This is a genomic window from Xanthobacter sp. DMC12 (assembly GCF_056314105.1).
Map to the genome: position 1 here is coordinate 57,672 of NZ_JBQUYZ010000001.1, position 115,343 is coordinate 173,014.

The window sequence follows — 115,343 nt, forward strand, 5'->3', positions numbered from 1 at the left end:
CTGGGCGGTGTTGGGCGTCGGATTCGCCGGTATCCTCATCATGCTGTGGCCGTCCTTCACCCACGCATCGCTGGGAAGCGGTCCCGGACCGCTGATCGGCGCGGCCATGGCCCTTGTGGGGGCGGTCATCGCAGGGCTCGCCGTCACCCAGGTCCGCCACCTGACCCGGACGGAGACCAGTGAGGCCATCGTCTTCTATTTCTCCATCGTAGCATCGCTCGCGGGCCTCGCCACCATCCCGTTCGGGTGGGTCATCCCGGATGTGCGGACGGCCCTCATTCTCATCGCCACGGGCATTGCCGGCGGTCTGGGCCAAATCCTGATGACGGCGGCGACGCGTTACGCGCCGGCCTCGGTCGTGGCCCCGCTCAACTATGCGACGCTGCTCTGGGCCATGGTGTTCGGCGTCCTCGCCTTCGGGGAATGGCCCGATTCTCTGGTCCTGGCGGGGGCTGCGATCGTCGTTTGCGCGGGTTTGGTCCTGGTGTGGCGCGAGCGCCACGGGCGCGGCGGCCAAGGCCACGTTTCCCAGAACTTGGACGTGACCGCAGATGTTCATGAGGCGCTGCGCGACTATGTGGTTTCGCAAGGCACTAGAGGCACGGACCCGCCAGGCCTCTGCCGGCTCGAGCACCAGAAAATGACGTTAGAAGAAGACAGGAAAATCTTGGAACTTCCGCATAGGAAAGCGGTTTCTAGGTAGCTCGGTAGGTCGTTTCAGGGCGAATACCGCCAGACTTTCCAGTCCGGCGAGCAGGGGGCAGTTGGGATTGTTGCAGCGCCACAGGCCTTGTGGTAAACATGGTTCACCTAATCGGAGTGCGGGCGATGGCGAATGTTTCCAAGATCAAGGCGGCGCTGACGGGCGCTGCTGTTGCGGGTCTGGTCCTCGGGACGGTTGTGCCGTCGCAGGCTGCCGGGCTTTGGGGTGAGCGTTTCTCGGCTCTTCGCAGCAATGCGAATTTCCAGACCGGCAATCGCGTTGGCGCGCAGTCGACTGGCAGCGTGGCTGGCTGGAAGTGGTCGCTGATCCAGTATCGCGCCTACAAGTATGACCAGCGGATCAGCCAGTTCCTCGGCCGTCCGGTTTCTCCGTTCTGCCGCTTTTTCTGCTGACCTTTCGGCGCCAGCAGCAAGTATGTGGCCCATTTCGTACGTGTCTTGACCGTCGTAACAGGTTTGGTCAGGGGCGCACGGAGTGGGTCATTTTCGTTTGGGGCGCCGGATGGCGTGCTTTTGGGTAGCGTCCCGCGCTGGGCGTCAGGTGACATCGCCTGACGCGGTGTTGCGCGTGCTTTGACTGTAGCTGACGTTAGCGGGGCTTTAGCGGCATGCTTCGTATCGACAAGTCTGGGCCGGGAAAGTCTCTGAATATCCAGAGCGATGGTGATTTCGATCTGGTCAATTTGCTCCAGGTCGTCCGGCGTCAGAAGTGGGTCATTGCCGCCGTCGCCGGCGCGGTGGCGAGTTTGGCCGCGCTCTACTGTTTTTTTGCAACGCCGCAATATACGGCCAGTGCCGAGCTGCTGATCGACACGCAGCAGGCGCGCGGCCTCGAAGTCATGCCCCAGCTGACAGGCGTGATGGATTCCAGCGGCATCGACAGCCAAGTCCAGATCCTTCAGTCCGAACGCATCGCCAAGGCGGTTATCAAGGAGCTGAAGCTCGTCGAGGCGAAGAAGAAGGAAATCGAGGAGAAGGGCAGTTCGGTGTTCAGCACCGTTGCCGGCTTCATCTTTCCGTTCCTCGCCCGCAGCGCTCCTCTGAGCGACTACGAGATCGAGCGCACGCAGATCATCGACTTTGGCCAGCGCCTCCGCGTGAAGCGAGTTGGCCTGAGCTACGTCATCAACATCGACTACAGGGCCATCGATCCCGTGATGGCGGCCGACGTGGCGAACCAGCTCGCCGAGGCCTATATCGTCGATCAGCTTGAGGCCAAGTATCAGGCGACCCGACGCGCCAGCGTCTGGCTCCAGGATCGCATCGCCGAACTGCGGGACCAGGCGCTCGCGGCCGACCGCGCGGTTCAGGACTTCAAGGCCAAGAACAACATCATCGATACCCAGCGCGGCCTCATCTCCGACCAGCAATTGTCCGAGCTGAACACGCAGCTGATTACGGCGCGGACCGCGGTCGCGGAAGCGCAGGCGCGCTATGAGCGCGTCAACAGCATCATCAAGCAGGGCGGCGTCACGGGCACGAGTGATGAAGTCGTGTCGGACGTGCTCAACAACGAGGTCATCAGCCGCCTCCGCACGCAGTACCTCGATGCTGTGAAGCGGGAAGCGGACTGGTCCAAGCGTTATGGGCCCGACCACATCGCGGTCCTCAACCTCAACAGCGAGATCAAGGGTCTCCAGCGCTCTCTGTTCACGGAGCTGTCGCGCATCGCCGAGACCTACAAGTCCGATCTTGAAATCTCCCGCGCCCGCGAAAAAAGCCTGTCGTCGAGCCTCGAGCAGCTGATGGTGCAGGCCAAGCTGACGGGTCAGGCACAGGTTGAGCTTCGCGAACTGGAGAGCAACGCGCAGTCCTATCGCGCGCTCTACGACAACTTCCTGCAGCGCTTCATGCAGGCGACGCAGCAACAGTCGTTTCCGATCACCGAGGCGCGTCTGATCACCGACGCCTCCAGGCCCCTACGTGCCTCCTCGCCCCGGACTACGCTGATCGTCGCCGGCGGTCTTTTCGTCGGGCTGTTGATGGGCTTCGGCGTCGGCATATGGCGCGAGCGCATGAACCGTACCTTCCGGTTGCCGGCTGACGTCGAGCGCTATCTCGGGCTCGACTGCCTCGGCGTCCTGCCGATGCTGCCCTCGTCGGTGGCGACGCCGGTTCCGGCCGGCCAGAGCGCCTTCGACAGCTCCACCGGCATCATGCGTCAGGTCACCTCGGATCCGTTCTCGCGTTTCTCGGAAACGTTGCGTTCGGTGAAGGTCTCGGCGGACGTCTCCATTCATAGCCGGTCGGTGAAGGTCATCGGGATCATCTCGACCTTGCCGAAGGAAGGTAAGTCCACCGTTTCGGCGAATTTCGCCCAGCTGATCGCACACAGTGGCCAGCGCTGCGTGCTCATCGACGGCGATCTGCGCAATCCGACGCTGACGCGTCGACTCGCGCCCGGCCGCAGCGCGGGCCTGCTTGAGCTGGTCTTCGGCAAGGCGACGCTTGAAGAGGTGAGCGTCGTCGATCGTATGACGGGCCTGCGCTTCATTCCGGCCGTGGTGCCGGGCGACATCGTCCACACCAATGAAATCCTCGCGTCCGAGCAGATGTCTGCGGTGCTGGATGCCCTTAAGCGTGAAGTCGACTACATCGTCATCGATTTCCCGCCACTTGCGCCCGTCGTCGACGTCATGGCGTCCACCCACATGGTGGATGGCTATGTGTACGTTCTGGACTGGGGGTCATCCAACCGGGATCTGGTCGCGAACACGCTGCAGAACGCGCCGACGGTCTACGAAAAAGTCCTGGGCTGCCTGCTCAACAAGGCCGACCTGAAGGCTCTTCGCAGCCTCGAGGACTATGGCAGCAAGTATTATTACCACAAGTATTACGCGAGCTATGGCCGCGAGTCCTGACCCCGCCGAACCCGCGCTCGCTGGGGCGGGCGACCGGGCGGGGTCCGATACGGGCGGTGGCCGCGAGGGTCACCCGTCCTCGACCGCTGGGACCGCAGTGACGATGGCTGCCCGACTGGCCGGCATCGTGATGGTCGCGGGTGCTGCGCTCTGGCTATCCGTCTCCGTGGGTGTCAAGCGCATCGACTCAGGGTTGTTTCTGCGACCCGTCGCTTTGCACATGATGGCCGGCGAGCCATACGATCCGGCGCTGATCGAGGCCATGGACGCCGACATGTCCGTGGTGATGTCCGATCCGGTCTGTGATTACCAGGCGCTTCAAGACCTTGCCATCATCCGCGCCGCGCTGGCCGAAACCGCGTTCCAGGGTGATGACGCCGATCTCGCGGACAAAAGGCTGACGGCGACCGAGCAGGCGGCGAAGGCCAGCCTGACCTGCAGCCCGGGATCGCCCCGTGCCTGGACCATTCTGGCCTGGATCGAGCACATCCGGCACGAGGATACGCCTCTGCTGCGGACTTATCTCAGAAAGTCGTTCCAGACGGGCGCTTTCGAGGGCTGGCCCCTCATCCGCCGCATGGAGATCCTGCTCTCGCTGTATCCCAAGCTGGATTCGGCTGAATTGGCCGACCTGAAGCAGTCGGTGAACTGGCTCGCCGTGCGGCAGTGGGGCGAATTCGTCGGCGAGCAGTATATCGCCGCCAAGCCGGAAGCCCGCATCGTGATCCGCGACATCCTGGCCGAGGCGCCGGAGCGGGCCCAGAAGCGGGCCGCCGACGTGATCCGCAACGGGGGCGAGGACATCAGCCTGCCCGCGGTCGAACCCCTGGGGAGCCGGCCGTGGAAGTGACCGACGAGGCAAAGGCGGAGGCATCGCCGGAGGTCCGCGGGCGTCGGCGCCGGGTGCGCAGCCTGCCGGACCGCATTGGATTTTGGGTTTTCCTGGCCATGGTGGTCCTTGCGCCGGTGCCGGACGGATCGGTCGCGCTGCTCTGGGTCCAGGTCTGGACGGCGTTCGCGGCAGTCTCTGTCCTCCTCATCAGCTATCGCGACGTCTCGCGCGGCGCGGCCCTGGTGCTCGGGGGGCTGCTGATCGTTCTTGCGGCCTATGCTCTCGTCGCCTTCCTTCAGTCCATCTCTCCAGGCCCCGCCCCCCTCGCCATCTGGTCGGAAACCGGCAAGATCCTGAGCATGGACATTCCGCCCCTGTCCGGGTCGGTCCGCCATTCGCCGCTCTTCTTTCTCGGCCGGCCTCTCCTGGCGGCTCTGGTGCTGACGGCAGCCGTCGTGATCGGTCCGGATCGCAGGCGAGCCGACCTCGTTCTGCGCGCCATTGTCGGCGCGGCTTGCCTCTACGGCTTCATCGGGCTGGTGGGCTTCGTTTTCGATTCCGACAGTCTGCGGCCGTTCGACCAGAATGGATCGCTGACCACCTTCTTCCTGAACAAGAACACCACTGCGATCTATCTCGGCTCGGCAGCGCTCATCGTGCTGGCCCTTCTGCTGCCGCGAGGTCTCGCAGCGGCGCATGATAACAAGCCGTTGTCGAGCATGTTCAGTGGCGAGGGTGGGCGCAGGCGGATCATCGCTGCGTCGGCCGGCCTGTTCCTGGTCGTGCTTCTGCCCCTGACGCTTTCGCGCGCTGGTGTCGTCCTGACGCTCCTTGCAGCCATCGGCGCTGTTGTCTCGAAGCTTCGCCTGCGCAGGCGCACGTCCATTTTCAAGCTTGCGTTCGGCATTCTCGTCCTCCTGTCCCTCGTCTACGGCCTCTCGGGCGGGGCATGGCGCGAGCGACAGGCGAAGCTCGGGTTTGATATCCTCGGGCGTTACGACGCCTATGAGATGATGCTCGGCGCGATCGCGGAGCGGCCTCTCATCGGGTATGGGCTCGGCAGCTTCGTGGAGAGCTTCCCCCAGTTCCGCACCGAGGACCTCGGGACGTTGGCCGTATTCGACATCGGTCACAGCACGCCTCTTGAGTTGACCTTCGAGGGCGGCGTGCCGCTTGCGCTCGTGGTGTTCGCCTTTGTGGCGCTCTGCGGGGGCCTCATGGTACGGGGCGCGATCCGCAGGCCCGATGATCCCTATATTCTGGCCGGCGTCCTGGTCGGCATAATCGGGGCCGTGCATACGAGCTTCGACTTCCCGTTGCAGATCCCGGGCTTCGTGATCATCTATCTGTCCGTTGTCGGCATTGCTCTCGGCCGGTCCTTCCTCCCGCGAGAAGAGCGCAAGCTGGTCAGAAAGCGGGTGCTTCGGCGCCCGGCGTTGCCGTCTGGGACCGAGACGGCTGAGACCGAGACGGCAGTGGTTCCTGGAACCCCCGCCGCAAGCTCCGCCACATGACGGGGGATTTCGCCCGCCGGCGCTCCGGTGCGACGGGCTGCTGGCCGGTCATGGCATGATCCGGGAGCGCTTCTCAGCCTTGGACCAGACGGGATGAACTGGCCGGCGGCAGGCCTTGCGGCTTTGAGCGTCCTCTGCCTGCTTCTGGCCGGCGGGCTGACGAAAGCCGTGATGGGCGCGCGCTCTTTCTTTCTCGACCGATCCGAGGTCCGGCTCCGCCCCATCGATCCGGAACGCTTCGCCCAGGCCAATCGCGATCTGTCGGAGACGGGCCAAGGTCGCCTCGTCATCTTCGGCGATTCCCGCGCGCACCAGATCACTGTAAGGCCGGCGGTTGCATCGGCTTGGCAGGTGGTCAACCGGGGCGTTTCCGGAGAAACCTCGGTCCAGTCGAGCTACCGCTTCAAGAATGACGTCGTCGACCTGAGACCAAGGGCGGTGCTCATCGTCACCGGCATCAACGACATGGTGGCCGCCGCCAATCTTCCGGACAGCGAGCAGGCGGCCATTTCCAACCTCAAGGCGAACCTATCGCGGTTTGCGCGCGAGGCATCGGCCTCCGGTGCGATCGCCATCGTCTCCACCATCGTCCGTCCGACGACGCCGCGGCTGATCCGGCGGCCGTTCTGGTCGGACCGGGTCTATGGAAACATCGACGAGGTGAACGCCCACATTCGTGGATTGGCGGCCGCCGACATTCTGATCCTGGACGCGGACGCGCTTCTGGTCGGAGACGCTGCGACGCTTCCGCCCCGCTTCGCCACCGACGAAATTCATCTCTCCAAGGCGGCGCATGACATCCTCGAGGTGCGCCTCGATGAAATGCTGCGCTCCCTCCCGCCGGCCGCGCATTGAGGCCGCGGTCGGCCCATCATGCTCAGCGCTCGACGAAAGCCTTCTCGATCACATAGTGGCCGGGTGCCGACTGGCTACCCTCAGTGAAGCCGCGTGATTCCAGAAGTTCCACCACGTCCTTGAGCATCGCCGGGCTGCCGCAGAGCATCAGGCGGTCTTCCTCCGGCGACATCACAGGCATACCGAGGTCGGCGAAGAGCTTGCCGGACGTGATGAGGTCGGTGATGCGGCCCTGATTGCGGAAGGTCTCGCGGGTCACGGTCGGGTAGTAACGCAGCTTCGCCTGAACCTCCTCGCCGAGGATCTCGTCGTTCGGGAGGGTCTTGGTCAGATACTCGTCATAGGCGAGTTCGGCCACCGTGCGCGTGCCGTGGATGAGGATGACCGTCTCGAAGCGGTCATAGGCCTCCGGGTCCTTCACAACCGACAGGAACGGCGCGAGGCCCGTGCCGGTGGAGAGGAGGTAGAGGCGCTTGCCGGGCAACAGACTGTCCTGCACCAGCGTGCCGGTGGGCTTGCGGCCGACGAGGATCTTGTCGCCGACCTTGAGATGCTGGAGGCGCGAGGTGAGGGGCCCGTTCTGCACCTTGATGGAGAAGAACTGCAACTCTTCCTCGTAGTTCGCGCTCGCCATGGAATAGGCGCGCAGCAGCGGCTTGCCGTCCACGAGCAGGCCGATCATCGTGAACTGGCCATTGAGGAAGCGCAGACCGGGATCGCGGGTGCAGGTGAAGGAGAAGAGATTATCGGTCCAGTGGTGGACGCTGGTAACGGTCTCTTCGTTGAAATTGCTCATCTCGAAAGTCCGGTCTCGACAAGGTGCGGCGCGCCGGAATGGCGAAAATCCCGCAAAGCTCAAGGGAAGACGGCCGTCACCCTACAGGATGCGGCCGCGCTTCAAAAGTGCGGCGGGTGTCCGCAGCCGCCCTGTCGGTGTCAGGCGGTGCCGGCGGCCACACGCGCCAGATACTGGCCGTAGCTCGACTTGGCGAGGTCGTGCGCCCGCGCTTCCAACCCCGCGCGGTCGATGAAGCCGGCGCGGTAAGCCACTTCTTCGGGGGAGGAGATGCGCAGGCCCTGCCGTTTTTCCAGAATCTGGACGAACTGGGCGGCTTCCACCAGGGAGTCCGGCGTGCCGGTGTCGAGCCAGGCAAAGCCCCGCCCCATCATGGCCACGCGCAGCTCGCCGAGCTCGAGATAGGCCTTGTTGACGTCGGTGATCTCGATCTCGCCACGCGGGGAGGGGGCGAGGTTGGCAGCGATGTCCACCACCCGGTTGTCGTAGAAATAGAGACCCGTCACCGCGAGGTTCGACTTGGGAGCCTTGGGCTTCTCCTCCAGCGACAGCACGCGGCCGTCCGCGGCCATTTCCGCAACGCCGTAGCGCTCGGGGTCGTGGACCGGATAGCCGAACACGGTGGCGCCGCGCTCCTGCCGCGCCGCATCCGCCAGAAGCTCGGGCAGGCCATGGCCGAAGAAGAGGTTGTCGCCGAGCACCAGCGCCACGCGGTCGTTACCCACGAACTCGCGGCCGACGATGAAGGCGTCGGCGAGGCCGCGGGGCTGCTCCTGCACCGCATAGGTGAGGTTGATGCCAAATTGGCTGCCGTCCTTCAGCAGCGCCTGGAACAGCGCGGAATCGTGCGGCGTCGTGATGATGAGGATGTCCCGGATGCCCGCCATCATCAGCGTGCAGAGGGGATAATAGATCATCGGCTTGTCGTAGACCGGCAGCAGCTGCTTGGAGACGACGAGCGTGATGGGATGAAGCCGGGTGCCGGAACCGCCGGCCAGAATGATACCCTTCACGATGCTTCCTCGGATTGCGGCGCGGGACTTGCGGATGAGGGAGCCGGGGCCATCTCGGGCTTTGAAGCCTCAGGCTCCGGAACCTTGGCGAGAAGCGCCTCCACCACCTCGCGGGCGCGTTGCTCCCACGGGGCGGCACGCACGCCGAAGGTGCGCTCGAACAGGTCGCTGGCCAGTTCCGAATTCTTCGGGCGGCTGGCCGGCGTCGGATAGTCGGCCGTGGTGATGGGCGCGACTTCCGGCTTGCGGCCGGTGTGGGGCTCGGCGGCCGCCACGATGGCGCTGGCGAAGCCATGCCAGGTTGTCACGCCGTGTCCTGCGAAATGGTAGGTGCCCCAGCGCGCGTCGCCTTTCGCCGCTGCGAGGGCTGCAGCCAGTACCGCCTCCGCGAGGTCGCGCGTGGCGGTGGGGCAACCCCGCTGGTCGGCGACGACGCGCAACTGGTCGCGCTCGCCGGCGAGGCGCAGCATGGTCTTCAGAAAGTTGTTGCCGTGGATGCCGTAGACCCACGACGTGCGCACGATCACGTGGCGTTCGTGCGCGGCGCGCACCGCCGCCTCGCCGGCGGCCTTGGTGCGGCCATAGACGCCGAGTGGCGCCACGGGATCCGCCTCCACATAGGCGCCCTGCTTGGTGCCGTCGAACACGTAGTCCGTGGAGACGTGGACGAACGGCGTGCGATAGCGCGCGCAGCGCTCGGCAATGAGGCCGGGCGCGAAGGCGTTGATGCGGGCGGCGAGGTCCGGCTCTTTCTCGGCCTTGTCCACGGCGGTGTACGCGGCTGCATTGATGAGCGCGTCCGGCCGTGCAGCCTCAAGCGCGCGCGCGACCGCGACCGGATCGGAAATGTCGAGGTCGGCATGGCCGAGGGCGACGAGATCGATCCCTCGCTCACCGGCGCGGGCGACGGTTTCGCGTCCGAGCTGCCCCCCGGCACCGAACAGAAGAATGCGCGTCAAGATGCGAGCCCCAGTTTGGCCCCGGCCGCCGGTGCCTTGTCCAGCCCCAGCCGATGGCCTTGGTAGCGCTGGCGCAGCGGCTCCCACCACGGGCGGTTGGCGAGATACCAGCGGATGGTCTTCTCCAGCCCCGTCTCGAACGTCTCGCGCGGCGACCAGTCGAGTTCGGCGTTCAGCTTGGAAAAGTCGATGGCATAGCGCGCATCGTGGCCGGGCCGGTCGGTGACGAAGCGGATCAGCCCCTCGCGCTTGCCTATGGTGGCGTCCGGCACGAGGTCGTCCAGGATGGTGCAGATGGTGCGCACCACGTCGATGTTCCGCCGCTCGCAGGCGCCGCCCACATTGTAGCTTTCACCGGGGCGGCCCTTGGTGGCGATGAGGAACAGCGCCTCCGCGTGGTCCTCCACGAACAGCCAGTCGCGCACGTTTTCGCCGGTGCCGTAGACCGGCAGTTCCGCCCCCTCAAGCGCATTCAGCGTGACGAGGGGGATGAGCTTCTCGGGGAAGTGGTAGGGCCCGTAATTGTTCGAGCAGTTCGACATCACCGCCGGCAGGCCATAGGTGTGGAACCAGGCCCGGACGAGATGGTCGGACGCCGCCTTGGAGGCAGAGTAGGGCGAATTGGGCTGATAGGGGGTGTCTTCCCGGAACAGCCCCTCGGCACCGAGGCTGCCGAACACCTCGTCGGTGGAGATGTGGTGGAAGCGGAAGGCTTCCTTCTGCGGTCCCGGCAGCGTTCGCCAGTAGCGCAGGGCCTCCTGCAGCATGGTGTAGGTGCCCACCACATTGGTGGAGATGAAATCCCCCGGGCCGTCGATGGAGCGGTCCACGTGGGACTCGGCGGCGAGGTGCATCACGAGGTCGGGCTTGAAGCCTTCCAGCGCGGCACGAACGGCGGAGGCGTCGCAGATGTCGGCCTGCACGAAGGTGTAGCGGGGATTGTCGACCACCGTCGCGAGCGAGGCGAGGTTGCCGGCGTAGGTCAGCTTGTCGAAGTTCAGGACGTCGTGCCCGAGCCCCACGAGGTGCCGCACCACCGCAGAGCCGATGAAGCCCGCGCCACCCGTCACCAGCACCCGCATGAAGCTACCTTTCGTTCGCCGCCGTCCCCTGATAGGCGAACGGGCTGTCGAAATCCTTGAGGCGGGGCAAGATGCGATCCTTGTCCGAGAGGATCTTCTCGCCTTCGCCCAGGGTCCAGTCGATGGCGAGGTCGGGATCGTCCCAGATGATCCCGCGTTCGCTCGCCCGGTCATAGACCGCGTCCACCTTATAGGCGACGCGCGTGTCCGGCGCGAGGGTGCAAAAACCGTGGGCGAAACCCTGGGGTATGTAAAGCTGCTCCCCGCCCTCGGCGGTCAGGCGCGCGCCAGCCCAGCGGCCGTAGGTGGGAGAGCCCTTCCGCACATCCACCGCCACGTCGAAGATGGCGCCGGAAAGCACCCGCACCAGCTTCGCCTGGGCGAAGGGCGGTGCCTGCATGTGCAGCCCGCGCACGGTACCGACCTGCGCCGACAGCGACTCGTTGTCCTGCACGAAATCCGCGCCGATCCCGTTCGCCGCATATACGGGCTTCACATAGGTCTCGCAGAAATAGCCCCGCGCATCGCCGAAGCGGCGCGGCTGGACGAGGATGACGTCGGGCAGGCCAAGCGGGAGGAATGCCGTCATGAGCGTACCCACATTTCCTAGAGCCGGGTGAATCAATCTCGCCTTGCGGCACAGCTGGATGGGCGGGTGCTCTAGCACACGGGCCGAAGCGTGAGAACACAAGGCCACAGCCTATTCCGCAGGCCAGCCGGGCACGAGCAGGTACAATTTGTCGCTGCAGTGCGGTAAGGCAGAAATGGCGACGTCGGGATCGGCGCGTCAAGATCAGCCGCTGCGGACACTGGGGAGTCGCGATGATGCTCGAGGCCGAGGCTCGCTGGGCGCGTGAATGGCTGTTCGATGCCGCGCTGCCGCTCTGGTGGCAGGCGGGGGCAGACCCTTCCGGCGGCTTCTACGAGAAGATCGCGCTTGATGGAGCGCCGGTGATCGCGCCGCGCCGGCTGCGCGTTCAGACGCGGCAGACCTACGCCTTCATCGAGGGCGGGCGCCTCGGCTGGCAGGGCCCGTGGCGGGAGGCGGCCGCCCACGGCCTCTCCTTCTTCATGGACCGTTTTCGTCGGCCCGACGGGCTGTATCGCAGCTTGGTGGCACCGGACGGGGCGCCGCTGGACGAGACCGCGGACCTTTACGATCAGGCCTTCGTGCTGTTCGCGCTCGCCCAGGCCCATGCGGCCGGAATTGGCGATATGGACCTGCTCGCCGCCGCCCGCGCCCTCCAGGCCGAGCTGTCGGCGCAGCGCCAACATCCGGTGATCGGCTTCGAGGAAGCGAACCCCCGCATTCTGCCGCTGCGTTCCAATCCGCACATGCACCTTCTGGAGGCGCAACTCGCCTGGGTGGCCGAGGGCATCCGCGAGCCATTCGAGGGCGTGGCGCGCGCAATCGTCGAGCTTGGTGCGACGCGCCTCCTCGATCCCGAGACCGGTGCCGTTGGCGAGTATTACGATGGCGACTGGCACTTTGCGGAAGGCGCTGCCGGTGCCGTGCGGGAGCCGGGGCATCAGTTCGAGTGGGCCTATCTATTCCGCCATGCCGGCGACGTGCTGGGCGTCGAACACCGTGCCGCGGCAGATCGGCTCTACGCCTTCGGGACCCGCTTCGGCATCGCCCCGGACCGACGCGCGGCGATCTTCGCCGTGGATGCGGCTGGCGTGCCGACCGACCCGCGCGCCCGCCTGTGGGCTCAGACCGAGCGCCTGCGCACCGCGCTGGTGTTTGCCGGGCCAACGCCCGACGGCGAGGTGCGGGAGGCCTTCGTATCCGATGCCCGCGAGGCGTTCGAGGTTCTGAAAGTCTATCTGGACGTGCCGGTCGCCGGCCTGTGGCGCGACCAATGGCTTGCCGATGGCGCCTTCGTGGAAGAGCCGTCGCCAGCGTCCTCCTTCTATCACATCCTGTCGGCCTTCGCGGTGCTGCTGAAGGCCGGCGGCCTCGCCTGAGGGGCTCAGGCGCGCTGGTAGATGTCCTCGAAGCGGGTGATGTCGTCCTCGCCGAGGTAGGAGCCGGTCTGCACCTCGATGATTTCGAGGGGTATCTTGCCCGGGTTCTTGAGCCGATGGACCGTGCCGATGGGCAGGTAGGTGGATTCGTTCTCGTGCACGATGAAGGTGCGATCCTCCACGGTCACCTCGGCCGTCCCGTGCACCACGATCCAATGCTCGGACCTGTGATAGTGCTTCTGGAGCGAGAGCACGCCGCCGGGTTCGACCACGATCTTCTTCACCTGGAACCGCGCACCTTCGCACACGCTTTCGAGCGTACCCCAAGGCCGGTGGACGGTGAGATGCTCGTCCACCACGCGCGGGTTCCGCGCCTTGAGCATGGTGACGAGGTGCTTCACGTCTTGGCTGCGGTTCGCGGGCATGACGAGCACCGCGTCGTAGGTGGCGATGACCGATAGACCTTCGATGCCGATGGCCGTCACCAGCGGCCCATCCGAGCGGACGTAGGATTCGGAGCTGTCCAGCAACTGCACGAGGCCGACCGTCACGTTGCCGGTCTCGTCCTTGGTGCCGATCTCGTGGAGTGCGTCCCAGGCGCCGACGTCGGACCAGCCGAAGCTGCCGCGCACCACAGCCGCGAGACGCGTGCGCTCCATCACCGCGAAATCTATAGACTTGGCCGGCGACGATTTGAACGCCGCCGGATCGAGCCTGAGGAAGCCGACGATATCCATCTTCGCCTTGGCGACGGAGGCCGTCACCGCTGCGGCGATGGCCGGCTCGTAATGCTCGGCCTCCGCCAAAAGCAGGCCCGCGGGAAACAGGAAGTTGCCGGAGTTCCAGAGGTAGCCGGCCTGCACATAGTGCTCGGCCGTCGCGCGGTCCGGCTTCTCGACGAACGAGTCGACCTCGTAGGCGCCGAGCGGGTCGAGCTCCGTGCCCAACCGGATGTAGCCGTAGCTGGTGCGGGGCTCGGTGGGCGAGATGCCGAACGTCACGATGCGTCCGGGGCGGGCGATCTTCGCCCCGAGCTCCACGGCCTCGCGAAAGGCGGCCGTGTCCTGCACCACATGATCCGAAGCGAGCGCAAGCACCAGGGTCTCTGGACCATAGGTGTCCGCCACATGGCGGGCCGCAGCAAGAAGGGCGGGCGCGCTGTCGCGCCGGGCAGGCTCGAGCATGACGGTGGCGTCGATGCCGATCTCGCGGGCCTGACGCTGCGCGAAGAAGCGGAACTCCTCGTTGGCCACCACCACCGGTGGGCCGAACACGTCGTCCGGCGCACAGCGCAGCAGCGTGTCCTGAAAGAGCGTGTGGTCGGAGGCGAGGGGCAGGAACTGCTTGGGCAGGCTGTTGCGCGACAGCGGCCAGAGGCGTGTTCCCGATCCTCCTGCCAGGACGACCGGGATGATCTTCCCGGCGGCAGCATGGGGGGACTCGGGCTGTGCTTGGCTTGTCATGGCAGGCGCCTAGCTTGAATCGAGGCAGTCTACAGCAATGCCGCCGCCCTGGGCACACGCCGTGCGTCGGGGCGGCAATGCCGGTCAGGCGCTGGCGAGGCTGCCGCGGCCGACGCTGGAATAGCGGAAGCCGAGTCCTTCCATCTCCTCGGGGCGATAGATGTTGCGCAGGTCCACCACCACCGGCTGCGCCATCATGCCGTGGATCCGCTTCAGGTCCAGCGCGCGGAAGGCATCCCATTCGGTGACGATCACCAGAGCGTCGGCACCGTCTGCAGCGAGGTAGGGGCTGTCGACGTAAGTCACCTTGTCAAGCACCAGCTTGGCCTGCTCGATGCCCTCGGGATCATGCGCCTTGATGATGGCGCCGCCGTCCTGGAGGGCGGTGATGATGGCGATCGACGGAGCATCGCGCATGTCGTCGGTGTTGGGCTTGAAGGTGAGGCCCAGCACGCCCACGGTCTTCCCGCGCACCGAGCCGCCCAGCGCCTCGGTGACCTTGCGGGCCATGGCACGCTTGCGCTGGTCGTTTACCGCCACCACGGTCTCAACGATGCGGACGGGTGCGCCATAGTCCTGCGCCGTCTTCATGAGGGCGAGGGTGTCCTTCGGGAAGCACGAGCCGCCATAGCCGGGTCCCGCATGCAGGAACTTGGAGCCGATGCGGTTGTCGAGGCCGATGCCGCGGGCCACGTCCTGCACATTGCCGCCGACCTGCTCGCACAGATCGGCGATCTCGTTGATGAAGGTGATCTTGGTGGCGAGGAAGGCGTTGGCCGCATACTTGGTCAACTCGGCCGTGCGGCGCGAGGTGAAGAGCAGCGGCGACTGGTTGAGGAACAGCGGGCGATAAAGTTCCGTCATCACCTGCCGGGCGCGCTCATCCTCGGTGCCCACCACGATGCGATCGGGGCGCTTGAAATCGGTGATGGCCGCGCCTTCGCGCAGGAACTCGGGATTTGAGACGACCGCGAACTCCGCCTCCGGGCGCGTCTCGCGGATGATGCGCTCCACCTCGTCGCCGGTGCCCACCGGAACCGTCGATTTGGTCACGACGACAGTATAGCGGCTGATGGCGCCGGCGATGTCGCGCGCGGCCTGATAGACATAGGAAAGATCGGCATGGCCGTCGCCGCGGCGCGACGGCGTGCCGACCGCGATGAAGACGGCGTCGGCGTCCTTCACCCCTTCGGCGAGGCTGGTGGTGAAATAGAGACGCTCCGCCTTCACGTTGTTCGCGACAAGCGCGGCGAGCCCGGGCTCATAGATGGGAATTTCGCCCTGCTTGAGGGCTTCGATCTTGCCGGCGTGCGTGTCAACGCAGGTGACGATATGCCCGAAGTCCGCGAAGCAGGCTCCGGAAACCAAGCCGACGTAGCCCGCGCCAATCATCGCAACGCGCATGATCCCCACTTCCCCAAGCTGCGCGACCACACAGGGTCTGCTTCGTGCTAATTACGTGTATCGATACGGAATCTCAATGACGTTTTGCAGTACACGCTTAGGATTGCGCTCTGCACAAATTTGCGGCGTTATCCAGTGCTGCGCTGCGGCGTAAGTCGGCATTTTTCCCCGATTCACCGCTCTTCCAAAGCCGGGGTTGCAGTCAGGCGCCCGTACGCCAGATGCACATCTGCTGACCCGCTGACCAAGGATCGGGCATTGTGCAGTCGCCGGTCATTCAGATTTTATAATTGCGCGACAAAAGGTTCGCGGGAGTCCATCGTGACGGCGCGCGCGCCCGTTGGCGCGTGCCTGGGGATCCGGTCGCGCAGTTGCCTGGAGGCGCGGGGAGCGGGAAGGGGTGTTCGCAAGCGCAAAATCGCCGTTCCGATTTTCCGTCAATGGGCTGTCAAATGAGGGAGGTGGCATCTGCGCTGCTGATTGGTTCTCGATAGTGCCTTGAGAATATCGGTGGCTCATCCTGCCTACCTATGGGTGTGCTACTGGCTGCCAATCTGTCGCAGGGGGATTTTTCTACTTTCCCGCTAGGGTCTTGAACCTGGTCTTCTTTGCTTTTTGCGAAATTTGCGTCAGTCAGTGCTCGCGGGCGTCTCGCGGCACAGCGCGTTCGCTTCGGCGGGCGGCACGGCAGTGGGTCGAGGCGGTGGTGCGGTGCGCAATGAAAGTGTATCGGGGGCGGGCGATGGTGTCACGGGTCTGCCTCAATTTATTGAATTTGCTGGATATTTAATCTGTGCCCAATTTTCTGCATTGCAAAATAAATGCGCATCGCCTATGGAAATCTACGTAATTCGTCGTCTTGTCGGCATGGCCCGAATGCTAAGCGTGCGGGGCGCCCAGAGGGTCTGTCTTATGTTGGCGGGTCAGGTTGGGCGTGTGCCGACAAAGCGCCGGGGGCGGGCGTATCGGTTCAGGGTGGCGGGGGTCTCGTTGCGGGAGGCTCCTTCGTCCGGCATCGAGCGATGTCTCGCTTAGCGAATTGGTCAAGCGCGTGGGCGAGATAGATTCACGGCAATGACGCTTCCCTCCTCCCTCATGTCCACCGGGTCGCGCTGGCATGTGATCTATACGCTCCCGCGCATGGAAGCGGTGGCGCAGGGGCAGCTTGATCGTCAGGGCTTCGAGGTGTTCTTCCCCCGGATCTGGGAGACGCGGCGGCACGCTCGCAAGACCGAGACTGTCCGAGCCTTTATGTTTCCCCGCTATGGCTTTGCCTTCTTCGATCCTGAGCGTGATCGCTGGCGCTCCATCAACGGCACCATCGGTGTCTCGGGCCTCGTGATGGCCCGCGAGCGTCCGCAGCCGGTCCCTCAGGGCGTTGTGGAAGCCATGGTGGAGGCGACCGCCGCCGATGGCATCACCGTGGTCGACTACGACCTGAAGCAGGGCGATCCGGTGCGCCTGATCTCGGGTCCGTTTTCGGGCGGCCTTGGCATTCTCGAAAGACTGGATGGACGGGGGCGCGTCGCGTTACTCCTGTCGGTGATGAATGGTAGCGTACGATTGAGTATTGACCGAGAAATGCTCGTCCCGGCGGGTTGAGTATACTCGGACTTGCGCACGTATAACGGGTGGCGTGCGGATTGAAGTCGGGCGGGACGACGCTGTCGTTTCACCCGCAGTGCGGTAGCATGCCGGATTTGCTCGGTGTGCGTTCCTGTCGGCGGCCTGGTGCGCGTGAGCAGGGACCCGTGCGGAAGGTTCTGGGATGACCACCGGCCTCGCTGGGACGGTCATGAGTTGGGGGCACTTTGGGGGCCGGGCCGCTGCCGAGCCTTCAGCACACAGTGAGGCGATAAATGTCCGTGAAGGTTCCGTCCAATGGCAAGGTGGCTCTTCTCACCGGCGTGACCGGTCAAGATGGCGCCTACCTGGCAGAGTTGCTGCTCGAGAAGGGATACACCGTCCACGGCATCAAGCGCCGCTCGTCGTCCTTCAACACGGGGCGTATCGAGCACATCTACCAGGATCCGCACGAGTCCGACCCGCGGTTCGTCCTGCACTATGGTGACATGACGGATTCCACCAATCTGATCCGGGTCGTACAGCAGTGCCAGCCGGACGAGATCTACAACCTCGCCGCGCAGAGCCATGTTCAGGTGTCGTTCGAGACGCCGGAATACACCGCGAATGCCGACGCTATCGGCGCCTTGCGCCTGCTGGAGGCCATCCGCATCCTGGGGCTGGAGAAGAAGACGCGCTTCTATCAGGCCTCCACGTCCGAGCTGTACGGGCTCGTGCAGGAAGTGCCCCAGTCCGAGACCACGCCCTTCTATCCCCGCAGCCCCTATGCGGCCGCCAAGCTCTACGCCTACTGGATCGTGGTGAACTACCGCGAGGCCTATGGCATTCATGCCTCGAACGGCATCCTGTTCAACCACGAGAGCCCGCTGCGCGGCGAGACCTTCGTGACCCGCAAGATCACCCGCGCCGTCGCCGCCATCCGGCACGGCAAGCAGCAGAAGCTCTATCTCGGCAATCTCGATGCCAAGCGCGACTGGGGGCATGCGCGCGAGTATGTGCGCGGCATGTGGCTGATCCTGCAGCAGGACGCCGCGGACGACTACGTGCTGGCCACCGGCGAGACCACCGAGGTGCGCCAGTTCGTGCAGTGGGCCTTCGAGGACGTGGGCATCGCGCTGGAATGGCGCGGCAGCGGCGTGGACGAGAAGGGCTATGACACCCAGTCGGGCCGGTGCCTCGTCGAGGTCGATCCGCGCTACTTCCGCCCGACCGAGGTCGACCTCCTCATCGGCAACCCCAAGAAGGCCCACGAGAAGCTCGGCTGGACCCACGAGACGTCGGTGCGCGAGCTCTGCCGCGAGATGGTCGCCGAAGACCTCAAGGTGATGCAGACCTCGACCGTCATGAAGGAAGCCTGAGATGGGATTCTACGCGCTCGAGGGCAAGAAAGTCTGGGTCGCCGGCCATCGCGGCATGGTGGGCTCGGCCATTGTGCGGCGCCTGGCGCGTGAGGGATGCGAGGTCGTCACGGCCTCGCGCGCGGAGGTGGACCTGAAGGAACAGTCCGCCGTCCGCGCTTTCGTGGAGGGGACCCGTCCGGACGCGGTGTTCCTCGCCGCGGCCAAGGTCGGCGGCATTCTCGCCAACGACACCTATCCGGCCGATTTCCTTTACGACAACCTGATGATCGAGGCGAACATCATCGAGGCGTCCCATCGCTTCGGTGTGGAGAAGCTGCTGTTTCTCGGCTCATCGTGCATCTACCCCAAGATGGCGCCGCAGCCCATCACCGAGGACTCCCTGCTGACGGGACCGCTGGAGCCCACCAACGAGTGGTATGCGGTCGCCAAGATCGCGGGCATCAAGCTGGCGCAGGCCTACCGGCGCCAGCATGGCAGCGACTTCATCTCGGCCATGCCGACCAACCTCTACGGGCCGGGCGACAATTTCGACCTCAATTCCAGCCACGTGATGCCGGCGCTCATCCGCAAGGCGCATGAGGCGAAACTGCGCGGCGACAAGGAAATCGTCATGTGGGGCACCGGCACGCCCCGCCGCGAGTTCCTGCATGTGGACGATTGCGCCGACGCCTGCGTGCTGTTGATGAAGGTCTATTCGGGCGACACCCACGTCAACGTGGGCTCGGGCGACGACGTGACCATCCTGGAGCTGACCCGCACGGTCTGCGACGTGGTGGGCTTTACCGGCGAGATCGTGCACGACCTCTCCAAGCCCGATGGCACGCCGCGCAAGCTGATGAGCGCCGACCGCCTGCGTGCGCTCGGCTGGACGCCGTCCATCCCGCTTCGCGACGGCATCGCGACGAGCTACCGCTGGTTCCTTGAGAACCAGGGCGCTCTCCGGGCCGCGAGCTGAAGCGGCGGGCACGGGTCACGGACGGAATATCATGGGCAAGCTTCTCGTCTCCGCCATGAACCATGCGCCGGAGCTTACCGGCTGCGGCAAATACACCGGAGAGCTGGTGGCGCTCATGGTTGGCCGCGGCCATGAGGTGGAGGTGGTCACCGCGCCGCCCCATTACCCCGGCTGGACGGTGAAGGCCCCCTACCGCAACCGCTACTCCACCGAGGAGCGGGACGGCGCACGGCTCTATCGCTGTCCCGTCCTGGTCAGGTCCGCGATGGGCGGCATCTGGCGTCTGATCGCGCCCATGTCGTTCGCCGCCTCCTCGGCCCCCGTGACGCTGTGGCGGGCGCTGCGCCGGCGCCCGGACACGGTGCTGTCCATCGAACCGACGCTTTTTGCGGCGCCGTTCGTGCTCCTCTCGGCCTGGCTGACCGGCGCGCGCACTGTGCTGCATGTGCAGGATCTGGAAGTGGATGCGGCCTTCGCAGTGGGGCATCTCGGCGGGGCAGGGGGGCTGAAGCGGCTCGCGGCAGCGTTCGAGCGTTTCTGCCTGTCGCGCTTCGACACCATCGTCACCATCTCGCAGCGCATGGCGGAGCGGATCGCCGAGAAGGGCATTCCCGAGCAGCGCATCGCCCTGGTGCGCAACTGGGTCGATCTCGGCCATGTTCGCCCCCTTCCGACGGCCTATGCCTATCGCGAGGAGCTTGGCCTGCCGCGCGATGCCTTCGTGGCGCTCTATTCCGGTAACATCGGGCCCAAGCAGGGGCTCGACGTGGTTGTCGAGGCGGCACGGCAGCTGGCGGACCGCTCCGACATCGTCTTCGCCATCGCCGGGGAGGGGCCCTCGCTGACGGACCTCCAGCGGCAGGCGGCCGGCCTTCCCAACGTGCATTTCCTGCCGTTCCAGCCCTATGCCCGCCTGCCCGAGTTCCTCAGCCTGTGCGACCTGCACCTCCTGCCGCAGCAGGCGAGCGCGGCGGATCTGGTGCTGCCGTCGAAGCTCGGCGGCATGCTTGCGAGCGGACGGCCGATCCTGGTCACGGCGGAGCTGGGAACCGAACTTGCCGACTTCCTCGTCGGCGCCGCGACCCTCGTGACGCCGGGGGATCCATCTGCCATGGCGGAGGCCATCCGCCGCCATGCGGGGGGCGGTGTGCCCGATGCGGGGGCAACGCTCGCGCATCTCGCCACGACATTGTCCGAAAAAAGTGCCATGGATCACTTCGAACAACTGCTTGCGCTGAAAAATGGAGATGATCTGCAGTCGAGGGCAGCCGTCAGATAGCCGCACTTAACGCTGGTGGTTTCGGTGGATGAGAAGAGGGTAGGCAAACGATGGCTATGAGTTCTCTACAGGACGTTGGGCGGATCACGCGCGAGCCGCGTGTCGCGGCGCGGCGTGATGTGAGCATGACCGGTCCGTTCGTCCTGCCGTCTTTTTTCATCATGATCATGCAACTGTCGGTGCCCGACTCTAATGTCGTGTTTGCACTGTCGATTTTTTTCTATGTATTTTATGCATTTTATCTTTTGTATGTAATTGGTGAGTTGAGAAATCCGATTGGCCTCGGATTAATCGTAATGCTTATGTATTCGTATTTGCCATTTCTTCAGGGCGCGGATACTTACGGGCGAGCGGCTCGTTTTAATTTTGAGGGTGGGTATTATATATTTTCTGTTGCGTTATTTTCATTTGTATTTTGGGTTTATTTTTCCGGATTAATACTAAAAATTCCAGCGCAAGAGAGTGTTAAGGCTGAGCCAGATCCTAGTTTTATGGACCTTGCCGCATTTTGCGCTGCAGCGATTGGGTCGACGCTTGGTCTTTTGTATGTCGTGCGTTTTGGTATCGTAAGTTCTGGTGATGTTGCATATAGCGACTCGTTTGCGCAACGTCTGGAGGGGGGATCCGGGGTCCTGTTCTTGGCAGGGCCTTTCGGCATGGTTGGTGCTGCGATTGTCTTTACGCGGTCCAAGCTGAGGCCAGTTGACTGGCTGATCGCGCTCCTTCCGTTCGTAATCATGTACGTTGCAACGGCGCAGAGAAAATTCATCATAATCCCGCTTGTGCTTTTTCTGGCGGCGCGCCTGCGCATTAGATCAATGGTCGGTGTTTCTATTATATTATCGGCCTTGGTCTGCGGGGCCTTGCTGTTTGCCTATCTTGGTTTCCTGCGCGTGCGTGGCATCGGAGTGGATGAATTTTTGTCTCCCGACCGATTTGCGGAATTTTGGGATTCGATAGGCGACTTTATTTCGGGCGAAACCCCGGTGTTGTTCGGGACGGCTTCAGCCGCCTATGAGGGCTTTATCGAGCCGTTGCCGTATTTCGGTGATTATCTGCTCTCATGGCAAATGTCTTTGCCACAATTTATTGTTCCGGGGGGGTTCGAGTCCGTCAATACACGTTTTTCTTTTGCGCTGACCCCTTTGATCGCCCAATTGGGTGGGGGGTGGGGGTTTTCCTATTTTGGAGAGGCTTATCTCGTCGGTGGATTTATCGGTGTTTTCGTAATGACAATGGTTGTGGTGTTAATATTTAGATTTATTTATATTATGGCGGACAAGAACGGCCGAAGAGGTTTCTTCGGATTGATGCTCGTTTGCGGTTCCTATCATGTTCTCTGGTTTCAAAGGAATGCTTTTAGCTATTTCCTGAAGGAGTATATCGTCTACCAAGGGGCAATAATATTGCTTGTCCTTTGGGTGGCTCGCGTCATCTGGTTGAAGAGCTGGTCCGTTCAACGCTGAAGGTCTCCCGAGACGGTGCGCGGACTGCGTGGAGCTGCTTTTGATGCCGGTCTTCGATCGACGAACGGTTCTGGGGATGCTGGGCCTTGCAACTGGGCTCCGGCCGTGCAGAGCCGCGTGGTCCGGGACATCGGATGAGCCTAACCCGTTGGTGTTTGTCCATTACATGCATTGCTACGTCGCCGGCAGCTTTACCGAGGCCACCCCTCAGGTGGCTCAGTATGATGCCTTTTACGGACGGGGGATGCCGGCGCCCCTCACCGTCGAAAGCCAATGGTTTTCTCGCGATGACATGCAAGCTGGCACCGGCGGGATCGAGGCGACGCGCCGCGAGTTCGATCTCATGGCACGCAACGGTATCAATGCTGCCGGACTGCTGATTGGTCCGGGTCACCTGCCGCACAGCCAATTTGCGCAGCCACTGCGCATGGTGCTGGCGGCAGCCAGTGCTTCTCGGGTGAAGGTGATCCCCGAGCTGTGGTTTGATGCGGACAAAGTGGATGCCGCGGCTTACGGCCGAACGGTCGCAGACACCCTCAAGGTGTTTCCCGACGCCTTGCAACGATACCAAGGCAAACCCGTCTTCCTGGTGAGCCACCAGTTGCCGAACGTGGACCGAAACTTGTGGCCGTCCCGAGCGAGCGCGTTGTTGAACGATCTGTTCGCCGAGTGGGGCGGCCGCGAAGGTGTGTTTCTCATCGTCAACACGGGCGGTGGTACGAAGCGCATCGACGGCTTCTCGCGCTTCGCCGATGCGCTCGGGTGCTGGGTGCCTGCCGATGATTGGTCGGGTCGCTCGACGCGCATCTTCATGAATCTCGCCGAGTCGGGGCAAATGAAGGCCGTCTTTCCCCTGGCCTTTGGGTTTTACCAGCGCCGGGCAGGTCTGCCGCCCTGGGAGTATGCCAACGCTTTCGGGGCGGCGCGCTTTATTGATGCCTGGAACGAGGCGATCATACGCAAGCCGCCCTTCATCGAAATTCAGACTTGGAACGATTTTTCCGAGGACAGCGCCGTTGTACCCACCAACAGTCACGGCACGGCTTTCCTCGACCTAACCAAATACTTCGTCGGCCGGCTGAGGGGGGCGGGGGAGCTGTCGTTCGGAGCCGAGACGGCGATGATCTTTCACCCGAGGCAGACGACCAGGGCGCGCCTCGATGATCCAGCCGCGACGGTGAAGCAGTACAAATGGCGTAATATCGTCCCGACCGTCGATTATGTGGATGTCGTCACGCTACTGACTGCGCCGGCACAGGTGAGGCTCTCAATCGGCACGGCGTGCTTCACTCTGGACGTGGGAGCGGGCCTCAGCGAATGGATCATCGTCGCCGAGCCCCCCACCGTCCGGCCGAAGAGTGACGAGGTGGCGGCACAGCCGGGTAGCTTCCCTGTCTCCGGAGGGTTCCGCACGGTGACGCGCGTCGGGAAGATCGAAGCGGCGACGCCGCGGGTTGAGATTTTTCGGGACGGGCGTTCCATCGTGGAGGTGACGAGCCGAAGTGGCATCCAGGATCATGGACCCTATCAAGATTTTACCATGATCGCCACAAAAGGCGAGGCGCGTCTGGCGCGCCAGCCTTAGAGGGGAGAGGGATATTTAACCGGTGTCTAGAATTTCTGGAGCCGGAGCGACCAACTTGAACTCTAGCTCATCGTTGACCGGGAGGTAGCGGTGCGCGTTATTGGACCGGCTACGCTAAGGGGGCGTCTCGTGCTCCACGCTTCTTGTTTCTGCAGGATCGGGATCTGTCATGTCCATTATTGATTCTTTCCCGCGCGTGCGTGTCCTGTGCCTCGGCGATGTGATGCTAGACCGCTTCGTGACGGGATCGGCCCGGCGCATTTCGCCGGAAAGCCCAGTCCCGGTCCTCTCCGTAACCGGCTCGACCACCATTGCGGGCGGCTCCGCCAACGTGGCGCGCAACATTGCCTCCCTCGGTGGGCAGTGCACGCTCATCGGCGTCACGGGCGCGGATGCGGGCGGTGCCGAACTGCGGCGCATCGTCGATGAAACCCCCGGCGTCGTGTCCATGTTCCTGGCCGCGCCGTCCCGCCCCACGACGGAAAAGGTGCGCTTCGTCGCCCAGGGCCAGCACATGCTGCGCTCGGACAGCGAGGACAGCTCACCGGTCGCGGAGGAGATCGAGGACGCGATCATCGAGCAGGTGGTGGCCGCTCTACCGAAGCACGACGTGCTTGTCCTGTCGGACTATGCGAAGGGGGTTCTGACCCCCCGCGTGATCCGGCGCGCCGTGGAACTCGCCACCCGTCGGGGCGCGCCCATCATCGTTGATCCGAAGACGTCGAACCTCGCGCGCTACGATGGCGCGACGCTGGTCACGCCGAACCTGCACGAAGTCTGGATGGCCACCGGCATCCAGGGCGACGATGATGCCTCCGCCGTCGCCGCGGGCCGCAAGGTGCTGGCCGATACCAACATCGGCGCCGTGCTCGTCACGCGCTCGGAGAAGGGCATGACCCTCGTCCAGAGGGCGGGAGAACCGGTGCATATCCCGACGGCGGCCCGCGAAGTGGCCGACGTGGTCGGCGCCGGCGATACGGTGATCGCGGCCCTGTCCCTGGTCATCGGTGCCGGCGGCGCGCTCGAGGAGGCGGCCTTCATCGCCAATGCGGCGGCGGGCGTCGTAGTGGGCAAGCGCGGCACCGCCACGGTTTCGCGCGCCGAACTGATCGGCGAGCTCGACCGGCAAAGCCCGCCTGAGGGCCCGCCCTCCACGGCCAAGGTGGTCTCCCGCACGGATGCCGCCGCGCAGGTTGCGGCCTGGCAGCGCCATGGGCTCGCGGTTGGCTTCACCAACGGCTGCTTCGATGTGCTGCATGTGGGCCATGTGGGCATCCTCGAATTCTCGCGGGCCCATTGCGATCGCCTCGTCGTGGCGGTGAATGCCGATTCCTCGGTCAAGCGCCTCAAGGGGCCCTCGCGTCCGGTGAATAACGAGGCCGACCGCGCGCAGGTGATCGCGGCGCTCGGGGCGGTCGATCTGGTTGTGGTGTTCGACGAGGACACCCCGAAGGAGCTGATCGAGCAGCTCCAGCCCGACGTGCTGGTGAAGGGCGCCGATTATCAGGTCTCTGAAATCGTGGGTGCCGACACCGTGCTGGCACGCGGCGGACAGGTGCTGCGCTTCGAACTGGTGCCCGGGCGGAGCACAACGAACACCATCCGCCGCATGACAGAGGGCACAGGGGCCAACACGACAGCCCCGGCCGTCTGAGAAAGGCGCTGCACCGCCGCCCCGTCCCGATCCCGTCCACCCTGCGTCCCGCCCACCCTCGTCCCTTGCGCCCTGGGGCCTTTTGGACGCTGGCTTTGGACGCGCTCTGCCCCGCCTGGACCCTTTTCAGATGAAACGTCTTCTCATCTATCGCCTGGGTAGCCTGGGCGACACCATCATCGCCGTGCCGTTCTTCCGGCGCATCGCGGAACTTTATCCGGACCACCAGCGCATCGTGCTCACCAACATCCCCATCTCTTCAAAGGCGGCGCCGTTGATCACGGTGCTCGGCACGTCGCTGGTTCACGGGGCGATTTCCTATCCCGTCGGCACGCGCAGCCCCGCCGCGCTATGGGATCTGCGGCGCCGGCTGACGGCGCTTGAAACGGACACCATGGTCTATCTGATGCCCTCCCGCGGTCTTGCCGGGGTGTATCGGGACGTCGCCTATTTCAAGCTTTGCGGCTTCAGCAACCTGCTCGGCGTGCCGTGGACGCGGGATCTCGACACCTGCCGCATCGCGCCCGGCTCGGGCGAGGAGGAGCCGGAATGCGAACGTCTGGCGCGTGCGCTCAGCTGCCTCGGCCCCATCGACCTGCACGATCAGGCCAATTGGGATCTCTCGCTCGACGCTGGGGAGATTGCGGCCGGCCGTCAGGCCGTGACCGGGCTCGGCGGCGCTCCGGTGATCGCAATCAACATGGGCGGCAAAGCGGCGCAGAAGGACTGGGGCATCGATAACTGGCGCGCCCTTCTGGCGGCGATCGGCAGGAGCCGTCCGGACCATGGCCTGCTCGTGGTCGGGGCGCGCGAGGATGCAGAGCGGGTGACAGCGGTGCGCGATGCGTGGCCTGGTCCAGTGTCCGACCAATGCGGCACGCTCTCACCGCGGGAATCGGCGGCGGCCATCCAAGGTTCGCGGGTTTTCATCGGGCATGATTCGGGCCCGCTGCACCTCGCCTCGGCAGTGCGTGTGCCGTGCGTGAGCCTGTTCGGAGACTTCAACCGGCCGCGAAAGTGGCATCCCTATGTGGGGAATAACCGCACATTGCATGACATGCGCGGCGTCCGCGCCATCGCCGTGGAGCAGGTCGTGTCCGCTGTTTCCGAACTGCTCGGCTGACGGAAGGATCGCGCGCCGTGACCGGGACGATCATCCTGCAACCGCCGACCGGCAGCGAAGGTGCATGCTGACATGAGCCGCCTTCTCGCCTTCCGCAGGGTGGGCTTCACCTTCACCGCGCAGATCTATAACCAGATCGTCATCGTCGCGGTGCAATTGCTGCAGGTGCCGTTCCTGCTCTCCGCCTGGGGGGCGGATCGCTACGGCGGGTGGCTCGTGCTCTATGCGGTGCCAAGCTATCTCACCCTGAGCGACTTCGGCTTCACCCTTGTGGCGAAGAACAGCATGGTGATGCACGCTGCCTCCTCCGATCACGCCGGGGTCTTGCGGGTCTATCACAGCGTCTTCGCCCTGCTGCTGGTGGCTGCGGCGGTTATCATCGCCGCCTGCGGCCTCGGCATCGAGGCCGTCACGCTGACGCAGGCGTTCGCTCTTGGTCCGTTGACCGAGACCGCTGCCAAGCTCACCATTCTTTTCCTTGTGGGCAGCGTGGTGGTGAACCAGTTCCTGCTGCTCCTGTGCGCCGGGGTGCGCGCCGCCGGCCGGCCGGCGGCCGAGGTGACGTGGGGCGCCACCTCGCGCCTGCTGGAGGGCGTCGCCACGGTGGGCGTTGCACTCCTCACCACGCGGGTCGAGCTGGCGGCGCTTGCCGTGCTGGTGATGCGAGTTGCCTGCACGCTCGCCCTGTGGATCTGGCTGCGGAGCACGGCGCCGGACATTCCGCTCGGGCTCAAGGCCGCCCGTCTCGCCGAGATCCGCCGCATGGCCAATCCCTCTTTCAGCTACATGCTGCTCGGGCTCGCGCAGGCTCTGGCGATCCAGGGGCCCATCGTGCTTTTGGGCGCGGTCGCGACCGCGCAGGAAACCGTACTGTTCTCCACTTCCCGGACCCTGGCGCGCATGGGGACGTCCGCTGCCAATCTCGTCAATTACTCCTTTGCGCCCGAATATTCGCGGCTGCATGGGCAGGGCAACACCAGCGCCTTCGCGAGGCTGAAGCGCATCCATGTGGCGATCGGCATCGCGGGCATCCTGGCCTATTGCCTTGGCCTGTGGGCGCTCGGCCCCTACGTGATGGAATTGTGGACGCATGGCCATGTGGCCGTGGTCTATCCCTTCTTTGCCCTGCTCAACGCTGCGGTGGCGGCGGAGATGTGGTGGGGATGCCTGTTCACACCCATCGCGGCCATCAACCGACACGTGCGCCTGTCCTATCTGTTTGTGGGGCTGACCGCCGTGTGCGCGGTGCTCGCCTATGGTTGGGCGCTGTCCGCGGGAGCCACCGGCATCGCGGCGGCGCTGCTGCTGCTCCATGGCGGCATGTCCGTGCTCGTACTAGGGTTCGGGCGATGAGCCGGCTCGAGGCGACAACGGCATGCGACGTTGCCACAAGCTCCACAATGGGGCCGGTTGAACGTATGGTGTCGCAAATCTACTTTGCGATGGCTGATATCCTCTTTGGCGCGCCAAAGTGCAGGGGAATTCATTGCATGTTTCAATCTTCGGGGTTGCAATGCGGTTGCGCCTAAGGGTCATTGCCGGCGTGGACCCACGTCACGGCGGCCCCATCGAGGGCATTCGTCAGCAGGCGCCGTTCCACGCATCCGCGGGCGTCGAGGAGCATGTGGTGTCCCTCGATCCGCCGGATGCGCCCTGGGTGAAGGACTTTCCGCTGAAGGTCTTTGCGTGCGGCGAGCCGATGGATACCACTGATGCGAAACGTCCCTGGCATCGCTACGGCTATTGCCCGGCCTTCATTCCCTGGCTCAAGGCGCATGCGCGCGATTATGACGTTGTGACGGTCCACGGTCTCTGGAACTTCTCGACCATGGGGGCCCGAGCCGCGCTCGTGGGCGGGGGCGTGCCCTATATCGTGATGAGCCACGGCATGCTGGATCCCTGGTTCAAGCGGAACTTCCCCCTCAAGGGCGCGATGAAGCAGGCGCTCTGGTGGTTCAACGAAGGGCCGCTCGTCAACAATGCGCGGGCCGTGCTCTTCACCAGCGAGGAGGAGCGGATTCTCGCCCGTCAGTCCTTCACGCCCTATCGGGCGAAGGAGCGGGTCGTAGCCTACGGCACCTCCGATCCCGGCCCGCTGCGCCCCGGGCAGACCGAGGCGTTTCGCGTGCTGGTGCCCAATCTCCGGCGCCCCTATCTGCTCTATCTCAGCCGCATCCATCCCAAGAAGGGCTGCGATCTCCTCATCGATGCCTTCGCCGAAATCGTGCGCGACGGTGTGGATGTCGATTTGGTCATGGCTGGCCCGGTCGCGGACGATTATTTTGCCGAGCTGAAGGCCCAGGCCGACCGGCTCGGCATCGCCGACCGCATCCACTGGCCGGGCATGCTGCGGGGCGATGCCAAGTGGGGCGGCTTCCACGGGTGCGAGGCCTTCGTTCTGCCTTCGCATCAGGAGAACTTCGGGATAGTGGTGGCCGAGGCGATGGCCTGCGCCAAGCCGGTCTTCATCACCAACAAGGTCAACATATGGCGTGAGGTGGTGGCCGGCGGCGGCTTTGCGGATGAGGACGACCAGTCGGGCGTTGTCCGCCTGCTGCGCCGCTTTGCCGCTCTCAGCCCTGACGAACGTAAGGTGATCGGTGAACGGGCGCGCGCGATATTCCTGTCCTCGTTCGAGGTGAGCCGCGCCGCCGAGGATCTCAACGACGCGTGCCGTGACGCCATGGCCGGCCGAATTTAGGATGCGATACCCATGTATGTGATCACAGGCGGGGCGGGCTTCATCGGCTCGAACATCGCGGCGGCGCTCGATGCCGCAGGCGAGGAAATCGTGATCGTCGATACCCTCGGCACGAACGACGTCAAATGGCGCAACATCGCCAAGCGCCGGCTTCTGGATCTGGTGCGTCCGGAGGCATGCGATGCGTTCCTGAAGGCCAACGCCTCCAAGATCGCCGGCATCGTCCACATGGGCGCCATCTCCACGACCACCGAGACGGACGTTGACCTGATCGTCCACAACAACGTGCGCCTGTCCATCGACCTGTGGACGTTCGCGACGGCCAACCGGATCCCGCTGGTCTATGCCTCATCGGCGGCCACCTACGGCGATGGCGACCAGGGCTTTCTCGACCGCGACGACGACGCCTATCTCTCCGACCTGAGGCCGCTCAATCCCTACGGCTGGAGCAAGAACGTCTTCGATCGCTTCGTGGTTGACCGGGTGAAGCGCGGGGCGCCGACGCCCCCCCTGTGGGCCGGGCTCAAGTTCTTCAACGTCTATGGGCCGAACGAGTACCACAAGGGCGGCCAGCGCTCGGTTGCGGTCCAGCTGTTCGAGCAGATCCGCGACAAGGGGTTCGTCCGCCTGTTCCGCTCCGACAATCCCGACTATGCTGACGGCGAGCAATTGCGCGACTTCGTGTGGGTCGACGACTGCGTCGACGTCGCGCTCTGGGCGCTGAAGACCGAAGGGGTCAAATCGGGCCTCTACAATGTCGGGTCGGGATCGGCCCGCTCGTTCCTCGACAAGGCCAAGATCGTGTTTTCGGCCATGGGCGCGGAGGAACGGGTCGAGTTCATCGATCTTCCGCAGAGCCTCAAGGGCAAGTACCAGTATTATACCTGCGCGTCGCTCGATAAGCTCGCGGCGGCCGGCTATAATCGGCCTACCACGGGGCTGGAAGAGGGGCTGACCCGCTACGTCAAAGACTATCTCTCCTCCGCCGATCAATTCCGGTGATCAGGTCTCATGTCGCATCGGCCGGCTCTTAGGCGAGGGAATGATGGGCGATACTGATATTCTCGACGCGAGCAAGACGGACCCGTGGCGAGGCGGCGCAAGCTTTCCTTTGACCCACCGCCTTTATCGCGTGGCGTTCCAGCTAGCTTGGCTGCTTCTGGCACGCTGGACCCTCCCGATGTGGCATGGATGGCGGAGCCTGATCCTGCGCGTGTTCGGAGCGAAGGTCGGAACTGGCGCGCATGTCTACCCCAGTGCGCGCATCTGGTCGCCCGACAAGCTTGAGGTCGGCGACTTCGCATGTATCGGGCCGGGTGTGAATGTGTATTCAATGGCTCGCATCACACTCGAGCCCTATTCGATCGTCTCGCAGGGCTCCGAACTCTGCGCCGGAACGCACGATATCGAGGATGTGAATTTCCAACTGAAGGCGGCTCCGATCGTCGTCGGCGCGCGTGCTTGGATCGCGGCTCAGGCGTTCGTGGGGCCGGGCGTGACAGTGGGGCGCGGAGCCGTTCTCGGCGCTCGCGGTTGTGCATTCAAGGATCTCGATCCCTGGACGGTATATGCGGGCAATCCGGCCAAGGCGATCAAGCTCCGGCGGGTCCGCTTTCCCGATTGTTCCGACTAGGCGCAACGTCACTCAGGGAACGTCACCTGGACGCGAATGTCGCCATTGCCTCATGAGCGTTGCAGCCATGGTTTGCCAAAGAGTTTCAGGAAATTCTGTCCGAGAGGGGGGGGAGCGGTGCTTGATCTTTCGGTGGTCATCCTTACGCACAACGAAGAGAAGCATATCGCCCGCGGATTGGCCGCCATTCGCAGTATCGCTAAGGAGGTCTTCGTCATCGACAGTTTCTCTACCGATCGCACCGTCGAGCTCGCGGAGGCAGCTGGTGCGGTGGTTCTCAAGAACAAGTTCGTCAACTATGCTAAGCAGTTCGAGTGGGGGCTCCAGAATGCGCCGATCACCGGCGCCTGGGTGATGCGTCTCGATGCAGACGAGGTGATCGAGCCAGACCTTGTTGCGGAGCTTGAAGCTAAGCTGCCTACGATCGGTGCTGACGTGGTCGGTATCAATCTTAAGCGCAAACACATCTTCATGGACCGCTGGATTCGTCACGGCGGCCGCTACCCTCTTATCCTGCTACGGATTTGGCGACACGGCCACGGGCGGATCGAGAGCCGGTGGATGGATGAGCACATGATTACATGGGGTGGCCGGACCGTGACTTTTGACGGCGGATTCTCGGACCACAATATCAATGATCTCACGTTCTTCACCGATAAACACAACAAATATGCGACCCGCGAAGCCATCGATATTCTAAATCGGAAATATAACCTATTCCCAATGGACGAGGAGCTTCCGAGCGAGGCAGTGTCCTTCCAGGCTTCGGTCAAAAGATGGGTCAAGGAGAAGGTTTATAACAAGCTCCCGCTCTGGGCCGGTCCAACAGGATTTTTTGTGTATCGTTATGTATTCAAACTGGGATTCATGGATGGGCAGCCGGGCCTGATCTATCACTTCCTGCAAGGTGGATGGTATCGCTTCCTGGTCGGGGCCAAGGTCGTCGAATACGAGCGCGAGCTCGCCACCTGCGCCGGCGACGACGAACGTCTCGAGAGGCTAGAGAAGCTCACCGGCCACCGCCTGCGCAGCGCCGGTTGAGGCATAAAGGGCGGAGCGCCATCATCACCAGCGAAAGGATATAGCGTGGCAGTTCTCGTAACTGGTGGAGCGGGATACATTGGAAGCCACACCGCTCTTGCGCTGTGTGATCGCGGTGAAGCTGTGGTCGTACTGGACGACCTGTCTTCAGGCTTCGACTGGGCCGTGCCCGGAGCCGCACAGCTCGTGATCGGCGACGTCTCCGACCAGGTTCTTGTAAGTCGATTGATTGTCGAACACGGCATCACCGAGATCATCCACTTCGCTGCACGCATTCTGGTCCAGGAATCCGTAGGCGATCCCCTGCGTTATTACCTGGGGAACACCGTGAAGACGCGTGCTCTACTGGAAACTGCGCTTGCCCACGGCGTCACACGCCTCATTTTTTCCTCTACCGCTGCGGTCTATGGCGAAGCGAAAGTCGAGATCATCCCGGAGGATCAGCCTACTGCCCCGATCAACCCTTATGGGCGGTCCAAGCTGATGAGCGAATGGATGCTAGCCGATGTCGCGCGTGCCCATGGGCTGGCCTATGTGGTGCTGCGGTATTTTAACGTAGCCGGGGCCGATCCCGCGGGCCGCTCGGGAGAGACGCGGCGCGTTGCGACCCATCTTGTCAAGGTCGCGAGCGAGGCCGCTTCAGGGGTGAGACCGGGCGTTGAAATCTTCGGCACGGATTATCCCACGCGGGACGGCTCCTGCATACGCGATTACGTGCATGTCACCGACCTCGCCAGCGCCCATGTGGCGGCATTGGACCATCTGCGGTCGGGTGGGGCGAACCTGACGCTCAACTGCGGCTACGGGCGCGGCTTCTCGGTCAGGGAAGTCGTGGAGGTGGTCAAGCGCGTGTCAGGGGTCGACTTCCCGGTGAAGCTGTCGGGTCGCCGACCCGGCGACCCTGCTTGCCTCGTTGGTGCGGCGGACCGCATCCGCGCCCACCTTGGCTGGACGCCGCAGCTTGACGATCTGGAAACCATCGTGCGCCACGCCCTTGGCTGGGAACAGCGGCTGGCCAGGAGGAACGCACAGACGAATTAGGAATGGCCGAGCGGCTGGACGAGCCGCCTTCAATAGCCGTGACCTGACTGACCTGAGCCCCTGATCCTCCTCCAGATTTAGGTAGAGTCCGTCGATCATGGAGACGGACGATGCGAGCCTCACGGTTCACAGAGGAACAGATCATCGGGATGCTGAAGGTGCAGGAGGCGGGCGCGAAGACCGCTGACGTCTGCCGCAAGCACGGCATCTCCTCGGCGACCTTCTACAAGTTCAAGGCCAAGTACGGCGGCATGGATGTGTCCGATGCCCGGCGGCTGAAGGCGCTTGAGGAAGAGAACGCTCGGCTGAAGAAGCTGCTGGCTGAGCAGATGCTCGACAACGCCATCCTGAAGGATGTCGGCGCAAAAAAATGGTGACGCCCGATGCAAGGCGCAAAGCCGTGGCTCATGCCTGTGCCAGGCACGGGGTGAGCTAGCGTCGGGCGTGTCAGGCGCTGGGCGTTGATCGCGTCAGCGTGTGCTACCGCAGTGTACGTCCCGATGACGCCAGCCTGCGGGAAGCCATGCGGGCCGTGGCCGGCGAGCGCCGCCGCTTCGGCTACCGGCGTACCCACATCATGCTGAGGCGCCAGGGCATCGTCAGGAACCAGAAGAAGCTGCGCCGGCTCTACCGGGAAGAACAGCTCCAGGTGCGCCGGCGCGGAGGACGCAAGCGCGCGCTCGGCACTCGGCGTCCGATACTGGTGCCGGATCGGATCAACGTCCGCTGGAGCCTCGACTTCGTGTCGGACGCCTTCACGGACGGTCGGCGTTTCCGTGTGCTGGCCGTGGTCGACGACTTCAGCCGGGAGTGCCTGGCGCTGGTCGCCGAAACCTCGCTCTCGGGTCTTCGGGTGACGCGCGAGCTCGACGCGCTGCTCGCCATCCGGGGCAGGCCTGCGGCCATCGTTTCCGACAACGGCACGGAGCTCACCTCGATGGCCATTCTCAAATGGTGCCAGGGAGCGGCGTCGAATGGCACTACATTGCTCCCGGCAAGCCGATGCAGAACGGCTTCGTCGAGAGCTTCAACGGCCGGTTCCGGGATGAATGCCTGAATGAGACCCTCTTCTCGAGCCTGGGCCAGGCCCGTTCCGCAATCGCCTCATGGAAGGAGGACTACAACCTGAACCGCCCCCATTCCGCCCTCGGCAATCGATCCCCCGCCGGGTTCGCCGCAAAAATCCCACTGGAAATCCAGGCCGCTTGAGGCCAAAAATCAACCCTCGGGAAAAAGGGCTCAGGTCAGCCGCCGGAAACGTGGAAGCGCATCAGGTTGCCTTGCAGAACCGAACGTCGGAAGGGGATGATATGTTGAACCGCATTCTTCGCGGATTTAGGAGCTTTGACCGTATCGGTGAAGTTGCGACCTGCTTCAGGAACGTTAACGATGCGCCAAATGTCGTCTTGTCGTTCATTGGTCTGAAGCAGAACCAATACCCGATCCAAGTGGCGGACAAAGCTGGGCGCTTGCTGACGCTCTATGATTTTGCTGATTTGACAACTCTCTGGGCTGTGTGGTGTGCCGGCGAGTATAGCATTCCCCGCGATAGCCGCGTGGTGCTCGACCTCGGCGCCAATATTGGGGCCTTCTCGCTGTTCGCTCTGGCATCGGCGCCGGTATGCCGCGTGGTCGCCGTTGAGCCCTTTCCCTCCACCTTTGTGAAATTGGTAAAGACGGTCGAACTCAACAACCTTCAAGGGTTTGTCAACTGCGAGATGGTGGCCATCTCCGATAAGGCCGACACGCTCTTCATGTCGTCTGACCAAGCGATCGAAAGCCACTCCCGAAAGGTGTCCGCGGAGCGTGGCGATGGTGACGACATCGAGGTTCCGTCGATGGGCATTGCAGACATCTTGAAGAAATACGAAATCGATGAAGTCGACTATCTGAAGTCTGACATTGAAGGCGCCGAGGTTCAGTTGTTCGACGGCACGCCCGAGGACATTCTGCGGCGGGCGCGGAAGATCGGTGTCGAGTGTCATAGCGCCGCGGGGCAGGCCACCGTATGGAAGAAGCTCGATCGGTCCGGATTCAAGCTTGATCGGGTAACGCGCGGCTCTCACTATGGAAATGCGTCCACCGCCGAGTTCATTCGCCAGTAGGTGGACAGTCTGCAGGTTGCATCGTGGACTACAGCAGTCGGTGACACAGTCGCGTCGATCCTTCTGTCCGCCAGCTACACACGCCTCGGCACCTGCCCGGCGATGGCGCGCTCCAGCTCTCGGTTGATCCTGCGGATTACCCGGGACATCTCGAAATGGCGGAGGAAGGCGTCCCGCGCAGCGTAACCCATGTCTTCGCGGGCCGTGGGGGACAGCGCCAAGAAGGTTTTCAATAGCCGGATGGTCCCCTCCAGATCATCATTTTCGATGATCCCGGCCCCGGCCTCCCTGACCTCGGTCCAGATTTGGACTTTGTCGCTAATGAGCACGGGACGCCCTGCGGCGAGGGCTTCCGCCACCGCGATGCCGAAATTCTCCTGGTGCGAGGGGAGGACGAACGCCTCGCACCCCCTGAACGCGCCCCATTTGATGTCGCCGGATACCATGCCCGTCCAATGGATGCGATCGGCGATCCCGCGCGCCGCGGCGCGCCGCTCCAATGCGGGACGCCAGTTCGTCTGGTCGGGGCCTGCGATCACAAGATCCAGGTCGGATCGCGCGGTTGCAGTGGTGGCGAAGGCCTCGATCAGGAGGTCGCAGCCCTTCTTTTCATGAATGCGGCCGAGGAAAAGAAGATACGGCCTGCGGTCCAGGGCAGGTACTGCACGCCGAAAGGCTGCTTCCTGAGTGGCAGGGTCTCCGAAAATGTCCGCTGTCCCGAACCCTACGACGCATTCCCGGACGCGGTAGGGCCAGAAGATGCCGCGCGAGGTCTCTTGCTCGCAAGTGGTCGTGAAAAAAACCGCCGAAGCGCTATTGAGCAATGGCCCCTCATTGAACAACCAGAATACCTGCTTCAGCCAGCCTTTTGCCGGATAAGTCTTGCGGAACCATGGATCCAGCATGCCGTGGGGGAATACAACATAGGGCACGCCGGTACCGACGAGTGCTCGCCGAGCGGCCATGGTCGCGTAATTCCAAAGGCCGTCGACGACAACGACATCATAGTTCGATGCGTTCTTGCGGAGCCACGGCACTATCGCGGATTCATAGCCATAATGGTTCCACCACGGCCTCCGGTCGGCCGGGGATGCCTTGCCTAACGCGAAAGTGGGGACGGGGCATGCGGCCACCGCCACCGAATCCGGTGCATCCAAACACGCGATGTGGGTGGAATGGCCATCGAGGCGGCCAAATGCTGCTTGCTGGAAAACGCCTTCTGCCGGCCCGCCGCCCAAAGCGGAAACCGACGAAATAACATGAAGTATTCGCATGCAGGCACCGCCTGACGATGGTCGTTTCGTTCAACTGCGGACCGGGGCGTGCTGCTATTGAACGGCTCTCTTGCCAGAGGTATGACTCTGCGGCTCTATTTGGCTTTGTAAGGCGATCCAGTTGCCTCCCGGCGCCTAGGTACCCCGCGATAGATCATTGTCTCCATGGCTTAGGTGCAGTTTGCTGGGTTGTGCCGAGGCTGTCTATCACCTATTTGGGGTATGCTGAGGGGCAGGGGACCAGCTAACCTATCGGCCGCAGTCTCCGTGGCGCACGCCCAAACGGCATAGAATCGAGTTGCAGGGTCGGAGCTTCCCAACCAGCTGTATCGCAGCGGTCGGTCGCGGCCTAAAGGGCTTTCAGGCTCCTCGCCGCGCCTGCGGGATGCTTCAGGAGCCGCGCATTCTTTCGCAAGAACCGTCTATTGTCAGAGGCGGCTAGATCCGTAGATGAGCCGCTCGTCTGCAGGTCGAGACGAAGCTCTTTGGGGCATCGCCTCGTTATCGCGCGCGAAGACATGCTCGGCTAGTCGGCGACAACTGCGAGACAGAGCAACCGGTTCGCCCGCTCATTGGTGGACGCGGCGCCCTCAGCCGACCGCGATCTCCTTGCCGCTCGCGCCCCATTCGGTCCAGGAGCCGTCGTAAAGGGCGAGGGGCTGCTTGCCGATCATCTCCAGCGCCACCCAGAGGATCGCGGCCGAAACGCCCGAGCCGCACGAGGTGATGACGGGGCGGGCGAGATCTAGGCCCGAGCCGTCGATGGCCTTGCGCAACTCGGCGGGCGGCAGGAGGCGGCCGTCCTTCACCAGCTTGCCGTGGGGCAGGTTTAGGCTGCCCGGCATGTGGCCGGAAGGCAGGCCCTCGCGGGGCTCCGGCGCTTCGCCGCGGAAGCGAGCGTCCTGGCGAGCGTCCAGCACCTGCGCGGAGCCGGTCTTGAGCGCCTGATCCACCCGCTCGATGTCGGCGACGAGGGAATGGTCGAAGCGCGGGGTGAAGCTCGCCGGCAGGCGACGCACCGGGCCATCTTCCAGCGGGCGGTTTTCGGCCTTCCACTTGGGCAGTCCGCCATCCAGCAGCTTCACGTCGCTCCCACCGAACGCGCGGAAGGTCCACCACACGCGCGGCGCGGAGAACAGGCCGACGGAATCATAGACGACGATGCGCAGCCCGTCCCCGATGCCCTGCGCGCCCACGGCCACCGCAAAGCTGTGTGCGTCCGGCAGCATGTGCGGCAGGGAGGTGGAGTGATCGGCGATGGTGTCGATGTCGAAATGCACCGCGCCGGGAATGTGCTCGGCGAGATATTCCTTCGCGCCGCTGCGGCCCGCGGCGGGCATATGCCATGAGGCATCCACAACCACGAGGTCCGGCGCGCCGAGATTGGCCGCGAGCCATTCGGTGGAGACGAACGGGCTCTCGGAGGTATCCACCGGCAGGGTAGTCTCGGACGCAGTGCTCATGACGATCTCGCGCGCATTCGGGCGGGGCGCGGTTTCCTCGGCCGGAACGCGCCCCGCGTCAAGCCGTCAGACGAGGACGTTCGGCACCTCGGCCTTGCGCTCCAGCCACGCTGGCACCGGCAGGTTCTTGGAGCGCAGGAATTCGGGGTTGAACAGCTTCGACTGGTAGCGGGTGCCATAGTCGCAGAGGATGGTCACGATGGTGTGGCCCGGCCCAAGCTGCTTCGCGAGGCGGATCGCCCCGGCGACGTTCACGCCCGATGAGCCGCCCAGGCACAGGCCCTCATGCTCCAGCAGGTCGAACACGACGGGCAGCGCCTCCTCGTCGGGGATCTGGAAGGCGGCATCCACCGGCGCATCCACGAGGTTGGCGGTGATGCGCCCCTGCCCGATGCCCTCGGTGATGGAGGAGCCCTCGGCCTTCAATTCGCCGGTGGTGTAATAGGAATAGAGCGCGGCGCCCATGGGATCGGCGAGGCCGATCTTGATGTCCTTGTTGCGCTCTTTCAGGGCGATGCCGATGCCGGCGAGCGTGCCGCCGGTGCCGACGGCGCAGATGAAGCCGTCCACCTGGCCCTGCGTCTGCTCCCAGATTTCTGGGCCGGTGGTGTCGATATGGGCCTGTCGGTTGGCCACGTTGTCGAACTGGTTGGCCCAGATGGCGCCGTTCGGCTCTGTCTTGGCCAGCGCCTCGGCAAGGCGGCCGGAGACCTTCACGTAATTGTTGGGGTTGGCGTAGGCCACGGCCGGGACTTCCACCAGCGTGGCGCCGGCGAGCCGCAGCATGTCCTTCTTCTCCTGGGACTGGGTCTCAGGGATCACGATCACAGTGCGGAAACCCAGCGGCGCGGCGACCAGCGCGAGGCCGATGCCGGTGTTGCCGGCCGTGCCTTCCACGATAACGCCGCCGGGCTTCAGCTCGCCCCGCGCCACCGCGTCCTGGATGATGCCGAGCGCCGCGCGGTCCTTGACCGACTGGCCGGGATTGAGAAATTCCGCCTTGCCGAGAATCTCGCAGCCGGTCTCCTCGGAGGCCCGCTTCAGACGGATAAGGGGTGTGTTTCCGATGGAGTCCACAAGGCCGTTACGGATCATGGAATAAATGCCTTCATCGCAATGTGAAATTTAATGGGCCCTATGCTGCCTCGGCGCGCGTCTCCCCTCAATAGCGGCGTTGCAAGGCCGGCGCAAACGCGCGGGATCGCGCCGGGAAGAGGCGTCAGCGGGCCGCCGCGCGGGCTTCTGAGGGAGCTGCGTGCCGCAGATGCTCGAAGGCCCGCAAAGCGCGGTCGCGGGCGGCGGCATGGTCGACGAGGGGCTTGGGATAAGTTTGGCCCAGCCTGATGCCGGCTGCGGCGAGGGTGTCCTGCGGTGCGGTCCACGGCTGGTGGATGAGCTTTGCCGGCAGGCGCTTCAGTTCGGGAACATAGGTGCGCACATAGGCGCCGACGGGGTCGAACTTCTCGCCCTGTGCCACCGGGTTGAAGATGCGGAAATAGGGCGCCGCGTCAAGGCCGGAGCCCGCCACCCATTGCCAGGAGGCGGCGTTGTTGGCGGCATCGGCATCCACCAGCGTGTCCCAGAACCAGTCCTCGCCCGCGCGCCAATCAATGAGCAGGTGCTTGGCGAGGAAGGAGGCCACCACCATCCGCACCCGGTTGTGCATCCAGCCGGTCTGCCAGAGCTGCCGCATGCCGGCGTCCACCAGCGGATAGCCGGTGAGGCCGCGGCGCCACGCCTTCAGCTCGCCGGAGCATTCGCGCCAGGGGAAGGCATCGAAGCTTGGCTGGATGTTGCGCCGGGCGATGTCCGGCTCCTCGGCGAGGAGGTGGTAGGAGAACTCCCGCCAGTAGAGTTCCGCCTCGAACTTCGCGGCATCGCTCCCCGGCACCTCGCCCGCATCCACCGCGTGGCGGACGGCGAAGAGGATCTGCCGCGGGGAAATCTCGCCGAAGCGCAGGTGCGGCGAGAGGCGAGAGACGTGTTCAAGGTCGGGCCGGTCCCGGCCGGTGGCGTAGCCCTTGAGGCCGTGGGTGATGAAGGCGGAAAGCCGCTCCCGCGCCGCCGCCTCGCCCACGCTCCATGCCGCGCGGAGCCCGCCGGACCAGTCCGGCTTTTCCGGCTCCAGCGCGAAGCTCTCCAGCGTGTCGCCGTCCGGTGCGCGTGCCACGCCCTTGAGGCGCTTCGGTGAGGGGAGGGGCGGTGAGAGGTCGCGCTCACGCAAAGCGGCGCGATGGAACGAGGAGAAGGTGCGCGGCATGCGCCCCGAGCCGCCCAGCACGCTGCCGGGTGGATGCAGCAGGTGGGCGCAGAAGCGCAGCACACGCCTCTCTTCCGAGGCGAGACGGGTTGTGATGGCCCGGTCCAGCTTGCCTTCGGCTTCGCCCGCCCGGTCGTTGAAAGCGACCGTGGCCGCGCCCAGCGCGGAGGCGATTTCCGGCACGATGCGGGTGGCCGGCCCCTGCCGCAGGATCAGCGGGATACCGTGGTGGGAAAGCTCCGCCCCGAGCGCGCGCAGGGATTGGGCGAGCCACCAGCGAGCGGCGCCGCCGAGGGGGCGGATGTGGGGGCTGTCCTCATCGAGGACATAGAGCGCGGCGATGGGGGCGCCGATTTCGGCGAGGGCGTTCAGCGCCGGATTATCGGCGAGGCGCAGATCGTCGCGGAACCACAGGAGGGATGGAGCGGCTGTCATGACGCACCTTCCTACGCGGACGGGACACGGGAGGTTCACTCCCTTTTCCCGTCCGGCGCAAGTGGTGAGTCATCGGCATGGAGCCCTGTCGTCAGTGGTCCATGTTCACGTCGCGGGTTTCCTTGCCGATCAGCAGGGCCGTGAGCGTGAGCAGCGCCATGACGGAGAGATAGACGCCCACCCAGAACGGGCTGCCGCCGCCATAGCTCCACAGCGCCACCGCGATGAACGGGGCCACCGCCGCGCCGAGGATGGATGAGACGTTGTAGGAGATGCCCGACCCCGTGTAGCGCACGTTGGCGGGGAACAGCTCCGGCAGCAGCGCGCCCATGGGGCCGAAGGTGAGGCCCATCAGCGTGAAGCCGATGATGAGCCAGGCCATCACGCCCACCGGACCGGCGGAGAGGATCGGCACCCACAAAAGGCCGAACAGCACGATGGCGGCGGTGATGCCGATCAGCGTGCGGCGGCGGCCCCAGCGGTCGGCCCAGGGGCCGGACACCAGGGTGAAGATGCCGAAGAACACCACGCCGCCGATCATCATCAGCACGAAGGTGCGGTAGTCGTAGCCGAGCCCCGGCACCGCCGCCGTGGTCGGGGCGCGGCCGTAGCTGAGCGAGAAGGTGGTCATCAGGTAGAACAGGACGTAGGTCGCGAGCATGTAGAAGGTGCCGAGGATCAGCTCGCGCCAGTGCGTCTTGAACGCCGCGGCCAGCGGCAGCTTCTGGATGCGGCCATGCTCGAGCGCCTTGGCGAATGCCGGGCTCTCCACCAGCGAGATGCGCACCCACAGGCCGACGATCACCATCACCGCCGAGAACAGGAACGGCAGGCGCCAGCCCCACGAGAGGAAGGCGTCGGACGGGCGGGACGGATCGCTCGAGGGCATCAGCGCCGCGATGGCGAGGAACAGGCCGTTGGCGATGATGAAGCCGATGGGCGCGCCGAGCTGCGGGAAGGTGCCGTAGACGGCGCGCTTGCCGGCCGGGGCGTTCTCGGTGGCGACCAGCGCCGCGCCGCTCCACTCGCCGCCGAGCGCAAAGCCCTGGGCGAGGCGCAGGATCACAAGCAGCAGGGGCGCGAACCAGCCGGCGGTCTGGAAGGTGGGCAGGAGCCCGATGAGGAAGGTGGCGATGCCCATGGTGAGCAGCGCGCCCACCAGCGTGATCTTGCGGCCCTTCTTGTCGCCGAGGTGGCCGAAGAAGATGGCGCCGAGGGGCCGCGCCACCATGGCCGCGCCGAAGATGGCGAACGAGGCGAGGAGCGCTGTCGTATCGTTGCCGGCCGGGAAGAACAGGTGCGGGAACACCAGTACCGCCGCGGTGGCATAGACGTAGAAGTCATAAAATTCGATTGTGGTGCCGACCAGGCTCGCGAGGATGACACGCGAGCGGGGATTGACGGCGGGCGCCGCATCGGCGGCGAAGGTCGTGGACATGCCGGTACTTTCCAACTGCGCCCCGTGCTGGCCGGAGCCGTTGGCGACGGCTGAAGGGTCCGGCAATTTTCTGTCGCGACGGCAAGGGGCAGAGAAGACCGGCGCGCAGCCTCTTTAGCGGTCCAGATAGATTATTGCGCGCAGCGACGCCAGTGCTTGAGTCCTGAGCCGGCGCGACGGTGTCCTGCGGGTAACGCATGGCGGCGGTGCCGGCGACGTCATCCACCGGGCGCCGCAAACTGTGGATGACGGTGATGACTCGCCGCGTCCACCCCTTGTGGCTCGCGCGGTCACGGACTGGTGAAAATCGAGCCGGCGCAAGGCCCATTAGGAATTTGATAACCTGCGGGCAGGCACCATATGTAGTAGGAAGTGGGGCGTAGGCCCCCAAATGATGGCGAAGAGGGGTTTGACCGGCGGGCCAGACTCGCACTAGCGTTCGGTCCTCGGCAGCCGGCATCCCACGGGTACGTATCGGTGGATGCTGGCGGGCCTCCCGGAACCCGCGAATTTCCAACCCGCCTGGCGCGGCGCGCTGCGCCATGCCCGTCGGTTTGTCACGTCCGCCACATTCGTCTTGTAGACTGATCGGCCCGAGCGGGGCCGAGCCGAAGGAGCACCGGTCATGCGCGTTGAACGCCGCTACACGCAAGAGGGTCGTTCCCCTTACGCGGACATTCCGTTCCGCGAGACCGTGAGCGAGATCCGGAACCCCGATGGCTCCGTGGTCTTCCGCCAGGAGGGCATCGAGGTGCCTGCGCAGTTCTCGCAGGTCGCCTCCGACATCCTCGCCCAGAAATATTTCCGCAAGGCCGGTGTGCCCGCGCGCCTGAAGAAGGTGGAGGAGAATTCCGTCCCCTCCTTCCTGTGGCGCTCCGTGGCTGACCATGAGGCGCTTGCCGGCCTGCCCGAGAAGGAGCGCCTGATCGGCGAGACCTCGGCCAAGCAGGTGTTCGACCGTCTCGCCGGCACCTGGACCTATTGGGGCTGGAAGGGCGGCTATTTCGACAGCGAGGCCGATGCCCAGTCCTTCTTTGACGAGCATTGCTACATGCTCGCCATGCAGATGGCCGCGCCCAACTCGCCGCAGTGGTTCAACACCGGCCTGTTCTGGGCCTACGGCATCGACGGGCCGGGGCAGGGCCACTTCTATGTGGACTACCAGACCGGCGAGCTGACGGCCTCCACCTCGGCCTATGAGCATCCCCAGCCGCACGCCTGCTTCATCCAGTCCGTCAGCGACGATCTGGTGAGCGACGGCGGCATCATGGACCTGTGGGTGCGCGAGGCGCGCCTGTTCAAGTATGGCTCCGGCACCGGCTCCAACTTCTCCGCGCTGCGTGGCGAAGGCGAGCGCCTGTCCGGCGGCGGCCGCTCGTCCGGCCTCATGAGCTTCCTCAAGATCGGCGACCGGGCTGCGGGCGCCATCAAGTCCGGCGGCACCACCCGCCGCGCCGCCAAGATGGTGGTGGTCGACGCCGACCATCCGGACATCGAGGCCTATGTGGACTGGAAGGTGATCGAGGAGCAGAAGGTCGCTTCCCTCGTCACCGGCTCCAAGCTCAATGCCAAGCATCTCAAGGCCGTGCTCAAGGCCTGCGTGAACTGCGAAGGCAATGGCGACGACTGCTTCGACCCGGAGAAGAACCCGGCGCTGAAGCGCGAGATCAAGGCCGCCCGCAAGGCCTCGGTGGCGGATGCCGCCATCCGCCGGGTGATCCAGTACGCCCGCCAGGGCTACAAGGACATCGACGTCGCCATCTACGACACCGATTGGGACGGCGAGGCCTACATCACCGTCGCCGGCCAGAACTCCAACAATTCCGTGCGCGTCACCGACGACTTCCTGCGCGCGGTCGAGGCTGACGAGGACTGGAAGCTCATCCGCCGCACCGACGGCAAGGTGGCGAAGACCGTCAAGGCCCGCGAGCTGTGGGAGAAGATCGGCTCGGCCGCCTGGCACTGTGCCGATCCCGGCATCCAGTTCCACACCACGGTGAACGACTGGCACACCTGTCCGGCGGCCGGCGAGATCCGCGCCTCCAACCCGTGCTCGGAATACATGTTCCTCGACGACACGGCCTGCAACCTCGCCTCGCTGAACCTGCTGCAGTTCCGCGACGCCGAGAAACGCTTCGACGTGGAGAGCTACGAGCACGCCGTACGGCTGTGGACGGTGGTGCTCGAAATCTCGGTGCTGATGGCGCAGTTCCCCTCGCGCCGCATCGCCGAGCTGTCCTACGAATACCGCACGCTGGGCCTCGGCTACGCCAACATCGGCGGCCTGCTCATGTCGAGCGGCATTTCCTATGACTCGGCCCAGGGCCGCGCCATCTGCGGCGCGCTCTCGGCCATCATGACCGGCGTTTGCTACGCCACCTCCGCCGAGATGGCGAAGGAGCTGGGCACATTCCCGGCCTATTCGGGCAATGCCCAGTCCATGCTGCGGGTGATCCGCAACCACCGCCGCGCCGCCCACGGCATCGCCGAGGGCTATGAGGGCCTTTCCATCGCCCCGGTGCCGCTCGATCACCTGTCCTGCCCGGACACCCGCCTCGTCGCCCACGCTACGGCGGCCTGGGACAAGGCGCTGGAGCTGGGCGAGAAGCACGGCTACCGCAACGCCCAGGTCACCGTGATCGCCCCCACCGGCACCATCGGCCTGGTGATGGATTGCGACACCACCGGCATCGAGCCCGACTTCGCGCTGGTGAAGTTCAAGAAGCTGGCCGGCGGCGGCTACTTCAAGATCATCAACCGCGCCGTGCCCGAGGCGCTGCGCACCCTCGGCTACAAGGAAGCGGAGATCGCCGAGATCGAGGCCTATGCGGTGGGCCACGGCTCGCTCGCCAACGCGCCGGCCATCAACCATGGCTCGTTGCGTGCCAAGGGCTTCGACGATGCGGCCATCGAGAAGGCCGAGGCGGCGGTGAAGACCGCGTTCGACATCAAGTTCGCCTTCAATCGCTGGACCTTCGGCGAGGAATTCCTCGCCAGCGCCCTGAAGGTGCCGGCGGCCCAGCTCGCCGACCCGAAGTTCGACCTGCTCGCCTTCCTCGGCTTCTCCAAGGCCGACATCGATGCCGCGAATGTCCACGTCTGCGGAGCGATGACGCTGGAGGGCGCGCCCTTCCTGAAGGCTCAGCACCTGCCGGTGTTCGACTGCGCCTCGCCGTGCGGCCGCATCGGCAAGCGCTACCTCTCGGTGGAGAGCCACATCCGCATGATGGCGGCGGCGCAGCCCTTCATCACGGGCGCCATCTCCAAGACCATCAACATGCCCAACGACGCCAGCGTCGAGGATTGCAAGGCGGCTTACCTGCTGTCCTGGCGCCTCGCGCTGAAGGCCAACGCGCTCTATCGCGACGGCTCCAAGCTCTCCCAGCCCCTCAACGCCCAGCTGGTGGCGGACGAGGAGGACGAGGACGACGCGCTGGAGGCGGTGCTCGCCCAGCCCAACGCGGCCCGCACCGCATCGGTTACCGAGAAGATCGTCGAGCGGGTGGTGGAGCGCATCGTCGAGCACCGCGTGCGCGAGCGGGAGAAGATGCCCGACCGCCGCAAGGGTTACACCCAGAAGGCGGTGGTGGGCGGCCACAAGGTCTATCTGCGTACCGGCGAATATGATGACGGCCGCCTCGGCGAGATCTTCATCGACATGCACAAGGAGGGCGCGGCGCTCCGCTCGCTCCTCAACAACTTCGCCATCGCCATCTCGCTCGGCCTTCAGTACGGCGTGCCGCTCGAGGAATATGTGGACGCGTTTACCTTCACCCGCTTCGAGCCCGCCGGCCCGGTGCAGGGCAACGACACCATCAAGTACGCCACCTCCATGCTGGACTACGTGTTCCGCGAACTGGCGGTGAGCTATCTCGGCCGCAACGATCTCGGCCACGTGGACCTCTCCGAGACCGGCTTCGACGCGCTCGGCAAGGGCGTGGACGAGGGCAAGGCGCCGACCAATCCGTCGGCCCGCATCGTTTCCAAGGGTCTGGTGCGCGGCAAGACGGTGAACCTGCTGGTGCCCCAGCCGGTCGTCAGCGAGCCGCGCTCCGGGACCGACAACGTGACGATGCTGCGGGCATCCACCGTCGGCGCGACAGCGCTGAAGACCGATACTTCCGAACTCGCCGAGGCCACGCCCGAGGTGGAGCATCTAGAAGCGGCGGTAGAGAGCCTGATGGAGAAGTCGCTCCCCTGGTCCGCCTCCGCCCGCAAGGCCGAGGCCCGCGCCGAGGCGAAAGCCAAGGGCTATGAGGGCGAGGCCTGCCCCGAGTGCATGAACTTCACCATGGTGCGCAACGGCACCTGCCTGAAGTGCGACACCTGCGGCGGGACCACCGGCTGCAGCTGAAGTATTGACAACCCATCTTTGATGGGTTGTCTTGTTAAGAACAAAACGGAAACGATGAGATTAGTATTATGTCTACTGCTAGGAGCCGCTCGGCGAGTGCCAGACATAGGCAGGCTGTGGCGTTAGAAAGAAAGATAAACGCAGCACTCAACAATGTGGGCGTCTGGTCTGGCGAGCGCTCTCGCCTTCTTCGCTCTCACGCTATCGGGGTGCGCCAAGCCTGGATCAGGCAAGTGGCTGCAAAGTGGGCGGAGCGAGCCGCTTGGGAATAACCCGGCAGACGGAGGCGGGGCAGCCCTCCGTCGCCGAAAATCACCCGGTCAGGCGGCGTTCTTGATGGCGAGGCCGTCCGCGTAGGACACTTCCTTGTAGTTAGAGACCTCGTCGTACTTCAGCCCCACGTCTGCGAGGGCGTCGAGCTTGGCGGCGGTGTCGAACTTCTTGAGCTTCACCTTGTCCACGTAGAAGGTGTCGATCAGCTCGTTGTAGACCGACGTGTCGTCGATGAAGATGGCGAAGATCTTCACGTCGCCGAAACGGATCAGCAGGCGATTGCCCTGCGGCAGGTCGGCGATATAGACGAAATACTTGCCGTCGCCGTCGAGGGCGGCGCCGAGGCTTTCCACCAGCTTGGGAAGGTCCTCGTAGCTGGTGATGGAGCCGGCGAGGAAGCCGATGGCGGGCTTGCCGTCTTCGCTGACCGAGAACACCTCCTTCAGCACCGTTTCCGGGCCGTCATAGGAAATCTCGCCGCGGAAGCCGAAACGGCCGGCCACGTGGGTGTCGGCATTCAGCGTCGGCTTCAGGAGCCGGCCCTCGGTGCTCAGCTTGGCAAAGGGCGTGTCAACAACAGCGGTCATGAAATGATCCTTGGGGTGAGGTCGTGACGGGCGTGCCCCTATGGGCGTGCCCCGAGAACCCCGTGTGTGCCGGCGATGGAAGCCGGACCGGGCACGGGGCCCCGGTCTGCCGTGCCCTTTCGGACAAGACCTCTGGTCCAGCGGAGGCGGTGCGCCTCAATCGCCGGTAATCAACACCTCGGGCATCTCGTTGGGGTCCTCCACGTCCAGACCATCCTCCTCGGCGAGGGGAACGTTGACGAGGCAGACGTCGCCATCATCAATGACGATCTCGATGGGGGTGAGGGACTTGCCCTTGCAGGGGCCGATGAAGCAGACGCCGGTGTCGGGATCGAACTTCGCCTGATGTCGCCCGCAGGCGAGGAAATTGGCCTCGCGGTCCAGGAACTCGCCCGGATAGGCGTCGAGCCGCTTGCCCTCATGGGGGCAGGCGTTCTCATAAGCGTGGAAACTGTTCCCACGGCGGGCGATGAAGATCGGCCACGCCTTCTTGTTGCCGTCCTCGTCGAGCCGCGCGAGCACGAAGCCGCGGGCGTCGCCATCCTGAATCTCGTAGGTGGCGCAGACGGCGAAAAGTTCGGTCATGAAATAGGCTTCCAGGTCCGGAGGGACCAAGAAGCCTCAAGCAAGAAGCGGGCCGCCGCTGCAGCGCCCCGAATGTCGCGTCTCCGACACAGCCGGCCCGGTGCCGGACGGATGGCCTCAGGACATCAGTCCACGTCGTCGACGCTCTCCGGTCCGCCGCCATAGGCGCGCTGGGCGAGGGCCGCCTGCATGAAGGGGTCGAGATCGCCGTCCAGCACCTCCTGCGGCGTACCAGAGGTGACGCCGGTGCGCAGGTCCTTCACCAGCTGGTAGGGCTGGAGCACGTAGGAGCGGATCTGGTGTCCCCAGCCGATGTCGGTCTTGGCCGCCTGCTCGGCCATGGCCTCCGCCTCGCGCTTCTTCAGCTCGAGGTCGTAGAGCTTGGCGCGCAGCATGTTCCAGGCGGTGGCGCGGTTCTTATGCTGGGAGCGGTCGCCCTCGCTCACCACGGCGATGCCGGTGGGGATGTGGGTGAGGCGCACCGCCGATTCCGTCTTGTTCACGTGCTGGCCGCCGGCGCCGCCGGAGCGCATGGTGTCCACGCGCACGTCGGCTTCCTTGATGTCCACCACGATGCGGTCGTCCACCACGGGATATACATCCACCGACGCGAACGACGTCTGCCGCCGCGCGTTGGAATCGAACGGGGAAATGCGCACGAGGCGGTGCACGCCTGCTTCGGTCTTCAGCCAGCCGTAGGCATTGTGCCCCTTCACCTGGATGGTGGCGGACTTCAGGCCGGCCTGCTCGCCCTGGCTCTCGTCCATCAGCTCCACCTTGAAGCCGTGGCGCTCACACCAGCGGCGGTACATGCGCAGCAGCATCTCCGCCCAATCCTGGCTGTCGGTGCCGCCCGCGCCGGCGTGGACTTCGAGATAGGTGTCGTTGGAATCGGCCTCGCCCGAAAGCAAAGCCTCCAGCTCGCGCCGGGCCAGTTCCGCCTTCAGCCCGTCGAGGGATGCTGCGGCCTCGGAGATCACGCCCTCGTCGCCTTCAGACTCGCCGAGATCGATCAGCTCGATGTTGTCGGCAAGGTCGCGCTCCACCCGGTCGATGGCGCCGAGGCCATCCTCCAGGCTGGTGCGTTCCTGCATCAGCTTCTGCGCCCGCTCGGGATCGTCCCACAGCTTGGGGTCTTCCACGATGGCATTCAGCTCCGCGAGACGACGGCGCGAGCGCTCCACGTCGAGGTGGGACCGCAACAGGTCGAGGGAGGCTTTGATCTCGTCGACTTTTGCGGCGAGTTCCGCGCGCATGGCTCATCTTTCTCCGGCTGAGGGCCGCGGAAAATAGCGGCGAGGGGCGCGGGTGTAAACGCCGGGCCGGCGGGGAGGGCGATCAGATGGGGAAATGGCTCATTTGGCGCGTTGCGCCGCGAGCCAGGTGCCGACGTCCGCAGCTTCGATGGGGCGGGCGAACAGGAAGCCCTGCGCGGCATGGCAGCCGAGGAATCGCAGGAGATCGGCCTGGGCCTGCGTCTCCACGCCCTCCGCGACCACCGTCATGCCGAGGCTGTGGCCGATGCGGATCACCGCCGTGGCCAGGGCCTGGGCGTTCTGGTCCTGCTCGATGGAGAGCATGAAGGAGCGATCGATCTTCAGTTCGGCTATGGGCAGGCGGGAGAGGGCGCTGAGGCTGGAATAGCCGGTGCCGAAATCGTCCATGGCGATGCGCACGCCGAGGGCCTCGATGGCCCGCGCTGTGGCGAAAGAGTTCGGGTGCTGGTCCATCATCACCCGCTCGGTGATCTCGACCCGGAGGTCCGACGGCTTGAGGCCGTACTCGCGCAGCGCGCCTGAGATGAAGCCGACGATATCACCGCTGCGGAAGCTGAGCGGCGAGAGGTTCACCGAGACGTGCGGCACCTCCACGCCTTCCTGGCGCCAGGCGGCGATGCGCTGGCAGGACGCTTCGACCGCCCATTCGTCGATGCTCTCGATGAGGCCGTATTCCTCGGCGAGCGGGATGAATCGGGTGGCGGGGACGTCGCCGTGGATCGGGTCCGTCCAGCGGGCGAGCGCCTCCACGCCGTGGAGCGCGCCGGAGGCGAGCAGCACCTGCGGCTGGTACACCAGGCGCAACGCCCGGTTCTGGATCGCTTCGCGGAGCGCCACCGACAACACCAGCCGGTCGAGCACCCGCCGGTTCAGCTCCTCGGTGAAGAAATGGAACTTGCCGCGGCCCTTCCGCTTCGCCTCGTGCACAGCGGCGTCGGCGTGCTTCAGCAGCGTTTCCGCGTCCGCCCCATGTTCGGGATAGAGCACGATGCCCACCGAGGCGGACATGGTGAGGTGAAGGGCCTGGGCGGTGATGGGCGCCGCCACATATTCCAGCAGCCGCCGGGCGATGCGGGCCGCCTCTTCCGCCGTGCAGTCATGCACCAGAATGAGGAATTCGTCGCCGCCGGTGCGGCCCACCACGTCGCCGGTGCGCAGCTGCGCCTTGAGGCGTCGTGCGACTTCCACCAGGAGCTGGTCGCCCGTGGAGTGGCCGAGGGTCTCGTTCACGTCCTTGAAATGGTCGATGTCGAGGAAGAGCACGGCGAGCGGCTGCTCCAGCGTGCGGGCCTCCACCAGCATTTCCTCGAGAACGGCGTGGAGCTGGCGGCGGTTGGCGAGGCCGGTCAGCGTGTCCACATTGGCCAGCATCTCGATGCGCTTCTTGGCCTCGAAGCGCTCCAGCGCCAGCGCGCAGAGATCGGAGCAGGCCGCGACGACATTCTCCAGCCACGGTGTCGGGCCGCGTGCGGTCTGGAAATAGAAGGCGAAGGTGGCCGCCACCTTGCCGCCGCGCAGCTTCACCGGGATCGACCAGCAGCCGGTGATGTCGGGCGGAATGGGCAGGTCCCGGAAATCCTCCCAGAGGGGGCTAGTGGCGATGTCATCCACCAGCACGGGGGTGCCGCGGAAGGCAGCCGTGCCGCAACTTCCGCACTTCGGGCCGATGGGCAGCCCCTCGACCGCCGCGGTGAACGCCTCCGGCAGGCTCGGCGCGGCGAGGACAGTGAGGCGATCGTCCGCCGTGACGCCCAGGATCGAGCACAGCGCATCCGGGGCGAGGCCCTGCACCTTGCGGCACAGGATGTCCATGATGTCGGCCATGGGCGCGTCGGCGGCCAGCGCGCCGAGAACCTGGCGCTGGAGGTCTTCGACCAGCCGGGTGTGGGTGATGTCGGCGACGACGACGACGACCTGCTCCAGCTCGCCGGTATGGCGGTCCACGACCGGCGTGACGTTGGCCGACACCCAGACCTCCATTCCCGATGCGCGCTTGAGCGGAACGTCCTCTGCGAGGGCGATGCGCCGTTCCATGGCGTCCGTGATCCGCTCCGCGAAACCGGCGTTGCCGAACCGCCCGGCGAAAAGCTCGGCCAGCGTGAGGCTGGCGGCGTCTTCCGCGCCAGGGTCCACCATGTCACGGAATGCCGGGTTGGCGTAGATCACCTTGCCGTGCGCATCGGCCACGAGCACGCCACGGTCGGTCTTTTCGGCGACGGCGGCGAGGATTCCGAGGCCCTTGTGCTCGGTGGCGGTGCTCACGGTGGGGCGCACGAAGGCGATATAGCAGGTCTCCCGCTTGTGCTGGGCCTGGGTGACAGAGACGACTCCTTCCACCCGCGAGCCGTCGCCACGCATGATCGATAGGGGGAGCTCGCTGGCCCGTCCGGCATCCCCTGGTCCGGCTCGGCCTGCGCCGCCGGCCGGAAACTCGGCTCCGGGAATGAGTTCGCCCACATCGCGCCCGATGGCGTCGGCCTGGCTCAATCCCCACAGGCGTTCAGCGGCCGTGTTGATGAAGGTGACGAGATTATTCTGGTCGAAGAAGACAACGGCCTCGCGGCCATGGGCGCGGGCAGCAGCTAGGCGATCTGCCATTTTCCAGTCCATGGCTGAAGCTCCCGACTATCGGCCCTCAGCGTCAAGAGGACGCCACAAAGCCGTCCGCCCGCAATATCTTCAGCTTACCGGCATACGTGACTAGCTTACCTATCTCTGCCCGCTTGTACAGGAACGGTACGAGAATGAGGTTAATCTGCGTCAAATTCCGGGCTGGCGGTGCTGTCCGGTCACGCATCGTCGCTGCATGGTCCCGACTGGAATGTGCTGCGATTGCTGCGTTGCAGAGATGGGTAGCGGGCTGATCCCGTCCGCTGCCGCATACTGACGCACGGCAAAGCTCAAGCATCAGGACGGCGTGGGAAGGGTGCACCGGCTGCGCGGGAGAGCGCGCAGCCGGTGGGAAACACGGTGAGGAAACCGTCAGTAGAGGCCGCCGGTCCCGCTCCGGGCCACTGGGGTGACGGGCTCGGGATTGGACCCGTCCGTGCCGGCATAGCCTGCCACCGAATAGCCATCCGGCGGGGCGGTGCCCGGCTTGAAGGCTTCCAGGATGGCGTTGCTGTCGCCTGCGCTGGTGCGCTGGCCGCTCTTGCGGTCGATGCGCACCAGCTTGATGCCGGCGGGAACGCGGAACGGAATGGCGGGTCGGTCGGCGATGGCCACCTTCATGAAGTCGCGCGCGATGGGCGCGGAGAGGAGGCCGCCGGTGGAGCCCTTGCCCATGGGCTTGGGCTTGTCGTAGCCAAGATAGATGCCGACGACGATTTCCGGCGTGAAGCCGATGAACCAGGCATCCTTCTCGTCGTTGGTCGTTCCCGTCTTGCCGGCGATGGGCTTGCCCAGCTCCTTGAGAGCGGTACCCGTGCCGCGCTGCACGACGCCCTCCATCATGGAGGTGATCTGGTATGCGGTCATGGGATCGAGCACCACCGGCCGCCGGTCGATCAGCGACGGCTCGGGCTGGTTCTCCCACTTGGTCGCTTCGCAGCCGCGGCACTCGCGCTCGTCGTGGCGATAGATCGTGTGGCCGTAGCGGTCCTGAATGCGGTCGATCAGTGAGGGCGTCACCTTGCGGCCGCCGTTGGCAATCATGGCGTAGGCGCCGGTCATGCGCATCAGCGTGGTTTCGCCGGAGCCCAGCGCCATGGCGAGGTAGGGCGGCATGTCGTCATAGATGCCGAAACGCTTGGCGTATTCCGCGATGATGGGCATGCCCACGTCGTTCGCGAGGCGCACGGTCATCACGTTGCGCGACTGCTCCAGGCCGAAGCGCAGCGTCTGCGGGCCGTAATACTTCTTGGAATAGTTCTCCGGCCGCCAGGTGTCCTGGCCCTGCTGCTCAAGCTCGAACGGCGCGTCGATGACGATGGTCGACGGCGTATAGCCATTGTCCAGGGCGGATGAATAGACGATGGGCTTGAACGAGGAGCCCGGCTGCCGCATGGCCTGGGTGGCGCGGTTGAACTGGCTCTCGTCGTAGGAGAACCCGCCGGAGAGCGCGAGCACGCGGCCGGTGGTGGGCTCCATCACCACCATGGCGCCCTCGACGCCGGGCGGCTGGCGCAGGCGCCACTGGCCACCGGCGCCGCCGAGCGGCTCCACGTAGATCACGTCACCGGGCTTCAGCACCTGGTTGATGGCCTTGCGCGTCCACTTGGCACCCTCGGCCGGAATGAGACCCACCTCGCGCTCGATGGAGCGCTGGCCGGACTTGGTGCGCGGCGGCTGCAGGCCGATGCGCGCGTTGTCCTTGCTGACGTCGAGCACGATGGCGAGGCGCCAGGGAATGTCGGTCCATTCCTTCACCTCGCCCACCTTCACGCCCCAGTCGTCGCCGGGCAGGAGATCGATATGGGTGACGGGCTTGCGCCAGCCGCGCTCCTCGTCGTAGCGCACGAGGCCATCGGTGAGGGTCTTCTTGGCCAGCACCTGGAGCTTGGGATCGAGCGGCGTGCGCACCGAGAGGCCGCCTTCGTAGAGCTTGCGCTCGCCGTAGCGCTCGTAGATCTGCCGGCGGACCTCTTCCGCGTAATATTCGGCGGCAAAGATCTGCGCGCCCGTGGCACGGGGTGTCACCTCCAACGGCGCCTTCTTGGCCGCCTCGCCCTCCTGCGGGGAGACGAAGCCGTTCTCCACCATGCGGTCGATGACCCAGTTGCGGCGGTCGGTGGCGCGGTTGCGCTCGCGGAAGGGGTTGTAGTTGGACGGCGCCTTGGGCAGGGCGGCGAGATAGGCCACCTCCTGCACGTTCAGCTCGTCCACCGACTTGTCGAAATAGACGAGCGCCGCCGCGGCAATGCCGTAGGCGCCCATGCCGAGATAGATCTCGTTGAGATACAGCTCGAGGATGCGGTCCTTGGAATAGGCGCGCTCGATGCGCAGGGCGAGCAGGGCTTCCTTGATCTTGCGGTCAAGGCTGCGCTCGTTGGTGAGCAGGAAGTTCTTCGCCACCTGCTGGGTGATGGTCGAGGCGCCCTGGGCGCGAACGTTCTTGCCGTAGTTCTGCGCGAGGTTGAGCGCGGCACGGAAGATGCCTGTGGGATCGATGCCGCCGTGCTCGTAGAAATTCTTGTCCTCGGCCGAGAGGAACGCCTCGATGACGAGGCGCGGCACGGACTGGATGGGGATGTAGAGGCGCCGCTGTTTGGCATACTCGGCCACCAGCGCGCCGTCCGCCGCATGGACGCGGGTCATCACCGGCGGCTCGTAGTTCTGCAACTGGGAGTAGTCAGGCAGGTCCTGGGAATATTTCCAGACCAGATAGGTCGCGCCGGCCGCACCCGCCAGCAGCACCAGCGTCGCGAGCGCGAACAGGAAACCCAGGAACCTCAAAATCACCCGCATCTCGCAGCTTCCTCCCGCCGCAACCCGAGGGAACGCCCAAAGCCAGGCGCTCGACTGCCTCAGCCCAGGCCACGGCTGCCCTCGATCGTCGCGGCCTTCGCCGGACCGCACCGTTTCAGGGCCCACCTGCGCAAGCCTGCCCGGACGAAACCTGCCGGAGCGCGACCTTGCGGCGTGCGACCCGCCATAACCCGACTTGGCGCCAATGCGAAGCGGCTACATTGGGCAAACCGACGCCCCAAGGCAACCGCCACAGCCTTCCCGTGCCCGCTGTCCTGCGCCTGCCTTGACGCCGCGCCAAGGTGAAGGACCCGGAGAAGGCCTCCCCATGCGCACCGTCAGGGACTCGCACGGGCATCGCTATGGGGGCGAAACGTGGCCTCTTCGCGACGAACGGGAGGGTTTCGTCCGCAGCGCCTGACCTGAGCCGGGACCCGGACATGAAAAGGGCCTCCCCGGGGGGAGGCCCTTTCGGATTCAGGACAGTGGAGTGCCGGATGGCCTCATTCGCCGAACAGCTTGCGCTGCCACCAGCCCGAGCGGGGCTTGGCGGGAGGCGCACTCGGCTCGACCGGGGCGGCCGGGACCTCGGGCGCGGGTGCAAGCTGCGCGGGTGCTTCCGGCGCAGCGGCTTCGGGCGCCGCAGCAGCCGGCGCGGGCTCGGCCACCGGTTCGGCCGGCGCTTCCGCGGCCGCGGGGGCTGCCGGAGGAATTGTGCCGCCATCCGACAGGATGACCGGTGCCTTTTCGCGAACGGTCGAGCGGCGCCGGCGGCGCGCAGCCTCCGGGGTCTCCGCTTCGGCGACGGGTTCGGGAGCCGGCACCGGGGCGGGGGCTGCTGCAGGCTCGGCTTTGGTCTCGGCCGGCTCTTCCACAACGAACGACCCTGCGACGGGGGCGGCGGTCTCGTCCGATTCCGCGGCCGAGGGCTGTTCCTCGTCGGCTTCCTCGTTGCCATCGCTCTCGCCATCGGCGCTCAGCGGGGCCTCGTCGTCACGCTCGCGGCGGTTGCGACGGCCACCGCGGCGGCCGCGGCGGCGACGGCGGCGATCGCCGTTCTCGTCGTCGGACCGCTCGCCATCGGCGCGCTCGTCCTCGCCGCGCTCCTCGTCGTCGCGGTCGTCATCCTCGCGGGAGCTTTCGTCGCGCGCGCCCTCCTGGGCTTCTGCGGCGTCGGCGGAGGTGTCATCCTCCTCCTCGCCATCGCTGCCCTCAGCGCCCTCGCGACCCTCCTCGCGCTCACCCCGCCGCCGGCGGCGGCGGCGACGGCGCTTGCGGCCGGCGTCGTCGGAGCGCTCGCCATTGCCCTCGGCAGCCTCTGCGTCGGCCTCGGTCTCGGCTTCCTCGACGATTTCCTCTTCATCCTCCTCGACGAAATCCTCGTCGGGCAGGATGGAGTCGGGCTGCACCACCGTGCTCGGCCGCGGCGCGGCCGGTGCGGGAGCGGCGATATCGCCCTTCTCGATGATGAAGGGCTGGTGGCCGGTGACGCTCTCGTCCGCCGCGATGGCGAGGGTGACGCTGAAGCGCTCCTCCAGCTCGCGCAGGTGGGCGCGCTTCTGGTTCAGAACATAGAGCGCCACCTCGGTGCGGGTGCGGGCGATGAGATTGTGCGTCTGAGAGCGCAGCAGCTGCTCCTCCAGCGCGCGCAGCAGCTGGAGCGAGACGGAGGCCGCCGAGCGCACATGCCCGGTGCCGCCGCAGTGGGGGCACACCTCGATGGAGCTTTCCAGCACGCCGGTGCGGATGCGCTGGCGCGACATTTCCAGCAGGCCGAAATGCGAGATGCGGCCGATCTGGATGCGGGCGCGGTCGTTCTTGAGGCAATCCTTGAGCTTGCGCTCCACCGCCCGGTTGTTGCGCTTCTCCTCCATGTCGATGAAATCGATCACGATGAGGCCGGCAAGGTCGCGCAGGCGCAGCTGGCGGGCGATTTCCTCGGAAGCTTCGAGGTTCGTCTTGAGGGCGGTGTCCTCGATATGGTGCTCGCGGGTCGCCCGGCCGGAGTTCACGTCGATGGAGACGAGCGCCTCGGTGGGGTTGATGACCACGTAGCCGCCGCTCTTGAGCTGCACCACGGGGGAGAACATGGCATCGAGCTGCTGCTCCACGCCGTAGCGGGCGAAGATGGGTTGCGGCTCGCGATAGGGCAGGACCGACTTCGCGTGGCTCGGCATGAGCATCCGCATGAAGTCGCGGGCCTCGCGGAAACCCTCCTCGCCGGCGACGTGGATGTCGTCGATGTCCTTGTTGTAGAGGTCGCGGATGGCGCGCTTGATAAGCGAGCCTTCCTCGTAGACGAGGCTCGGCGCGGTGGACGACAGCGTCATCTCCCGCACGGTCTCCCACAGCCGCAGGAGATATTCGAAGTCGCGCTTGATCTCGGTCTTGGTGCGGTTGGCGCCGGCCGTGCGCAGGATGATGCCCATCCCTTCCGGCACCTCCAGATCCTGCACCACTTCCTTGAGACGCTTGCGGTCGACCGCGTTGGTGATCTTGCGGGAGATGCCGCCGCCACGGGCGGTGTTCGGCATCAGAACGGAATAGCGGCCGGCGAGGGAGAGGTAGGTGGTGAGGGCGGCGCCCTTGTTGCCGCGCTCTTCCTTGACCACCTGCACCAGCATCACCTGACGGCGGCGGATGACTTCCTGGATCTTGTAGCTGCGGGCGCGGCGCTGCGGGGCGCGCTCCGGAACCTCCTCGAGGGCGTCGTCATCGGCGCCGAGGTGCTCGATTTCCTCTTCCTCGTCGATCTGGTCGACATCGCTGTCGTCCTCGTCGTCGTCCTCGTCCTTGTCGCGCTTGCGGTCGTTCCGGCGCCCGCGATGACGGCGGGAGCGGTGCCCGTCCTCGTAGCGCGTCTCGCGCGCAGACTCTTCCTCCGGAGCCTTGTCCTCGGAGGTTTCCTCAGAGGTCTCCTCGGAGTCCTCGTCGCTCTCTTCCTCGTCGTGCTCGTCCTCGCCGTGCTCTTCGGCGTCGTCCTCTTCGTCCGCCTCGTCATCGCCGGCAGCCTGCGCGTGCTCGTCGTCGCGCACGACGGCGCCACCTTCGAGGATCGGCGCAGGATCGTTCTCGCCCTCGGCCGCCTCGCGGCGGCGCAGGGCGTCCTCGTCGTCCGCTGCCTGCTCCTGGGGGGCGGGCAGGGGAGTGCCGAGGGGCGCATCGATGGCGGCCTCGACCACGGCGGCAGCCGCTTCCGCCGCCTCTGCCGGCGCGACCAGCGCGCTCATGGGCTCGGCGTGATGGTCGGCCGGGGTGTGCGAACCTTCGGAGGAGGCTTCGGCGACGAATTCCGGCGCGGAGCCAGCAGTGGCCTCGACGTCATCGGCGGCGGGCGCATTGCCCGAGTCCGCATTGCTCAGTTCCGCATCGCCCAAGCCCGCATCGCCGAAGTCGGGCGAAACGGCTTCCACCGGCTCGGCGGCGGCGCTGATGCTCTGGTCCGGCTGGGACCGCTTGGCGCGGCTGCGCTCGCGGCGGCGCTCCTTGAGGTCGGCCTCATCCTCGGCGAGGCGCGCGGCGCGCTCCTCTTCCTCGATCAGGGCCAGACGGTCGGCGACCGGGATCTGGTAATAATCGGGGTGGATCTCGCTGAAGGCGAGGAAGCCGTGGCGGTTACCGCCGTACTCGATGAAGGCCGCCTGCAGCGACGGCTCAACGCGCGTCACCTTGGCGAGATAGATGTTGCCCCGCAACTGTTTGCGGGATGCGGACTCATAGTCGAATTCTTCGACCCGGTTCCCGCGCACGACCACGACCCGGGTCTCCTCCGGGTGGGTCGCATCGATGAGCATCTTGTTGGCCATGGAAATCTCTCTTCACGGCGCCGGGAGCAATGCTCCGCGACGGCCGCGGCTCGACCCCTTCGGGCGCTGCCGCGACGCCGTTCTGGCGCCGGATGTGATGACGTGAGGAAGAAGGGGAGGCGCAGGTACGCCCAAGCGCGTCGCTCGCACGCTCGGGGGCGGGGCACACGGAAGCGCGCTCAGCGCGCATGTCGTGCGGAAAAAATTCCATGCCCTCGGCTACCCGCTCCTCGATGAAGGGTTCAGGCCGGGGCGGAGGCGGGCGCCTCGTTCCGGCCACGGTACACACTCGCCCGATTCCCCAGATCGTCCCCTCGCGGACCATCGGCGAAGCTGGTTTCGAGGCATGCCGCCCGCGCCGCTGGGGCGCTTGCTGAAAGGGTCCTCGGTGACGGGGGTTCGTCCCTGAGGGTGCCGCCATCGGCAATTGGGGATGCCTTGATTCCGGGCTGTCGCATGCGCGGCGACCCGCCTGAATTCCCGACACGCCCAGCGGCAGCCGCGGCAACCGGGGCCGAAGAGCCTGTTCCGGAACGCGAACTGTGTACGGTCCCCTTCTTACCCGCCCGACTTCCCGCTTGGCAAGGATCATGCGTCCCGAACCTCGCGCCGGACGGCTATAACGCTCCGTCAACGGCTCGTTTACACCCGCCGCCTTATGCCTGCCCCTCTCCTGTGGCCCGCTCTGGAAGCACGCCGAAGCGGACCAGCATGAGGGTGAGATTTCGATGATGCGACGCCGGCCCGGCCCCGCCGCCTTGTCCGTTCTCGATACGTCCGGCCGCCTGCGGATGACGGCCCGAATTGCCGCTTTCCTGCTCTTGTTCGTTTTTTCGGCGTTTGGAACGGGGCCTGCTCGGGCACAGGGGGAAACGGGCGCACCGGCTGTGGCGCGGGAGGCGCGCCTTGCCGGGGACGCGAAGCGCACGCGCCTCGTCGTCGATCTCGACCGTGCCCCGTCTTTCCGCGCCTTTACGCTGGCCAGCCCGCCTCGGGTGATTCTCGATCTTTCCGACGTGACCTTTGCCCTGAAGCCGGAAGCGAGCCAGTTGCGCCGGGGACTGGTGACGGCCTACCGATTCGGCGTCTTTGCGCCGGGCAAGGCGCGCATGGTTCTGGAGGTGTCCGGCCCGGTCGCCATCGACAAGGCGTTCGTGCTGGACGCGGTGGACGACCAGCCCGCCCGTCTGGTGGTCGATCTGGTCAAGGCCGACCCGGACGCGTTCGCCCGCTCCATCGCCACCGAGGCCGAGCAGCGCACCGCGCTACCGGCGACGCCCGTCGAAACGCCGCAGGCCGGCGACACGCGGCCGGTCATCGTCATCGATCCCGGCCATGGCGGGATCGATTCCGGCACGTCGGGCTATTCGGCCTTCGTCGAGAAGACCATCGTGCTGGAAACCGCCCTCGCACTGCGCGACCGGCTGGAGAAAGCCGGCGGATATCGCGTGGTGCTGACCCGCTCCAACGATACCTTCATCCCTCTTGGCGAGCGGGTCCGTATCGCCCGCGCCAACCGAGCAGACCTGTTCATTTCCATCCATGCGGACGCGCTCGCCCGCGGCGACGGCAGAGCGCGCGGTGCCAGCGTCTACACTCTGTCGGAGACGGCCAGCGATGCGGAGTCGGCCCATCTCGCCGACAAGGAGAACAAGGCGGACCTCATCGCCGGCGTCGATCTCTCCGACGAGACCGACGAGGTTGCCGGCATCCTTGTAGATCTCGCCTGGCGGGAGACGCGCAATTTCTCCGCCCTGTTTGCCCGCACCCTGGTCGGCAGCATGAAGGGCGCGACGCGGCTCCACGGAACGCCGCTCAAATCCGCCGGTTTCCGCGTGCTGCGTGCCCATGACGTGCCGTCGGTGCTGGTGGAACTCGGCTACATGTCGAGCCCCGACGATCTGAAACAGCTCACCTCCGAAGCCGGCCGCGACCGCATGGCCGGAGCCATCGCCACCGGTGTCACGCAGTTCTTCACGCAGAAGGGAAGCGGGGGGCATGAGGTGGCGGGGGAGGGCGCATCCACTCCGGCCCGCTAGACGGGCGCCAGATTCCTGCACACGTCAGGCGCGCAAGTGTGACTCATGTCGACATGAGCCTTGCCCCGCGCTTTGGACCGAGTACCATGGGCAGAGCGGCATCCGGCTGCGGATCAAAACGATTTAGCCGGCCGGAACACGCCGCATCGCACCAAGCGGACAAAGACGCCGCATTCCGTGTGGGAGGAATTTGATGATCGACCGTCGCCGTGGCCTTGCGGCCGCGCTAGCCCTGCCTCTTGCCCTTGCGGCTGCCATCACCTTCGGCGGGCCAGCCAGCGCCCAGACCAAGCTCAAGTGGGCGCATGTCTACGAGCCGTCCGAGCCTTTCCACACAGCCTCTGTGTGGGCGGCCGGCGAAATCGCCAAGCGCACCAACGGGCGTTACCAGATCGATGTCTATCCCTCCTCGCAGCTCGGCAAGGAGAGCGATATCAACCAGGGCCTGACGCTCGGTACCGTGGACATGATCATCTCCGGCTCGAGCTTTGCCGGAAAGGCCTATCCGCCCATCGGCGTGACCTACTATCCCTATACCTTCCGCGACGCAGACCACCTGCTCGCTTATGCCAAGAGCGACGTCTTCAAGGACCTCGCCAAGGGCTATGAGGACAAGACCGGCAACCACATCGTCGCCGTGACCTATTACGGCGTGCGCCAGTCCACCTCCAACAAGCCGTTCAAGACCTGCGCGGAGATGAAGGGCCTCAAGATCCGCGTGCCGGATGCGCCCGCCTATCTCGCCATGCCGAAGGCCTGCGGCGCCAACATCACCCCCATCGCCTTTGCCGAGGTCTATCTCGCGCTCCAGAACGGCACGGTGGACGCCCAGGAGAACCCGCTCACCACCATCGAGGCGAAGAAATTCTATGAGGTGCAGAAGAACATCGTGCTGACGGGCCACATCGTGGACCATCTCAACACCATCATCTCCGGCAGCCTGTGGAAGAAGCTCTCACCCGAGGACCAGAAGATCTTCACCGAGGTCACCCAGGAGGCGGCCGCCAAGGCCACGGCCGAGGTGGCGCAGCGGGAGAAGGAACTGCTCGACATCTTCAAGCAGAAGGGCCTCACCGTGGTCGAGGTGGACACGGCCGACTTCCGCGACACGGTGATGAAGAACATCACTTTCGAGAGCTTCGGCTATCGCAAGGCCGACTGGGACCGGATCCAGGCCATCAAGAGCAACATGTAAGGCGGGGCGGGGGCGCTCTCGCGTCACCATCCCCTTCCAGGTTCGTCATGCCCCGGCTTGTCCGGGGCATCCACGCCGCCGCTCGGTCGGTTCTCGGGCCTGAGGCTCAGCTTTCGCCGAGACGTGGATCCCCCGGACAAGCCGGGGGATGACGACCGGAAGACCGTGTCTCTTCCGATCCATTCGTGCATCCTCCCCAGCCCGGACCCCTTCATGGCCCAAGAAGTCCACACCCGCGTCACCGGCGAGGAACTCGCCCATACGTTCGAGCAGCAGGAGGAGGTGGACCTCTCCGGCTACGCCTTCGAGGACTGGATTACCCTGGCGATCTTCTGGATCATGGCGGGGCTGGTTTTCACCCAGTTCTTCACCCGCTACGTGCTGAACGACAGCTTCTCCTGGACCGAGGAACTCGCCACCTATTGCCTCGTGGCGGTGGTGTTCATCGGCGCGGCGATGTGCGTGCGGCTCTCCCGGCACATCCAGGTGGACCTCATCTACCGCTTCCTGCCGGCACCGGCCGGGCACGTGCTCTCGCTGTTCGTGGACCTCGTGCGCACCGGCTTCATCGCCTACGGCGTGTGGCTGCTCGTACGCTACATCGCCCTCGTCGGTGATGAGCCCATGGTGATGGTCGATGCGCCGAAGAGCGTCGTCTACTACGCGGTCCTGTTCGGCTTCGTGATGATGCTGATCCGCTCGGTCCAGGTCGCCATCGGCAACATCCGCCGCGGCTACAGCGTGCTCGAACGCCCCGAGGCGTTCGAGGGCACTTTCGATCACAAGGGGGACTGAGCCATGTGGCTGCTCATCGGCGGGTTCCTCTTCCTCATGCTTTGCGGCGTGCCGGTAGCCATCGCCATGGCCGGGGCATCGCTGGTCTACATTCTCGTCACCGGCTCGGTGCCCGACGTGGTCATCGCCCAGCGCATGATCGCCGGCGTGGAGAGCTTTCCGCTGCTCGCGGTGCCGTTCTTCATCCTGGCCGGCAACCTCATGAACATCGCCGGCGTCACCGGGCGCATCTATGCCTTCGCGGTGGCGCTGGTGGGCTGGATGCGCGGCGGTTTGGGGCAGGTGAACATCATCGGCTCGGTGATCTTCTCCGGCATGTCCGGCACCGCCATCGCTGATGCGGCCGGGCTCGGCACCATCGAGATCAAGGCCATGAAGGACCATGGCTATTCCACCGAATTCTCGGTGGGCGTCACCGCTGCCTCGGCGACGCTCGGGCCGATCATCCCGCCGAGCCTGCCCTTCGTCATCTACGGGATGCTGGCCAACGTCTCCATCGGCGCGCTCTTCCTGGGCGGGGTGGTGCCCGGCGCGGTGATGACGCTGCTGATGATGGCGACGGTCGCCTATTTCGCCCGCCGCAACGGCTGGGGCTCGGATGCCGCCTTCAACTGGGGGCGGCTGCTCTCGGCCGGCGTCGAGGTGGTGATCGTGCTGGCCTTCCCGGCAGCGGTCTATGTGATGATGGCGGTTGGGCTTTCCACCAACCAGGCCGTGCTCATCGCCCTCGCGGTGCTCGTGGCGCTCGACTGGTATTTCGATTTTTCCGCCGTTATGGCGCTGATGACGCCGGTGATCCTGATCGGCGGCATGACGCTCGGCTGGTTCACGCCGACCGAGGCGGCGGTGGCGGCAGTGATCTGGTCCCTGTTCCTCGGCCTCGTGCGCTACCGCTCCATGACGCTGAAGACGCTGGCGAAAGCGACCTTCGACACCATCGAGACGACGGCCTCGGTGCTGTTCATCGTCACCGCGGCGTCCATCTTCGCGTGGCTGCTCACCGCGAGCCAGGCGGCGCAGATGCTGTCGGACGCCATCCTCGGCTTCACCCAGAACAAATGGGTGTTCCTGGCGCTGGCGAACCTGCTCATCCTGTTCGTGGGCTGCTTCATCGACACCATCGCGGCGATCACGATCCTGGTGCCGATCCTTTTGCCCATCGTGCTCAAGCTCGGCATCGACCCGATCCACTTCGGGCTCATCATGACGCTGAACCTGATGATCGGGCTTTTGCACCCGCCGCTCGGCATGGTGCTGTTCGTGCTGGCGCGGGTGGCGAAGCTCTCGGTGGAGCGCACCACCATCGCCATCCTGCCGTGGCTGGTGCCGCTGATGATCGCTCTGCTGGCGATCACCTACATCCCCGGCCTCACCCTCTGGCTGCCCCACGCCATGGGGCTGGGACGCTGAGGCAGGGGACGCTCAGGAGGATCAGGCGCCCGTCCGTCCCTCGGGGGCGGACGGGGTAATCACGCGGCGGCCTTCCTCGGCCTTGTAATAGTATTGGCTTGCCACCAGCCAGCCCTTCAACGGCCGCAGCGGCGGGATGCAGGTGAGCAGCAGCAGGGGCAGCGTGGTCACGAGGTGAACCCAGTAGGGCGCCTGGAAGGCCACCTCCAGCCAGATGGCGAACAACACCGCCGGCACGCAGGCGAAGCACATGACGAAGAAGGCCGGGCCGTCCGCCGGATCGGCGAAGGAATAGTCCAGCCCGCAGACTTCGCAGGACGGGGCAATCGTCAGGAAGCCGTTGAAGAGGTGGCCCTCGCCGCAGCGGGGGCAGCGGCCCCTCACGCCCGTCGAAAGGGGCGAGAGACGCGGCCAATGTTCTTCGTTCATGATGTCTCCCGGGCCGGGTCGGGCAGGTGCCTGCCGGCGTCACGCGGGTCGGGCGATTGTTCGCCGGCGCAGTGTGCTCCGTTGAGGTAAGTCTCGGCGGCGCCACTCGCAAGTGAGAGCGAGTCGCAGCGGCACCAGGCCGCATCCATCCTGACGCAGGGGGTGACAGGCGTGCGGCCGACAGCTATTCGGCTTCAAGGAGGCGCAACCCAGGGGAACGGGGCGGGCATGGATATCGTATTCGTCGGTGCCGGGCTCGCCAATTGCCTGATCGCCGCCCGCATCGCCGAGCGGCGCAGCCGGGTTCGTGTGCTGCTGCTGGAGGCCGGCGAAAGCGTGGGCGGCAACCACAGCTGGTCCTATCATTCCAGCGATTTCGGCCGCATGCAGCACGCCTTCCTCAGCCCCTTCCGCGCCCATGTGTGGATGGGGCACGACGTGCACTTCCCGGCCTATTCCCGCATTCTCAAGGGCCATTACGGCACCATCACCTCCGAGCGGCTGTCGCAGGTGATGCACGAACGCCTCAACCCCTCCATCCGCCTCAACGCCAAGGTGGCCCATGTGGCGGCCGATCATGTGGTCCTGGCCGGTGGCGAGCGCATCGACGCGGGCGCGGTCATCGACGGCCGGGGCCCGGTCTCGTCGCGCCATCTCGACCTCGGCTTCCAGAAGTTCCTCGGCCAGGAGGTGCAGCTCACCCGTCCGCACGGCCTGCACAGGCCTTTCATCATGGACGCGCGGGTCGAGCAGATCGACGGCTATCGCTTCGTCTATGTGCTGCCGCTGGACCCGCAGACGCTGTTGATCGAGGACACCTATTATTCCAGCGGTGCCGAGCTGCCCATCGACAGCCTGCGCCGTCGCATCGCCGCCTATGCCGCCGCGCAGGGCTGGGAGATCGACCATGTGGTGCGGGAGGAGGAGGGCATCCTGCCCATCGCGCTGGGCGGCGACATCAGCGCGTTCCTGGCCGAGGCGCCTCAGGGTGTCGCCCGGGTCGGCCTGCGCGCCGCGCTGTTCCACCCCACCACCGGCTATTCCCTGCCGGACGCGCTGGAGCTTGCCGACCTCGTGAGCGAACTTCCGGATCTGTCAGGCCCCGCGATCTCCGCGTTCGTGCGCCAGCACGCCGCCCAGCGCTGGGAAAGCCGCGGTTTCTTCCGTTTGCTCAACCGCATGCTGTTCCGCGCCGCCGCGCCGGATCGCCGCTACGCCATCCTCGAGCGCTTTTACCGCTTGCCCGAGGATCTGATCCAGCGCTTCTACGGGGATCGCCTCACCTTCAAGGACAAGGCACGCATCCTTACGGGCCGTCCGCCCGTATCGGTGCTGAAGGCACTTTCCTGCCTGCCCGAGACAAAATCCGCTATCGGTCCCAGATAATGCTCGACGTCACCAAGTCCCCCCGCCGCGCCGCCGTCATCGGGTCCGGCTTCGGCGGGCTCGCCCTCGCCATCCGCCTGCAGGCGGCGGGCATCGCCACGACAATCTTCGAGCAGCGGGACAAGCCCGGCGGCCGGGCCTATGTCTATGAGGACAAGGGCTTCACCTTCGACGGCGGGCCGACGGTCATCACCGACCCCTCCTGCCTCGAAGAGGTTTATGAGGCGGCCGGCCGGCGGCTTTCCGACTATGTGGACCTGATCTCGGTCTCCCCCTTCTACCGGCTGCTGTGGTCGGACGGGCGCCAGTTCGACTATGTGAACGAGCAGACCGCCCTCGACGCCCAGATCGCCGCCTTCAACCCGGCGGACGTGGAGGGCTACCGGCGCTTCTTCGCGTATTCCAAGGCGGTGTTCGAGGAGGGCTACCTCAAGCTCGGCGCCGTGCCCTTCCTGAATTTCTCGGACATGATGAAGGCCGGGCCGCAGCTGGCGAAGCTCCAGGCGTGGCGTTCGGTCTATTCCATGGTGTCGAGCTTCATCCAGGACGAGCACCTGCGCGAGGCCTTCTCCTTCCACTCGCTGCTGGTGGGGGGAAATCCCTTCTCCACCTCCTCCATCTACGCCCTCATCCATGCGCTGGAGCGCAAATGGGGCGTCTTCTTCCCGCGCGGCGGCACCGGCGCGCTGGTGCGCGGCATGGTCAAGCTGTTCACCGACCTCGGCGGCACCATCCACCTCTCCGCCAAGGTCGATGAGATCGTGGTGGAGGGCGACCGGGCCACGGGCGTTCGCGTGGGCGGCGAGAAGCTCCCGTTCGATCTCGTCGCCTCCAACGCCGACGTGGTGCACACCTACGCCCACCTCATGCGCAACAGCGCGCGCGGAAAGGCGGAGGGCGCGAAGCTTGCGAAGAAGCGGCATTCCATGTCGCTGTTCGTCATCTATTTCGGCGCCAACCGGACGTGGGATCATCTCCAGCACCACACCGTGCTGTTCGGCCCGCGCTATCGGGGCCTTGTGAACGAGATCTTCAAGGGCCCGCACCTGCCGGACGATTTCTCGCTCTATCTCCACGCCCCCACCGTCACGGACAAATCGCTGGCGCCGGAGGGCTCCACGGCCTTCTACGTGCTCTCCCCCGTGCCGCATCTCGGCAAGGCGGAGATCGACTGGGAGGTGGAGGGGCCGAAATATCGCGACCGCATCCTCGGCCATCTGGAGCAGCGTCTGCTGCCGGGGCTGAAGGACAGCCTCGTGACCACGCGCATCCTCACCCCCTTCGGCTTTAGGGACGAGCTTTCCGCCCATCTCGGCTCGGCCTTCTCGGTGGAGCCGATCCTCACCCAGTCGGCTTGGTTCCGCCCGCACAACCGGGACGACAAGATCGCCAACCTCTATTTCGCCGGCGCCGGCACCCATCCGGGCGCGGGCGTGCCCGGGGTGGTGGGATCGGCCAAGGCGACGGCCGGTCTCATCCTCGAAGACCTCGGCATCGCCGCCCGGTCCACCGCATGAGCGGGACGGACGCCGCTCCGGATGTTGTGGGCGCGAGCGAGGAGGCCATCGCCAAGGGCTCCAAGAGCTTCGCCGCCGCCGCCCGCCTGTTCGCGCCCCGCATGCGCGAGGACGCGGTGATGCTCTATGCCTGGTGCCGTCACTGCGACGATGTGGTGGATGGGCAGGAACTGGGCCACGGCCGCATCGCGAGCGCGCAGACGCCGGCGGAGCGGCTGGAGGCCCTGTTCGAGGAGACGCGCCGGGCCTATCGGGGCGTGCCGTCCTCCCACCCCGCCTTCGCCGCCTTCGCCGAAGTGGTCCGGCGCAACGATATTCCAGAGCGTCACCCCCTCGATCTGCTCGAAGGCTTCCGCATGGATGTGGAAGGCCGCCGCTACGACACCCTCGATGATACGCTCACCTACTGCTACCACGTGGCCGGCGTGGTGGGGGTGATGATGGCGCTGATCATGGGCGCGCGGGACGAGGTGGTGCTGGACCGGGCGAGCGATCTCGGCCTCGGCTTTCAGCTCACCAACATATCCCGCGACGTGATCGAGGATGCCGGCATCGGCCGCATCTATGTGCCCGGCACCTTCCTCGATATGGAAGGGGTTCCCGAGGCGGAGATCGTCGCGTCGGAGCACCGGGCCGCCGTCGCCGCCGCCGTCGCGCGCCTCCTGGACGTGGCGGAGCCCTATTACGAGCAGGCGGTGATCGGCATGGGCGCCCTGCCGTTCCGCGCCGCCGCCGCCGTGGGCGCGGCGCGCTGCGTCTATCGCGCCATTGGAACAGAGGTGCGCCGGCGCGGGGCGCAAGCGTGGGATGCGCGCGTCTCCACCACCAAGGCGCAGAAGATCGGCTACCTGATGCAGGGCATCGGCCTTGCCCTCTCCACCCGCCGCAGCGGGCCTCAGCCGCCGCGCCCGAAGCATTTGTGGACGCGGCCGCGATGACCCATTTCGCCGTCGTCGCCCCGCCGCTGCCGGGGCACTACAACCCCTTGCTGGTGCTCGCCCGCGAACTGGGTGCGCGCGGCCATCGCGTCACCTTCGTCCACATGGCGGATGCGGCTCGGCTGGTGAGCGGGAAGGGCGCGGGCTTCGCGGCGGTCGGCGCGCGGGATTATCCCGCCGGCGCCCTCGACGCCTATGTGAACCGTCTCGCCAAGCCCACGGGACTGTTTGGCCTGCTCGGCACGCTGAAGGCCACCGCCGCGCAGACGGACATGCTGTGTCGCGACCTGCCCGGCGTGCTGCGCGACATCGGCGCGGAGGCGGTGATCGCAGACCAGACGGAGGCCGCCGGCACGCTGGTGGCGCGCCATCTCGGCCTGCCGGTGATCTCGACCGCGACGGCGCTCCTCTTGAACCGCGAGGTCGGCGTGCCGCCGCCGTTCGTACCTTGGCCCTATGAGGAAGGTGAAAAGGCGCTGGTCCGCAACAAGGGTGGCTACCGCGTCACTGATTTCCTCATGTCGTCCATGCGCAAGGTGCTGACGCGGCACGGCGCAGCCTTCGGGCTCGACCCGTTCGCCGACGGGGGCTTTTCGCCACTACTGACGGTAGCGCAGATGCCGAAGGGGCTGGATTTCCCCCGCACCGAGCTGCCCGCCACCTTCCATTACGGTTCCCCCTGGCGCGATGCCACCGCAATCCCGGCCGCCACGGCGCCGCTGCCGGAAGTGGGGGACAAGCCACTCGTCTTCTGTTCGCTCGGCACAATACAGGGCGCGCGGGCCGATCTGTTCCGCAAGGTCGCGCTGGCGGCCCGGGAAGTGGGCGTGCGCCTCCTCATCGCCCATGGCGGGCTTCTCTCTCCGGGCGAGGCCGGGCGGCTGAGCGACGTCGCCGAAGTGCGCGCGTTCGTGCCTCAGCAGGAGGTTCTGAAGCGCTGCGCGGCGGCCGTGCTCCACTGCGGCATGAACACGGTTCTCGACGCCATGGCGGAGGGTGTGCCGCTCGTCGCCATGCCCATCGCCTTCGAGCAGCCGGCCACCGCCGCGCGCCTCGCCTATGCGGGCGTTGCCGAGGTGGTGCCCGCCGGCCGCGCCAGCCAGAAGCGCCTCACCACGGCGCTGCGGGCCGTGCTGGAACAGCCGCGCTATCGGGAGAATGCGCGCCGCATCGCGGCCGAGATGGCGCAGGGGCGCGGCGTGACCGATGCCGCCGATCTCATCGAGGCGGCGGTGGTCAGGCCCGCGCTTGTGACCGTCTGAGTCGATAGAGCACCTGCCGCCGCAACGGATGGTCCGGCGGCGTAGAGGGCAGGTCGAAATCCCCTCCCTCGTCGCGCACCATGCCGAGCCGTGCCATCACCGCCCGCGAGCGAAGGTTCGCCGGCACGGTGATGGCCACGATCTCCTCCAGCCCCAGCCGCTCAAACCCGAAGTCCAGCGCCGCCCGCGCCGCCTCGGTGGCGTAGCCGCGGCCCCAGAAGGCAGGATCGAACCGCCAGCCGATCTCCACGGCCGGCGTGAAGTGCTCGGTGTAGGGCACATGCACCAGCCCGCAATAGCCGGCGAAGTCGCTAACGCCGGGCGCCTCCACCACCCACAGGCCGAAACCGTGGCGGGCGAAATGCGCTTCGGCGCGATCCGCCACCGCATCGCTCGCGGCGCGGTCGGGCACCGGCATCAGAAATTCCATGGTGCGCGGGTCGGACTGCATGCGCCACAGGCCTTCGCGATCCAATGGCTGCCAGGGACGCAGCGTGAGGCGTGCGGTGGTGAGCGTCGGGGCGGTCATGGCGGCTGTCTCATGGCCGGCGCCTCATGCGCCCTCGATCAGGCCGCGCAGGCGGTCGGCGGCCGCGGTGGAGGGGAGGGGACGGCCTGCCAACGTCGCGACGGTGCGGATGCCGAGCGCGGAGGTGAGCAGGATTTCCTCGGCCGATGCGAGATCGTCCGCCGTCAGCCGCCGTTCCTTCGCCCCGGCGGCGATCACGTTCGCCCGCATCACGCCGGGGAGCACGCCTTCGGACAAGGGTGGCGTTACCAGCGCGCCGTCGATGACGGCGAACAGGTTGGCGATGGATGTCTCCGCCACCCCGTCGCGCGTGTTGAGCAGGATGGCGTCATCCGCCCCCCGCCGCGCCGCTTCCTGCCGAGCGAGGATGCCGTCGAGATAGTTGAGCGACTTCACCTGCGCCAGCGGCGAGCGATCGTTGCGGCGGGTGCCCTGCGCGATGACGAGGCGCGCGGGCGGCAGAGGCGGTGCGAGCGGCGCGGCGGTGATGACGAGGGTCGGCTTCGGCTCGGCCGGTGGCAGCACGCCACGCGGGCCGGTGCCGCGGGTGAGGGTGAGGCGGAGCACGCCCTCCGACAGGCCGTTGGCTTCGGCGGTCTGCGCCAGCGCTTCGGAAAGATTGAGAGAGGGCAGGGGCATCCCCAGCACCTTGGCCCCGGCCGCGAGACGGGCGAGATGCGCTTCGACACGGAGCACGCGGCCGCCTTTCACCCGCAGCGTCTCGAACAGCCCATCCCCCAGAGTGAAGCCGCGATCGAACGGCGAGACGGCCGCCTCCGCCTCCTCCATCAGCGCGGTGCCGAGGAACAGTTTCATGCGCCCTCTCCCGAGAGCGCGCGCAGCATGGGCGAGAGCTTCACCAGGCTCTCCTCATATTCGTCCGCCGGATCGGAATCGGCGACGATCCCGCCGCCCGCCTGGGTCAGCAGCGTGTCGCCGGAGCGGGTGATGGTGCGGATGACGATGGAGGAATCCATCGCCCCGTCGAAGCCGATCCACGCCACCGAGCCGCAATAGACCCCGCGCGGGGAGGGCTCCAGCTCGTGGATGATCTCCATGGCGCGGATCTTCGGTGCGCCGGTGATGGAGCCGCCGGGAAAGCAGGCCTTCAGGAGGTCCACCGGGCCGAGGCCGGGCTTCAGCCGGCTGTCGATGACCGAGACGAGGTGATGGACGCTCGCGAAGGTCTCCAGCCCGCACAGCACCGGCACCTTCACGCTGCCCACCTGCGAGACCCGCGAGAGATCGTTGCGCATCAGGTCCACGATCATCAGGTTTTCCGCCCGGTCCTTCACCGAAGCGAGGAGGGCGTTGGCCAGCGCCTTGTCCTCGGCGGGATCGGCGCTGCGGCGGCGGGTGCCCTTGATGGGGCGCGTCTCCACCCGCCCGTCGGAGGTGAGCGAGAGGAAGCGCTCTGGCGAGGCGGAGAGCACCGCGAGATTCTTGCCGGCACGCAGGAAGGCGGCGAAGGGAGAGGGGCTGAGCGCGCGCAGGCGGGTGTAGAGGGCAAGGTCCGTGAGACCTTCCGGCATCTTTGCCCGCATCTGGTGGGTGAGATTGGCCTGGAAGATGTCGCCGGCACGGATGTATTCGATCACCCGCGCGACTTCCGCTTCCACGTCCGCCCGCGGCTGGTCGGGCGCGAACGTGCCGGTGTGGCTGAAATCGGGAGCGGGCGCCGCAGCGGGCGCGGTGGCGAGCCGGTCGAAAAGCTCCTGCGCGCGGTGCTGGGCGCGGGCCTCGGCCGCATCTCCGGATTCTGGCCGGCCGTTCGAGACGATGAAGGCACGCTTTTCCAGCCCGTCGAAGGCGAGGATGGCGTCGTAGAGGCCCATCGCCATTTCCGGCACCGCCGGTTCGGCGGGGCGGGGCGGCGGCAGGCGCTCCAGATGCCGGCCCAGCTCATAGCCGAGATAGCCCATGGCGCCGCCGAGGAACGGCACGGGGGCGGAGGAGGGGCCGAGGCAGGGCGGCAGGTCGCCGGGATTGAGCGCGCGCGCCAAAACGTCGAACGGCGTTCCGGGCACGAGGGCGCCGTTCAGCCGGACGCCGTCCGCGCCGGAGGTGATGAAGGCATAGGGATCCGCGCCGATATAGGACCAGCGCGCCCGCACGTCGCCCTCCGCCGCGCTGTCGAGAAAGGCGCAGTGGGGAGCGTCGGCGAAGGCCTGGAACGCGGCGAACGGGTCGCGGTACGGGATTTCAACGATAAGCACAGGGGGCGACCGATTCAGAACGCTTCGGTCCCACCATGGCGCCATGGCGCCGCCGGGGCAATCCGGACGGGGAAGACGACGCAGGCTCAGCGGCGACAGACGGCCTGGTGATCCTCGCGCCAATTCCCCCGGCAGGCCGGGGGAAGGCGATCATTTCGGCTTACGTGGAGAGCTTCACGCAGCCCGTGCAAACGGCGGCTCGCCGTCCTGCTGCTCGGCCTGGGTGGCGTTCAGCAGCTTGGACTGGACGATCTCGCCCACGGCGACCAGTTCGGTGCTCCAGGCAAGGGCAGATTGCTGCAGGAAAGCCGCCTCGCGGGTGACGAAGGCCGACGGGTTCTGCTCGCGCGAAAGCTGGTTGAGAAGATCCATCTGCTCCTGCATCTGCCGGCCGACAAACTGCTGCAGATGCGTGCTGACCGCGATCGGGCAGTCGAAGAACAGGTTCTTCCACGCGGTAACCGGCCATGCCATGGGCGGCGTGGCGGGCGACAGCGCGCGGGCGAGACCCTGGAACATCACCGAGTCGTTCATGTCCATTTCTCCCGTCTGACGATGACCCCCGGACCTAAGCAGCCCCCAGCGCCCATCAGAATTACCGTTTCACGGATGTGAGACTTCGGCGTTGCGGAAGGTCAAATGCCTTGCACGCCGGATCGGGGAAAATCACATTTCCACGCGTCGCCCTTCAGGGCGACATTATCATCGCACTCCGCCGCCCCGCTGCCTATGGCCGCGCCGGGAGGCGGAGGGTGAAAGAGGCTTCCGTCAACGCATCGTGATGTTTGCGCTCGGGACGGGGCCAAAGGCCGGAAGGCCGGGGAGACAAAAAGCATGACCCAGTTGCCGCACGGCTTCCGTCAGATCCGCATGGAGCTCGCCCGCGAAAAGGGACATCCCGACGGAGCCCGCAATTTCGGCTACAGCTTCGTGGCGCCCCTGGACGCCGCCGGCCGCATCGACGCGACGGAGTGGGCCAAGCATCGCGACAGCTGCCGGGTGGTTAAGTTCCGCCCGGACGAGGCGGACGAGGTGGGCCATCTGGTGCGCCGCCCCGGCGGCACCTGGGCGTTCCGCTATGACATTTCCGGCACGGACGATGACGAGGCCGGCTACCGCTTCGGCGACGAGCGGTTCGAGGTGGGGGAATATGTCTCGGTCCATGAGGACGACGAGATGCACACCTTCCGCGTGGTCTCGGTGATCTGATCGGGAAATGCGGTCCGCCCGCAGGGGCGGACCGCCGCCGCTCAGTAGCTCTTGTATTCGGCCGTGCCCTTGGAGAGGGCGAATTCCTCCTCCGGCGAAAGCACCAGCTTGTGCCGGCCCCAGAGGCCGAAATAGGCGATGCCCGCCGCGAACCAGATGGCCACGCCGATCACGCCGTTCCGGTAGATGGGATCGGAGAGCTGGAACCAGATGGTGACGATCGCGATCACGATGGTCGCCACCGCGCCGGGGATGCCGAACGGGCTCTTATAGGGCCGCTCGATGTGCGGCATGTTCTTGCGCATCAGGATGAAGGAGATGGCCTGCATCACGTAGGAGAGCATGGCGCCGAACACCGCCATGTTCAGCAGCGTGCCGCCGATGGCCGCCGCGCCCGCTTCCGCGCCCAGCGCGAACCAGATGCCGAGCATGATGACGAGGCCCACCAGCGCGCCCGCCACCATGGCCACATGCGGTGTCTTGCGTCCGCCATGGGTCACCGACAGGCCGCGCGGGAAGTAGCCGGCCCGCGACAGCGAATAGATCTGCCGGCCCTGGGCATAGATGATGGTGTGGAACGAGGCGATCAGCCCGATCACCGCCACCGCCGCGAGGAGCTTGGCGAGGCCGTCGCCATAGATGGCCTTGAAGCCGTCCAGCAGCGGCTCCAGCGAGGTGGAGAGGCCGAAGGAGCCGTTGGCCACCGACGAATTCAGCCACAGGATCATGAAGGCGGAGACGATGAGCGTCGCCATGCCGGCCATGATGCCCTTGGGCATGTCCGTCTTCGGGTCCACCGATTCCTCCGCCGCCAGCGGCAATTGCTCGATGGCGAGGAAAAGCCAGACGGCGAACGGCAGGGCCGCGAGCGCGCCGCCGATGCCGAAGGGCAGGAACGGTCCGCCGCCATTGGGCAGTTCCACCGCCGTGCCGTCCGGCCCGACGCCGATGTTCAGCGCCCAGCGGGAGAAGTTCGCCACCGGAAGCGCGCTGACCCAGAAGGCGACGAGGCAGGCGAGCGCCGCCAGCGTCACCACCAGCGTGACGCGGAAGGAGAGTTCCACACCGGCGATGTTGAGGCCCACGAAGATGATGTAGCCGAAGATCCAGTAGACCGGCTGGAACGCCGGTGGCGTGCCGAAGATGGAGCCCATGTAGGAGCCGATGAAGGACACCACCACCGCCGGGGTGATGACGTATTCCACGTTCTCGCAGAGGCCGGTGACGAAGCCGCCCCAAGGGCCCATGGTGGTGCGCGCGAAGGAATAGGCTGCGCCGGTGTGGGGCAGGGCCGGCGACATTTCGGCGATGGAGAAGGTGAGGCCGAGATACATGATGGCGATGATGACCGCCGCGATGAACATGCCGCCCCAGCCGCCTGAGGCAATGCCGAGGTTCCAGCCCGAGAAATGGCCGGAGATCACCGCCCCGACGCCCAGCGCCCAGAGCGACCAGACGCGCGCGTGCCGCTTCAGGGCCCGCTGCTCGAAATAGGAAACATCAACCGTGGTGTAGGTAACGCCGGATTTGCTGCCTTCGGCCATGCCCAGCCCTCCGATAGCACCAGAGTAAGGTCCGGCGCGCTTGCCCTACAGGCAACTTTGTTGCCATTCCCTAAGGGTGCCGACAAAAACCGTCAGCTTGCGCCGAGACGTAGAGGCGGCAGGCCGGTTTCGAGCAGCAGATCGCTTTCATCCTTCAATTCGACGCCCGTGAGCTGCCTCGCGAATGCCTCGCGAATGTGCCACGCGAGCTTGAAGGCGGCCAGATCGTAGGCAAGACCCTCAGGGCGCACGTTTGAGATGCAATTGCGCTCCGCGTCCGATCGGCCGGGCTTGGGATTGTAGGTGAGGTAGAGGCCAAGGCTGTCCGGAGAGGAGAGGCCGGGCCGCTCGCCCACCAGCAGCGCCACGGCGCGCGCCTTCAGCAGGTGGCCCACCTCGTCGCCGAGCGCGACCCGCGCCTGCGAGGCGATGACCACCGGTGCGGTGGTCCAGCCGGCGTCCGTGATGCGCGCCTTCAACGCCGCGAGGAAGGGGAGCGTGTGGGCGTGAACGGCGGCCGAGGAGAGGCCGTCGGCCACCACCAGCGCAAGGTCCACAGGCTCGCTCGCCGCCTGCGCGAGGCGGGCACGGCTGTCGTCGGAGAGGCGGCGGCCGAGGTCCGGCCGGCGGAGATAGACATCGCGCGCCGGCGCCGCGCTTTCCGCCCGCAGGGTGGAAAAGCCGAGGCCGCGCACCTCTTCTTCCACTCGATCCGCGTCGAAGGGCGTGTGAACTGCATCGCGCGCCTGCGCATGGGCGAGGGCGAAGCGCAGCACCTCCTCGGTGGGCAGGCTCGCGCCGGTGCGGCCCAGGGCGATGCGGGCCGGGGTGTGGCGGGCGAGCTTCGACCAGGGATCACGCGCGATCATGCCGCGCGCTCCGCCACATAGCCGAGGAGCGGATGGCGGGCGTCGGCGGGTAGCAGGCGCCCGTCCGTGCCGGTGATGTCCATCTTCTCCAGCCACGCCTCGAACTCCGGCGCGCGCTTCAGCCCCAGCACCTCGCGGATGTAGAGCGCATCGTGGAAGGACGTGGACTGGTAGTTCAGCATCACGTCGTCGGCGCCGGGAATGCCCATGATGTAGGTGACGCCCGCCGCCCCGAGCAAGGTCAGCAGCGTGTCCATGTCGTCCTGATCGGCCTCGGCATGGTTGGTGTAGCAGACGTCCACCCCAAGCGGCACGCCGAGCAGCTTGCCGCAGAAATGATCCTCCAGCCCGGCACGGATGATCTGCTTGCCGTCATAGAGATATTCCGGGCCGATGAAGCCCACCACCGTGTTCACCAGCAGCGGATCGAAGGCGCGGGCGACGCCATAGGCGCGCGCCTCCAGCGTCTGCTGGTCGACGCCATGGTGCGCGCCAGCGGAGAGGGCCGAACCCTGTCCGGTCTCGAAATACATGGCGTTTTGCCCCACCGTGCCGCGCTTGAGCGATCGGGCCGCATCGGTGCCCTCGGCGAGCAGTTTCAGGTCGATGCCGAAGGAGCGGTTCGCCCCCTCCGTGCCGGCGATGGACTGGAACACGAGGTCCACCGGCGCACCGCGATCCATCAGCGCGATGGCGGTGGTGATGTGGGTCAGCACGCAGCTCTGGGTGGGAATCTCGAAGCGCGAGATGATCTCGTCCATCAGCTTCAGCAGGCGGTCGATCACCGGCACGCTGTCGGAGGCGGGGTTGATGCCGATCACCGCATCGCCGCAGCCATAGAGCAGGCCGTCCAGAATGGCGGCGGAGACGCCGGCTGCGTCGTCGGTCGGATGGTTGGGCTGGAGCCGCACCGCCATGGTGCCGGGCAGGCCGATGGTATTGCGGAAGCGCGTCACCACCCGGCACTTGCGGGCGGCGAGGATGAGATCCTGGTTGCGCATGATCTTGGAGACCGCCGCCGCCATCTCCGGCATCAGGCCGGGGGCGAGGCCCGTCAGAACCTCGGGCGTCGCCGCGGGGGAGAGCAGGAAATCGCGGAAATCGCCCACCGTCATGGCCGAGACCGGTGCGAAGGCCGCGCCGTCGTGGCTGTCGAGGATGAGCCGCGTCACCTCGTCCCCCTCATAGGGAACCAGCGGCTCGGCGAGAAAGGTCTTCAAGGGCAGGTCGGCGAGGCACATGCGCGCCGCCACATTCTCCTCGGCCGTGGCGGCGGCGATGCCGGCGAGCATGTCGCCCGAGCGCGGCGGCGTCGCCTTGGCCATCAGGTCCTTGAGGTCGGAGAAGACGAAGGACTTCGCTCCGATGCGATGGACATGAGCCATGGCGCGCTCCGATCGGGCGGACGCGGCGCATCTGCCGCGACCTCATTCGTCAGCGATAAGCAACAAATATGCCTTCGAGGAAAACGCCTGTCTATTTCGGCACGCCGTTGATGACGAACAGCGCGTTCAGGAACTGGTCCGGCGGGAACTTGCCGAAACTCTTGGCATAGATGTCGCGGATGCGGTCAGTCCGGTAGAGGTCGGCGAGGGTGGTGTCCACCAGCAGGCGGAACGCCTGGTCGCCGCGCGGCAGGCCCAGCGCATAGGTCTCGAAGGTGAAATACTGGTCCGAAAGGCTCAGGCGGCTGCCGAACGGCGTGTTGGCGATGAGATAGTTGAGGATGCCGCGGTCGCCGAAATAGGCGTCGAGCTTGCCCTCGGACAGCTGCTTCAACCCGTCCGGGTGGTCGGTGACGGTGACGATGGTGGCGGCGATGCCCATCTGCGCGAGGGTCGAGCGCAGCGTCTCTTCGGTCGTGGTGCCCTTGAGCACGCCCACCTTCTTGGCCCGCAGCTCTTCCAGTCCCTTCACTGCCGGCCCGCGCGTGACCACGCCTGCGCCATCCAGGAAGGTCGGGAGCGAGAAATCCACCAGCGCCCGCCGCGACATGGTCATGGAGGTGGGCTCGCACAGGATGTCGATGCGCCCGTCGCGGACCGCCTCGAAGCGGTCCTCGGCCGAGACCTTCACATAGTCTACCGGCATGTTGGGCAGCTTGAGCGCGCGCTTGAGCGCATCCGCCACCTCGCGGCAGAGATCGACGATATATCCGGAGGGCTGGCCATTGCTGGCGGCATAGGAATAGGGCGGGGCGAACTGGCGATAGCCGATGCGGAAGGGATCGCCCTTCGCCAGGCGATCCAGCGTCTGTGCGCCGGCCGGCGCGCCCAGTGCGAGGAGGAGGGCGGTGAGACCAGCGACGAACAGTGCTGTCCGCATGCCTCCAGTCCTGATGCTGGCGCTGTGCCCCGTCCCGATCACCTCAAACATCCACGCCCCCTTGTCCGCCGCCTCCCGCGGTCCGTTTGCGCTGATCTTGCCCGGCTCGCGGGGCGCGGCCAAGGACTTCCGCGCGTGCAGCGAAAGGCCGGCGCGCATAGTGGCGCGAAAGCAACCCTTCGCATCTTGTGCCGATCGTCGGGCCGTTCCGCCGCAGCTGCCTTGCCTTTGAGGCGATGCGAAATTGTTATATTGCTACGGATATAGCTTTTCCGGCTCCCGCTGGCTTTGATGGCAGGATTGGACATGACGATATTGCTCAACCGGCGCCGCATTCTGGGTGCCATGGCCGGCGCAACAGCTGGCGCATTGGCCCCGCGGGGCTCGGCGCTGGCGGCCCCAGCGAAGGGGCTGGAGATCCTCGGCGCGCCGAACGGCTCGACCATCGTCCTGTTGCGCCTGCTCCAGTCCGGTGCCTTCGGCGCGAGCGCGCCCGACGCCACCTTCCGCCTGTGGCGCGACACGGACGAACTGCGCGCCGCCATCGTCTCGGGCCGCACCAGCCTGTTCACGACACCGACCCATGTGCCGGCGAACCTCGCCAATCGCGGCCTGCCGTTGAAGCTGTTCGCCATCCTCTCCATGGGCCATCTGTTCGTCATCTCGTCCGACGCGGGCATCACCTCGTTCAAGGACCTCGCCGGCAAGGAACTGGTGGGCTTCTTCAAGAACGACATGCCCGACCTCGTCTTCCGCTCCATCGCCAAGGGCTATGGCATGGACCCGGACAAGGACATGACGATCACTTATGTGCGCACCCCCATGGAGGCGGCGCAGATGCTCGCCGCCGGGCGCGCCACCACGGCCATCCTCTCCGAGCCGCCAGCCACCGCCGCCATCATGATGGCGAAGAAGGAGGGCCGCACGCTCAACCGCGCCATCAGCCTTCAGGACGACTGGAAAAAGCAGCATGGCGGCCTCGGCCTGCCCATGGCCGGCATCGCCGTGCATGAGCGGCTGATCGAGGAGAGCCCGGAACTTCTGAAGGCCATGGCCGCTGGCCTGCCGGGCGCGCGCGACTGGGTGCTGGCTGATCCCGCTGCGGCCGGCCAACTGGGCGAGGAGAAGATGGACATGAAGGCGCCCATTCTCGCCAGCGCGCTCTCCCATTTCAACGTGGTGGCCGAACCCGCAGCGAAGCTGAAGCCCGGCCTTGTCGCTTTCTACGAGACGCTGCTGTCCTTCCAGCCGGATGCGCTGGCCGGGAAGCTACCCCCCGACAGCTTCTATCTCGACTTCTGACGGCTTCCATGGGCCCCAATCCGCCCGCGCTCTCCGCTCCGTTCCAGAGCCTCGCCTGGGGTGCGGCGGGGCTCGCACTGCTGGCCGGGGCCTGGCAGTGGGGGGCCGTGGCCTTCGGGCCGTTCGTGCTGCCGAGCCTTGCCGAAACGGGCGAGGCCGTCGCCCGGCTCATCGCCACCGGAAAGGCAGGGCCGGCGCTGCTGGCGACGCTGGTACACGCCCTGGCCGGGTGCGCCGCGGGAGGCGCGGCCGGCTTCCTTCTGGGCGTCGCCGGCGGGCTCGCGCTGCCGGTCGGGGCCATATCCTATCCCGTGTTCACCGCGCTTCTCGGCACGCCGCCCATCGCCTGGGTGGTGCTGGCGCTGCTCTGGTTCGGGCCGGGCGGCGCTGCGGCAACGTTCACGGTGGCGATTACCGCCGCGCCCATCCTCTTCATCGCCACGTTGCAGGGCGTGCGGAGCCGCGACCGGGCGCTCGCCGAGATGGCGCAGCTCTATCGGGCGCCCGCGCTGATGCGGCTGACCGATCTCGTCCTGCCGGCACTGGCGGACTTCCTCATCCCGGCCGTCGCCACCGCGCTCGCCTTCTCCTTCAAGGTGGCGGTCATGGCGGAAGTGTTGAGCGGCGCGGACGGGGTGGGCGGCGGCATTGCCACCGCACGCGCCCATTTCGATCTACCGGAAACCATGGCGTGGATCGTCCTCGCCGTGGCGGTACTGATCGCCGCCGATGCGCTGCTCCTCGCGCCGTTGCGGCGTCCAAGGGCGGGGAGAGGGCATCAGACACCCGTCTCTGCGGAGGCATGAGCATGCTCTCCCTGAGCGGTCTGCGGCTCCGGTTCGGCGAGGCCGACATCATCGCCGGCATCGATCTTCATGTCGCCGCGGGCGAACTCGTGGTGCTGCTCGGCCCCTCCGGCTGCGGCAAGACCAGCCTGCTGCGCATCGCCGCCGGGGTCGAGCCGGCCACCGCCGGACGGGTGGAAAACGCATTCCGCCGCGTGGCCATGGTCTTCCAGGACCCACGGCTGCTGCCATGGGCCAATGCGCGCGACAACGCCGCCTTCGGTCTCAAGGCGGCCGGCGTAGGCAAGGCGGAGCGCCGCGCTGTCGCGGAGGCCATCCTGATGCGCCTCGGCTTCTCGACGCTGGACCTGGACAAGCGCCCCGCCCAGCTCTCGGGCGGGATGCTGCAGCGGGTCGCCATCGCCCGGGCCTTCGCCCTTTCACCGGATCTCGTGCTGATGGACGAGCCGTTCTCCGCCCTGGACGTCGGTCTGCGCCACGATCTCCAGGCGCTGCTGCGGGCCGAGGTGGAAGGGGCGGGCGCGGGAGTGCTGTTCGTCACCCACGACGTGACCGAAGCGGTGCGTCTGGCCGACCGGATCGTGGTCTTCTCCCCGCGCCCCGCCCGCATCGTCGCGAACGTTGAACAGACGCCCATGCTCGCGTCGGTCGGGGCGGCCTATGAGGCGTCCGCCGCATTGCTGCGCCGGCCCGAGGTGGCCGCCGCCCTCGCCCCGCCGGGGGCGACTACCCTGGCATTCCCCGGTGGGCGCGATCGGCTCTCCCTGGCGGGAAGGGGCGGGGCGGCCTCTCTTTGAAAAGGTCACGTCCCTAAGTGATGCGCGGCGGGCGGACGGAAGTCGGCACCGCATCGGCGGCGGCGCGGCGAACGCGCTCGGCGAAGCGAGCGATGGCGTCCTGCTCCAGCGTGCGCTGGATGGCCTTGGCCGCGACCACGCCGTCGGCCATGGATGTCACGCAGCAGGGGTGCATGCGCTGCGCGATCTCGCCGATGGCGTAGAGATTGGGAATCGAGGTCTCGCAATCGAGGCTGGTCTCGACAAATCCGCGGGCATCGCGCGCAAGTCCCAGATGCCGGGCGTAGGGCAGATAGGGCTCCCAGCCATACAGCACGAGGAAGCGATCGAACTGCTCGCCCGCCACCGCCGGCACGTCGGGCTGCACCGGATAGGGGCCGATGCGGACGTCCGCGGGCGGCACCTTCTCCAGGAACTCGCGCCGCGCGCGGATGGTACGGGCGAACAGGGTGACGCGGGCGGCACCGCGCTTGCGCACGAAGATGTAGTTCTCGAAAGCGTTGTCCCCGCCCCCGAGGATGGCGACCGAGCGGCCCTCGAAATCGGCGTTGAACAGGGTCTGGCCGGGCCCGATGATGACGTGCTCGGACGCGGTGAAGCCGCCCTTCACCGGCCGCACGCCGGTGGCGAGGACGCAGGCCCGTCCCATCACCACCTCCCCCGTGGCGGTGGTGATGCGGAAGCCGCCGGGCACCACCTCCAGCTCCGTCACCGCCTCGCCGGTGCGGCAGACGATGTCGTGGTCGCGCATGTGCCGGTCCACCTCCGCGGCAATCTCGATGCCGGTCTTGTCGCGGATGGGCGCGATCCACTGATTGGGGTAGGGATTGTCGTTACCGAGCCCCCCGAGCACCGGCCGGCGCTCGACGATGCAGGGACGGAAGCCGAGCATTTTCAGCCAGAGCGCGCAGGACGCCCCGGCCGGACCGCCGCCGATAATCACCGCATCGAACATGCCACCGCCGATCCCTGCTGCCATCCTGCGACGGCGCCCGCGACCAGCTTATGCGAGGCTTTCGCCGGCGGCTAGAAAGGGGGCATCGGCTCAGCCGGGCTGAAGCTCCCGGCGCGAGCGGGTCGCTTCCCTATCCGGCTCGGCCTGGTGGCTGGAATCGGCAACAGGCGTGCCGGAGCCCCCTGTCGGCGCGCACGCCAATGGGAAACGGGACGCCCGAAACATGGCGCGCCATATCGAACACTTCGCGATCGAATCTCCACCAGGAGCGCGCAGCATGTGGCTGCGGGTGTAGCCCGCGCACCCGTTGCAAGACTTGCATTTGCTCGCACCTGGCCGGTCTGCAATGCAACAAAACGGGTTCTGATGCTACTTTTGGTTGCGGCATTTGCCCGTATCGTCAATGCGCCATATTGCCGGCGTCGGTTGCGCGCTACTCACAACGCAGGGTAATCCATGAGCTGGCATCGCAAGTCACGAGGATTGGGATTCGATGCGTGGCGTGCCGAAGGGCGTTCCGAGATTCTCCATGCGGCCGCTGCGAGTCGCCCTGTTCGTGCACGCTTTCTATCCGGACCACGTCTACGGCACCGAGGCCTACACGCTCGCTCTGGCGCGCCAGTTCAAGGCCTTGGGGCACGCGCCCACTGTCGTGACCGCCCGGGCGGTCGGCGAGCCGGAACAGGCGGAGGAGATCGAGCGCTACGAGATCGAGGGCATCCCGGTGGTGCGGATTGACCGCAACCGGACCCCGTCCCGCACGGCCCGCGAGGACTACGATCATCCCGGCCTCGCCCCGCTCCTCGAACGCATCCTGCGCACGCTCGCACCGGACGTGGTGCATATCTGCCACCTCGCCAATTTCACCGCCGCCCTGCCGCACGTGACGGCGCGGCTGGGGATCCCGACCTTCGCGACGCTGACCGATTTCTTCAATCTGTGCCTCACCACGCGGCTGGAGCTGCCCGACGGCGGGCTCTGTAACGGGCCGAACGCCAGCCGGAGCAACTGCCTGTCCTGCGGGCTGCTCGCCCGGGCGGGGGAGCGGCCGAACGCGTTCTGGCGGGTTCTGGCGCAGCCGTCCGTGCGCTCTGTCGCCGCCGCGACAGCCGCCGCCCTGGCGCCCGTGCTGCCGTTGGACCTCGGACGCGACGCGCGGGCGGTCCGCGACCGGGCCCGCGTTCTGCGCGTTGCTCTGGCCCACTGCCGGGCGGCGTTCGCGCCCAGCGCCTTCCTCGCCGAACTGTTCGATGCGCATGGGGCCGGGCCGCCCCTCTTCCGCTCGCCCTTCGGCGTCGAGATTGATCGTGCGCCCAAGCCCGCCGCGTCCGGACGGCCGGTGCGCTTCGGCTTCATCGGCCAGCTCGCCTATCACAAAGGCCCGCACCTGCTCCTGCAGGCGTTGCGCGCGTTGCCGCGCGATGCCTTTACCGTCGATATCTGGGGATCGGAGAGCCTGTCGCCGGCCTATGCGCGGGATCTGCGCGCGGTGGCGACGCAGACCGTCCCGCCCTTGCCGGCGCGTTTCCGTGGCACCTTCGCGGAAGGTGAGATGTCTGGACTGCTCGCCGAAGTGGACGTGCTGGTCATGCCTTCCACTTGGTTCGAGAACGCGCCCCTGACCCTGCTGAAAGCCCTCGCCACCCACACACCCGTGGTCGTTTCCGATGTGCCGGGCATGACCGAGTTCATCGAGGAGGGAGTCAACGGCTTCTCCTTTCCTCGGGGCGACGCGGAAGCGTTGGCCACGGTGCTGCAGCGTTTCGTGGATGTTCCCGACCTCGCCGCGACCCTCAGCCGGACAACCACCTACGACCGGAGCGAGCGCGACATGGCGCTCGATCTTCTCGCCTTCTACCGGGCCTTCGGCGCCGTGCCGGCCGGTGCGATCCCGGTTCCCGTTTGACGATGCCGGCATGAGGATCGCCCTCCTCGCCTCCGGTGTCCTGCCCGTCCTCGATGGCGTCACCGTGAGCGTCGATGCCCGCGTACGCCGGCTGGTGGCGCGTGGCGACGAGGTGCTGCTGCTGGCACCCGCTGCCGCCGATGGTGCCCGCCCCGCCGGGTTGTCGCCGGCCGTCACCTTTGCGGGATTGACCAGCGTGCCCTTCGGTGCGGCGGCGTCGGACCGCAATGTGGTGCCCGCGTCCGCAGGCGAGATCGATCGAGCGCTCGCCGCCTTCCGGCCCGACCTGATCCACGTGGACGAGCCCGAGCGTCTTGCCTTGGGCCTGCGCCGCCTCCCGGCCCGTGCCTTCGCCCGTCGCCACCGCGTGCCTCTGGTGGCTTTCTTCCACACCAATTTCGCCGATTATCTCGGGGCGGGCGGCAACAGCCGTGGTCTCTATGCTCCGCTGCGCGCGGTGGTCTGGCGGGCGGTGGCGCGGCTCTACAATCGATACGACGCCACCCTCGTCCCAAGTGCGGCCAGCCTTGCCAGGCTCCAGCGTTTCGGCCTCGCAAACGGCCTCTCCGGCCGGTTCAACGGCGTGGATACAGAGGGCTTTCGCCCGGAACTGCGCCACCCCGGCTACTGGCGCGCGCGCTGGGAACGCCCCGATCTCGACGGACGGGCGGTTATGCTGATCGCCGGCCGGCTCACCGCCGACAAGGGCTGGGCGGACTGGCAGCACGTGCTGCCGGCTCTCGCCGCGCGGCTCGGGCCGGCCGTGGGGGTCGTGGTCGCGGGCGATGGGGCCATGCGGCAAGAGGTGGAGCGGCTGGTGACATCGCTGCCCTGCGGCTTCTTTGCGGGGCCGGTGCCGCGGGCCGAGATGGGTGCGCTTCTTGCCAACAGCGATCTCTATGCCACCCAGTCGCGCTTCGAGAATGCCAGCCTTGCCGTCTACGAGGCGCTGGCGAGCGGCCTTCCGGTGCTTGCGCCCCGGGCCGGCGGCCTGCCCGGGCAGGTGCGCCACGGCGCCAACGGGCTGCTTTTCGCCCCCGCAGATGCGTCAGGCTTCGTGGAGGGGACAGCGCGGCTGGTGGAGGACCAAGCGGCTCGGCTGGCCTTGCGCCACGGAGCGCTGGCCGAGCGGCCCCTGCTCGGCTGGGACCGCGCCTTTGCGGCTTGGCTCGATGCACTCAGCGCGGTCGATCCGTGGTGAGCCCCAGCGCGCCCGCCTCCTCGGCCAGCGCCTCCAGCGCCGCCTCGATCTGCTCCGGTGTATGAGCGGCGGAGAGGAAGAAGCGCAGCCGTGCGGACCGCTCAGGAACCCCCGGCGGCAGCACCGGGAAGGCGTTGATGCCGCGCTCCAGCAGGCGCTGCGCGAGGATCACGGTCTTGATGGTCTCGCCCACCATGATCGGCACGATGCCGGCGCCCCAGGATGGCCCCACATCCAGACCGAGCGAGGCGGCACCGTCCCGGAAAGCGCGGCTGTTGGCCTGCAGGCGCGCGACACGCTCCGGCTCTTCCAGCATCAGGCCCAGCGCGGTGCGCGCGGCTTCCGCCACCGGCACCGGCAGGCCGACGCTATAGACCATGCCCGGCGCGAAGGCCTTCAGATAGGCGACCATCGCCGCCGCCCCGGCAATGTAGCCGCCGCAGCTCACCAGCGATTTTGAAAGCGTTCCGAACCAGATGTCCACGGCCCGTGGATCGATGTCCGCATGCTCGGCAATGCCGCGCCCCGTCGCGCCCAGCACGCCGAGGCCGTGGGCGTCGTCGATCATCAGCCAGAAGCCGAAGCGCTCCTTCAGCGCGACAAGGCGGGCGAGGTCCGGCCCGTCGCCATCCATTGAGAACAGGCCCTCGCTGACCACAAGCACCCGCTCGAACCGGTGCCGCTCACGACCCAGCATGGCCTCCAGAGCGTCGAGATCATTGTGCGGGAAGGTCCGGCGGGTGGCGGGCGCATATTGGGCACCAAGCAGGACGCTGTTGTGCATGAAGGCGTCGGTGACGACGAGATCCTTCGGCCCCATCAGCGTCGGAAGGACGGCGATGGCAGTGGCGTGGCCGCTCACGAAGGCGACCGCGTCCTGCGCCCCATAGACGTCGGCCAGCGCCCGCTCCAGCGCCAGATGCGCCGGCCGTTCGCCCGACGAAAGGCGGCTGCCGGAGACGCTGGTGCCCCACGCCTCGACCGCGGCGGACACGGCGCGGGTGATGCGCGGGTCGCCATTGAGGCCGAGATAGTCATAGCTCGCGAAATTGACGACTTCCCGCCCGTCGATGCGCGCGGTGGCGCCGGAACGCCCCTCGTGCAGGCGGTGGTAGGGATTTTTCAGCCCCAGCATGCTCGCGGCCGAGCGCTGCGCCTCAAGCTCCCGATAGCGCGGCAGTGACTCGAACGAGAGCAGCCCCTCCCGGTCCACGAAAGCGGGGGAGGGAGCGGGCGCCGGCGCCGCCGTGCCCGCACGCATCTCGCCTAGCAGATGCGCGAGATCCTCATCTGACAGGCCGCGGCGCCCGCTCATGGCACGTGCCTCACGAACCGGTCCCCGCAGCGTCGCGTGGCGATGCCGCGGCCATCTCGGTCAGGGCCTCGATGGATTCTGCGTCCAGCCGCACGCCGTGCCGGGCCGCAAGGGCCGCTTCCTCGGGCGCGAGGACCACAGCCGGTGCGGCCGTCTCGGCAGGCGCGGCATTCTCGGGCGACCTGAGGCTACCGAGGGCAACGGCGGCCAGGTCATCGAGCGTGCGCCCGCTGCCGATGGAGAGCAGCGGCAGCTCGAAGCCGAATTTCTTCTCCAGCGTCAGGCGCAGCTCCAGAGCCATCAGCGAGTCCATGCCGAGTTCGGACAGCGCCGCCGTGCCCGTCACCGCGTCCGGCGGCAGGCGCAGGATGCCAGCGACCTCGCGGCCGAGCACCTCGCGCAGAAGGGCGCGGGCCTCCGCATCGCCGAGGCCGGCGATCTGCTCCATCAGATCCTCGCCGCTCCCCGCAGCGCCATCCGCCGCGGTGGAGAACAGGCGCGGGAAGGTCGGCGTGCGCAGCACCGGCAGCTGGCTCGCGATGGCCGTGCGGTTCACCTGCGCATAGACGTTCACAGCGTCCGCGGCATCGCCCTGCGCCATGAGCCGGCCGAGAAAGCCGAGAGCCTCCGCCGAGGCGATGCCGGCGACGCCCGTGGCCCGGGTCAGCCTCTGGCCGAGTTCCTGGTCCTTGGCGATGACGCCGGCGTCGGAGATGGCGCCCCAGGCGACGGCGAGGCCCGGCAACCCGCGCGCCCGGCGGTTGCGCACCACGCCTTCCAGAAAGGCGTTGGCCGCCACATAGGCGCCCTGACCTGGACTGCCGATCATCGCCGAGGCGGAGGAGTAGACGACAAAATGGTCGACCGGATGCCTCTCTGTGATCCGGTCCAGGGTCAGAACACCGTCCACCTTCGGCGCCAGCACGGCGTCGAGGCTTTCGGCGTCGAGGTTGGGGATGGCTCCGTCGCGCAGCACCATGGCGGTGTGGACCACGCTGCGAAGGGGGCCATGTTCCGCGACGAGCCGGTCCACCAGCGCCTCCAGCGCCGGCGCATCGCGGGCATCCGCCTGCTCGACGACGATGCGGGCACCGGCCGCGCGGGCGGCCTCGATGCGGGCCAGATCGTCGGCTGCCCGCACGCCGGAGCGCGACGCGATCGCCACCGTGCCGGTCGTCTGAGCTGCCATCCACAAGGCGGTTTCAAGACCGAAGCCGCCATTGCCGCCGAGCACGAGATGGACGCCCTCGCGAAGGGCTGGCGTCTCCGGCGCGCTGGAAACGACACGCCCCGAGCGCGGCGGGCGCACCACGATCTTGCCCACGTGTCGCGCCGCCTGCATCTGTCGGAAGGCATCTTCCGTCGCCGATCCCTCCATGACCCGGTAGGGAATGGGCTGGAGCGAGCCATTCGCAAAGGCTTCGCCGATCTCGGCCATCAACGCCGTCGCCCGCGCCTTGTCGTGGGCGAGCAGCTGGTCGAGGTCCACGCCGAAATAGCTGATGTTGCGGGCGAAGGGGCGCAGCCCCACCGTCGTGTTGGAGAGGAAGTCGCGCTTGCCCAGCTCGATGAAGCGACCGAACGGCTTCACCAGCTTCAGGCTTGCCGCCATGGCATCGCCGGCCAGCGAGTTCAGTACCACGTCGACCTTGCCATGATCGCGCGCGATGTCGCGGGCGAAGGCGAGGTCGCGGGAGTTGTAGACGGCCTCCACGCCCAGCGCCTTGAGGAGGGCCGCCTTCTCCGGCGTGCCGGCGGTGGCGATTACCCGCGCGCCGCGCGCCAGGGAGATGCCCACGGCGGCGAGGCCCACGCCACCGGCCGCGCCGTGTACCAGCACGGTCTCTCCAGCAGTCAGGCGGGCACGGTCTACGAGGGCGTACCAGGCCGTCGCGAAAACCACAGGCACGGCCGCTGCTGCCTCCAGGGCCAGGGTTTCCGGCACCTTGAAGGCGAACCAGGCCGGCACCGTCACATGAGACGAGAACGCGTCAGGCGCAAAGCCCATCACGCGGTCGCCGACGGCGTGATCGGTGACGCCGGGTCCCACCCGCGTCACCGTGCCGGCCATCTCGAAGCCGAGTGACGCGCCGGTGAGGCCCGGGCCAAGGATGTCGTCGTCCAGCGCGCCCAGCGCCAGCATCACGTCGCGGAAATTGAGGCCGGTCGCGGCCACCTCGATCTCGATCTGTCCTTCGGCGGATGGGATGCGCGGCTCGGCGCGCCATTCCATCGCCCCGAGCGCGCCCTGCCGGCCCACATGGAGCCGTGTGCGACGGGCCTCGTCGATCGAGGCCGCCGCGTGCGCAGGGCCGCGTCGGACCCGGACGGCGTATTCGCCGCCGGGACGGGAGATGCGCTCCGTCTCCGGTCCAGAGGCGAGGATGATGCTGCGGACTCGACGCGCGGATGCGGCGTCGTGGGCATCTACATCAACGAGCCGCAGGTCGAGACCCGGGGTCTCGTTCATCGCGACCCGTACGAAGGCCGAGATGGCGACCGCCAGGGGATCCAGCACCTCGCCCGGCTGCTGCCGGCCACGCGCAGTGACGATCCATAGCGCCGAGCCCGCCGTAGCAGCCCATGCGATCAGCGCCTTGAGGTCGAGCAGGGCGGACGCCAATGCGTCGCGCGGCGAAACCTCGGGGTCAAAGGCCAACGGTAGAACCAGCGCGTGGGGCGCCGTCTCGGGCGCTGGAGGCGTTCCGCCGACAACGCGATCTACCGGCCCCGCCAACGCCAGCGCAAAGGCCGGGGCTTTATCGCCGACGACCCAGAGAGGTGCCGTCCTCTCGGGCGCAAGCGCGGGGAGGGCGATCGTCGCCATAAGCAGCGTCGCGCCGGGCCCGTCAATCCGGATGGTCTCGCCGGTGCCGGCGCGCTGCAGGGAGCCCTCCACCAATTCCGGAGCCGGCGGGTGCTGGCGTGCAGCGGCTTCGGGATCGGCCGCACCCAGCAGAAGGTCAAGCGCAGGGTCGAAGGCGGGAACGGCGACCGCGACCTGCGCGCCGGGGCAGAGGGGGGCCACGCGCTCCATGATGTCGATGTCGGCGATGCCGTCGGCACGGCCGAGCACGAGATCGACCGGCAGGAAGGCCGTATCCGGTGCCGCGCTGTCGACCACGGAAAAGGCGTCCATACCCGGCATGGACGCGAGGCGCTCACACTCGGCGGCATTCGCTCCGATGATCGCCACCTGAGCGCGCCCGTCGCGGGCGAACGGGAGCAGAAGGGCGATCAGCGCAGCGCCGGGCCGCGAGCCGGCGACGATCTGGATCGGCCGCGGCGCGCAGGCGGCAATACGCGCTTCGACGACCTCGCGCAGCGTTCCAAGCAGGGCGGCGGCGGAAACCGACTCCGTCTCGAACTGCTCCGCGAGGTGGGCGGGAAGGTCGGAGCCCTCTCCGCAGAGCGACGCCGGAAGGCTCGCCATGAGATGCGCGGCAAGGCGAATCTCCGCATTCGCCTGCGGAAACCGCTCGGCCATCGAACGGAAGATCAGGCGGGACGGCGGAAGAGCCGCCGCCTTGAGCCGCCATGCCGTTTCCTCGCGGTCGGCAAGCCCGCAGGCGGCCAGATAGCCCATGAGCACCGCCGCGCGGCCTTCATCGGCGCGCAAGAGGAAGCCGGCATCGGCTGCGGCCGCGCACTCGTACGCGAAGGAGCGGACGAAGGCGCGCAGCAACAGCGCCGCATCGCTGGTCTCGGCCACCACCTCGACCGCGCGGCCGGGCGGCGTCGCCACCTCCATGCGCACAGGCTCGATGTCCACATGGAACTGGCGGTCCTCGTCCGGGCGCTGGGACAGGACCACCTCACGCAGCACGAGATCGGCGACCTCGGCGACGACGCTGTCGTCGGCGGCGAGCAAGGTGAGGTCCACGACAGCGGTGAAGCGGTTCTTGCGCTTGCGGCGCATGATGCTTCGGGTGACGGCGACGCCAGGCTGCCAGACCCGGAGCGCGCCGAGGCGCACCGGAAGGTGGGTACGCGTTTCGCCTTCCACCACGTCGGCGTCGAGGAACAGCATGTGCAGCGCCGCGTCGAGCGCGGTCGGGTCGATCAGCAGCGTGTCCTGATAGGCGCCGAGCGGCAGATGGCCCGGCGCGATCTGAGCAATGCCGGCATCGGCATCGCGGTCCACGTGGCGCACGCGGCGGAAGCTCGGCCCGTAATCGAGGCCGCAGCGCGCAGCGGCGGCATAGACCTCGTCCTCGCTCACCTGCCAGGCGTCGGAGCGCTCCGGTCCCGGTTGGCGTGCGGCCTCGCCAACGGCGAGCGACAGCCGGCCGGTGGCATGCAGCACGAAGGCGCCGCCGGCGAGCCGGTGGCGGGACCAGATCTCGCAGGTGCGGGTGGTCGCCTCGAAGCGCGTGGAAACCTCCCGCATGCTGCCCTCGGCGAGGGCGAGCGGACGCAGGATGTCGAAATCGGAAAGCTCCAGCGGGCCTTCGCCAAGCTCCGCACGGCCGACCGAGAGCATCATCTCGGCCAGCGCCGCGCCGGGCACCACGGCCTCGCCGTCCACCCGATGGTCACCGAGATAGGGCACGATCTCGGCGTCCACCCAGGCGTGCCATTCCGGCACGCCCTCGCTCACCTTCAGGCCGAGCAGGGGATGGGGCGCGGGCGCATCATTGAGGCGCCCGTAGAGACCGATGGCCTCCGAGGTGGTGGGCAGCACGAAGCGCTGCCGGTCCCAGGCATAATTGGGCAAGGAGAGGGGCGGGAGAGGGGCGCCGAACCCGCATTCCGCATCGGGTTCGAGGCCGCGCGCCGCAAGGCGGGCGACCAGCGCCCGCACCGGATCGCCGTCGGTCTGGTCATCCCGCTCGGAGAGGCTGCCGAGGCACTCGGCGGCGACCCCAGCCTCGCGGAGGCTGTCGCCCGTGGGGCCAACCAGAATGGGCCGCGCGCCGATCTCGACGAAATGGGTGCCGCCCAGTGCCCCCGCGGCTTCGACCGCCGCCGCAAACCGCACCGGCAGGCGGATGTTGTGCCACCAGTACTCGGCGTCGAGGCTCGGTCCGGCAACGACCGTTCCCGTCACCGTCGAGACGAAGGTAGCGCGGGTTTCGCGCGGGGCGAGGGCTTTCAGATCCTCGCGGATGGCCTGTTCGGTTCCGTCCAGGAGGCCGGAATGGAACGGATAGGCGATATCGAGGGCCACGGTGGCGATGCGCTGCAGCCGTGCCGCCTTTTCCGCGAGCGCGATCGAGGTTTCCGGCCCGCTCAGCGTCACCGATCCGGGGCCGTTATAGGCCGCAACCGCGAGGCCGGGCGCGCCGAGCCCTGCGACGAAGGCATCCGCCTGCGCCGGTCCGGCGGCAAGCGCGATCATGCGTCCGAGGCCAGCCACGCTCTCCTGCCGCTGGCTGCGGTGATGGATGAGATGGACGGCCTGCTCCAGGTCGAGCGCCCCGCTCGCCAGCGCGGCGGCGACCTCGCCGACACTATGGCCCAGCACCACGTCGGGCACCACGCCCCCCGCCTCAAGCGCGGCCGTGAGCGCGGCCTGGATGGCGAACAGCAGCGGCTGCGCCACGCTGGTGCGGCCAAGGCGGGTGGCGAGGTCAGGCGCTTCCAACGCTTCCGCCAGGGACCAGCCGCCGACGTCCCGATAGAGCCCGTCGACCGCGGCGAAGGCCGTGCGGAAGGCGGGGTTGCGGCCGAGTGCCGTCCGCCCCATCCCCACCCATTGCGCGCCGTTGCCGCTGTAGACGAAGACCGTCTTGCCGGGGCGCACCTGAACCTTGCCCGTGGCAACAGAGGGGGCCGCCCCGTCCTGGGAAAACCCGCGCAAGGCCGCCGCCATGTCCTTGGCGTCACCCACCGGCAGCGCAAGCCGAAGGTCCATCCGGTCGCGCTGGTGGAAGGCGGCGGAGGCGATGGTCGCGGGCGACACGTCGCCGGCCTCGATCCGCTCCGCATAGCCGGCGGCAAGCCCCCGCAGCGCGGCCTGGGACCGGGCCGAAAGCAGCAGGAGGCGTGCGCCCGAATCCGCCGGCAGTTCAGGCGCCTTGTCCGGCGCACGCAGGATCACGTGCGCGTTGGTGCCGCCGAAGCCATAGTTGGACACGCCTGCGAACGGCGTGTGGCTCAGGTCGAGGGCCACCTCTTCCCGCGCCGGCGCGAGGTTGAGCGCGGCGAAATCGATGTAGGGGCTCATCTCGTCGAGATAGAGCGTGCGCGGCAGGCGGGCTTGGGCGAGGGCCATGCCGGCCTTCACCAGCCCTGCGAGGCCGGAGACGCATTCGAGATGGCCGATATTGGACTTCACCGAGCCCACGGGCAGCGCCGCCGAGCGGCCCCTGCCAAGAGCGGACCCGATCGCGCTCGCCTCGATGGGGTCGCCCACCGGCGTGCCCGTGCCGTGCGCCTCGACGAATGCGAGCTGGTCCGGCGTGATGCCGAGCCGCTGATAGAGCGCGGACATCAGCGCCGCCTGGCCCTCGGCGGAGGGCAGCGAAATGCCGGAGGTGCGACCGTCCGAATTGGCGGCGGCCCCGACGATCCCGGTACGGATCCGCTGGCCGGCCGCGCGGGCGTCCGATGCGCGGCGCAGCACGATGGCGATGGCACCCTCCGACCGCACATAGCCGTCGGCGGCCGCGGAGAAGGGGCGGCAGCGCCCCGTCGGCGAGAGCATGGAGGCGCGCGAGAAGCCGATGAAAGGGGCCGGCGACAGCAGCAGGTTCACGCCCGCGACGACCGCGGTGTCGATCAACCCGGCATCAAGCGCAGCCGCGGCCTGGACCAGCGCCACGAAGGACGACGAGCAGGCGGAATCAACCGTGAAGCTCGGGCCGCGCCAGTCGAAGATGTAGGAGATGCGGTTCGAGATGATCGACAGGGAATTCCCCGTCATGAAATGGCTCTCGATGGCCGCGGGGTCGCCCGCCGCGCCGGACTGGTAGTCCACGTTCGAGGCGCCGACATAGACGCCGATCTCCTGCCCCGCCGTGCGCGACGGGGGCAGGCCGGCATCCTCCAGCGCCTCGAAGACCACCTCCAGCAGCAGCCGCTGCTGCGGGTCGATCTGCTGCGCCTCGCGCGGCGAAATGCCGAACACCGCAGGATCGAAGCCGAAGGGATCCTCCAGGTAGCCGCCGGCGAAGGTGTAGCTGAATCCCGGCTCCGTGCGACGTGGATGCAGCGCGCGCTCGATGGGCCAGCGCCCGGTCGGAACGTCGCGGACGGATGACTGTCCGGACGTCAGAAGACGCCACAGCGCATCCGCATTCGCCGCGCCGGGCAAGCGCAGGGCCTGTCCGACGACGGCAAGATCAAAGCCACCCTGACTGGACACAATCTCAGAACGCAACCCCGTCGTCTCCCGCTGTGCTTTTCGGGTCCGCGCCCGACAATGCCGCCATTGCACCTTCGCGCGGTCAGACGCGGCCCGAGATCACCCGGGGCAGTTCGGGCGCCCGACGCGGCGTGTCGTCGAGAGCCCAATCCAGATATTGCCGCGCCGCAGTTGCGACGGGGATCGGTGGTCGCATGCTTTGGACGAGACGGTCCCATAGGGCCGGATCTGTGGCGGCGAGCAGACTTTCGCCCCAGTCCGTCACGTTGCCGACGCCCACATGAAGTCCATCCACTCCGTCACGCACGTGCTCCGCCATGCCACCGATGTTAGAGCACAGGACGGGCCGGCCGAAACGGCGGGCCTCCTGAATCACGACCGGCGAATTCTCCCACCACACCGACGGCATCACAACCCAGTCGATGCGTGACAGGCGCCGTTCGAGATCATCGCGATGATAGGCGCCGGGCCAGTGCAGAACGCCCTCCTTCATGAGCGGCTGACGCAGCGCTTCGATGCGGGCGCGGAAGGCGTCGGACTGCTTCTCGAGGTTGGCGCCGTGAACCTCCACATGCAACTCGCGCCTTTGGGCGCGGCTGAGGTTGGCCAGGGCCGCGAGAAGCACGTCGACACCCTTGAACGGCGTGACCTGTCCAAAGAAGGCGAAGCGGTTGCGGGTGCCCGTCTCGGTCAGCGGACGTGGCGGCAGGCGCTTGCCGGTCGGCTGGCCGTTCTCGATCACCGCGATCCGCTCGGGTGCGATGCCCCAGTCGATATAGCGCTGGCGCAGGAATTCCGAAGGCGCGATGAACCGGTCGACCATGTCGAAATGGCGACCGATAAAGTGCTTGCGTAGCCAGAAGTCTTCTTCGCTGCGATCGGGAAAGCAGGCCGAGCAGGCTTCTGCCGAGGCGGCGAAGCAAAGCTCGGTGCTGCCGGGCTTCACCATCTGTCCGTTGTTGTTGCAGATGGCCTGGAACTCATGCAGTGTCAGAATGATACGCGTGTCCGGGCAGATGCGGCGGATCTCCCGCAGCATCTCCAGTCCCATATGGGCGTAGTGGTGAATGAACACCACATCCGGCTTGAGCCGCTCGAGAAAGCTGCGAAACGGTCCGGTCACGGCGTGCGGCTGGGACGAGCGGAAGGTGAACCAGTCGCCCATGCCGGTACGCCAAAGGTATTCGTCCTCGCGCAGCATGGTCACGAGGCCGCTCTGTGTCCCGCCGTGGCGGGCGAGAAGCGCGACCCGGCGGGCGGCGCCGCTCTCGCGCAGGGCCGTAAATAATTGATGTGCCGCGACTTCCGCCCCGCCTGCGCTGAAGTCGCGATGGCCGTGGGCGATGATGAGGGCGGTGCCGATCATGCCGAGGCTCCCGCTTTGGTGACCGAATGGCGCTCGATGGCGGGGCGCCAGCGCTCCTGATGGAGCCAAGCGTTGAACAGCATCACACGCATGCGGAAATCACCCGAACCTTGGAGGCCGAACGATTGGCGTTCGAGGTGCGTCAGCGTGATGTCAGGGCACACGCCAACGGAGCGGCCGGCTGCCTGCATCTTCAGGCACAGGTCGGAATCCTCAAAATCGCCAATGAGATAGTCCTCGCTGAACCCGCCGAGCGCGGCCACTTCCGCACGGTCGCCGATCAGGCAGGCGCCGGTGGCGGCGGGCCAGGGCACGACTTTCCCGGCCGAAGCGCTCAACGGAGGCAGCCCCTTGCCGGGGTGCTGATTCAGCCAGACGCCGTATTTCCCGTTATATTCAAAGACCATACCGTCATGCTGGACGCCGCCCGAGGGAAACAGCAGGCGGGTGCCGAGGAGGCCGTAGTCGGAATGGTCGTCCAGGCGCCGGCTCAGCTCGGCGAGCCAGCCGGAACGCGTTGGAATCACGTCCGAATTCAGGAACAGGACCTGCCGGCCGCGCGCCTGCGAAAGGCCGAGATTGCTGGCGCCGGAGAAGCCGCGGTTGCGCCCGCCCCATACCGCGGTAAGGGGAACGCCGTAGAGCTGCCACCAGGTGTCGAGGGCGGCGAAGACGGGGGTGCGCAGGGCCGGGTCATCGACCACGTAGATCACCTCGCACCGCTTGCGGATAAAGGGATCTTCGGCGAATTCCAGCAGTTGGTGCTCGACGAAATCGTAGCGGCCGTAGAGCGGAACCACGATCGACACCTCGGGCTGATCCGGCACGGATCCGGCACGTTCCACCCAGGTATTCTGGGGGTGTTCGATGCGGTTTATGAGGGTTTTCAGCACCGCTCCGTCATGCCGGGTGAAGCGCGCCGCCATCCGCTCGGGGGGGACCGGGAAGGAGAAGGCCCAGCGGGCATATCCGACCGCGTCGCGGGGGGCCGGATCGACGTCCCGCTCGTGGACGAGGACGAGAGTGTCGCCGTCGCGGGCGATGAGGCGGGCGTGGCGGCCGAAGCCGGCGGGCAGGGCCTGGAGGAAGCCGGCGTCGGCGCAGGCGGCGCCGTAGTCGGCGGCGAAGGCGTCGAAGATGTCCGGGCGGTTCCAGCGCTCGGGGGCCTCCATCGGCTGGCACAGGCCGTTTTCGTCCACCAGGAAGAAGGGGCCCGCGCCCAGCGTCCACCCGACGCAGAGGCCGCCGGCGCCGGGCACCGACTTCAGGGTTTCCATGTGGCCCTGCGACGCGCCGGGTTCGGTGGAGGCGACGGCGGACCGGGCGACGGCGGCGAGGTGCCTCGGCAGATCGTGCACGATGTCGATCAGCCGCGCTCGCGCCACGGCGTATTCGGCGAGGATGCGGTCGAGGTTGCGCTCGTAGCGCTCGGCCGGGAAGGCGGTGACGTCGGCGGAGCGGGTGTTCGAGCCGGCGGTGGCGACGATGCGCACCGGCCGGGCGGCGCCGACGGGCGGCAGGCGATAGGCGAGGAGCATGCCCTGCACCGGCGCCGGAAAGCCGTAGGCGGCGGAAACGTCCGGGCGGGGAACCTCGACGCGCAGGCCGGGTTCGATCACGCCCGCCTCGCCCTCCACGCGGAGCGAGGCGGCCCCGGTGGTCCAGCCGGTGATGACCAGCAGGTCGTGGTCGCGGAATACCCGGTCCAGTCCGGCCCCGTCAGTGGGCTTGGACTTGCCATCCACCAGGGGCGACCAGATCGGACCGGCCTCGACGGCGGCGGAGGGAGGTGCTGAGGGCATTGGGCGGTCCGCAGGCGGACCCTGATGACCCGGCGGCGCGCCCGCCTCGACACGCGCCGCAGGTATCGCACGCTCCGGCCCGGTCCTGTGGCGCTGCAGCAGATTTGCGAGCCAGCCCATTCCCTTGCTCCGCCCCGCTTCCACCACAACCACCGCACGCTCAGGTTTGGGTGCCGAAATGTTCAATTAACGTTCCGGAATCCTGCTGTCAAACCTGTGTGGCGGTGCAGCATGGCGGTAGGCTCGTACGACGTGGAAAAATCCAGCGTGAACCTTGCGCGCTGAGGCCAAGCGATGCGAGTGTTGCCCTAACGATAGCGGGAGGGTGGGAAATTGAACGTAGTCAGTCGAGCACAGGGGATGCCTGGGGCTTGAAATTTGGCGGTAGGCAGTCCGCTGCCCAGATCCCGCTGCTCTGATATCGCGACATGAACAAACGATGTCGATCGGCGTGTGAGCGTCAGCTCTGCGCGGTAACACCTTTTCGGCGACAATCTAGCCGGCAAATAAAGTCTATGGCAAAAATACATTGATCAGGGGTGCTGAGTCAGAATGAAGCAATTGATGATCGCGAGTATCGCAAATGTCAGCGGCATGGAGCGGTTTTCCGCACAGCGATGGATTTATACGATCGATCGGAGCCACCAGTTCACGATCAAGCCCCCAAGGCTGGTGCTGGGCGGAAGCTCGGAAATTGAAAAAAACATCTTTTATGCGTTTCGTGCAGAGCACCGCTGCTCAGTCCCTGACATGTACATTTCCGAATTGGAAAACGTACTGATAGGGCCGTCCGGGGTTATCATATCCGATCAACAGATATTATTGGAAAGCCTTTTTCCGTGGGAAGAGGCGAATTTCATGACCCAGTTCGCCGGAGATATCTGGGAGCGTGATGGCAGGTACTTTCCAAGGATCGATGGGGACGTTGAAGAGGTCGAGTCTCTATTTTATGCGAGAGAAGGAAGTGAGGCAGGCTATTTCCACTTCGTGAATTCGATCCTCCCCCGGGTTGCGCTATTCAGCCGCTTTCAGGCCGATGGTACCGAGTTGCTGGCTGCCTCCTATCAAAAGTTCGCATCTCAGATGTGGGGCATCGCGGACGTCTCCCCATATGTGCAGCGTTCCAGATGGCTGCGCGTTAAGCGCCTGATCTTCCCTTCTCCGATCATTTCAAGGGGCGATCATTTTACGAGGTCTCCTCGCGCGAATGCGATGCTGGAAGGCTGGATCAGGGACATAATTCCTCAGCCCGACGAGGGGGCGCCGAAGCGGCTCTATATCAGCAGGGCAGACGCGGCGGTCCGTCGGCTAACCGACGAGGCCGCCCTGGCAGACTGTCTGAATCGCAACGGCATTCAATCCGTGACGCTAGCCGGTAAAGACATGTCCGAGCAGATGCGCCTGTTCGCTGGAGCCGAGCTTGTGATTGGACCGCACGGTGCAGGGCTGTCCAATCTGATCTTTGCCACAGACAAGTGCCGCGTGATCGAAATCGTAAGTCCGTCTCGACTCTGGCCGACCTTCCGGACTCTATGCGCTCGGCGCGGGCAGCAGTATTCGGCTGTCATCGGAAACGCGTTCGAATCTAGTCAGACCAGCTCTCGCGGTGCCGGAAACGAGGACTTTTCGGTTGATCATTGGCTGCTTGAGAGGGCAGTTGTCGATGCTATTGATACCTTCCGATCGTGATGCGGCATCTCAATCCATAATCCATTCATATGCCTGCTCGATGAGATTTATCGGAGCTGACCATGGGCGCAGGGAAAGCGGCGTGTCATTCAGAGGCTCTATGCGTCCAAACAGGAATGAATAATCCTTTGACGTGCTGCTGTATATTTTCGCATGTTGTCGGACAGACGTAGTGAAAGACTCGATATCTACGACACGTGTTGCGGGTTGAGCGAATACGGTGTTAAGCATGCCAGATCCGGACGGGCCGACAATGCGTCGCGCACGATTAAATATATTGATCTGTTGATCCAGGCTCAAGGTTTCGGGATATATGATCGAGAATCCCTTTGAGCGGAAAAACTCTTCAATTTCTCGTTCGTTGGTCAATGGCCTATAGTCTGGCCTTGAGATATAGCTGAGAATTCTTGAGACATATATGCCTTCGGAATGATTTGAATTGTAGGATGTTTCCGACCCGGACATTTTAATGAAGTGATTTGCGACGCTGGATGAAAAGAATCCCTCCGCATCAAACTCATTGAAAATGGTTATGGAGTCGAAAGTGTCTCCGCACACCTCTCTTACTGAAAAAATCGGTAGTGGTTTGAAATTCAGTTTTTCGAGCGCAGCCATAACCCAAGGTGTTCGTTCCGGGACGATGTATGCGGTAATGTCGCCCATAAGTTCCGCCGCAGAAATGAGCTGCGGCAGTTGGCGAAAGATGAAAGACCCGAAATTTCCGGGCTCAAGGTTATGGAAGAAGAAAGCGTTGTGATTGAATCGTATGGGATTTCGTCTTTGGACGTGATGCGCAATCATCGGCTCTTGAGAGGTGTCCACCAGAAAGCCTTGGTGATTTGTCTTATTTCTTGAAATCAAATGCGTAGCATTTTCCTTGAGCACGGGCGAAGGGGCGTACAAGGCGCCGTCTTGGGAAATGATAGCATCAAAGCCGATGATCTTCGCGTCGGGCACTGTGTAGGCAATCTTCGGGGGGATGTGCAGATCAAAATCCCCGATCCCCGAGAGGCAGGAGCTATCTGCGGGTTCACCGAAGATGTGCTTCGGCGGCCGCATTCGGCTTGCGGAAGGGGGGGTGAAGCTGGCGGCTTGATGCTCTACGCGGTCGTTGAGGCGGATGGCTGTCCGGCCGAGCGTCAGGTTTTCCGACCGCGAAATTGTCGGGTCGACGCTGAGTGCGATGCGGAGCTGGCTGATGTGGTGGGGGTTAAGCATCGGCTTTACCGAAGTCCTCTGCGTGCGCCATGTGGCGCGGTTTTGCGGAATTAGGTAATTTTTCTGATGATCGGGACCAGCAGCATTCCGACAGTAAAAATTATAAGGAGCTCCGTTGACAACATTCCAAAATTGTAAAATGAACTATAATACTCCGAATAATAGGCAACTCGCAGGCCGTCAACAATTTGGCAAAGTGGATTGAATGCAGCAAAGTATGCGATTTTCTCTGGAAGTGTATCGGCCAGAAAAAGGACGCCAGACGTAACCCACAGGACCGGTGCAATTATATTCCCGATTATGAGTATGGGATCCCAAATAATCGCAATCGTGCCAAAGAATAGGCCGGTCGATACGCCGAGAATCCAGGATTGGATGATGGCGAACGTAAATCCGTGAACATTATTGATAGTTATATCTTTTCCGATCATTGCGAGCGAGCCCAGGACAATTGCGACGACTAAGCTCGAAGTCACGATTTCGACGATAAATCTGGCTACGAAAAGGTCAAAGATATCAACGCCCGGGAAATGAAGCAGCGGCCTATTCTGCAGAACGGTAAGCATTATTTGTCGGTGGCTGTAGAGCCATAGAACGAACGGTAGGACACCGGTCATCAGGAATATGGCGGTGTCCGTTCCTATTGGCGCTGGACGGCCGAGGAGCACAGTGACGGCAATGGCGACGCTCAAATGCCCCAGCGGCATGATCAGCCCCAGCAGGAAGCCGAAATAGCCGGTGCCGAAGCGGGTCTGCAGGTCGCGCATGATGACGGCGCCGACCACGCGGGCGTGCATGCTGGAGGCGGCGGACCAGGTTTCGGCCGCGTGCCGCGCGGGGGCGTGGCGGGTGGGGGCGTGACGGGGGCGCTGCATCGTCAGGCCTCCATCTGCTGGCGGTGGACCTCGATGGCGTCGTTGATGTCCTCGAACACCATCAGCCGTCCCTTCTGCAGCACCATCCCGGCCGAGCAATAATCCTTGATCGTGCCGGTGGAGTGCGACGCCATGATGAGCCCGGCCCGCGCCCGCCGCTCGGCGAAGGCGCGTGCGCATTTCAGCTGGAAGCGGGAATCGCCCACGGCGGTGATCTCGTCCACCAGGTAGAAATCGAACTCGATGGCCATGGAGACGGCGAAGGCGAGGCGCGAGGTCATGCCCGAGGAATAGGTCTTCACCGGCATCTCGAGGTCGCGCCCGAGCTCGGAGAAATCCTCCACGAACTCAGTCACTTCGGCGATGTCGGCGTCGTAGACGCGGGCGAGGAAGCGGATGTTCTCCCGCCCGGTCATCATCGGGTGGAAGCCGCCCGCGAACCCCAGCGGCCAGGAGATGCGCACCGAGCGGTAGATGCGCCCGGAGCTCGGCGCCTCGGTGCCGGCGATGAGCTTCAGGAAGGTGGACTTGCCCGCGCCGTTCTGGCCGAGCAGCCCGTAGCTGGCCCGGGTGTCGAGGCTCACCGACACGTCGGAGAGCACCACCTTGCGCTTCAGGTGCGTCCAGTAGGTCTTGGTGAGGTGGTCGGTGACGATCATGCCCGCCTCACGACTTGATGTGCCGCATCAGCTCGAAGGCCGACACCAGCAGCAGCCACAGCAGGCCGAACAGCAGCGCCGCCGCCATCGGCATCCAGAAGCGGTGCGGCCAGTCGTGCTCCTGCGCCAGCACCGGCTTCACGAAGGTGGCGAGGTACATGCCCTGCCGCTCCGCCGCCACCCTTGCCTGCTCCAGCGCCGCCGCCGCCGCCGTGTACTGCCGCTCGGCGATCTGGCGCTCGAGGTCGAGGGTGTCGTAGCGCGTCATCACCGCGGACAGAGTGTCCTTGTCCGATCCGGTGCCGCTGGTGAGGCGGGCCTTCAGCAGCGCGATGTTCTCGCGGACCGCCTGCCGCCGCGCATCGAGCAGCGCGAACTGCGGCGCGCCGGGGCTGAGCGTGCGCCGGGCGGTGCCGATCTCCTGGTCGATCAGCAACTGGTCGCTCTCGAGGTCGGCGATGAGCTTGCCGATGCCCTCGTTGGTGCGCGCGGGATCGATCACGCCGACCTCGTTGCGCAGGTCGCGGACGGCGGCGCGGGCCTTGCGCAGCCGCGCCTCCGCCCGGTCCAGCTCCTTCTCCGCCTGGGAGATGGCATCGGTGCGGGTGCGCTCGCTGAGCTTGTTCACCATGTCCTCGGAGAGCGAGACGATGGCCTGCGCGATCTTGAGCGAATCCTGCGGCGAGAAGGCCCACACCTTCACCGTAATGATGCCCGACGGCGACTCGATGGCGGTATCGATCTGGCTGCGCCAGCTCTTCTCCAGCCGCTCGATGGGGCGGTTGGGATTGAGGCGGGAGAGCCAGTCGATGCCCGGCCGGGAATAGAGCTGGCGCAGGTTCACCCGCTCTTCCAGCGCTTCGACCACGGCGAGGCTCTTCACGTAATTGGCGATGATGAGGCTGTCCTGCACCTCCGCCAGTCCGCCGAGCCCGCCGCCGGAAAGCGACTCCAGCCCCGCGTGCTCCGACGCGCGCACGGCGAAGCGCGCTTCGGAGAGGTACTGGCTCGACGCGATGAAGACGAAATAGAGCGTGGCGAGGAGGGTCGGAATCACCGCCACCACGATGAAGCTCGCCATCAACGGCAGGCGGAACTCGGAAATGGCGCGCACTTCCGCGCCCCAGAAGGCCGCGGCCGAGGGCCGCACCACGGAGCGCTGCTGGCGCGCCTCGCGGGCCTGCCGCCTCAGCTCCTCGCGCAGCCGCGCATTGCGGCGCACGAGAAGGTCTGGCGAGCCGCCCCGTGCCGGCAGCCGGACGCGCGATGCGACCTCCTGGTTCACGCCTTCACCCTCCCGGAGCGCCCCGCCGTGCCCCAGTTCTCCCGCCTGCGCGCGGCCGCAACCGGCGCGCGTGGCAGGACGCCGCTACTAGCAGCCGGCGGGCTTGTGTGTCTATCCTCGCCGCCTGCCGGCCAGACCATGGCCCGAGATTACCCAAGAAAAGGTTCGCGTTGCAGATGCCTCGTCCGTTCGTCGCCGGTCCGCCCGCAGCCGATCCCGTGCCGGACGGGGACGACGCCTCCGCCCGCCTCGACCGGATCGAGGAAAGCCTCGCCCGCCTCGCCGCCGGACAGGCGGACATTCTCCGCCGGCTGGAAGCGCTGCAGGACCATGCCAACCTCGTCGGCTACAAGGTGGAGCAGATCACCGCCGGGCCGCCGCCGCGTACCTTCAATCTCCATCTGCCGCTGCCGCTGGAGCGGTTACGCGAGCTGATCGTCGCGCCGGGTCCCTCCATCGGCACGCTGACCGACATGTGGCGCGCCGCCGGCCGCACCGCAATGGTGCCGGAGCGTGACGGTGCCGGCCGCCTGAAGGCGCGTTCGCGCCCGGCGCGCCAGATCCGCACCTTCGGCCGCGATTTCACCGGGCTCGTGTTCGGGCGCAAGGGCGTGGTCTACCGCGTGCGGCCGCACCACTCTCCGGTGCCGGCGCGTCCGCGCATGCTCCACATCATCCCCAACGTGTTCGTGGGTGGCTCCACGCAGTTGGTGGTGGACCTGATGGAACGGCTCGGCCACCGCTACGAGATGCAGGTGCTGACCGCCGCGCTGCCGCCGCAGGGGCGGCACGAGGGCATGGTGATCCATCATCTGCCCCTCGGCAGCCCCGCCAGCGCCTTTGCCCGTGTGCTGGCGCAGGTGGCGCCGGACATCGTGCATATCCATTATTGGGGCGACAGCGACCGGCCCTGGTACGAGGCGGCCCTCGAGGCCGCGCGGCCGACACCCGCCGTGCTGGTCGAGAACGTGAATACGCCAGTGGAGCCGCTGCGCGACCCGCGGATCGCCACCTATGTCTTCGTCTCGGACTATATCCGGACCGCCTTCGCGCCCGACATCACCAACGGCCGCGTGGTCCACCCGGGCATCGATCTCGACGCTTTCACGCCCGGCCCCTGGATCGGGGATGCGGCGGACAGCATCGGCATGGTCTACCGGCTCCACCCGGACAAGCTCGGCGAGAACTCCGTCGACCCGCTCATCGCGGTGGCGCGGCGCCGGCCGGCAACGCGCATCATCGTGGTCGGCGACGGCGAGTTGCTGCCCGTTTTCCACGCCAAAGCGACGGCGGCGGGCGTCATCCACAATTTCGAGTTCACCGGCACCGTGCCCTATGCGGACCTCCCGGCGCTCTATCGCCGCTTCCGGCTGTTCGTCGCGCCGGTGGTGCGGGAGAGCTTCGGGCAGGTGACGCCCTTCGCCATGGCGATGGGGCAGGCGGTTGCCGGGTTCGATGTCGGTGCCTTGCCGGAAATCCTCGGCTCCTCGGAGACGCTGGCCCAGGATTCCGAAGGGCTGGCGGGCGTCATTTGCGACCTGCTGGACGATCCCGCGCGGCTCGACGCCATCGGCGCCCACAATCGCGACCGGGCGCGGATGTTCGGCATCGACGCCATGATCGCCGCCTATGCCGAGGTCTATGCCCAGGCCCTTGGCCGCCCCGCCGACCTCATGCCGGGTTTCCCTCAGGCAAGCCTGTTCGCCGAAGTTTAACGAACGTTGCGGCATATTGCGGTGCGATACGGGCTGGCAAGTCCGAATCGTTCGCGCTAAGGTAGCAACTGAAGTGGTAGGCAGGTCCCAACGGCAGGTGCCGTCGGAAGCTTGATCTTGGCCGCTTCTGAGAGCGACACTCGGTGGAGGGTGCGGGGAGGCGGTGCCTCGCGCCGGCGGTGCATGACATCACTGGTTGTGGGGGGCGCCGGCGTCATCGGGCGTCGTTTGTGTCTCAAGCTTGCCGAGAGCTCGGTCGGCACCATCGCAACCACCCGACGGCTGGAGAACGCGCCTTTCCATCGTGGCGTGCGCTGGCGCGCCCTCGATCTTGCGACCTTTACCGCCTGGGATGAACTGCTCGACGGCGTGAGCACGGTCTATCATCTCGCCTGGTCCACCATCCCCTCCAGTGCCGGCCTCGATCCCGCACGGGACATTCTTGAGAACGTGGTGGGCAGCGTGCGCCTGCTGGAAGCCGCGCGCCGCTATCCCGGCATCCGCATCGTCTTCGCCTCCTCCGGTGGCGCCGTCTATGGTGCGCCGGAGCAGCTTCCCGTTGCGGAGCATCACACCGCGAAGCCGCTCAGCGCCTACGGCATCTCCAAGCTCATGGTGGAGCATTATCTGGAGAAGTTCCGGCGGCTGCACGGCGTGGATGGCATCGCGCTGCGCATCGGCAATTGCTACGGCGCGGGCCAGACCGAGCTGGGCGGGCTTGGCGCCGTCACCCTCTTCACCCGCGCCGCCCTGCGTGGCGAGCCGGTGAAGCTGTTCGGCAACGGCTCCATCGTGCGCGACTACATCCACGTGGACGACGTGGTGAGCGCGCTGCTCGCCGCCGGCCGGATGCACAACGTGCCCGGCCCGGTGAACATCGCCTCCGGCACCGGCCATTCCCTGTCCGAGCTGATCGCCAAGGTCGAGGCGGCGGTGGGGCAGCGCGTCCTCATCGAGCCCATCGCGGCCCGCCCCTTCGACGTGCCCGCCTCCGTCCTCGACATCCGCCGCGCCGGCGAGCGTCTCGGCTGGACCCCCGTCATCGATCTCGATCTCGGCATCGAGATGCTCGTCAGCGAGCTGAGGACCGAAGCAGACGTTCAATGCGGGTCGCCCTTTACGTCCATTGCTACTTCCCCGGCCATTTCTACGGCACTGAAAGCTACACTCGCACCGTAGCGCGGGAGCTTAAGGCGCTCGGGCACGAGCCCGTGGTGGTCACCGCCACCTTCCCGGGCGAGCCGGTGCAGAGCGCGCTGGTGGAGCGCGACAGTTTCGACGGCATCCCGGTCATCCGCATCGACCGCAACGTCCATCCCAACGCCGCCCTGCGCGACACCTTCCACCTGCCGGCCCTGCGCTTCATCCACGAGCGCATCCTCAGGGATATCCGGCCGGACATCGTGCACGTGTGCCATCTCATCAACCACACCACCGCGCTGCTGGAGGTGACGGGGCGATTGGGTCTGCCGACGGTCGCCACCTTCACCGACTTCTTCGGCTTCTGCTTCAACAACAAGCTGGACGCCGCCGACGGCAGCCTGTGCGCCGGGCCGGATGCCGACCGCGCCAATTGCGTCGCCTGCGCCTTCTTCGCGGGCGGCAAGGACAAGGGGCCCGTGCAGGGGCTGCTGCGTGCCGTGGTGCCGCGGGTGGTGGCGCGCGCGCCGCGCCTCGCGCCCGCCGACTGGCGTGGCACCATCGCCGCCCTCAAGGAGCGGCCGGGGCACCTTGCCGCCGCCTATGGCGGCTATGCTGGCGCACTGACGCCGACCCGCTTCATGCTGGAGAGCTATCGCCGCTCGGACATCCGCGTGCCGCTGGACCTGTGCCGCTTCGGCATCGACATCGACCGCGCGCCCAAGCCCGAGCGGGCGGGCGGGCCGCTGCGCCTCGGCTTCATCGGCCAGCTCGCGCCCCACAAGGGCCTGCACCTCTTGCTCGAGGCCATGAAGTCGGCGTCGGCGGACGCCTTCAGCCTCGACATCTATGGCGACGAGCGGATGGACCCGACCTATGCCGCAGAGGTCCGCGCCGCCGCGGCGGGGCTTCAGGTGGCGTTCCGCGGCACGTTCCCGGTGGAGCGCATGGCTGCGGTGCTGGCGCAGATCGACGTGCTCGTCATCCCCTCCGTATGGGTGGAGAACAGCCCGCTGATCCTGCTGCAGGCGCTCGCCACCCACACGCCGGTGCTGGTTTCCGACGTGGAGGGCATGAGCGAATTCGTGGAAAACGGCGTCAACGGCTTCACCTTCACAAAAGGCTCCGTCAAGGCGCTGTATGGCAGGCTGGAAGCCTTCGTGCGTGATCCGGGCCTTGCCCGCACCCTCTCCGCCCGCACGCGATACGATCGCACCTCGCGCCATATGGTGGAGGATGTGGTCGCCTTCTATGATCGCGCCCGCCGAGGCGCGGCGGCGGATTGAGGGCATCGGGGCGCGGGCGGGGGAGATGGAAGAGGCGTGATGAGCATCGAGGCGGAGACGATGGCGGGTTCGCAGAGCGACGGCACGACAGCGGGCGAGCGGGCGGATGACCGCGCCGGTGCGCCTCCCCCGGCCGCAGTGCCGGGCGCCATCGCCTCGGGCATCGCCGGGGATTTCGACGCCTGGCTCGCGCTCAACCGCGCCGAGGAGGCCCCCGAAGGCGCCATCGCGCCGTTTCCGCCTGAAGAGCTGATGCACAACACCACCGGCCTCACCGCCACGCGCGACTTCGCCAGCCACGGCGTCGATTTCCTGCGCGCGCTGCAGGGGCTGAGCCCGGTGCCGCTGGCCGGCTTCCGCTCCCTGCTGGACTTCGGCGTCGGAGTCGGGCGGCTGGCGCGTATGTTCCACGGCTTTCCCGGCCGCTACGTGGGCATGGACGTGGACGCCCGCCACCTCGCCTGGGTGGGGCAGAACCTCGCCCATGTGGAGCCGGTGCTGAGCGTGCCGCGCCAGCCCTTGCCGGTGGCGGATGGCAGCTTCGACGCCGTGGTCTCCATCTCCGTCTTCAGCCACCTGAACGAGCAGGACCAGCTCTTCTACCTCGACGAGCTGCGCCGCGTGAGCGCTCCCGGCGCGCTCCTGTTCCTCTCCATCCACGGCGATCGCGCCTTCGCCCGGGCCCGCACGGAGCCGCGCATCTTCGAGATGCTGTCCATCCCGGAGCCGGAGCTGGCTGCCGCCCAGCCGGTGATGGAGGGCGGGCACGGCTACGTCTTCATCCGCCAGGACGGCCACCTCACCAGCGCGGCCTATGAATACGGCATCACCTTCATCAGCGCGGCCTATGTCCAGGCCGAGTGGAGCCACTTCTTCGATGTGGTGGCCATCGGCTCCGGCGCGCTGCACGATTTCCAGGACGTCGTGGTCCTGAGAGCGAGGTGACGATGGGGTTGCCGTCGGCGCCGCCCATCCGGGTCCTGATCGAGCGCAGCCGCGCCTTCGTGGTGCTGCCGTTCGTGCAGCCGGCGCTGCGCTGGCGGCGGCTGCCGCGCACCTTCGGCACCGGCGCGACGGCCTCGCAACGCTGGTTCCGCCTGCTGCGCCTCACCTTTGTCGCCTGCGTGCTGCTGCCGGCGGCGGTCTGCGCCTTCTATGCGGGGGTCATCGCGAGCCCCGTCTATGTCTCGGAAGCGCGACTCGCCGTGCGCGAATCCCAGCCCGACCGGGCCACGGCCGACGACGGTCAGGATGGCACGAAGGGCGCGGTGGCCGGGGTGATGAAAGGCCTCTCCAGCCTGTTCGGTGGCGGCGCCGGGGGCAGCCAGGCGCAGGCGCCGTTCGTGCTCGCCAGCTACATCACCAGCCGTTCCTTCGTCGCCTCCCTCGATGCGGACGGCTGGTTGCGCGCCTTCTTCTCCCGCCCGGGTCTCGATCCGCTTTCGCGGCTCTCTGCAGATGCGACGCTGGAGGACGTGTGGCGCTACTGGAACCGCCACGTCACCGCCGCGGTGGACCGCCGCTCCGAAATCGTGCTGCTGCGCGTGCGCGCCTTCTCGCCGGAGGACGCCCGCACCATCGCCGAGCGCATCGTGCGCGACGGCGAGGTGCTGCTCAACGAAATCGTCTCCCGCTCCCGCTCCGACAGCGTGACCCGCGCCGCGGACCAGCTCAACCGGGCCAAGGCGCGCTATGTGGCGGCGCTGGCCCGTCAGCAGGAATGGCGCGGACGCCAGCGGGCGGTGGATCCCGTGCAGGCGGCCGAGGCGCTGGGCACCAGCCTGCTGCGCCTGGAGCAGGAGCGCATCTCCGCCGACAAGGAGATGCGCGCGCTGGAGAAGCTCTCCGCTCCCGACGGTCCGGCCCTCGGGGTGCTGCGCGACCGCGTGCGCGCCATCGACACGGAGATCGCGGCATTCAGGGCCAGCATGGGCGGCCCGGGCGGCTCGCAGTCGAGTGCGGTGAACGCGCTCGCCGCCTTCGAGGAGGCGGAGATGGAGGTGCGCTTCGCCGAGACCATGCAGTCCATCGCGGTGGCCGGCCTGCAGGAGGCCGAGCGGCGGATGCGTGCGCAGAGCGCCTTCGTCAACGTTTTCGTGCCGCCGAGCCTGCCCACCACCTCCACCGAGCCAAGCTGGTGGCGCACCGGCCTGTTCGTGCTGGTGCTCGCCGGCATCTTCTGGCTCAACGCCATGGTCCTGGTCGCGGTCATCCGCGACCATCGCCAGTGAGAGGCCGCTCATGATCGCGCCCCATCGCGACCGCCATCAGGAGGGCCGGCGTGCTCTTTAGCATCGACGAGGACGCCGGCAGCCGCATCGTCGGGTGGATCATGCCGGACAATCCCGCCGCCACGCCGCGCGTCGCGGTGCTGGTGGGCGGCGAACTGCGGAAGGTGATTCCCGCGACCGTGCTGCGCCCGCTGCTGCGCGAGCAGGGCCTGCACGAGACCGGCATCTGCGGCTTCGTGGTGGACGACCACGTGGTCGCAGACCTGGCCGGTATCATCGACATCGAGCTGTATGACGAGACCACCAACATCCGCATCTACCGCCGCCGGCCGCCAACGGCGCGGGCGGACCAGAAGCTGTTCCGGCTGGAGACGCGGGTGGTGGCGCAGGCGCAGCTGAACCTGCCGCTGCAGGAGCTGTTCCACATGCCCTTCACGCGGCTGGAGCGGATTCCCGAGGAGGCGGTGAAATCCATCCTCGGCATCGCCTTCACGCCGTCCATCTTCTGCACGGGGCGGGTGTTTTTCCGCACCTACGAGCCGCTGCTGCGCGACCGCGGGTTCAAGTGCACGGTGCTCCTGCGCGATCCCTTCGAGGAGCTGGCCGAGGAGCTTCTGGTGCTGCGCTGGGCGGTGAAGACGCCGAACCTGGCCGCCTCAGTGCTCAGCGACGTCTACAAGCCGCTGGTGGACAGCCTCGCCAGGGCGGACCTCGCCGAGATGGCGGACCTTGAGACCTGGCTCGGCACCCTCACGGCCTTCGAGCGCAGTCTCGTCGCCAATCCCATGGCGCGGCTGCTCACCTGCCGCGGCTCGGACGATGTGCTGGAGACGTCGGCCGTGGAAAATGCGCTGGATACGCTGTCCGAGATGGACGTGGTCGGCCTCGCCGGCGATGAGGAGGTGTGGTGGGAGACGATGCGCGCGGTGCTGGAGCTGAACCTGCCGCCGCTACCGGAACTCGCCTGGTCGCGCCAGGTGGGCGAGCTGCGCGAGCAGATCGCCGAATGGCCGGCCGCGCAGGATCTCCTCGCCGTCGACGCGCGCATCTTCGCCGATGTCGGCGCCGCCGTGGGCCGGGTAGACGAGGCCACCGACGAGGCCGCCCAGGACGGGGCCACCGGAGTGACGGAACAGGCCGGGCAGATGCAGGTCTGACCGGCGGACGCAGGCTCGTCCCCGTCCTTCAGGATCACCCAGCAGTCGATACAATCGGGATCATCCAGAGGGGCGAGTTCGACGGGGCGCCAAGATCGCGCGCCCCGACGGGCGTCCCTACCGCGTCCGCGCGTAGACGCTCGCCACGTAGAGCGCGCCCACCGCCCAGGCGGCGAACAGGATGGCGAAAATCGCGCCGGCCTGCAGCGCCGGGGTGGGGAACGTCTTTTCGTGGGGCAGGGTGGGCGCCATGAAGGCGAGGATATAGACCTGCTGCCGGCCACGCTCGGCGCGGGCCTCGATGAGTTCCGCCTCGGCCTGCTTGAGCCGCTGCTCGGCGAGGCGCCGGCTCGCCTCCAGTTCTGCGCCGGCGACGAGGTTGCCGCTGGAGCCGGTGGAAGCGGTATCGCCGAGGAGGGAATTGTCGAGCGTGGCGATCTTCTCGTCGAGCGACCGCAGCCGTTCCTTGAGCGCGCGCACCACGGGGGAATCCTCGTCGAGGCGGGCGCGGGCGGCGTTGAGGTCGGTGTTCAGGGCCGAGCGCTGGTCGCGCAGCTTGGCGATCACGGCGAAGGCGTCGCTGGCCGACTTGGTGGGGTCCAGCGTGCCCTGGGTGTTGCGGAAGCCTTCCAGGGCCGTGCGCACCACCGCCAGCTCGGTGAAGGCCGCGCGCTCCTCGGCCTCGGCCTCCATCACGCGATCGCTGCGATTGCGGGCGGTGAGATCATTGGCGACCTGCTCGGCCTGGCGCACCACGGCGGCGGCGAGCAGGGCGGCGCTCTCCGGGCTGAAGGCGGACACCTGCACCTTGATGACGCCGGACATCTGCTCGAGGCTGACGCTGACCTGCCGGTTCCAATAGGCGACGAGATCTTCCTTGCTGGCGTCAGGCGACAGGGCGAACACCGGGTCGCGCTCGGAGACGCCGAAGATGCGCTTCAGGTCGAGTTGCTCCTGGAGTGCATCCACCATCGCCCGGCTGCGCAGGTAGTCCACGACGACCCGCGCCTCCTGGGTGTTGGCCACCTGCGGAATGGCATTGCCGGCGGGGGCGCCCGCGGCGTTGGCGACGGTTTCCAGATTGCCGCGCACCACGAGGCGCGCCTCGGAGCGGAACTGGGGGGCGGCGACGAAGGCGAGGTAGAGGAAGCTCGCCAGCGCCGGCAGCAGCACCAGCAGCGCGAAGCTGCCGAGCGCCAGTTCGGTCCGGGTCAGGCGGGCGCGGCGCCCTTCGGCGAGGGTGGCCTGCGCCTCGTTCCGCGGCGTGGTGCGGCGTGCGATGGCGGCGCCCACGCCGCGCAGCAGAGGCAGCGGAAGGAAGCGCTGCAGCCGCGCTGCCGCCGGGGACGCGGCGACGGGTGCCTGTCCGGACGGGGCGGACTCGGGAACGGGGGTCATCCGTCCGCCCCGCACCCGGGTCGATCCGCCCTCCCGCGTCGCCTGCGCCGGGGAGACCATGCGGGCCCTAAGGTACCACCGCGACCGTGCTGACCACGGGCTGGGCGACGGAGTTGAACAGCGAGGTGACTTTCTGCAGGTCCGCCAGAGGCGCGTTGGCGACGTAGATCGCATCCTTGTTGCGGATCTGGAAGCCGCGGGCGAGGAACACGAAATTCGGGTCGCGCATGTTCCAGCGATAGATCACGCGCACGTAGCCGTGGCTTTCTAGTGGCTGCGAATCCGGCCGCAGGCGCGCGGCGAAGCGCACCGGCTCGATGCGCATGAGATAGACGCCGGAGGGATCCGCGCGGGAATCGAGCACGCCACCGACGCGGGCCACCGCCTCTTCGAGCGTGATGCCCACCGCGTCGAACGGCACGATGGTCGGGTTTCCGGCGGCGCCGAACACGGTGAAGGTCTGCGGGTCGCGGATGACCACGATCTTGTCCAGAGGACGGACGTAGACGTCCTCCTTCGGATCGTTGAGCAGCGCCTGCATGGGCACGGTGACGGTGTTGCCGCTGCGGCTGAGGCGCACGAACACCTCATGGGCGGGGATCTTGATGCCACCGGCTGCCGCGATCACGTCGAGCACGCGGTCGCCGCGCGGGGAGAGCGGGACGATCGCACCGGAGGTCGCCTCGCCGAGCACAGTGGCGGCGTTGCTGACGCTGCGCGTGACCACCACGACCACCTGAGGCTCGATGGCCTTGCCGCTCAGCTTCTCGACCACCGCGGTCTCGATCTGCGCCGTGGTGCGGCCGGCCACCGGGATGCGCCCGGCATAGGGCACGGTGATGGAGCCGTCCTGCGCCACCTGCTGCTCGGGGATGGCGGCACTGCGCGAGCCGGTGCCGAGCCGGTCGATGACCGGGCCGGAGAACAGGCCGCCGGCGGCCGCTTCCCAGATGGTGACGGAAATGACGTCGCCCACGCCCACCACGTAGCGGCTGGGCGGGCGATAGTCGCCGAAGCGGCCGCCGAAGGTGGCGGGGCGCTCCTGCGCCAGAAGGGACAGGGTGCGGTCGTCCACGTCCACCAGCAGATAGCGCTGGTCGTCGGAGGGCTGCGCCATTTCGATTTCGACGCGGGAGGGGCCGGAAGAGGGTAGCGCCGTGCAGCCGCTGGTTGCGGCCGCGAGCAGCAGCGAGACGAGAATTTTTTTTGCCGACAACATTGACGCGCTACGGTCCCGCCGCTGGAGGAGCAGGGCTGTTATACATCCCCTCGCCATGCACAGCGACCTAGCCACACAACGTTTAAGGGAGCGTTGCGGTACTGCAACACGTCAACGTTGTCCTACGAAATTGCGCAGTCGGCACGTGCAGTTGCATGGTATCACGGCGCCGTTGACGCCTCGGTTACCAAATGCTCGACGGTAATAAGGTAGCTCTGTCATGTCGCAGCACTTGGTCGCAGCAGCGTCAGGTCGCCCCCGCCGACCCCTCGCCATCATCAGCGGTGGGTCGAGCGGCATCGGTTTTTGCGTTGCGGAACGCCTTGGGAAAGCGGGCTGCCAGGTTGCGATTCTGGCCCGCGACCCTGCGCGACTTGCCCGGGCGCAGGCGGAACTGGAGGCGCAGCGAATCGCGGTGGTCGCCCACACGCTCGACGTGCGGAACTCTGCGGCATGCACTGCATTGGTGGACGCCCTCGTTGCGGAGCACGGGTCGCCGCTCTGGGTTGTGACGAGTGCCGGCGTCGTCGAACCGGGCTTCTTCCTGGAGCAGGACCTCGCCGCCACGGCGGCCCAGATGGAAACCAATTTTCTCGGCACCGCGGCTCTCGTGCGCGCTGCAGCTCCGTTCATGGTGGCGGCGGGGCGGGGACACATCGCCATGGTGGCCTCGGCGGCCGGGCTGTTCGGGGTCGCGGGCTATGCGGGCTATTGCGCGTCCAAGTTCGCGGTGCGCGGCTTCGCCGAGGCCCTGCGCATCGAGCTGGCCGGCGTGGGCGTCGGGGTGACGGTCGCCGTGCCGCCGGACACCGATACGCCCCAGCTCGCCCAAGAGCGGCCGCTGCGCCCCGCTGCGATCGCGCCGTTTGCCGGTGGGGGACGCCCGCTGCCGCCGCAGGTGGTGGCGGCGCATCTCATCCGCACCGCCGAGCGCGGGGGCTTCATTTCCGCGCCGACCGCGCAGCTTGCCGCCATCGCGCGGGCGCAGGGGCTCGCCTCCGGTCTCCTGGCGCGGGTGCAGATGCGGCTGCTGCGCCGGCAAAAGCCTTGAGTTCTCACCGTCCCAACGCATCCAGCAGCGGCTGGATGGCGGGTCCGTAGCGCCGCCAGCGGCCGACCGAGGTGGCATAGAGCGGTTCGCGCACTTGGGTGATGCTGGCCGTGCGCACCGGCCGCTCTGTCTCGTGGAATTTCAGGCAGGCCGGGTCCCACGCCTCCCCGCAGGCGGCGATGAGGCGCCGGGCCACGCCCTCGATATCGGCCACCACCGCCTCGTAATCCATGGGCAGGATGGTGCCTTCCGGCAGCACCTCGTCCCAGTGGGCCATCAGCCCGGCATAGGCGGCGTGGTGGCGGCCGAGCTCGGCGAAATCGTAGCTGTAGGGCAGGTCGTCGCGGAACAGCTTGGAGAAGCAGGAGATGGCCGTGTCCACCGGATCGCGCCGGCAATGGATGATGACGGCGCGCGGGAACAGGATGTGGATGATGCCGAGGTAGAAGTAGTTGTTGAGCATCTTGTCCGCCACCAGCCGCTTGCCGGGCGCGCGGGCGGGGAGGGCGTCGAGGTAGGCAGAGGTGATCTCGGCCATCTCCGGCCGCTCGATGAGATGCATCAGCTCGGGATAGTGGACCATGCCGCCGAAGGCCTGGTCGATGCGGTTCACCGCGCGGTGGAACAGGTCCATCTCGCCGCCGCCCTGGATGGCGGGATGGCTGGCGAGAATCTGCTCCACCAGCGTGCTGCCCGAGCGCGGCATGCCGACGATGAAGATGGGCCGGGCCTCGGCATTTCCCATTCCCGCCCGCTCGGCGATGAACGACCGTGTGAAGATGGCACGGATGCGCTCGAACGTGGCGAGGGCGGCGGGCTCGTCATAGGTCACCTGCGCGCGCTTGAGCTTTGCGCCGGCGATGAACTGGTCCATGGCCTCGGCGTGGCGGCCGAGGTCGTCATAGGCCTTGCCGAGAGCGTAATGGAGCGGGATGCGCTCCACCTCGCCGGTCTCGCACGACAGCGCCGTTTCCAGCGCCGCCACCATGTCGTCCTCCGGCCGCACCTTGCGGGCCGCGACGAGGTTGATGCGGCTGTTGACGGAGGCGGGGTCCTTTGCCAGCGCCTGCTCGAACAGCGCGCAGGCGCCGCGCAGGTCGCCGGTCTCCATCAGCAGCAGGCCGAGCACGTTCAGGGCGTCGAGATCGTCCGGCGCGAGCGCAAGCGCCCGGCGGGCGGCGTCCATGGCCTCCTGCCCGCGCTCCAGATCGCGCAGGATGCGGGCGAGGAGGACGAGGGTCGGCACATGGTGCGGATTGGCCCGGAGCGCACGCTGGCACGCCGAGCGCGCGCCTTCCGCCTTGCGCTCGTTGAGCAGCCCCTGCGCCAGATAGAAGGCCGGCTCCGGCCGCTCCGGCGCCGCGGCAATGGCGAGCGCCAGCACCGCGAAGGCCTCTTCGCTCCGCTCCTGCGCGAACAGAGAGAGGGCGAGGGAATTGTAGGGCTCCACATAGTCCCGCCGTTGGCCGATGGCGGTGTGGAAGGCAGCATCCGCCTCGCGGAAGTCGCCCTGCTCGCGCAGCACGTTGCCGAGGTTGTTCCAGGCCTCCGGATAATGCCCGCGCTGGGCGAGGGCGGCACGGAAGGCGGCGATGGCCTCGCCCGGCAGGCCCTGGGCCCGCAGGGCATTGCCGAGATTGTTGTGCGCCTCGGCGAAAGTGGAGCGCAGCGCGATGGCCCGGCCGTAGCAGGCGATGGCCTCCTCCAGCGCGCCGGTCTCGAACAGGGCGATGCCGAGATTGTTGTGGCCGGCCGCATAGGCCGGGTCCGCCGCCACCGCCGCGCGCCCGGCGGCGATGGCGCCCGCCCGGTCGCCGGTCTGGCGGAGCATCTCGCACAGAT

Annotated in this window: 84 protein-coding genes and 1 pseudogene (2 of these 85 cut by a window edge); 46 read left to right on the forward strand and 39 right to left on the reverse strand. The window is 66.5% G+C overall.

What is annotated here, in order from left to right; genetic code table 11:
- The 6 genes from ACT535_RS00240 to ACT535_RS00265 all read left to right on the forward strand — a co-directional run.
- Window positions 1-703 carry the 3' portion of a DMT family transporter gene (locus tag ACT535_RS00240; RefSeq protein WP_476362943.1) on the forward strand. The gene continues 368 nt to the left of window position 1, outside the view, so the window shows 703 of its 1,071 coding nt (coding positions 369-1,071); its start codon lies off the left edge, out of view; its stop codon occupies window positions 701-703.
- 125 nt (window positions 704-828) lie between these two features.
- Window positions 829-1,116, forward strand: a complete 288-nt coding sequence (locus tag ACT535_RS00245; protein WP_476362944.1) for a hypothetical protein — start codon at window positions 829-831, stop codon at window positions 1,114-1,116.
- 215 nt (window positions 1,117-1,331) lie between these two features.
- A complete protein-coding gene (locus tag ACT535_RS00250) occupies window positions 1,332-3,584 on the forward strand; it encodes a polysaccharide biosynthesis tyrosine autokinase (RefSeq protein WP_476362945.1) in 2,253 nt (750 codons plus the stop codon).
- Window positions 3,585-3,687: 103 nt separating this feature from the next.
- Window positions 3,688-4,434, forward strand: a complete 747-nt coding sequence (locus ACT535_RS00255) for a hypothetical protein (protein ID WP_168456634.1) — start codon at window positions 3,688-3,690, stop codon at window positions 4,432-4,434.
- Entirely contained in the window at window positions 4,425-5,930 is a 1,506-nt protein-coding gene (locus ACT535_RS00260) for an O-antigen ligase family protein (protein ID WP_476362946.1), read from the forward strand. Before ACT535_RS00255 ends, ACT535_RS00260 begins: the two co-directional genes overlap by 10 nt.
- 171 nt (window positions 5,931-6,101) lie before the next feature.
- Window positions 6,102-6,785, forward strand: coding sequence for an SGNH/GDSL hydrolase family protein (locus tag ACT535_RS00265; protein ID WP_476362947.1), 684 nt, complete (start codon window positions 6,102-6,104; stop codon window positions 6,783-6,785).
- Between the two features lie 22 nt (window positions 6,786-6,807).
- Here the strand turns inward: ACT535_RS00265 and ACT535_RS00270 are convergent, their stop codons facing one another.
- The 5 genes from ACT535_RS00270 to rfbC all read right to left on the reverse strand — a co-directional run bounded on the left by ACT535_RS00270 (window position 6,808) and on the right by rfbC (window position 11,224).
- Window positions 6,808-7,581, reverse strand: a complete 774-nt coding sequence (locus ACT535_RS00270; RefSeq protein ID WP_476362948.1) for a ferredoxin--NADP reductase — start codon at window positions 7,579-7,581, stop codon at window positions 6,808-6,810.
- Between the two features lie 140 nt (window positions 7,582-7,721).
- Window positions 7,722-8,594 (reverse strand): glucose-1-phosphate thymidylyltransferase RfbA, encoded by an 873-nt coding sequence (gene rfbA, locus ACT535_RS00275; protein WP_476327073.1) that lies wholly within the window; start codon window positions 8,592-8,594, stop codon window positions 7,722-7,724.
- A complete protein-coding gene (gene rfbD / locus ACT535_RS00280) occupies window positions 8,591-9,553 on the reverse strand; it encodes a dTDP-4-dehydrorhamnose reductase (protein ID WP_476362949.1) in 963 nt (320 codons plus the stop codon). The genes rfbA and rfbD overlap by 4 nt, the downstream gene beginning before the upstream one ends.
- Window positions 9,550-10,635 (reverse strand): dTDP-glucose 4,6-dehydratase, encoded by a 1,086-nt coding sequence (rfbB, locus tag ACT535_RS00285; protein ID WP_476362950.1) that lies wholly within the window; start codon window positions 10,633-10,635, stop codon window positions 9,550-9,552. Before rfbB ends, rfbD begins: the two co-directional genes overlap by 4 nt.
- Before the next feature lie 4 nt (window positions 10,636-10,639).
- Window positions 10,640-11,224, reverse strand: a complete 585-nt coding sequence (gene rfbC / locus ACT535_RS00290; RefSeq protein ID WP_476362951.1) for a dTDP-4-dehydrorhamnose 3,5-epimerase — start codon at window positions 11,222-11,224, stop codon at window positions 10,640-10,642.
- Window positions 11,225-11,457: 233 nt separating this feature from the next.
- On the opposite strand from rfbC, the gene ACT535_RS00295 reads away from it, so the two are divergent.
- A complete protein-coding gene (locus tag ACT535_RS00295; RefSeq protein WP_476362952.1) occupies window positions 11,458-12,603 on the forward strand; it encodes an AGE family epimerase/isomerase in 1,146 nt (381 codons plus the stop codon).
- 5 nt (window positions 12,604-12,608) lie between these two features.
- Here the strand turns inward: ACT535_RS00295 and ACT535_RS00300 are convergent, their stop codons facing one another.
- Both ACT535_RS00300 and ACT535_RS00305 read right to left on the reverse strand, forming a co-directional pair.
- Window positions 12,609-14,066, reverse strand: a complete 1,458-nt coding sequence (locus ACT535_RS00300) for a mannose-1-phosphate guanylyltransferase/mannose-6-phosphate isomerase (RefSeq protein ID WP_476362953.1) — start codon at window positions 14,064-14,066, stop codon at window positions 12,609-12,611.
- A gap of 84 nt (window positions 14,067-14,150) precedes the next feature.
- A complete protein-coding gene (locus ACT535_RS00305) occupies window positions 14,151-15,470 on the reverse strand; it encodes a UDP-glucose dehydrogenase family protein (protein WP_476327061.1) in 1,320 nt (439 codons plus the stop codon).
- 1,074 nt (window positions 15,471-16,544) lie between these two features.
- On the opposite strand from ACT535_RS00305, the gene nusG reads away from it, so the two are divergent.
- The 16 genes and pseudogenes from nusG (at window position 16,545) to ACT535_RS00385 (ending at window position 34,998) form a co-directional block, all read left to right on the forward strand.
- Complete coding sequence (gene nusG, locus ACT535_RS00310) at window positions 16,545-17,072, forward strand: transcription termination/antitermination protein NusG (protein WP_476362954.1); 528 nt, start codon at window positions 16,545-16,547, stop codon at window positions 17,070-17,072.
- 257 nt (window positions 17,073-17,329) lie between these two features.
- The gene (gmd, locus tag ACT535_RS00315) at window positions 17,330-18,412 is read left to right on the forward strand and encodes a GDP-mannose 4,6-dehydratase (protein ID WP_476362955.1); all 1,083 of its coding nucleotides are present in this window, start codon (window positions 17,330-17,332) and stop codon (window positions 18,410-18,412) included.
- 1 nt (window position 18,413) lies between these two features.
- The gene (gene fcl, locus ACT535_RS00320; RefSeq protein ID WP_476362956.1) at window positions 18,414-19,370 is read left to right on the forward strand and encodes a GDP-L-fucose synthase; all 957 of its coding nucleotides are present in this window, start codon (window positions 18,414-18,416) and stop codon (window positions 19,368-19,370) included.
- Between the two features lie 31 nt (window positions 19,371-19,401).
- A complete protein-coding gene (locus ACT535_RS00325) occupies window positions 19,402-20,649 on the forward strand; it encodes a WcaI family glycosyltransferase (protein ID WP_476362957.1) in 1,248 nt (415 codons plus the stop codon).
- A 50-nt stretch (window positions 20,650-20,699) separates the two neighbouring features.
- Complete coding sequence (locus ACT535_RS00330; RefSeq protein ID WP_476362958.1) at window positions 20,700-22,115, forward strand: hypothetical protein; 1,416 nt, start codon at window positions 20,700-20,702, stop codon at window positions 22,113-22,115.
- Window positions 22,116-22,158: 43 nt separating this feature from the next.
- Complete coding sequence (locus ACT535_RS00335) at window positions 22,159-23,700, forward strand: glycoside hydrolase family 71/99 protein (RefSeq protein WP_476362959.1); 1,542 nt, start codon at window positions 22,159-22,161, stop codon at window positions 23,698-23,700.
- Window positions 23,701-23,869: 169 nt separating this feature from the next.
- A complete protein-coding gene (gene rfaE1, locus ACT535_RS00340; protein ID WP_168456649.1) occupies window positions 23,870-25,354 on the forward strand; it encodes a D-glycero-beta-D-manno-heptose-7-phosphate kinase in 1,485 nt (494 codons plus the stop codon).
- Window positions 25,355-25,484: 130 nt separating this feature from the next.
- A complete protein-coding gene (locus ACT535_RS00345) occupies window positions 25,485-26,477 on the forward strand; it encodes a glycosyltransferase family 9 protein (RefSeq protein WP_476362960.1) in 993 nt (330 codons plus the stop codon).
- 72 nt (window positions 26,478-26,549) lie between these two features.
- Window positions 26,550-27,830, forward strand: coding sequence for a lipopolysaccharide biosynthesis protein (locus ACT535_RS00350; RefSeq protein WP_476362961.1), 1,281 nt, complete (start codon window positions 26,550-26,552; stop codon window positions 27,828-27,830).
- Window positions 27,831-28,020: 190 nt separating this feature from the next.
- Window positions 28,021-29,178, forward strand: a complete 1,158-nt coding sequence (locus ACT535_RS00355) for a glycosyltransferase (protein WP_476362962.1) — start codon at window positions 28,021-28,023, stop codon at window positions 29,176-29,178.
- A gap of 12 nt (window positions 29,179-29,190) precedes the next feature.
- Window positions 29,191-30,180 (forward strand): ADP-glyceromanno-heptose 6-epimerase, encoded by a 990-nt coding sequence (rfaD, locus tag ACT535_RS00360; protein ID WP_168456653.1) that lies wholly within the window; start codon window positions 29,191-29,193, stop codon window positions 30,178-30,180.
- Window positions 30,181-30,220: 40 nt separating this feature from the next.
- Window positions 30,221-30,811: a putative colanic acid biosynthesis acetyltransferase gene (locus tag ACT535_RS00365; protein ID WP_210254264.1), complete on the forward strand. Its 591-nt coding sequence runs from the start codon at window positions 30,221-30,223 to the stop codon at window positions 30,809-30,811.
- Window positions 30,812-30,928: 117 nt separating this feature from the next.
- Window positions 30,929-31,852: a glycosyltransferase family 2 protein gene (locus tag ACT535_RS00370; protein ID WP_476362963.1), complete on the forward strand. Its 924-nt coding sequence runs from the start codon at window positions 30,929-30,931 to the stop codon at window positions 31,850-31,852.
- Between the two features lie 45 nt (window positions 31,853-31,897).
- Entirely contained in the window at window positions 31,898-32,893 is a 996-nt protein-coding gene (galE, locus tag ACT535_RS00375; protein WP_168456655.1) for a UDP-glucose 4-epimerase GalE, read from the forward strand.
- Between the two features lie 110 nt (window positions 32,894-33,003).
- Window positions 33,004-34,202, forward strand: a pseudogene (locus ACT535_RS00380) (IS3 family transposase).
- A 1-nt stretch (window position 34,203) separates the two neighbouring features.
- Window positions 34,204-34,998 (forward strand): FkbM family methyltransferase, encoded by a 795-nt coding sequence (locus ACT535_RS00385; protein WP_476362964.1) that lies wholly within the window; start codon window positions 34,204-34,206, stop codon window positions 34,996-34,998.
- Window positions 34,999-35,072: 74 nt separating this feature from the next.
- Here the strand turns inward: ACT535_RS00385 and ACT535_RS00390 are convergent, their stop codons facing one another.
- The 5 genes from ACT535_RS00390 to ACT535_RS00410 all read right to left on the reverse strand — a co-directional run bounded on the left by ACT535_RS00390 (window position 35,073) and on the right by ACT535_RS00410 (window position 41,868).
- Window positions 35,073-36,272 carry a glycosyltransferase gene (locus ACT535_RS00390; protein WP_476362965.1) on the reverse strand — a complete coding sequence of 400 codons (1,200 nt, stop codon included), beginning with the start codon at window positions 36,270-36,272 and terminating at the stop codon, window positions 35,073-35,075.
- 590 nt (window positions 36,273-36,862) lie between these two features.
- A complete protein-coding gene (gene sseA / locus ACT535_RS00395; RefSeq protein WP_476362966.1) occupies window positions 36,863-37,735 on the reverse strand; it encodes a 3-mercaptopyruvate sulfurtransferase in 873 nt (290 codons plus the stop codon).
- 66 nt (window positions 37,736-37,801) lie between these two features.
- Window positions 37,802-38,830, reverse strand: a complete 1,029-nt coding sequence (locus tag ACT535_RS00400; RefSeq protein WP_476362967.1) for a cysteine synthase A — start codon at window positions 38,828-38,830, stop codon at window positions 37,802-37,804.
- Between the two features lie 124 nt (window positions 38,831-38,954).
- On the reverse strand, window positions 38,955-40,430 hold the full coding sequence (locus tag ACT535_RS00405) for a cryptochrome/photolyase family protein (protein ID WP_476362968.1): 1,476 nt from the start codon (window positions 40,428-40,430) through the stop codon (window positions 38,955-38,957).
- A 91-nt stretch (window positions 40,431-40,521) separates the two neighbouring features.
- On the reverse strand, window positions 40,522-41,868 hold the full coding sequence (locus ACT535_RS00410) for an MFS transporter (protein ID WP_168456661.1): 1,347 nt from the start codon (window positions 41,866-41,868) through the stop codon (window positions 40,522-40,524).
- Window positions 41,869-42,493: 625 nt separating this feature from the next.
- Between ACT535_RS00410 and ACT535_RS00415 the strand changes: the two genes are divergently transcribed.
- Window positions 42,494-46,222, forward strand: a complete 3,729-nt coding sequence (locus ACT535_RS00415) for a vitamin B12-dependent ribonucleotide reductase (protein ID WP_476362969.1) — start codon at window positions 42,494-42,496, stop codon at window positions 46,220-46,222.
- 320 nt (window positions 46,223-46,542) lie between these two features.
- On the opposite strand, the gene ACT535_RS00420 is transcribed toward ACT535_RS00415, so the two are convergent.
- The 6 genes from ACT535_RS00420 to ACT535_RS00445 all read right to left on the reverse strand — a co-directional run bounded on the left by ACT535_RS00420 (window position 46,543) and on the right by ACT535_RS00445 (window position 58,156).
- Window positions 46,543-47,082: a hypothetical protein gene (locus tag ACT535_RS00420; protein ID WP_476362970.1), complete on the reverse strand. Its 540-nt coding sequence runs from the start codon at window positions 47,080-47,082 to the stop codon at window positions 46,543-46,545.
- A 156-nt stretch (window positions 47,083-47,238) separates the two neighbouring features.
- On the reverse strand, window positions 47,239-47,667 hold the full coding sequence (locus ACT535_RS00425) for a Rieske 2Fe-2S domain-containing protein (RefSeq protein WP_168456665.1): 429 nt from the start codon (window positions 47,665-47,667) through the stop codon (window positions 47,239-47,241).
- A 125-nt stretch (window positions 47,668-47,792) separates the two neighbouring features.
- The gene (gene prfB / locus ACT535_RS00430) at window positions 47,793-48,923 is read right to left on the reverse strand and encodes a peptide chain release factor 2 (RefSeq protein ID WP_476327016.1); all 1,131 of its coding nucleotides are present in this window, start codon (window positions 48,921-48,923) and stop codon (window positions 47,793-47,795) included.
- Window positions 48,924-49,022: 99 nt separating this feature from the next.
- Window positions 49,023-51,542, reverse strand: a complete 2,520-nt coding sequence (locus ACT535_RS00435) for an EAL domain-containing protein (RefSeq protein ID WP_476362971.1) — start codon at window positions 51,540-51,542, stop codon at window positions 49,023-49,025.
- Window positions 51,543-51,926: 384 nt separating this feature from the next.
- Window positions 51,927-54,350, reverse strand: a complete 2,424-nt coding sequence (locus ACT535_RS00440) for a penicillin-binding protein 1A (RefSeq protein WP_168456668.1) — start codon at window positions 54,348-54,350, stop codon at window positions 51,927-51,929.
- A gap of 503 nt (window positions 54,351-54,853) precedes the next feature.
- Window positions 54,854-58,156 (reverse strand): Rne/Rng family ribonuclease, encoded by a 3,303-nt coding sequence (locus ACT535_RS00445; protein ID WP_476362972.1) that lies wholly within the window; start codon window positions 58,154-58,156, stop codon window positions 54,854-54,856.
- 887 nt (window positions 58,157-59,043) lie between these two features.
- Here ACT535_RS00445 and ACT535_RS00450 point away from each other — a divergent pair.
- The 4 genes from ACT535_RS00450 (at window position 59,044) to ACT535_RS00465 (ending at window position 63,595) form a co-directional block, all read left to right on the forward strand.
- Window positions 59,044-60,195, forward strand: a complete 1,152-nt coding sequence (locus tag ACT535_RS00450; RefSeq protein WP_476362973.1) for an N-acetylmuramoyl-L-alanine amidase — start codon at window positions 59,044-59,046, stop codon at window positions 60,193-60,195.
- Window positions 60,196-60,388: 193 nt separating this feature from the next.
- Window positions 60,389-61,390 carry a sialic acid TRAP transporter substrate-binding protein SiaP gene (locus tag ACT535_RS00455; RefSeq protein WP_476362974.1) on the forward strand — a complete coding sequence of 334 codons (1,002 nt, stop codon included), beginning with the start codon at window positions 60,389-60,391 and terminating at the stop codon, window positions 61,388-61,390.
- A gap of 213 nt (window positions 61,391-61,603) precedes the next feature.
- Complete coding sequence (locus ACT535_RS00460) at window positions 61,604-62,185, forward strand: TRAP transporter small permease (protein ID WP_476327006.1); 582 nt, start codon at window positions 61,604-61,606, stop codon at window positions 62,183-62,185.
- A 3-nt stretch (window positions 62,186-62,188) separates the two neighbouring features.
- Window positions 62,189-63,595 (forward strand): TRAP transporter large permease, encoded by a 1,407-nt coding sequence (locus tag ACT535_RS00465; RefSeq protein ID WP_476362975.1) that lies wholly within the window; start codon window positions 62,189-62,191, stop codon window positions 63,593-63,595.
- A gap of 21 nt (window positions 63,596-63,616) precedes the next feature.
- On the opposite strand, the gene ACT535_RS00470 is transcribed toward ACT535_RS00465, so the two are convergent.
- Window positions 63,617-64,024: a DUF983 domain-containing protein gene (locus tag ACT535_RS00470; RefSeq protein ID WP_168456673.1), complete on the reverse strand. Its 408-nt coding sequence runs from the start codon at window positions 64,022-64,024 to the stop codon at window positions 63,617-63,619.
- Between the two features lie 228 nt (window positions 64,025-64,252).
- On the opposite strand from ACT535_RS00470, the gene crtY reads away from it, so the two are divergent.
- Genes crtY through ACT535_RS00490 form a run of 4 tightly spaced genes read left to right on the forward strand, consistent with a single transcriptional unit; the run spans window position 64,253 to window position 69,127 of the window.
- Window positions 64,253-65,410, forward strand: coding sequence for a lycopene beta-cyclase CrtY (gene crtY / locus ACT535_RS00475; protein ID WP_476362976.1), 1,158 nt, complete (start codon window positions 64,253-64,255; stop codon window positions 65,408-65,410).
- Window positions 65,410-66,927: a phytoene desaturase gene (locus ACT535_RS00480; protein WP_476362977.1), complete on the forward strand. Its 1,518-nt coding sequence runs from the start codon at window positions 65,410-65,412 to the stop codon at window positions 66,925-66,927. The genes crtY and ACT535_RS00480 overlap by 1 nt, the downstream gene beginning before the upstream one ends.
- On the forward strand, window positions 66,924-67,865 hold the full coding sequence (locus ACT535_RS00485; RefSeq protein ID WP_476362978.1) for a phytoene/squalene synthase family protein: 942 nt from the start codon (window positions 66,924-66,926) through the stop codon (window positions 67,863-67,865). Before ACT535_RS00480 ends, ACT535_RS00485 begins: the two co-directional genes overlap by 4 nt.
- Complete coding sequence (locus ACT535_RS00490) at window positions 67,862-69,127, forward strand: glycosyltransferase (RefSeq protein WP_476362979.1); 1,266 nt, start codon at window positions 67,862-67,864, stop codon at window positions 69,125-69,127. Before ACT535_RS00485 ends, ACT535_RS00490 begins: the two co-directional genes overlap by 4 nt.
- Here the strand turns inward: ACT535_RS00490 and ACT535_RS00495 are convergent.
- The 4 genes from ACT535_RS00495 to ACT535_RS00510 form a co-directional block, all read right to left on the reverse strand.
- The gene (locus ACT535_RS00495; RefSeq protein WP_476362980.1) at window positions 69,102-69,656 is read right to left on the reverse strand and encodes a GNAT family N-acetyltransferase; all 555 of its coding nucleotides are present in this window, start codon (window positions 69,654-69,656) and stop codon (window positions 69,102-69,104) included. The genes ACT535_RS00490 and ACT535_RS00495 overlap by 26 nt on opposite strands.
- Window positions 69,657-69,680: 24 nt before the next feature.
- Window positions 69,681-70,472: an aminotransferase class IV gene (locus ACT535_RS00500; protein WP_476362981.1), complete on the reverse strand. Its 792-nt coding sequence runs from the start codon at window positions 70,470-70,472 to the stop codon at window positions 69,681-69,683.
- The gene (pabB, locus tag ACT535_RS00505) at window positions 70,469-71,872 is read right to left on the reverse strand and encodes an aminodeoxychorismate synthase component I (RefSeq protein ID WP_476362982.1); all 1,404 of its coding nucleotides are present in this window, start codon (window positions 71,870-71,872) and stop codon (window positions 70,469-70,471) included. The genes ACT535_RS00500 and pabB overlap by 4 nt, the downstream gene beginning before the upstream one ends.
- Before the next feature lie 174 nt (window positions 71,873-72,046).
- Entirely contained in the window at window positions 72,047-72,406 is a 360-nt protein-coding gene (locus tag ACT535_RS00510; RefSeq protein WP_476362983.1) for a hypothetical protein, read from the reverse strand.
- A 300-nt stretch (window positions 72,407-72,706) separates the two neighbouring features.
- Between ACT535_RS00510 and ACT535_RS00515 the strand changes: the two genes are divergently transcribed.
- Entirely contained in the window at window positions 72,707-73,081 is a 375-nt protein-coding gene (locus ACT535_RS00515; protein WP_476362984.1) for a hypothetical protein, read from the forward strand.
- Between the two features lie 41 nt (window positions 73,082-73,122).
- On the opposite strand, the gene ACT535_RS00520 is transcribed toward ACT535_RS00515, so the two are convergent.
- The 4 genes from ACT535_RS00520 to ACT535_RS00535 form a co-directional block, all read right to left on the reverse strand.
- Window positions 73,123-74,625, reverse strand: a complete 1,503-nt coding sequence (locus ACT535_RS00520) for an amino acid permease (RefSeq protein WP_476362985.1) — start codon at window positions 74,623-74,625, stop codon at window positions 73,123-73,125.
- Window positions 74,626-74,717: 92 nt separating this feature from the next.
- Window positions 74,718-75,494: an ethanolamine ammonia-lyase subunit EutC gene (eutC, locus tag ACT535_RS00525; RefSeq protein WP_476362986.1), complete on the reverse strand. Its 777-nt coding sequence runs from the start codon at window positions 75,492-75,494 to the stop codon at window positions 74,718-74,720.
- A complete protein-coding gene (locus ACT535_RS00530) occupies window positions 75,491-76,879 on the reverse strand; it encodes an ethanolamine ammonia-lyase subunit EutB (RefSeq protein WP_476362987.1) in 1,389 nt (462 codons plus the stop codon). Before ACT535_RS00530 ends, eutC begins: the two co-directional genes overlap by 4 nt.
- Before the next feature lie 91 nt (window positions 76,880-76,970).
- Complete coding sequence (locus ACT535_RS00535; RefSeq protein WP_476362988.1) at window positions 76,971-77,819, reverse strand: amino acid ABC transporter substrate-binding protein; 849 nt, start codon at window positions 77,817-77,819, stop codon at window positions 76,971-76,973.
- Between the two features lie 306 nt (window positions 77,820-78,125).
- On the opposite strand from ACT535_RS00535, the gene ACT535_RS00540 reads away from it, so the two are divergent.
- The 3 genes from ACT535_RS00540 to ACT535_RS00550 are packed head-to-tail and all read left to right on the forward strand — an operon-like array spanning window position 78,126 to window position 80,724.
- Entirely contained in the window at window positions 78,126-79,121 is a 996-nt protein-coding gene (locus ACT535_RS00540; protein WP_476362989.1) for an ABC transporter substrate-binding protein, read from the forward strand.
- Between the two features lie 8 nt (window positions 79,122-79,129).
- Window positions 79,130-79,927, forward strand: coding sequence for an ABC transporter permease (locus ACT535_RS00545; RefSeq protein WP_476362990.1), 798 nt, complete (start codon window positions 79,130-79,132; stop codon window positions 79,925-79,927).
- 2 nt (window positions 79,928-79,929) lie between these two features.
- A complete protein-coding gene (locus ACT535_RS00550; protein WP_476362991.1) occupies window positions 79,930-80,724 on the forward strand; it encodes an ABC transporter ATP-binding protein in 795 nt (264 codons plus the stop codon).
- Window positions 80,725-80,737: 13 nt separating this feature from the next.
- Here ACT535_RS00550 and ACT535_RS00555 read toward each other — a convergent pair whose 3' ends face one another.
- Window positions 80,738-81,679 (reverse strand): NAD(P)/FAD-dependent oxidoreductase, encoded by a 942-nt coding sequence (locus ACT535_RS00555; protein WP_476362992.1) that lies wholly within the window; start codon window positions 81,677-81,679, stop codon window positions 80,738-80,740.
- Between the two features lie 529 nt (window positions 81,680-82,208).
- On the opposite strand from ACT535_RS00555, the gene ACT535_RS00560 reads away from it, so the two are divergent.
- Window positions 82,209-83,585: a glycosyltransferase gene (locus ACT535_RS00560; RefSeq protein ID WP_476362993.1), complete on the forward strand. Its 1,377-nt coding sequence runs from the start codon at window positions 82,209-82,211 to the stop codon at window positions 83,583-83,585.
- A gap of 10 nt (window positions 83,586-83,595) precedes the next feature.
- A complete protein-coding gene (locus ACT535_RS00565) occupies window positions 83,596-84,786 on the forward strand; it encodes a glycosyltransferase (RefSeq protein WP_476362994.1) in 1,191 nt (396 codons plus the stop codon).
- Here the strand turns inward: ACT535_RS00565 and ACT535_RS00570 are convergent.
- The 4 genes from ACT535_RS00570 to ACT535_RS00585 all read right to left on the reverse strand — a co-directional run bounded on the left by ACT535_RS00570 (window position 84,764) and on the right by ACT535_RS00585 (window position 96,578).
- Complete coding sequence (locus tag ACT535_RS00570; protein ID WP_476362995.1) at window positions 84,764-86,101, reverse strand: aminotransferase class I/II-fold pyridoxal phosphate-dependent enzyme; 1,338 nt, start codon at window positions 86,099-86,101, stop codon at window positions 84,764-84,766. The two genes, ACT535_RS00565 and ACT535_RS00570, sit on opposite strands and share 23 nt — an antisense overlap.
- Before the next feature lie 10 nt (window positions 86,102-86,111).
- A complete protein-coding gene (locus ACT535_RS00575) occupies window positions 86,112-93,425 on the reverse strand; it encodes an SDR family NAD(P)-dependent oxidoreductase (RefSeq protein WP_476362996.1) in 7,314 nt (2,437 codons plus the stop codon).
- 67 nt (window positions 93,426-93,492) lie between these two features.
- Window positions 93,493-94,776, reverse strand: coding sequence for a glycosyltransferase family 4 protein (locus ACT535_RS00580; protein WP_476362997.1), 1,284 nt, complete (start codon window positions 94,774-94,776; stop codon window positions 93,493-93,495).
- Entirely contained in the window at window positions 94,773-96,578 is a 1,806-nt protein-coding gene (locus ACT535_RS00585; protein WP_476362998.1) for a glycosyltransferase family 2 protein, read from the reverse strand. Before ACT535_RS00585 ends, ACT535_RS00580 begins: the two co-directional genes overlap by 4 nt.
- A 552-nt stretch (window positions 96,579-97,130) precedes the next feature.
- Here ACT535_RS00585 and ACT535_RS00590 point away from each other — a divergent pair.
- On the forward strand, window positions 97,131-98,267 hold the full coding sequence (locus tag ACT535_RS00590) for a glycosyltransferase family 61 protein (RefSeq protein ID WP_476362999.1): 1,137 nt from the start codon (window positions 97,131-97,133) through the stop codon (window positions 98,265-98,267).
- Window positions 98,268-98,276: 9 nt separating this feature from the next.
- Here ACT535_RS00590 and ACT535_RS00595 read toward each other — a convergent pair whose 3' ends face one another.
- The 4 genes from ACT535_RS00595 to ACT535_RS00610 are packed head-to-tail and all read right to left on the reverse strand — an operon-like array spanning window position 98,277 to window position 102,304.
- Entirely contained in the window at window positions 98,277-99,485 is a 1,209-nt protein-coding gene (locus tag ACT535_RS00595; RefSeq protein WP_476363000.1) for a glycosyltransferase family 61 protein, read from the reverse strand.
- Between the two features lie 50 nt (window positions 99,486-99,535).
- The gene (locus ACT535_RS00600; RefSeq protein WP_476363001.1) at window positions 99,536-100,360 is read right to left on the reverse strand and encodes an ABC transporter permease; all 825 of its coding nucleotides are present in this window, start codon (window positions 100,358-100,360) and stop codon (window positions 99,536-99,538) included.
- Between the two features lie 2 nt (window positions 100,361-100,362).
- Window positions 100,363-101,019, reverse strand: coding sequence for an ABC transporter ATP-binding protein (locus tag ACT535_RS00605; RefSeq protein WP_476363002.1), 657 nt, complete (start codon window positions 101,017-101,019; stop codon window positions 100,363-100,365).
- A 7-nt stretch (window positions 101,020-101,026) separates the two neighbouring features.
- Complete coding sequence (locus ACT535_RS00610) at window positions 101,027-102,304, reverse strand: KpsE/RkpR family capsule polysaccharide export protein (RefSeq protein WP_476363003.1); 1,278 nt, start codon at window positions 102,302-102,304, stop codon at window positions 101,027-101,029.
- 176 nt (window positions 102,305-102,480) lie between these two features.
- On the opposite strand from ACT535_RS00610, the gene ACT535_RS00615 reads away from it, so the two are divergent.
- The 6 genes from ACT535_RS00615 to ACT535_RS00640 all read left to right on the forward strand — a co-directional run bounded on the left by ACT535_RS00615 (window position 102,481) and on the right by ACT535_RS00640 (window position 109,833).
- Window positions 102,481-104,019 (forward strand): glycosyltransferase family 4 protein, encoded by a 1,539-nt coding sequence (locus tag ACT535_RS00615; RefSeq protein WP_476363004.1) that lies wholly within the window; start codon window positions 102,481-102,483, stop codon window positions 104,017-104,019.
- Window positions 104,020-104,202: 183 nt separating this feature from the next.
- Window positions 104,203-105,198, forward strand: a complete 996-nt coding sequence (locus ACT535_RS00620; protein ID WP_476326944.1) for an NAD-dependent epimerase/dehydratase family protein — start codon at window positions 104,203-104,205, stop codon at window positions 105,196-105,198.
- The gene (locus ACT535_RS00625; protein ID WP_476363005.1) at window positions 105,123-106,445 is read left to right on the forward strand and encodes a glycosyltransferase family 4 protein; all 1,323 of its coding nucleotides are present in this window, start codon (window positions 105,123-105,125) and stop codon (window positions 106,443-106,445) included. Before ACT535_RS00620 ends, ACT535_RS00625 begins: the two co-directional genes overlap by 76 nt.
- A 39-nt stretch (window positions 106,446-106,484) precedes the next feature.
- Window positions 106,485-107,390 carry a class I SAM-dependent methyltransferase gene (locus ACT535_RS00630; protein WP_476363006.1) on the forward strand — a complete coding sequence of 302 codons (906 nt, stop codon included), beginning with the start codon at window positions 106,485-106,487 and terminating at the stop codon, window positions 107,388-107,390.
- Window positions 107,391-107,392: 2 nt separating this feature from the next.
- Entirely contained in the window at window positions 107,393-108,676 is a 1,284-nt protein-coding gene (locus ACT535_RS00635; protein ID WP_476326938.1) for a KpsE/RkpR family capsule polysaccharide export protein, read from the forward strand.
- A 50-nt stretch (window positions 108,677-108,726) separates the two neighbouring features.
- Complete coding sequence (locus ACT535_RS00640; RefSeq protein ID WP_476363007.1) at window positions 108,727-109,833, forward strand: hypothetical protein; 1,107 nt, start codon at window positions 108,727-108,729, stop codon at window positions 109,831-109,833.
- Window positions 109,834-109,950: 117 nt separating this feature from the next.
- On the opposite strand, the gene ACT535_RS00645 is transcribed toward ACT535_RS00640, so the two are convergent.
- Together ACT535_RS00645 and ACT535_RS00650 are read right to left on the reverse strand one after the other, a co-directional pair.
- Complete coding sequence (locus tag ACT535_RS00645) at window positions 109,951-111,231, reverse strand: hypothetical protein (RefSeq protein WP_168456708.1); 1,281 nt, start codon at window positions 111,229-111,231, stop codon at window positions 109,951-109,953.
- A gap of 67 nt (window positions 111,232-111,298) precedes the next feature.
- Window positions 111,299-112,348: a polysaccharide biosynthesis/export family protein gene (locus tag ACT535_RS00650; RefSeq protein ID WP_476363008.1), complete on the reverse strand. Its 1,050-nt coding sequence runs from the start codon at window positions 112,346-112,348 to the stop codon at window positions 111,299-111,301.
- A gap of 322 nt (window positions 112,349-112,670) precedes the next feature.
- On the opposite strand from ACT535_RS00650, the gene ACT535_RS00655 reads away from it, so the two are divergent.
- Window positions 112,671-113,501, forward strand: a complete 831-nt coding sequence (locus ACT535_RS00655; protein ID WP_476363009.1) for an SDR family NAD(P)-dependent oxidoreductase — start codon at window positions 112,671-112,673, stop codon at window positions 113,499-113,501.
- Between the two features lie 4 nt (window positions 113,502-113,505).
- On the opposite strand, the gene ACT535_RS00660 is transcribed toward ACT535_RS00655, so the two are convergent.
- Window positions 113,506-115,343, reverse strand: the 3' portion of a protein-coding gene (locus ACT535_RS00660) for a tetratricopeptide repeat-containing sulfotransferase family protein (protein WP_476363010.1). It continues 256 nt past the right edge of the window; 1,838 of the gene's 2,094 nt are visible here — the last part of the coding sequence; the start codon falls outside the window, past its right edge — the gene reads right to left on this strand; the stop codon is at window positions 113,506-113,508.

Coding starts and splice junctions, on each gene's coding strand:
- ACT535_RS00560 (WP_476362993.1), top strand. CDS start 82,209: ATGCGGCCGCTGCGAGTCGCCCTGTTCGTGCACGCTTTCTATCCGGAC.
- crtY (WP_476362976.1), top strand. CDS start 64,253: ATGGATATCGTATTCGTCGGTGCCGGGCTCGCCAATTGCCTGATCGCC.
- ACT535_RS00470 (WP_168456673.1), bottom strand. CDS start 64,024: ATGAACGAAGAACATTGGCCGCGTCTCTCGCCCCTTTCGACGGGCGTG.
- ACT535_RS00300 (WP_476362953.1), bottom strand. CDS start 14,066: ATGACAAGCCAAGCACAGCCCGAGTCCCCCCATGCTGCCGCCGGGAAG.
- ACT535_RS00410 (WP_168456661.1), bottom strand. CDS start 41,868: ATGTCCACGACCTTCGCCGCCGATGCGGCGCCCGCCGTCAATCCCCGC.
- ACT535_RS00295 (WP_476362952.1), top strand. CDS start 11,458: ATGATGCTCGAGGCCGAGGCTCGCTGGGCGCGTGAATGGCTGTTCGAT.
- ACT535_RS00545 (WP_476362990.1), top strand. CDS start 79,130: ATGGGCCCCAATCCGCCCGCGCTCTCCGCTCCGTTCCAGAGCCTCGCC.
- ACT535_RS00615 (WP_476363004.1), top strand. CDS start 102,481: ATGCCTCGTCCGTTCGTCGCCGGTCCGCCCGCAGCCGATCCCGTGCCG.
- ACT535_RS00635 (WP_476326938.1), top strand. CDS start 107,393: ATGGGGTTGCCGTCGGCGCCGCCCATCCGGGTCCTGATCGAGCGCAGC.
- rfaE1 (WP_168456649.1), top strand. CDS start 23,870: ATGTCCATTATTGATTCTTTCCCGCGCGTGCGTGTCCTGTGCCTCGGC.
- ACT535_RS00330 (WP_476362958.1), top strand. CDS start 20,700: ATGGCTATGAGTTCTCTACAGGACGTTGGGCGGATCACGCGCGAGCCG.
- fcl (WP_476362956.1), top strand. CDS start 18,414: ATGGGATTCTACGCGCTCGAGGGCAAGAAAGTCTGGGTCGCCGGCCAT.
- ACT535_RS00250 (WP_476362945.1), top strand. CDS start 1,332: ATGCTTCGTATCGACAAGTCTGGGCCGGGAAAGTCTCTGAATATCCAG.
- ACT535_RS00520 (WP_476362985.1), bottom strand. CDS start 74,625: ATGGCCGAAGGCAGCAAATCCGGCGTTACCTACACCACGGTTGATGTT.
- ACT535_RS00655 (WP_476363009.1), top strand. CDS start 112,671: ATGTCGCAGCACTTGGTCGCAGCAGCGTCAGGTCGCCCCCGCCGACCC.
- ACT535_RS00605 (WP_476363002.1), bottom strand. CDS start 101,019: ATGATCGTCACCGACCACCTCACCAAGACCTACTGGACGCACCTGAAG.
- ACT535_RS00335 (WP_476362959.1), top strand. CDS start 22,159: ATGCCGGTCTTCGATCGACGAACGGTTCTGGGGATGCTGGGCCTTGCA.
- ACT535_RS00465 (WP_476362975.1), top strand. CDS start 62,189: ATGTGGCTGCTCATCGGCGGGTTCCTCTTCCTCATGCTTTGCGGCGTG.
- rfbC (WP_476362951.1), bottom strand. CDS start 11,224: ATGACGGCATTCCTCCCGCTTGGCCTGCCCGACGTCATCCTCGTCCAG.
- ACT535_RS00630 (WP_476363006.1), top strand. CDS start 106,485: ATGAGCATCGAGGCGGAGACGATGGCGGGTTCGCAGAGCGACGGCACG.
- ACT535_RS00425 (WP_168456665.1), bottom strand. CDS start 47,667: ATGACCGAACTTTTCGCCGTCTGCGCCACCTACGAGATTCAGGATGGC.
- eutC (WP_476362986.1), bottom strand. CDS start 75,494: ATGATCGCGCGTGATCCCTGGTCGAAGCTCGCCCGCCACACCCCGGCC.
- ACT535_RS00510 (WP_476362983.1), bottom strand. CDS start 72,406: ATGAACGACTCGGTGATGTTCCAGGGTCTCGCCCGCGCGCTGTCGCCC.
- ACT535_RS00350 (WP_476362961.1), top strand. CDS start 26,550: ATGAGCCGCCTTCTCGCCTTCCGCAGGGTGGGCTTCACCTTCACCGCG.
- ACT535_RS00540 (WP_476362989.1), top strand. CDS start 78,126: ATGACGATATTGCTCAACCGGCGCCGCATTCTGGGTGCCATGGCCGGC.
- ACT535_RS00405 (WP_476362968.1), bottom strand. CDS start 40,430: ATGACAGCCGCTCCATCCCTCCTGTGGTTCCGCGACGATCTGCGCCTC.
- ACT535_RS00620 (WP_476326944.1), top strand. CDS start 104,203: ATGACATCACTGGTTGTGGGGGGCGCCGGCGTCATCGGGCGTCGTTTG.
- ACT535_RS00555 (WP_476362992.1), bottom strand. CDS start 81,679: ATGTTCGATGCGGTGATTATCGGCGGCGGTCCGGCCGGGGCGTCCTGC.
- ACT535_RS00445 (WP_476362972.1), bottom strand. CDS start 58,156: ATGGCCAACAAGATGCTCATCGATGCGACCCACCCGGAGGAGACCCGG.
- ACT535_RS00570 (WP_476362995.1), bottom strand. CDS start 86,101: ATGAGCGGGCGCCGCGGCCTGTCAGATGAGGATCTCGCGCATCTGCTA.
- rfaD (WP_168456653.1), top strand. CDS start 29,191: ATGTATGTGATCACAGGCGGGGCGGGCTTCATCGGCTCGAACATCGCG.
- ACT535_RS00565 (WP_476362994.1), top strand. CDS start 83,596: ATGAGGATCGCCCTCCTCGCCTCCGGTGTCCTGCCCGTCCTCGATGGC.
- sseA (WP_476362966.1), bottom strand. CDS start 37,735: ATGAGCACTGCGTCCGAGACTACCCTGCCGGTGGATACCTCCGAGAGC.
- ACT535_RS00435 (WP_476362971.1), bottom strand. CDS start 51,542: ATGGCAGATCGCCTAGCTGCTGCCCGCGCCCATGGCCGCGAGGCCGTT.
- ACT535_RS00590 (WP_476362999.1), top strand. CDS start 97,131: ATGAAGCAATTGATGATCGCGAGTATCGCAAATGTCAGCGGCATGGAG.
- ACT535_RS00495 (WP_476362980.1), bottom strand. CDS start 69,656: ATGACCGCCCCGACGCTCACCACCGCACGCCTCACGCTGCGTCCCTGG.
- ACT535_RS00515 (WP_476362984.1), top strand. CDS start 72,707: ATGACCCAGTTGCCGCACGGCTTCCGTCAGATCCGCATGGAGCTCGCC.
- ACT535_RS00645 (WP_168456708.1), bottom strand. CDS start 111,231: ATGACCCCCGTTCCCGAGTCCGCCCCGTCCGGACAGGCACCCGTCGCC.
- ACT535_RS00365 (WP_210254264.1), top strand. CDS start 30,221: ATGATGGGCGATACTGATATTCTCGACGCGAGCAAGACGGACCCGTGG.
- ACT535_RS00535 (WP_476362988.1), bottom strand. CDS start 77,819: ATGCGGACAGCACTGTTCGTCGCTGGTCTCACCGCCCTCCTCCTCGCA.
- ACT535_RS00530 (WP_476362987.1), bottom strand. CDS start 76,879: ATGGCTCATGTCCATCGCATCGGAGCGAAGTCCTTCGTCTTCTCCGAC.
- ACT535_RS00385 (WP_476362964.1), top strand. CDS start 34,204: ATGTTGAACCGCATTCTTCGCGGATTTAGGAGCTTTGACCGTATCGGT.
- prfB (WP_476327016.1), bottom strand. CDS start 48,923: ATGCGCGCGGAACTCGCCGCAAAAGTCGACGAGATCAAAGCCTCCCTC.
- ACT535_RS00400 (WP_476362967.1), bottom strand. CDS start 38,830: ATGATCCGTAACGGCCTTGTGGACTCCATCGGAAACACACCCCTTATC.
- ACT535_RS00270 (WP_476362948.1), bottom strand. CDS start 7,581: ATGAGCAATTTCAACGAAGAGACCGTTACCAGCGTCCACCACTGGACC.
- ACT535_RS00485 (WP_476362978.1), top strand. CDS start 66,924: ATGAGCGGGACGGACGCCGCTCCGGATGTTGTGGGCGCGAGCGAGGAG.
- ACT535_RS00595 (WP_476363000.1), bottom strand. CDS start 99,485: ATGCTTAACCCCCACCACATCAGCCAGCTCCGCATCGCACTCAGCGTC.
- ACT535_RS00390 (WP_476362965.1), bottom strand. CDS start 36,272: ATGCGAATACTTCATGTTATTTCGTCGGTTTCCGCTTTGGGCGGCGGG.
- ACT535_RS00550 (WP_476362991.1), top strand. CDS start 79,930: ATGCTCTCCCTGAGCGGTCTGCGGCTCCGGTTCGGCGAGGCCGACATC.
- ACT535_RS00600 (WP_476363001.1), bottom strand. CDS start 100,360: ATGCAGCGCCCCCGTCACGCCCCCACCCGCCACGCCCCCGCGCGGCAC.
- ACT535_RS00585 (WP_476362998.1), bottom strand. CDS start 96,578: ATGCCCTCAGCACCTCCCTCCGCCGCCGTCGAGGCCGGTCCGATCTGG.
- ACT535_RS00255 (WP_168456634.1), top strand. CDS start 3,688: ATGGCTGCCCGACTGGCCGGCATCGTGATGGTCGCGGGTGCTGCGCTC.
- ACT535_RS00480 (WP_476362977.1), top strand. CDS start 65,410: ATGCTCGACGTCACCAAGTCCCCCCGCCGCGCCGCCGTCATCGGGTCC.
- ACT535_RS00415 (WP_476362969.1), top strand. CDS start 42,494: ATGCGCGTTGAACGCCGCTACACGCAAGAGGGTCGTTCCCCTTACGCG.
- ACT535_RS00440 (WP_168456668.1), bottom strand. CDS start 54,350: ATGCGGGTGATTTTGAGGTTCCTGGGTTTCCTGTTCGCGCTCGCGACG.
- ACT535_RS00420 (WP_476362970.1), bottom strand. CDS start 47,082: ATGACCGCTGTTGTTGACACGCCCTTTGCCAAGCTGAGCACCGAGGGC.
- ACT535_RS00625 (WP_476363005.1), top strand. CDS start 105,123: ATGCGGGTCGCCCTTTACGTCCATTGCTACTTCCCCGGCCATTTCTAC.
- ACT535_RS00500 (WP_476362981.1), bottom strand. CDS start 70,472: ATGAAACTGTTCCTCGGCACCGCGCTGATGGAGGAGGCGGAGGCGGCC.
- ACT535_RS00580 (WP_476362997.1), bottom strand. CDS start 94,776: ATGATCGGCACCGCCCTCATCATCGCCCACGGCCATCGCGACTTCAGC.
- ACT535_RS00325 (WP_476362957.1), top strand. CDS start 19,402: ATGGGCAAGCTTCTCGTCTCCGCCATGAACCATGCGCCGGAGCTTACC.
- ACT535_RS00305 (WP_476327061.1), bottom strand. CDS start 15,470: ATGCGCGTTGCGATGATTGGCGCGGGCTACGTCGGCTTGGTTTCCGGA.
- nusG (WP_476362954.1), top strand. CDS start 16,545: ATGACGCTTCCCTCCTCCCTCATGTCCACCGGGTCGCGCTGGCATGTG.
- gmd (WP_476362955.1), top strand. CDS start 17,330: ATGTCCGTGAAGGTTCCGTCCAATGGCAAGGTGGCTCTTCTCACCGGC.
- ACT535_RS00455 (WP_476362974.1), top strand. CDS start 60,389: ATGATCGACCGTCGCCGTGGCCTTGCGGCCGCGCTAGCCCTGCCTCTT.
- ACT535_RS00265 (WP_476362947.1), top strand. CDS start 6,102: ATGGGCGCGCGCTCTTTCTTTCTCGACCGATCCGAGGTCCGGCTCCGC.
- ACT535_RS00245 (WP_476362944.1), top strand. CDS start 829: ATGGCGAATGTTTCCAAGATCAAGGCGGCGCTGACGGGCGCTGCTGTT.
- ACT535_RS00650 (WP_476363008.1), bottom strand. CDS start 112,348: ATGGCGCAGCCCTCCGACGACCAGCGCTATCTGCTGGTGGACGTGGAC.
- ACT535_RS00345 (WP_476362960.1), top strand. CDS start 25,485: ATGAAACGTCTTCTCATCTATCGCCTGGGTAGCCTGGGCGACACCATC.
- ACT535_RS00490 (WP_476362979.1), top strand. CDS start 67,862: ATGACCCATTTCGCCGTCGTCGCCCCGCCGCTGCCGGGGCACTACAAC.
- rfbB (WP_476362950.1), bottom strand. CDS start 10,635: ATGCGGGTGCTGGTGACGGGTGGCGCGGGCTTCATCGGCTCTGCGGTG.
- ACT535_RS00460 (WP_476327006.1), top strand. CDS start 61,604: ATGGCCCAAGAAGTCCACACCCGCGTCACCGGCGAGGAACTCGCCCAT.